85 protein-coding genes and 7 pseudogenes (1 of these 92 only partly in view) are annotated in these 115343 nt (G+C 65.1%); 54 read left to right on the top strand and 38 right to left on the bottom strand.

Annotated features, from left to right (window positions below; translation table 11 throughout):
- Positions 1–203: 203 nt before the first annotated feature.
- From NBY65_RS29805 to NBY65_RS29725, 17 genes are all read right to left on the bottom strand, one after another.
- The gene (locus tag NBY65_RS29805) at positions 204–1103 is read right to left on the bottom strand and encodes a LysR family transcriptional regulator (protein ID WP_250265898.1); all 900 of its coding nucleotides are present in this window, start codon (positions 1101–1103) and stop codon (positions 204–206) included.
- A gap of 20 nt (positions 1104–1123) precedes the next feature.
- Positions 1124–1513: a HypC/HybG/HupF family hydrogenase formation chaperone gene (locus tag NBY65_RS29800; RefSeq protein ID WP_250265897.1), complete on the bottom strand. Its 390-nt coding sequence runs from the start codon at positions 1511–1513 to the stop codon at positions 1124–1126.
- A gap of 393 nt (positions 1514–1906) precedes the next feature.
- Entirely contained in the window at positions 1907–2767 is an 861-nt protein-coding gene (fdhD, locus tag NBY65_RS29795) for a formate dehydrogenase accessory sulfurtransferase FdhD (RefSeq protein ID WP_250265896.1), read from the bottom strand.
- Positions 2768–2876: 109 nt separating this feature from the next.
- Positions 2877–3923, bottom strand: a complete 1047-nt coding sequence (locus NBY65_RS29790; RefSeq protein WP_250265895.1) for a nickel-dependent hydrogenase large subunit — start codon at positions 3921–3923, stop codon at positions 2877–2879.
- Positions 3924–3988: 65 nt separating this feature from the next.
- Positions 3989–4357 (bottom strand): hypothetical protein, encoded by a 369-nt coding sequence (locus tag NBY65_RS29785; protein WP_250265893.1) that lies wholly within the window; start codon positions 4355–4357, stop codon positions 3989–3991.
- A gap of 13 nt (positions 4358–4370) precedes the next feature.
- A complete protein-coding gene (locus NBY65_RS29780; protein WP_250265961.1) occupies positions 4371–5273 on the bottom strand; it encodes a formate/nitrite transporter family protein in 903 nt (300 codons plus the stop codon).
- A gap of 98 nt (positions 5274–5371) precedes the next feature.
- A complete protein-coding gene (gene hycI / locus NBY65_RS29775; RefSeq protein ID WP_250265892.1) occupies positions 5372–5833 on the bottom strand; it encodes a hydrogenase maturation peptidase HycI in 462 nt (153 codons plus the stop codon).
- Positions 5830–6231 (bottom strand): formate hydrogenlyase maturation HycH family protein, encoded by a 402-nt coding sequence (locus tag NBY65_RS29770; RefSeq protein WP_250265891.1) that lies wholly within the window; start codon positions 6229–6231, stop codon positions 5830–5832. The genes hycI and NBY65_RS29770 overlap by 4 nt, the downstream gene beginning before the upstream one ends.
- Positions 6228–6974 carry an NADH-quinone oxidoreductase subunit B family protein gene (locus NBY65_RS29765; protein ID WP_250265890.1) on the bottom strand — a complete coding sequence of 249 codons (747 nt, stop codon included), beginning with the start codon at positions 6972–6974 and terminating at the stop codon, positions 6228–6230. The genes NBY65_RS29770 and NBY65_RS29765 overlap by 4 nt, the downstream gene beginning before the upstream one ends.
- Positions 6974–7516, bottom strand: coding sequence for a formate hydrogenlyase complex iron-sulfur subunit (locus tag NBY65_RS29760; protein WP_250265889.1), 543 nt, complete (start codon positions 7514–7516; stop codon positions 6974–6976). Before NBY65_RS29760 ends, NBY65_RS29765 begins: the two co-directional genes overlap by 1 nt.
- 12 nt (positions 7517–7528) lie before the next feature.
- On the bottom strand, positions 7529–9244 hold the full coding sequence (locus NBY65_RS29755) for a hydrogenase large subunit (RefSeq protein ID WP_250265887.1): 1716 nt from the start codon (positions 9242–9244) through the stop codon (positions 7529–7531).
- Positions 9245–9271: 27 nt separating this feature from the next.
- On the bottom strand, positions 9272–10798 hold the full coding sequence (locus tag NBY65_RS29750) for a hydrogenase 4 subunit F (RefSeq protein ID WP_408904191.1): 1527 nt from the start codon (positions 10796–10798) through the stop codon (positions 9272–9274).
- A gap of 5 nt (positions 10799–10803) precedes the next feature.
- Positions 10804–11457, bottom strand: a complete 654-nt coding sequence (gene hyfE / locus NBY65_RS29745; RefSeq protein WP_250265885.1) for a hydrogenase 4 membrane subunit — start codon at positions 11455–11457, stop codon at positions 10804–10806.
- A gap of 11 nt (positions 11458–11468) precedes the next feature.
- Positions 11469–12908, bottom strand: a complete 1440-nt coding sequence (locus tag NBY65_RS29740; RefSeq protein WP_250265884.1) for a hydrogenase 4 subunit D — start codon at positions 12906–12908, stop codon at positions 11469–11471.
- A 16-nt stretch (positions 12909–12924) separates the two neighbouring features.
- Positions 12925–13863, bottom strand: coding sequence for a respiratory chain complex I subunit 1 family protein (locus NBY65_RS29735; protein ID WP_250265883.1), 939 nt, complete (start codon positions 13861–13863; stop codon positions 12925–12927).
- Positions 13864–13878: 15 nt separating this feature from the next.
- Positions 13879–15900 carry a hydrogenase 4 subunit B gene (gene hyfB / locus NBY65_RS29730; protein WP_250265882.1) on the bottom strand — a complete coding sequence of 674 codons (2022 nt, stop codon included), beginning with the start codon at positions 15898–15900 and terminating at the stop codon, positions 13879–13881.
- A gap of 2 nt (positions 15901–15902) precedes the next feature.
- Positions 15903–16535 carry a 4Fe-4S dicluster domain-containing protein gene (locus NBY65_RS29725; RefSeq protein WP_250265959.1) on the bottom strand — a complete coding sequence of 211 codons (633 nt, stop codon included), beginning with the start codon at positions 16533–16535 and terminating at the stop codon, positions 15903–15905.
- Between the two features lie 447 nt (positions 16536–16982).
- Between NBY65_RS29725 and NBY65_RS29720 the strand changes: the two genes are divergently transcribed.
- The 5 genes from NBY65_RS29720 (at position 16983) to moaA (ending at position 23876) form a co-directional block, all read left to right on the top strand.
- Positions 16983–17531: a 4Fe-4S dicluster domain-containing protein gene (locus NBY65_RS29720; RefSeq protein WP_250265881.1), complete on the top strand. Its 549-nt coding sequence runs from the start codon at positions 16983–16985 to the stop codon at positions 17529–17531.
- 33 nt (positions 17532–17564) lie between these two features.
- On the top strand, positions 17565–19736 hold the full coding sequence (fdhF, locus tag NBY65_RS29715) for a formate dehydrogenase subunit alpha (RefSeq protein ID WP_250265880.1): 2172 nt from the start codon (positions 17565–17567) through the stop codon (positions 19734–19736).
- A gap of 99 nt (positions 19737–19835) precedes the next feature.
- Complete coding sequence (hypA, locus tag NBY65_RS29710; RefSeq protein ID WP_150045407.1) at positions 19836–20177, top strand: hydrogenase maturation nickel metallochaperone HypA; 342 nt, start codon at positions 19836–19838, stop codon at positions 20175–20177.
- A 90-nt stretch (positions 20178–20267) separates the two neighbouring features.
- Positions 20268–22604 carry a carbamoyltransferase HypF gene (gene hypF / locus NBY65_RS29705; RefSeq protein ID WP_250265879.1) on the top strand — a complete coding sequence of 779 codons (2337 nt, stop codon included), beginning with the start codon at positions 20268–20270 and terminating at the stop codon, positions 22602–22604.
- Between the two features lie 285 nt (positions 22605–22889).
- The gene (gene moaA, locus NBY65_RS29700; protein WP_250265878.1) at positions 22890–23876 is read left to right on the top strand and encodes a GTP 3',8-cyclase MoaA; all 987 of its coding nucleotides are present in this window, start codon (positions 22890–22892) and stop codon (positions 23874–23876) included.
- A 42-nt stretch (positions 23877–23918) separates the two neighbouring features.
- Here the strand turns inward: moaA and NBY65_RS29695 are convergent, their stop codons facing one another.
- The 4 genes from NBY65_RS29695 to NBY65_RS29680 all read right to left on the bottom strand — a co-directional run bounded on the left by NBY65_RS29695 (position 23919) and on the right by NBY65_RS29680 (position 29998).
- Positions 23919–25808 (bottom strand): DEAD/DEAH box helicase, encoded by a 1890-nt coding sequence (locus tag NBY65_RS29695; RefSeq protein ID WP_250265877.1) that lies wholly within the window; start codon positions 25806–25808, stop codon positions 23919–23921.
- A 408-nt stretch (positions 25809–26216) separates the two neighbouring features.
- A complete protein-coding gene (locus NBY65_RS29690; protein ID WP_250265876.1) occupies positions 26217–27203 on the bottom strand; it encodes a glycosyltransferase family 2 protein in 987 nt (328 codons plus the stop codon).
- 19 nt (positions 27204–27222) lie between these two features.
- Positions 27223–28536, bottom strand: coding sequence for a polysaccharide pyruvyl transferase family protein (locus NBY65_RS29685; protein ID WP_284347526.1), 1314 nt, complete (start codon positions 28534–28536; stop codon positions 27223–27225).
- Positions 28529–29998: an apiosidase-like domain-containing protein gene (locus NBY65_RS29680; RefSeq protein ID WP_250265874.1), complete on the bottom strand. Its 1470-nt coding sequence runs from the start codon at positions 29996–29998 to the stop codon at positions 28529–28531. Before NBY65_RS29680 ends, NBY65_RS29685 begins: the two co-directional genes overlap by 8 nt.
- Before the next feature lie 741 nt (positions 29999–30739).
- Between NBY65_RS29680 and NBY65_RS29675 the strand changes: the two genes are divergently transcribed.
- Both NBY65_RS29675 and NBY65_RS29670 read left to right on the top strand, forming a co-directional pair.
- The gene (locus tag NBY65_RS29675) at positions 30740–32293 is read left to right on the top strand and encodes a hypothetical protein (RefSeq protein ID WP_250265872.1); all 1554 of its coding nucleotides are present in this window, start codon (positions 30740–30742) and stop codon (positions 32291–32293) included.
- A 153-nt stretch (positions 32294–32446) separates the two neighbouring features.
- The gene (locus tag NBY65_RS29670; RefSeq protein ID WP_250265870.1) at positions 32447–32887 is read left to right on the top strand and encodes a hypothetical protein; all 441 of its coding nucleotides are present in this window, start codon (positions 32447–32449) and stop codon (positions 32885–32887) included.
- A 276-nt stretch (positions 32888–33163) separates the two neighbouring features.
- Here NBY65_RS29670 and NBY65_RS29665 read toward each other — a convergent pair whose 3' ends face one another.
- Complete coding sequence (locus NBY65_RS29665) at positions 33164–34096, bottom strand: IS701 family transposase (RefSeq protein ID WP_250265868.1); 933 nt, start codon at positions 34094–34096, stop codon at positions 33164–33166.
- A gap of 100 nt (positions 34097–34196) precedes the next feature.
- A pseudogene (locus NBY65_RS34170) lies at positions 34197–34502 on the bottom strand (transposase); the annotation flags it as partial.
- Between the two features lie 220 nt (positions 34503–34722).
- Between NBY65_RS34170 and NBY65_RS29660 the strand changes: the two are divergent.
- Positions 34723–35388, top strand: a complete 666-nt coding sequence (locus tag NBY65_RS29660; RefSeq protein WP_250265867.1) for a hypothetical protein — start codon at positions 34723–34725, stop codon at positions 35386–35388.
- 100 nt (positions 35389–35488) lie between these two features.
- Here NBY65_RS29660 and NBY65_RS29655 read toward each other — a convergent pair.
- From NBY65_RS29655 to NBY65_RS29635, 5 genes and pseudogenes are all read right to left on the bottom strand, one after another.
- Positions 35489–36818 (bottom strand): annotated as a pseudogene (locus NBY65_RS29655) (ISNCY family transposase); the annotation flags it as partial.
- A gap of 224 nt (positions 36819–37042) precedes the next feature.
- Positions 37043–37687, bottom strand: a complete 645-nt coding sequence (locus NBY65_RS29650) for a MotE family protein (protein ID WP_250265865.1) — start codon at positions 37685–37687, stop codon at positions 37043–37045.
- 13 nt (positions 37688–37700) lie between these two features.
- On the bottom strand, positions 37701–38225 hold the full coding sequence (locus NBY65_RS29645; RefSeq protein WP_250265864.1) for a hypothetical protein: 525 nt from the start codon (positions 38223–38225) through the stop codon (positions 37701–37703).
- A gap of 27 nt (positions 38226–38252) precedes the next feature.
- Positions 38253–39473 carry a FliM/FliN family flagellar motor switch protein gene (locus NBY65_RS29640; RefSeq protein WP_250265863.1) on the bottom strand — a complete coding sequence of 407 codons (1221 nt, stop codon included), beginning with the start codon at positions 39471–39473 and terminating at the stop codon, positions 38253–38255.
- On the bottom strand, positions 39473–39991 hold the full coding sequence (locus NBY65_RS29635) for a flagellar basal body-associated FliL family protein (protein WP_250265862.1): 519 nt from the start codon (positions 39989–39991) through the stop codon (positions 39473–39475). Before NBY65_RS29635 ends, NBY65_RS29640 begins: the two co-directional genes overlap by 1 nt.
- A gap of 187 nt (positions 39992–40178) precedes the next feature.
- On the opposite strand from NBY65_RS29635, the gene fliF reads away from it, so the two are divergent.
- The 13 genes from fliF (at position 40179) to NBY65_RS29570 (ending at position 52967) form a co-directional block, all read left to right on the top strand.
- Positions 40179–41726, top strand: coding sequence for a flagellar basal-body MS-ring/collar protein FliF (gene fliF, locus NBY65_RS29630; protein WP_250265861.1), 1548 nt, complete (start codon positions 40179–40181; stop codon positions 41724–41726).
- Positions 41723–42361 (top strand): FliH/SctL family protein, encoded by a 639-nt coding sequence (locus NBY65_RS29625; protein WP_250265860.1) that lies wholly within the window; start codon positions 41723–41725, stop codon positions 42359–42361. The genes fliF and NBY65_RS29625 overlap by 4 nt, the downstream gene beginning before the upstream one ends.
- On the top strand, positions 42358–42630 hold the full coding sequence (fliN, locus tag NBY65_RS29620) for a flagellar motor switch protein FliN (RefSeq protein WP_250265859.1): 273 nt from the start codon (positions 42358–42360) through the stop codon (positions 42628–42630). The genes NBY65_RS29625 and fliN overlap by 4 nt, the downstream gene beginning before the upstream one ends.
- A 26-nt stretch (positions 42631–42656) precedes the next feature.
- Complete coding sequence (locus NBY65_RS29615) at positions 42657–43496, top strand: flagellar type III secretion system pore protein FliP (protein WP_250265858.1); 840 nt, start codon at positions 42657–42659, stop codon at positions 43494–43496.
- Positions 43493–43840: an EscU/YscU/HrcU family type III secretion system export apparatus switch protein gene (locus tag NBY65_RS29610; protein ID WP_250265857.1), complete on the top strand. Its 348-nt coding sequence runs from the start codon at positions 43493–43495 to the stop codon at positions 43838–43840. The genes NBY65_RS29615 and NBY65_RS29610 overlap by 4 nt, the downstream gene beginning before the upstream one ends.
- The gene (locus NBY65_RS29605) at positions 43837–44877 is read left to right on the top strand and encodes a flagellar motor switch protein FliG (protein ID WP_250265856.1); all 1041 of its coding nucleotides are present in this window, start codon (positions 43837–43839) and stop codon (positions 44875–44877) included. Before NBY65_RS29610 ends, NBY65_RS29605 begins: the two co-directional genes overlap by 4 nt.
- A gap of 114 nt (positions 44878–44991) precedes the next feature.
- Positions 44992–45654, top strand: coding sequence for a hypothetical protein (locus NBY65_RS29600; protein ID WP_250265855.1), 663 nt, complete (start codon positions 44992–44994; stop codon positions 45652–45654).
- Between the two features lie 48 nt (positions 45655–45702).
- Positions 45703–46605, top strand: coding sequence for a flagellar motor protein MotB (locus NBY65_RS29595; RefSeq protein ID WP_250265853.1), 903 nt, complete (start codon positions 45703–45705; stop codon positions 46603–46605).
- A gap of 57 nt (positions 46606–46662) precedes the next feature.
- The gene (locus tag NBY65_RS29590; protein ID WP_250265851.1) at positions 46663–48117 is read left to right on the top strand and encodes a flagellar hook protein FlgE; all 1455 of its coding nucleotides are present in this window, start codon (positions 46663–46665) and stop codon (positions 48115–48117) included.
- Between the two features lie 55 nt (positions 48118–48172).
- Positions 48173–49681, top strand: a complete 1509-nt coding sequence (gene flgK, locus NBY65_RS29585) for a flagellar hook-associated protein FlgK (protein ID WP_250265850.1) — start codon at positions 48173–48175, stop codon at positions 49679–49681.
- 12 nt (positions 49682–49693) lie between these two features.
- Entirely contained in the window at positions 49694–51193 is a 1500-nt protein-coding gene (locus NBY65_RS29580; protein ID WP_250265849.1) for a flagellin N-terminal helical domain-containing protein, read from the top strand.
- Between the two features lie 18 nt (positions 51194–51211).
- Positions 51212–52354 carry a flagellar basal body P-ring protein FlgI gene (locus NBY65_RS29575; protein ID WP_250265848.1) on the top strand — a complete coding sequence of 381 codons (1143 nt, stop codon included), beginning with the start codon at positions 51212–51214 and terminating at the stop codon, positions 52352–52354.
- A 163-nt stretch (positions 52355–52517) separates the two neighbouring features.
- A complete protein-coding gene (locus NBY65_RS29570) occupies positions 52518–52967 on the top strand; it encodes a hypothetical protein (protein ID WP_150045886.1) in 450 nt (149 codons plus the stop codon).
- Here the strand turns inward: NBY65_RS29570 and NBY65_RS29565 are convergent.
- The 3 genes and pseudogenes from NBY65_RS29565 to NBY65_RS29555 all read right to left on the bottom strand — a co-directional run.
- On the bottom strand, positions 52940–53923 hold the full coding sequence (locus tag NBY65_RS29565) for an IS1595 family transposase (RefSeq protein ID WP_250265958.1): 984 nt from the start codon (positions 53921–53923) through the stop codon (positions 52940–52942). The two genes, NBY65_RS29570 and NBY65_RS29565, sit on opposite strands and share 28 nt — an antisense overlap.
- 333 nt (positions 53924–54256) lie before the next feature.
- Positions 54257–54760: pseudogene (locus NBY65_RS29560) on the bottom strand (DUF4158 domain-containing protein); the annotation flags it as partial.
- Positions 54761–54788: 28 nt separating this feature from the next.
- A pseudogene (locus NBY65_RS29555) lies at positions 54789–55259 on the bottom strand (recombinase family protein); the annotation flags it as partial.
- A gap of 66 nt (positions 55260–55325) precedes the next feature.
- Between NBY65_RS29555 and NBY65_RS29550 the strand changes: the two are divergent.
- Both NBY65_RS29550 and NBY65_RS29545 read left to right on the top strand, forming a co-directional pair.
- Positions 55326–55829 (top strand): annotated as a pseudogene (locus NBY65_RS29550) (DUF6444 domain-containing protein); the annotation flags it as partial.
- Positions 55830–55925: 96 nt separating this feature from the next.
- Complete coding sequence (locus tag NBY65_RS29545; RefSeq protein ID WP_250265958.1) at positions 55926–56909, top strand: IS1595 family transposase; 984 nt, start codon at positions 55926–55928, stop codon at positions 56907–56909.
- Here NBY65_RS29545 and NBY65_RS29540 read toward each other — a convergent pair.
- Positions 56882–57331, bottom strand: coding sequence for a hypothetical protein (locus NBY65_RS29540; RefSeq protein WP_250265847.1), 450 nt, complete (start codon positions 57329–57331; stop codon positions 56882–56884). The two genes, NBY65_RS29545 and NBY65_RS29540, sit on opposite strands and share 28 nt — an antisense overlap.
- 91 nt (positions 57332–57422) lie before the next feature.
- Here NBY65_RS29540 and NBY65_RS29535 point away from each other — a divergent pair.
- From NBY65_RS29535 to NBY65_RS29460, 16 genes and pseudogenes are all read left to right on the top strand, one after another.
- A pseudogene (locus NBY65_RS29535) lies at positions 57423–57674 on the top strand (IS66 family transposase); the annotation flags it as partial.
- A gap of 202 nt (positions 57675–57876) precedes the next feature.
- Positions 57877–59232 carry a transposase gene (locus tag NBY65_RS29530; protein ID WP_250265846.1) on the top strand — a complete coding sequence of 452 codons (1356 nt, stop codon included), beginning with the start codon at positions 57877–57879 and terminating at the stop codon, positions 59230–59232.
- Positions 59233–59853: 621 nt separating this feature from the next.
- Positions 59854–61128 (top strand): FkbM family methyltransferase, encoded by a 1275-nt coding sequence (locus tag NBY65_RS29525; protein WP_250265845.1) that lies wholly within the window; start codon positions 59854–59856, stop codon positions 61126–61128.
- Positions 61129–61135: 7 nt separating this feature from the next.
- Positions 61136–64408 carry a glycosyltransferase gene (locus NBY65_RS29520; RefSeq protein WP_250265844.1) on the top strand — a complete coding sequence of 1091 codons (3273 nt, stop codon included), beginning with the start codon at positions 61136–61138 and terminating at the stop codon, positions 64406–64408.
- Positions 64409–64919: 511 nt separating this feature from the next.
- Positions 64920–67313, top strand: coding sequence for a DUF4214 domain-containing protein (locus NBY65_RS29515; RefSeq protein ID WP_250265843.1), 2394 nt, complete (start codon positions 64920–64922; stop codon positions 67311–67313).
- A 296-nt stretch (positions 67314–67609) separates the two neighbouring features.
- A complete protein-coding gene (locus NBY65_RS29510; protein WP_250265842.1) occupies positions 67610–68650 on the top strand; it encodes a class I SAM-dependent methyltransferase in 1041 nt (346 codons plus the stop codon).
- A 542-nt stretch (positions 68651–69192) separates the two neighbouring features.
- Entirely contained in the window at positions 69193–70428 is a 1236-nt protein-coding gene (locus NBY65_RS29505; protein ID WP_250265840.1) for a class I SAM-dependent methyltransferase, read from the top strand.
- A gap of 283 nt (positions 70429–70711) precedes the next feature.
- Positions 70712–71374 carry a hypothetical protein gene (locus tag NBY65_RS29500; protein ID WP_250265838.1) on the top strand — a complete coding sequence of 221 codons (663 nt, stop codon included), beginning with the start codon at positions 70712–70714 and terminating at the stop codon, positions 71372–71374.
- A 5-nt stretch (positions 71375–71379) separates the two neighbouring features.
- Entirely contained in the window at positions 71380–75312 is a 3933-nt protein-coding gene (locus NBY65_RS29495; protein ID WP_250265836.1) for a glycosyltransferase, read from the top strand.
- Positions 75313–75386: 74 nt separating this feature from the next.
- A complete protein-coding gene (locus NBY65_RS29490) occupies positions 75387–76622 on the top strand; it encodes an FkbM family methyltransferase (RefSeq protein WP_250265835.1) in 1236 nt (411 codons plus the stop codon).
- 732 nt (positions 76623–77354) lie between these two features.
- On the top strand, positions 77355–82442 hold the full coding sequence (locus NBY65_RS29485) for a DUF4214 domain-containing protein (protein WP_250265834.1): 5088 nt from the start codon (positions 77355–77357) through the stop codon (positions 82440–82442).
- A gap of 508 nt (positions 82443–82950) precedes the next feature.
- The gene (locus NBY65_RS29480) at positions 82951–83754 is read left to right on the top strand and encodes a hypothetical protein (protein ID WP_250265833.1); all 804 of its coding nucleotides are present in this window, start codon (positions 82951–82953) and stop codon (positions 83752–83754) included.
- Between the two features lie 16 nt (positions 83755–83770).
- Positions 83771–85435, top strand: a complete 1665-nt coding sequence (locus tag NBY65_RS29475) for a glycosyltransferase family 4 protein (RefSeq protein ID WP_250265832.1) — start codon at positions 83771–83773, stop codon at positions 85433–85435.
- Positions 85436–85449: 14 nt separating this feature from the next.
- Positions 85450–86709: a glycosyltransferase family 4 protein gene (locus NBY65_RS29470; RefSeq protein ID WP_250265831.1), complete on the top strand. Its 1260-nt coding sequence runs from the start codon at positions 85450–85452 to the stop codon at positions 86707–86709.
- Positions 86710–87069: 360 nt separating this feature from the next.
- Positions 87070–88059, top strand: coding sequence for a GSU2403 family nucleotidyltransferase fold protein (locus tag NBY65_RS29465; RefSeq protein ID WP_250265830.1), 990 nt, complete (start codon positions 87070–87072; stop codon positions 88057–88059).
- 160 nt (positions 88060–88219) lie between these two features.
- Entirely contained in the window at positions 88220–88669 is a 450-nt protein-coding gene (locus tag NBY65_RS29460; protein WP_250265829.1) for a hypothetical protein, read from the top strand.
- Here NBY65_RS29460 and NBY65_RS29455 read toward each other — a convergent pair.
- From NBY65_RS29455 to NBY65_RS29440, 4 genes are all read right to left on the bottom strand, one after another.
- A complete protein-coding gene (locus NBY65_RS29455) occupies positions 88642–89625 on the bottom strand; it encodes an IS1595 family transposase (RefSeq protein ID WP_250265683.1) in 984 nt (327 codons plus the stop codon). The genes NBY65_RS29460 and NBY65_RS29455 overlap by 28 nt on opposite strands.
- Before the next feature lie 126 nt (positions 89626–89751).
- Positions 89752–90669: a replication protein RepA gene (locus NBY65_RS29450; protein ID WP_250265828.1), complete on the bottom strand. Its 918-nt coding sequence runs from the start codon at positions 90667–90669 to the stop codon at positions 89752–89754.
- Between the two features lie 449 nt (positions 90670–91118).
- Positions 91119–91787 carry a hypothetical protein gene (locus NBY65_RS29445; protein ID WP_250265827.1) on the bottom strand — a complete coding sequence of 223 codons (669 nt, stop codon included), beginning with the start codon at positions 91785–91787 and terminating at the stop codon, positions 91119–91121.
- A 3-nt stretch (positions 91788–91790) separates the two neighbouring features.
- Positions 91791–92747 carry a site-specific integrase gene (locus NBY65_RS29440; protein WP_250265826.1) on the bottom strand — a complete coding sequence of 319 codons (957 nt, stop codon included), beginning with the start codon at positions 92745–92747 and terminating at the stop codon, positions 91791–91793.
- Positions 92748–93269: 522 nt separating this feature from the next.
- Between NBY65_RS29440 and NBY65_RS29435 the strand changes: the two genes are divergently transcribed.
- The 3 genes from NBY65_RS29435 to NBY65_RS29425 are packed head-to-tail and all read left to right on the top strand — an operon-like array spanning position 93270 to position 97490.
- Positions 93270–94433 (top strand): aminotransferase class V-fold PLP-dependent enzyme, encoded by a 1164-nt coding sequence (locus NBY65_RS29435; RefSeq protein WP_250265825.1) that lies wholly within the window; start codon positions 93270–93272, stop codon positions 94431–94433.
- Between the two features lie 32 nt (positions 94434–94465).
- Positions 94466–95506 carry an amino acid ABC transporter substrate-binding protein gene (locus tag NBY65_RS29430; RefSeq protein WP_408904190.1) on the top strand — a complete coding sequence of 347 codons (1041 nt, stop codon included), beginning with the start codon at positions 94466–94468 and terminating at the stop codon, positions 95504–95506.
- Positions 95507–95510: 4 nt separating this feature from the next.
- On the top strand, positions 95511–97490 hold the full coding sequence (locus NBY65_RS29425) for an ABC transporter permease subunit (protein WP_250265824.1): 1980 nt from the start codon (positions 95511–95513) through the stop codon (positions 97488–97490).
- A 93-nt stretch (positions 97491–97583) separates the two neighbouring features.
- Here the strand turns inward: NBY65_RS29425 and NBY65_RS29420 are convergent, their stop codons facing one another.
- Complete coding sequence (locus NBY65_RS29420; protein ID WP_250265823.1) at positions 97584–101144, bottom strand: ABC transporter ATP-binding protein; 3561 nt, start codon at positions 101142–101144, stop codon at positions 97584–97586.
- 105 nt (positions 101145–101249) lie between these two features.
- Here NBY65_RS29420 and NBY65_RS29415 point away from each other — a divergent pair, with 105 nt between their 5' ends.
- The 12 genes and pseudogenes from NBY65_RS29415 to NBY65_RS29365 all read left to right on the top strand — a co-directional run bounded on the left by NBY65_RS29415 (position 101250) and on the right by NBY65_RS29365 (position 115231).
- Entirely contained in the window at positions 101250–102170 is a 921-nt protein-coding gene (locus NBY65_RS29415) for a LysR substrate-binding domain-containing protein (RefSeq protein WP_250265822.1), read from the top strand.
- Between the two features lie 16 nt (positions 102171–102186).
- Positions 102187–102498, top strand: coding sequence for a Tn3 family transposase (locus tag NBY65_RS34165; protein WP_408904189.1), 312 nt, complete (start codon positions 102187–102189; stop codon positions 102496–102498).
- Between the two features lie 128 nt (positions 102499–102626).
- Positions 102627–103106, top strand: a complete 480-nt coding sequence (locus NBY65_RS29410; protein ID WP_250265821.1) for a PTS sugar transporter subunit IIA — start codon at positions 102627–102629, stop codon at positions 103104–103106.
- 59 nt (positions 103107–103165) lie between these two features.
- Positions 103166–106114 (top strand): monovalent cation/H+ antiporter subunit A, encoded by a 2949-nt coding sequence (locus NBY65_RS29405; RefSeq protein WP_250265955.1) that lies wholly within the window; start codon positions 103166–103168, stop codon positions 106112–106114.
- Positions 106114–106458 (top strand): Na+/H+ antiporter subunit C, encoded by a 345-nt coding sequence (locus NBY65_RS29400; RefSeq protein WP_250265820.1) that lies wholly within the window; start codon positions 106114–106116, stop codon positions 106456–106458. The genes NBY65_RS29405 and NBY65_RS29400 overlap by 1 nt, the downstream gene beginning before the upstream one ends.
- Positions 106455–108065, top strand: a complete 1611-nt coding sequence (locus NBY65_RS29395) for a monovalent cation/H+ antiporter subunit D (RefSeq protein ID WP_250265819.1) — start codon at positions 106455–106457, stop codon at positions 108063–108065. The genes NBY65_RS29400 and NBY65_RS29395 overlap by 4 nt, the downstream gene beginning before the upstream one ends.
- Complete coding sequence (locus NBY65_RS29390; RefSeq protein ID WP_250265818.1) at positions 108062–108556, top strand: Na+/H+ antiporter subunit E; 495 nt, start codon at positions 108062–108064, stop codon at positions 108554–108556. The genes NBY65_RS29395 and NBY65_RS29390 overlap by 4 nt, the downstream gene beginning before the upstream one ends.
- Positions 108553–108834 carry a K+/H+ antiporter subunit F gene (locus NBY65_RS29385; RefSeq protein ID WP_250265817.1) on the top strand — a complete coding sequence of 94 codons (282 nt, stop codon included), beginning with the start codon at positions 108553–108555 and terminating at the stop codon, positions 108832–108834. Before NBY65_RS29390 ends, NBY65_RS29385 begins: the two co-directional genes overlap by 4 nt.
- Positions 108831–109214: a monovalent cation/H(+) antiporter subunit G gene (mnhG, locus tag NBY65_RS29380; RefSeq protein ID WP_250265816.1), complete on the top strand. Its 384-nt coding sequence runs from the start codon at positions 108831–108833 to the stop codon at positions 109212–109214. The genes NBY65_RS29385 and mnhG overlap by 4 nt, the downstream gene beginning before the upstream one ends.
- 453 nt (positions 109215–109667) lie before the next feature.
- Positions 109668–111020: an IS66 family transposase gene (gene tnpC / locus NBY65_RS29375; RefSeq protein ID WP_250265707.1), complete on the top strand. Its 1353-nt coding sequence runs from the start codon at positions 109668–109670 to the stop codon at positions 111018–111020.
- 312 nt (positions 111021–111332) lie between these two features.
- Positions 111333–114030: pseudogene (locus tag NBY65_RS29370) on the top strand (DEAD/DEAH box helicase).
- Between the two features lie 4 nt (positions 114031–114034).
- The gene (locus NBY65_RS29365) at positions 114035–115231 is read left to right on the top strand and encodes an SWIM zinc finger family protein (RefSeq protein ID WP_250265815.1); all 1197 of its coding nucleotides are present in this window, start codon (positions 114035–114037) and stop codon (positions 115229–115231) included.
- A 45-nt stretch (positions 115232–115276) separates the two neighbouring features.
- Here NBY65_RS29365 and NBY65_RS29360 read toward each other — a convergent pair whose 3' ends face one another.
- A protein-coding gene (locus NBY65_RS29360; RefSeq protein WP_250265814.1) for a hypothetical protein crosses the window boundary here: on the bottom strand, positions 115277–115343 show its final stretch. The gene runs 386 nt beyond the window's last position; only the last 67 of its 453 coding nucleotides appear in the window; its start codon lies beyond the right edge, outside the window; it ends in the stop codon at positions 115277–115279.

Below are 115343 nucleotides of genomic sequence, written 5' to 3'. Positions count from 1 at the left end.
AATGGCTTCGCGACCGGCCCGGGGACGCCCGGATGAAACCTGGGCTGTTCCTATGCTGGTGCGGACAGGTCATGTTTGACCTGGATCAAGCACGCGGCATTCCGTGCCATCATGCCGATCGCCCCGGATGCCCCAGGCCGGGAGCAACCAGGTCAGCCGATGGCAGAGTGCAGGTCCGTGGCGGAAGCAAGGGCAACCTGGCGTCAGGCAAGAGAGGCGAGCATCGGGGCAAGAAGACGGGCCTCGGTGATGAGCGCCGCCGTGAGGGGGGGCATCGGGTCGCGCCTGGGATGTATCAGGCCGACCAGCGTGTTTGCCTCGGGAGCCACGATCGGGATCGTGACGAAGTCACCCGGCAATACCAACTCGTCGACCATGATCCGCGGCATGATGGTCGACATCCGGCCGGTTCGCAGATGCGAGACCAGCACCACCGCCGCATTGGATTCCAGCAATGGCTCGACCGTGACCCCGACCTCGTGGAAAATGCGGTCGAGGATGCGCCGGTTCTGCGTGTCCGCCGAGGGCAGGCACAAATCCAGCGTCGCCACTTCTTCCCAGGTCACGGTCGGACGATCCGCGAAGATCATGTTGCGCGAGGCCACCAGGCAATAGCGCTCGCGATAGAGCGGCACTTCCCCGTTGCGGCCAAGCGGCTCGTTGTCGAGATAGGTGATACCGGCATCGGCCTCGAGATTATCCAGCCGCGACAGGATTTCGGCCGAGGTATGGGCGGACACCGACACGCGTACGTTGGGATGACGCTGCCAGTACGCGGCGGTCAGCCGTGATATCACCGGCAGCGATGTCGGAATCGCGGCGATCCGCAGATGGCCGACCTGGCCTTGCTTCATCGTCTCGACTTCGGCTTCCATCGCCCGGAATTCGCCGACGATGCGCCGGGCCCATTCCAGCAGGCGTTCGCCTTCCGGCGTGAAGCCCATGAAGCGTGCACCGCGATCGACCAGGGTCAGACCGAGTTGTATCTCGAGTTGCTTGATCGCGGCCGAGAGATTGGGCTGGGACACGCCACAAAGCTGAGCTGCCCGGCCAAAATGTCTTTCGCGCTCGAGCGCCAGCAGGAATTGGAATTTTTCGTACATGTCCGGATTGGAATAGATGATTATCCAGCGGAGTTCGGGGTCGCCTCCGGGGGGTGCTTGATGCGGTTGTCCGGATCTGCGGTCGTGGCGTTTACCAGAGCTGGCGGAGGTGGTGCGGCAGGCCCGCTTGTCGCGGCATAGAAGTCATCGAGATCGAGGCTGTCGCCCTCTCCCCGCAGCGCTGCGAACATCTGCAGACGCGAGTGGGCGTCGGCCTCGTCGACCAGGGAAAGGGCAAAACCGGCATGGACCAGGGCGAAAGCCCCGACGAGTTGCTCGACCGGACGCTCGGGCGTCACCAGAAGGGCTGCGGAGACGGCTTCCTGACCATCTTCATCGTCGCGCACCGCAACCAGCAGGCGGGCCGCATCGAGAACGGCCACGATCTTGCGGGGCAGGGCGATGCACATAAATCAATCCTCCTTGGCAACTCACTATCACATTTCAGTCAGTCCGTGGGAATACCCCGACATATTGGAGCGATATCGCAATAAGATGGCGGCACATGTTCCCGTGCCACCCCACAGTGAAGCTCATTATTCGCAATATTTATCTGGATATAGCGCTTTTAGGTAAGCCTATGCTTCTTCTTACATATCCAGGGCACGAAAGAAGCGATCACTGACGGCACCAGCCACGTCGGCATCATGATGACCCGCCACGCCGGAGCCTTCCCGGCGAGAACTGCATCCTCATCGACAAAAGGAGATGTCGGGCCGACTCACAGGAGTCGGTCCCGGCGCACGCCGTTCAGCGCAAAGACGACATCCCGTGCGCCGATGCCGTCACCACCGCTGCAGACATTACCCCAGGGGTTTCCCTGGGATCGTCACATCACCGACCGGCACGGCATCGCCGGGCAACAGGTCACGGATACGCTGCGGCCCGGCATAGACATTCTGTCCGTCGGCCCGGGCCAGCGCGACAAGCGTGAGCCCGGCGGCCTCGGCCGCACGGACAGCCAGCGCCGTCGGCGCGGAAATGGCCACGATCGCCGGCATTCCCGCCATCAGCGCCTTCTGCACCATCTCATAGGAGCAGCGGCTGGTGATCAGGCAGAATCCGGCGGCGAGGTCGATGCCCTGTCGCAGCGCCGCCCCGATCAGCTTATCGAGCGCGTTGTGACGGCCAACATCTTCCCGGACCAGCAGAATCTCCCCCTCCACCGACACCCAGGCGGCGGCGTGCGTGGCCCGGGTGCGCCGGTTCAGCTCCTGCTGCGAGGACAACATGGCCAGCGCGTGTTGCAGGGCGGCCGGGGTGAAGCTACTGCCGGCCGGCGCCCGGGGCGTCATGCTGCAGGCGTCGGCGATCTCCTCCACGCCGCACAGGCCGCAGCTCGTATGGCCGCGCAGGCTGCGGGTACGCCGGCGGGAGAGAAAAGCGTGGAAGCGCTCAGGGGCGAGCAGGACATCCAGTTCGACCCCATCCGCCGTTTCACGGACATCGATGCCGCGAATCTCGGAGGCGGCCCGTACGATATCCTCGGTCAGCGAGAAGCCGACGGCGAAATCCTCGAGATCGGCCGGCGTGGCCATCATCACGGCATGCGGCACGCCGTTGTACAGAAGGCCGATCGGCGTTTCCTCGGCAACGATCGCCGTGCCCGGAGCCTGGCCGATACGCTGCGCACTGATCTCACGCCACACAGGGAACATGGTCATGCATTCCGTTCCGATTGATGATGCGCTGCGGTTTCCCGCTCCGGGGAAAGGCGCCTTCCCAAAAGCATGGTCCCGGCCACACTGGGACTGCAATCGTCGCCCCTCCACATCAGCCGCCCTCATTGTCCGGCACCGGGAACCGGTCATCGTGTTGCGGCAGACGGTGCACCTCGATGGCACAGGCGACGCAAGGATCGTAGAGCGCAGCGAGGCGCTCGATGGCGGGACGGGCCGCCGCGCCGACCCGCAGGCCACGGAGTGCGATGGAAAACGGTCCGTCGCCGGCGAAGTTCCATTCCGTTGGTGCCACGATCAGATACCGCAGCACCGCTCCGTCCGGGCCGAGCCGCACCAGATGATGCAGCCGGCCGCGCGGCGTCTCGACCGCACAGAACCCCGTACCTGGCCCGAGCCGGCCCGCGACGATCCACTCGGCCGGATCGAATGCCTCGGTTCCGGCAAGATATCGTGATGACGAAACGATTTCGGCCAGGCGCGCAGCGAGCCGGCTCGCCGATGACGTGACCAGAAGGCCGCGCCGTGCCGCCCGTGCCGCTGCCCCCACTTCCGGTCGCCGGCCCGGCAGGGACGGAACAGCCGCAAAGGCTTCACCCTGCGCGTCCAGGGCCGCCAGCACCTGCGCGTCATCGGCGGCAGTGAGCGGGTCAGGCCGCACCGGTGCGGCTCCATCCTCACCAGCCAATGCAAGCAGACGTGCCCCCCAGGATCCGGCCTGGGGCGTGGCCGAGATCCCCAGCGCCGTCAGCGCCTCGATCAGTGCATCGCACCGGATATCGGCTTCGCGCACGGCCGCCAACGCGCGGGACATGGCGATGGCCTCCATCGGGTTCACCGGAACGGCCGTATTCCAGCCCATGAAGGTCGCCTGCAGATGCGCCGTGATGCGTTCGGCCGCGAGTTGCCGCAGAACGAGGGCAGGATCGGGAACCGGGACCTCCGCCCCCGCCATGCCGAGCGCCTGTCGCGCGGCGATCGCCTGCGATGTGCCGCACAGCGCGAACAGGCGCCGCGCCAGGTCCGGGATGGTCGACGCCGGATGGCGCGCGAGCGCCGCGGCGAGATGGCGCGGCCGTTCGCTGCGGACATCGGCCAGGGTCACGATGTCGCCGGCAAGCGCCGCCGTGATGCGGACCACGCCGGCATCCAGTCGCTCGCGTCCAGTTCCGGCAGACGGCGCTGGGATGCCCTCGGATGCCATGCTCACCCGCCGGCCGCGTTCATGCCGCCGGCGACCACGGGCAGGGCGGACGGCGTCGGTGCGCCATCACGGCCGACCGATTTGCGCACGCCTGCTGCCTCGATCGCGGCAGCGATGTCATGATTGCTGTCATTGACGTATTGTGCGGCATGAAGATCCGCTGCGGCAATGCCGCCGAGGTGGAGCGCCAGGTGCCCGTTGCAGGTGATGCGGACCTGGCTGCCGACCTTCGCCGAAGCCATGCCCCGGCGGGTCGATGAAGGCACCTCGAATGGGAAAAACCTGATGGCCGGTCGGCCATGGCACGTCGCATCCCCGGCGCGGCAGGGATCCAAAGGTGCCGTGGCCGGCCGAAGGTCCCGGTCGGCCACGGTGCAGTCAGACTTACTCGCCGGCCACGATCGCAGCCTTGCCAGGCCGCGGGGGCAGCGGCGTCAGACCGCCGAGGCCCTTGCGGTAGATGATCCAGTAGACGAAGCCAACGAAGCCCGCGCCGCCGACGATGTTACCCAGCGTCGCCGGGATGATGTTGTGGACGATGCCGGCCAGCGTGATGGTGGAGGCATCGAACCCGGCCGGAACATGGCCGGTTACCGCCAGCAGCCAGGCCATGGGCAGGAAGAACATGTTGGCAATGCAGTGCTCGAACCCGGCGGCGACGAAGCAGGCCACCGGCAGCACCATGCCGGCCATCTTGTCGGCCACCGAGCGGCCGGCATAGGCAAGCCACACGCCCAGGCAGACCAGCAGGTTGCACATGATGCCTTTGAAGAAGATCGTCACTTCATCAGGCGCGATCTTGCTGGCCGCGAGCTTCAGCAACGCAGTACCGGTGCCGCCGTTGTTGAGATCGGCGAAATGCGACATGTAGAGCAGGAAAACGAGACCGAGCGCACCGACCAGGTTACCCAGCCAGACGATGATCCAGTTGCGGATCACCTCTGACGTCTTGATCTGGCCATTCCACCAGGCCATCACGATCAGGCAATTTCCGGTGAAAAGCTCGGCGCCGCCGATCATCACCAGCGCCAGTCCAAGCGAGAATAAGAACCCGCCCAGGACGCGTTGGATCGCGAAGCCGAGCGTCGGGTCCGCAAGCACAATCGAGAAGAACATGCCACCCAGGCCGATCGAACCGCCGGCAACGGCCGCCAGCATGAACTCGGGCAGGAAAGGCATGCGCGCCTTGGTGATACCGAGCTTTTCGACTTTGTCCTGGATCTGGGCCGGCGAATAGGCGTCCGAGCCGAATACCTCGGACTTTTTGGCCCCATCACTTTCAGCCATTACTAGCCTCCTCACCAACGGCAGTGCCGCTGTTCACACTGCCGGGGAAATCTGGAAACTCATTTCTTGTTGTCTTACCTTTGCTCCGCCGACCTCACTTAGGTAACGGCGGGCCACTCGTCCGGCTCGTCGCCCGCGACGAGTCTGCGATGCAGATCCTCGACCGCGGCCCTGACGGCCGGCGTCATTTCACCAAAGAACGTCACCCGCACCGGCTGAATGCCGACGAAGGTCACGTGGGGTACTGTCTCCCTGATCGAAGCGATCAGCACGTCGAGCGGGATCGCGTGCGTGTTGATCAGGAATTGCCTGGCAACATCACCTTCCCCGATGCGGCGAACCGCACCGGGTTCCAGTTGCATATCCGCGGCATCGACCAGCAACACCCGCTCGGGTGCCTCGGCACGCACGGCATGCATGACGTTTTCCGGCGTCGCGCCGCCGTCGATCACCGACCAGCCTTCTGCTGGTTCCGCTTCGAGCAACTCGGCCAGCAGCGGTCCCGCACCGTCATCCCCCATCAGGCTGTTGCCGACGGTCAGCACCAGCCCCCGTGTCATTTCCGGCGTCCCATCAGGTAGATGACAGGCTCCTGCTCGATTGCCGCGAGCGAGATTTCCAGCTCTTTGAACCAGGCCGCCACCTCGGCATCCAGGCCGGGCCGCACCTGCTCGATCGCCTCGCCGAGCAGTCTGGTATGGGTCTTGTCGATCATGATCTCACCGAACCGGCGCAAGCCATCGAGCTTGCGCCGTGCCTCTCCCTCGGGCAGCGCAGCCACCAGCCGATCGTAGAGATCGTCCGAGCAGCGCAGCACCGGCTTGAAGCAGTCGAACACGCCGACATGGTGGCCGATCGCAAGCGAATAGTAGACCACCTCCCGGGCATCCTTCGGCACGTCTTCCTCGCGCTCAAGGATCTTGGCATTGAGACGGTAGAAGACGATTTCCCCTGTCATGACACTGCGCCGGGCCCTTCGATCAGCACTTCGCCGAGACGGGCAAAGATCTCGGCAGTACGCGGATCGCTTTCACTCGCCACGAACTGCCCGATCCGGTCGTTGAGCGGCGCCACCCCAGGGCCTTCCAGCATGCCGAGGAAGCGCTCGGCGATGTCACGGCCCTGGCGGTATCCGGCCATGCGGCGTGCCTCGCGCTCCACATGGACGCGCAGGTTGTACGGGATCATCGGATGGGAAATCCCGACCCGCTCGTCCTCGCCTTCGACATGCGTGCTGGCCTTCAGCTTCTGGCCGAGCAGGCCCAGCGCCACGGCAAAGCCGTAGATGGTGGCGCCAGGCGTGGGGGGACAGCCGGGGATGTAGACGTCGACCGGCACGATCTGATCCGTGCCACCCCAGACGCAGTAGAGATCGTGGAAGATGCCGCCCGTGCAGCCACAGGCGCCGTAGGAGACGACGATCTTCGGATCCGGCGCCGCTTCGAAGGCACGCAGCGCCGGCATCCGCATGGCCCGCGTCACCGCACCGGTGAACAGCAGGATGTCGGCATGGCGCGGCGATGCGACCACCTTGATGCCGAAACGTTCGGCATCGAAGATCGGTGTGATGGACGCGAAGATCTCGATTTCGCAGCCGTTGCAGCCACCGCAATCGACCCGGTAGACGTAGGCCGAGCGACGAATGTCCGACATCAGCGAGGACTTCATGCGCTGGATGTCGGCCGGTGTGTCGATCTTCATCAGCGTGTCTCCGTCTGCCGGCTGGGGAAGCTGGCGAGCTGGGTAACGTCGTTGGTGCGCTTGCAGGCCGGGCAGGTTGCCACCATTTGCCGGCGACGCTCCGCATCCGCCTCCGTCGGCGCCGTTGCCTCGATCAACGCGGTCACGTAGGCGACCTCCTTGGCCGGGGCGAACGGCTTGCCACAGCAGGCGCAGTTGGCCAGCTTGAACACCGCCTTGCGCGTCAGGTCGTCCTTGTTCGCCACCGCAAGCTCGAAGTCCGGCGTCAGCTGGATCGCGTTGGTCGGGCAGGCCTCCTCGCAACGGCCGCAGAAGATGCAGCGGCCGTAGGAAATCGACCAGGTGCGGGTCCCGGCCGCGGTGTCGGTTTCCATCTGCAGGGCATTGGCCGGGCAGGCAATGGTGCACGCCCCGCAGGCAATGCAGTTCTCCGCGGTGTGCTCCGGCTTGCCGCGAAAATCCTTGCAAACCTCCAGCGGCGCGAACGGGTACTTAACCGTCGCCTCACCGGTGCGGAAGACTTCCTTGAGCAGCTTGAACATGGGCCGTCTTCCTTATTTCAGCGGCGAGTCTTTACGCTCGCGGCAATAGCGTTCCATTTCCTTGTAGGGAATGGTCTTGCTGCTTGCCTTACGGACGTCGACGACGGTCACGCGGTCGGTGCAGGAATAGCAGGGATCGATCGAACCAACGATCAGCGGGGCATCCGAAACGGTGTTGCCGCGCAGCATGTAGCGCAGCACCGGCCAGTTCGCATAGGTCGAGGCCCGGCAGCGCCAGCGATAGAGCTTCTGGTTGTCGCCGGTCATCGACCAGTGGACATCCTCGCCACGCGGGGCCTCGGTGAAGCCGAGCGCGAACTTGTACGGCTTGTAGGTAAAGTCCTCGGTCAGCACCGGACCGGTCGGCATCGCCCCCAGCAACTGCTCGATGATCGAGAGACTGTCGTAGAACTCCCCGGCACGGATCAGTGTGCGCGACAGCACATCGCCGTCCTCGCCGACATGGACCGGCAGGTTCACCTGGCCATAGCCGGCGAAGGCATGGTCGACGCGCGTGTCGCGACGGAAACCGCTGCCGCGCACCACCGGGCCGACCGGCGAGTAGTCACGGGCGATCTGCGAAGCAAGCAGTCCGACCCCCTTGACGCGACCTTCGAAGTTTGGCGTCGCCTGCAGGATGTCGAGCAGGCGGGTCACCTCCTCGCGCAGCTCGGCGATCAGCTGCAGCGTGCGGGTCCGCTGCTCACCCAGGATATCGCGCCGCACTCCGCCAATCAGGTTGATCGCATAGGTCTTGCGCGAACCGGTCAGCATCTCGGCGAGCGTCATGGCCTTCTCCCGCACGCGGAAGAACTGCATGAAGCCGGTGTCGAAGCCGACGAAATGACACACCAGTCCAAGGTTCAGCAGGTGAGAGTGCAGCCGTTCGGTCTCGAGCAGGATGCTGCGGATCGCCTGGGCACGCTCCGGAACGGCGATACCAAGCGCGTTCTCCACCGAGCTGGTATAGGCGACCGAGTGCGCATAGCCGCAGATGCCGCAGACCCGATCAGCGAGGAAGGTCACCTCGTTGTAGCCCATCCGGGTCTCGGCAACCTTCTCCATGCCGCGATGGACGTAGAACATCCGGTAGTCGGCGTCGATGATGTCCTCGCCATCCACGAACAGCCGGAAATGGCCCGGCTCGTCCGAGGTGATGTGCAGCGGCCCGAGCGGCACCACCGTCGTCTCGCCGGTGGCATCGTTGCGGAACTGGTAGTTTTCGTTGTCGCTGGTCGGCTCCGGACGCAGGCGGTAGTCCATCGCGTCCTTGCGCAGCGGGTGCAGGTTATCGGGCCAGTCATCCGGCAGCACCAGACGCCGCTCATCGGGCAGGCCGATGGGCCGCAGGCCATACATGTCGCGCAGCTCGCGCTCGCCCCAGACGCAGGCGGGCACCTTCGGCGTGACCGAGGGGAACTCCTCCTTCCCCTCCGGCACCATGCCATGGACGACGACGTGGCACTTCTCGTCGCCTTCCATCGACAGCACGTAATAGATGCCGAAGCTGCCGTTGATCGAGCGCTCGTCGTTGCCGACCACGACCGAAAGCCAGCCGTTACGTTCGTAATAGAGCGTCGAGACGGCGTCCGGCAACTGCTCGAGCTTGACCGTGACAGTCACCTGGCGGTCCGCCTGCCAACGCTCCTCGATCACGGCATGCGGCAGCTTCTGACGCAGATAGGTGACGTGCGAGGCGCCGACCCGGCTGTGTGATATCGCGTTCATGGGAAAATCTCCATTTGGGCCGGCAGATCAGTTCCGCGTTGCGAGAGGGCCGGGGGTGCCCGCACCGTTGTCGAGCACGATGCTGGTTGCACTCTTCAGCAGGTTGGTGACCGGCCCCGGCACGGCGACACCCATGATCACGATCAGCACAAGCAGCACCCCCAACGGGGCAAGGGCGCCCAGGCCGACGTCTCCCTTGGCGATGGTTTCCGGGTTCTTGCCCAGCACCGCCCCGGAGATGATCTGCACGAAGCCTGCCACCGTCACGGTCAGCAGCAACACACAGAGTCCGGTCAGCCAGTAATGCTCGCTCGCCAGGCCGGCGCTGATGGTCATGAACTCACTGACGAAGACGTTGAAGGGCGGGAAACCGGCGAGGGCAAGCGCCCCGCCCATCATCAGGATGCCGGTCACCGGCGCCACACGCAGCAGCCCCTTGATGGTGCCGAGGTCGCGCGTGCCGTACTTCATCAGCACGTTGCCGGAACCGCAGAAGAGCAGGGCCTTGGCAAAGCTGTGGTTGACGATGTGCAGCAGCGCCGCACCGATGCCGAGCGGGCCACCGAAGCCAAGGCCGACCAGGATCAACCCGACATTCTCAACGCTGGAATAGGCCAGCTTGCGCTTCAGGTCCTGCTGCACGAAGAACAGGAACGATGCCACGCCAACCGACAGCAGGCCCAGGATCAGAAGCAGGAGCTGCGGGAAGGCAGGCCCGACCGCATTGGCCGTGACGATATAGTAGCGGATGATCACGAACAGGGCGCATTTCAGCAGCACGCCCGACAGCAGCGCCGAAACGGGGCTCGGCGCCTCGGAGTGGGCATCCGGCAGCCAGGCGTGCATCGGGAAGATGCCGGCCTTGGTGCCGAAGCCGATCAGCACGAAGACAAAGGCGATCTTGACCAGGGTCGGGTCAAGGCTGCCCGCATGCGCGGCGATGGTCGTCCACAGCACCGCATGGTGCGGCTCCAGCGCCCCGGCCGAGGCGTTCGAGAAGGTCAGGACCGTCCCGTAGAGACCGAAGGCAACACCGACCGAGCAGATGATCAGGTATTTCCACGCTGCTTCCAGCGAGGAGCGCTTGCCGTAGATCCCGACCAGGAAGGTGGAGCCGAGCGTCGTCGCCTCGATCGCCACCCACATCATGACGATGTTGTTGGCGGTAACGGTGAGCAGCATGGTGAAGAGAAACAGGTTGAAGAAGCCGTAGTACAGCTTCTGCTTGGCCGGGGTCAGCTCGCCATGCGCCACGTCGTGGCGGATATAGGCGATCGAGTAGTACCCGGTGGCGAAGCCGACGATGCCGATCAGGCCGATGAAGATGGCAGCCAGCGGATCGATCAGCAGCCAGTCGCCTGCCGCAAGCAGCGGGCCACCGGAAAGCGCCGTGGCCACCGCCGCCAGTGCCATCACCAGCACGAAGCCGATGGAGGCAAGGTGCAGCCGTTCGATCTTGCGTGCAGAGTCCACGCCCTGCGGCACCACGAAGATCAGAATCGCGGCGACCAGGGGTCCGAACAGCACAAGGAACGGTAGGACCGAGGAGATCATGGCTGTCATCCCTTCAGGGTCGTGAGCTGGTCGGCATCCAGCGTTGCCAGCGTGCGGTTAATCTGCGTCGCCAGCACGACCATGATCACCACCGCGAAGACGGCGTCGGTCGCGATGCCGATCTCAACGAGCTCCGGTGCCTTGGCGGCGAGCAGGGCGAGCGTCAAATGAGAGCCGTTTTCCATCAGGCAGTAACCGAACACCTGCTTGAGGATATTACGCTGGGTGACGATGCAGGCCAGTCCGAAAAAGAAGTGCGCAAGCGAAATCGCCAGGGCCGGCTTGATCGCCATTGCCGTCGGCAGCGTGACGCGCGAGACGACGAGGGTGCACAGCACCACCACAACCGCGGCGAGCATGGCCGTGAGCGCGGGGGAGATACGCTCCCCCGATCCGAGCCTGGCATCCGAGAGCCGGCCGAAGCTGCGCACCATGATGACCGGCACCAGCACGACCTTGGTAAGAAAGGCCGTCGCCGCCCAGGCATAGAGTTGCGGTGAATCCGTCACTTCCGCGAGCGTGAAGAATACGGCCACCAGCACAAAGGACTGGAGGGCGTAGAACAGGGCCGATTGGTTGGGCTTGCGAACCGTCACCACAAGCAGCGAGGTGACGATCAGCAGGCCGGAAAGACCGTTTGCGATCTGCATTCCAGACATTGTCTTCGTCCTCAGCCGAGCCACGAGGCGGCGATGAAGCTGGAGCAGACCGACATGACGATCAGGATCACCAGCACAACGCGCATCGCGGAGGGGACTTCAGCCGCCGCGGCCACCGCTTCCGACGGCTGACCAGGGACGGACCATCCGACCCATTTCAGGAACCAGGCAAAGCTGCCAACCGATTCGATCAGAGCAATGATCAGCAGCGCCATCAGCAGCGGACGCTGGGCGGCAACCTCGAAACCACCGGCAAAAATGCTGAACTTCGAAAAGAAACCATTGAAGGGTGGCACGCCGGTGATGGCGAGGGCAGCAGCCACGAAGGCGATACCAATCAGCGGGGAGCGCGCCAGAATGCCCCGCAGCGCCGGCAACATGCGGGTTCCCGTAGTGTAGCTCAGGGCGCCGGCCACCAGGAAGAACAGCGTCTTGGCGAAAGCGTGATTGAACAGATGGGCAACCGCACCATTAAAAGCCAGGTGCGAACCGAAGACCGAGAGCCCCAGGCCAAGGAAGATGTAGGCAAGCTGGGTGATGGTCGAATAGGCCAGCAGGCGCTTCATGTCCGCCTGCGGCAGATACATGAAGAAGCCGAACACCAGGGTGATGACCGCCATGATGGTGCAGACATAGCCGACGATCTCGGGGGCTCCGTCGGCCGACATCAGCGCACGGGCGACGATGTAGACACCGACCTTCACCATCGAGGCGGCATGCAGATAGGCGCTGACCGGCGTCGGCGCTTCCATCGCATCGGGCAGCCACATATGGAAGGGAAGCTGCGCCGACTTGCCCCAGGCGGCGACCAGCACCGCGATCAGCACCACCGCCTTGGCGCCATCCCCGAGTCCGGAGATCGCGGTGAGGGAGAAGGTGTTGGTATCGAGGAAGAGCACGCAGGCGGCGACATAGAGGCCGAGGGAGGCGATGTGCGTGATAATCAACGCCTTGGCGGCCGAGTAGAAGGATTTCGGCTTCTCGTAGTAGCCGATCAGCGCCCAGGAGCAGACACCGGTGATTTCGAAGAAGACAAGCTGGCCGATCAGGGTCGATGTGAAAACCAGGCCGGCCATCGCGCCGATGAAGAGCGAGAGGAACGCGAAGTAGCGCCGGGTGATCTTATCCGGGTGCTCGCGGTTGCCGGCATTCAGGTAACCGCCGGAGTAGATCGAGATCAGCAGGCCGATGCCGACGACCGCGGCGGCCACCAGGACCGACACGGAATCCACGACAAAACCCAGGATCTCGATACTGCCGAAGGTGATCACGGAGTGCTCGACGGCAACCTTGCCGCCTGAAGCGAAGCACCACGCGAGGATCAGCACCGAGAGCAGGGAAAGGCCGGCAAAGATCTGGCAAATGCGCATCGCCAGATGTCTTGGCGAGACGACGACCAGTCCCGCGCCGAATGCGGGCAGCAGGATGGTTGCGAGTGCAAGGGCGATCATGGCTCTCTCCGCCGGCTCACAGACCGGCGAGGTAAAATACGAAGGCGAGGGACGCGATTCCGACCCCGAACCAGCTGTGCTGCGGCGTCAGGCGGAAGCGCGTGCGGGCAACGCTGTTCTCCACGGCGCCAACCAGGGCAAGGATCACGCCCAGCTTGATGGCGAAGACAACCAGGCCGAGGGCGAGCGCAGGCAGGCTGGTCCCGGTCGCGCTGCCGAACGGCAGGAAGATCGCGACCAGGAAGGCAATCACCAGGGTCTGCTTCAGGGCCATCGCCATCTTGATCAGGGCGAGCGAAGGACCGGAGTATTCGGTCAGTGGACCTTCCTGCAGTTCCTGCTCGGCTTCGGCCATGTCATAGGGCAGCTTGCCGAGTTCGAAATAGGAAGCGAAGCCGAAGGCGACGCCGGCGAGCACCATCGCACCGGCCGAGCGGACATGGCCGGAAGCGATGGCGTCACCCATGGCCCCGATATTGGTGGAGCCGGCGAGCAGGGCGGTGACGATCAAGGCCAGCAGCATGATTGGCTCGACCAGAACGCCCAGGGTCAGCTCGCGGCTGCCGCCGATGCCGGCGAAGGAGGAGCCGGAGTCGATACCCGACAGCGAGAAGAAGAAGCGGGCCAGGGCGAACAGATAGACGACGGTGATGAGGTCGCCCATCGCCGCGATCGGGGTAGCCCGGCTCAGCACCGGCAACGCCGTGGCGATTACCAGCAGGGTCGCCAGCATCACCACCGGCATCCAGCGGAACACGAAGCCGGACGCAGGCGGCCTGACGTCCTGGCGCCGCATCAGCTTGAAGATATCACGATAGTCCTGCAGCAGCCCCGGCCCATGCCGGGTGTGCATCTTGGCACGAATGAGGCGCGTGAAGCCGGAAACCAACGGTGCCGCCGCAAGCAGCAGCACGGCCTGCACGAGCGCGAGGAGGAAATGGTTGGCAGTGGGCACGACTCTTCCCCTCTCCTAGGATTGCAGGGTCACGAGCAGCAGGATCACGAGCGCTACCACGATGTAGAGGCAGTAGGTCGAGAACTCGCCGCTCTGCAGGCGTTGAGCACGATGGCCGATCTTGTCGACGCTCTCGATCACCGGGGCGACGAGGATACGGTCGAACAGCGGCTCGCTGCGGCGTGCGGCAGAAACGAAGCTGCAGAAGCGCTGCGAAACAGCTTCCGAAACGACGTCGGCACTGCGGCGCACGGCATAGAGCGGCTTGAAGAACATCCGGATCGGCTGCGCGAAGCTGTGCGCCGTCACGGCCATGTGGCCATCGGGCAGGTAGCCGCAGGCCCAGGGGGCGGCGGCACGGCGGCTGCCGGCGCGGGCCTTCGAGAAGAAGCTCGTCAGCAGGATCGGCAGGGTGCCCAGCCCGATCAGCAGCACGGCGATCAGCGGCGTCGAGAGCACCGCGCGCGCCGGATTGCCCGGCTGCACCAGCAGGCTGCCATCGGCCAGGGCAGTCGCCGGCATGTTCAGGGTCGCGGCGGCGATGCCACCGATGACCGGTGCCACGAGCGGGGCGGCAAGGCCGAGACCGACGCAGGCAAGCGCCAGCAGCACCATGCCCGCGATCATCGGGGCCGGCACCTCGCGGGCCTGCTCGGCGTGGTGGCTGCGCGGCGCGCCCGAGAAGATCTCGCCATAGGCTTTGACGAAGCACATCACCGCCAGCGCACCGGTCAGTGCCAGCATCGTCGCGGCGATCGGGGTGGCGAAGCGGACCAGGAACGTGCCTTCCAGCGCGGCCGCGAACAGGGCCTGGTAGGTGAACCACTCGGAGACAAAGCCGTTGAGCGGCGGGATCGCCGAGATCGCCAGGGCACCGACCAGGAAGCACAGCGATGTCCACGGCATGGTTCGGCCGAGGCCGCCCATTTCCTCCATGTCCTTGGTGTGCATCCGGTAGATGACGGAGCCCGCGCCAAGGAACAGCAGACCCTTGAAGACCGCGTGGTTGACCAGGTGGTAGAGCCCGGCCATCAGCCCGAGGACGGCGATCAGCGGCTGGTGCATGGCCAGGCCGATCATGCCGGTGCCGACGCCAAGCAGGATGATGCCGATGTTCTCGACCGAGTGGTAAGCAAGCAGCCGCTTGATGTCATGTTCCGCCAGCGCGTAGATCACGCCCAGCACCGAGGAAATGGCGCCCAGCGCCAGCACGGCGACGCCCCACCACAGCACGCCGCCGCCCAGCAAGTCGACGCCGACCTTGAGGATGCCGAACACGCCGATCTTGATCATCACGCCGGACATCAGCGAGGAGGCGTGCGAAGGGGCCGCCGGATGGGCTCGCGGCAACCAGACGTGCAGCGGGATCATGCCCGCCTTGGCACCGAAACCGAGCAGCGCCAGGACGAACACAATCGAGGCAGCCGGCTCGGCGGGATGATTGGCGCGGAACGCGGCGAAGTCAAAGCTGCCGGCTGCGTTGGCCATCAGGTAGAATGCCGCCATGATGGCGACCGACCCGGCATGGGCAACCAGGAAATAAATGAACCCGGCAGACACTGCTTCCTCATCCTGGTCGAAAATCACCAGGAAATAGGACGCCAGCGACATCATCTCGAAGAAAACGAGGAACCAGAAGGCGTTGTCGGCAACGACGACCAGCATCATCGCCGCGACGAAGAGGTTGAAAAAGAACCCCATCGCGCCGACGCCACGGCCGCCATACTCGCGCACATAAGCAAGCGAGTAGATCGAGGAGATCGCGGCCAGCGCCGAGATCACCAGCACCATCAGCCCAGACAGGGCATCGAGGCGCAGAACGAAATGGGCGAACGGGAAGGGCCCGGCCACGGCGGCGACGGCAGCCGGACCGGCAAGCACCGAAGCGCCGGCAAAAGCACCGGCCACGGCGGCAAGCAGGCCCCCGATACCCGCAGCATAGATCGCAGTCGTTTCGGAACGACGCAATAAAAGGCTGCCCAATGCTGCGAGGCAGGACAGCCCGATTGATGTCAAAAATAGCTGAATCGGGGTCATGGTCAGTCGCACTCCCCAGTCGCGACGGGTGGCGGTGGTGCAGCAGCGCCCCACGATGGCTTCAGACCGGGATCACGCTCCGGCACGGTCGCGGTCGCGGCACTTATCTGGCGCTTGACATTGCTTTCATCGTTGAGCGCCTGTGCGTTCACTTCCCGCAACGCTGCGGTCGGGCAAGCACGAATGCAGGCGGGCCCTTCCGCACGGAAGGAGCAGAGATCGCATTTCACGGCGACGGTGCGCACGCCGATATCCCATGCCAGCAGCGGATCAAGCCCGGCCGGGTGCTCCGGCTGGTCGATCCTGAGCCCGGCGACGCCGGAGATCGATGTCCCGGCCGGCGTGATCGCCCCGAACGGGCAGGCGAGCGCGCACATCTTGCAGCCGATGCAGCGTTGCTCGTCCAGTACGACCCGGCCATCCGCGATCCAGATGGCATCGGCCGGGCAGACACGCCCGCATGGGGCGTCTTCGCAGTTGCGGCAGACAGTCGGTGCCGTGACTTCCAGGGTTCGCGTGACGGTCAGCCGGGGAAGGGACTGCAGTCCCTCGGCCCGGTGCACCATGGTGCACGCCGCCATGCAGGTATTGCATCCGATACACCGTCTGGGGTCCGCGATAACAAAGCGGTTCATGTCCCTCTCTCCACGTTCCCGGTGCATTCGGAGAATGAACCGGTCCACCGTCTGGGCCCCTTGGCCGGACGGTGCATCATCGCGAGTGCCGTTGATAAGAACGACTTATTAAGCAATAAAAATGTCCTAACAATCCAAGTATATCTTTGTATTCCTGAGCGATCCGTAGGTCTCTAACATTGGTTTATTTCGAACGGTCCGCATTTAACGCTGGTCACCCATACCGAAACGCAGACCTCCAGCCGATGACGGCCTTTCCTGTGGGTCATAACATGCATCGTTCCTGAAGCCCGGGCGCTCATATCTTGCTTTTATTTCTTCATAAGCAAAGTCGATCGGAGAAAGGTTGGCGTGCGGGCAGCTCTGCCGAACAGAGTGCGAGGTGCGGAGGCTGGCGCGCCTCGCCGGGCCTTCCCCAACGTCCTCGTCCATGAGGAGATATCGAGAATGAACCGGTTCATCGTTACTGAACCAGCGAAGTGCATTGGCTGTCGCACATGCGAAGTGGCCTGTGTGCTTGCGCACGAGCCAACCCAGAACGTCGAAGCGCTGTCACCGACGCGCTTTTCCCCGCGCCTGCATGTGGTGCGTACCCTCCAGGTCTCGACCCCGGTGACCTGCCATCACTGCGAGGATGCCCCGTGCCTCAATGCCTGCCCAAGCGGCGCCATCTTCTATAGCGGCGACACGGTGCAGATCGACCAGTCCCGCTGCCTTGGCTGCAAGACCTGCGTCGTTGCGTGCCCCTTCGGCGCAATGGAAGTCATTTCCCGCCCGGCACAGCGCAACTTCGCCGGTGTCGAACTGACGAACGGCGTCAAGGCGGAAGCGCACAAGTGCGACCTCTGCAAAAACCGCGCGCAGGGTCCGGCCTGTGTCAGCGTGTGCCCGACCGACGCATTGCACGTCATGGATGCCGCCGCCATGGAAGAGGTCCGGCGGCGCCGCCAGCAGCGCTCAGCGCTTGATTCCGGAACCATCGGCGCCGTCGGCTGACGCCGCAGACGCACTTACTTGCAAGGTCACACCATGGAAAAGCATATTTCCGTCTGTCCGTATTGCGGATCGGGCTGCAAGCTCAACCTGCTCGTCGAGAACGACAAGGTGGTTGGGGCCGAACCCCTCGACGGCGTCACCAACCAGGGTGAGCTCTGCCTGAAGGGCTATTACGGCTGGGACTTCATCAACGATACCAAGATCCTCACGCCTCGCCTGAAGCAGCCGATGCTGCGTCGTTCGCGCGACGCGGCGTTCGAGGCGGTGTCCTGGGATGAAGCGATTGCCTTCACCGCCGAGCGCCTGGCGGCGATCAAGAAGAAGTACGGGCCGGACGCGATCATGCTGACCGGCTCGTCGCGCGGAACCGGCAACGAATCGAATTTCGTTGCGCAGAAGTTTGCCCGCGCCGTGATCGGCACCAACAACATCGACTGCTGCGCCCGCGTCTGCCACGGCCCGTCGGTGGCGGGTCTGATGGTCACGCTCGGCAACGGCGCCATGAGCAACTCGATCTGCGAGATCGAGGACACCGATTGCATCCTGTGCTTCGGCTACAACGCTGCCGACAGCCACCCGATCGTTGCGCGCCGGATCCTGAAGGCGAAGGAAAAGGGCGCCAAGGTCATCACCTGCGACCCGCGCTATATCGAGACCGCGCGGATTTCCGACATGTGGCTGCCGCTGAAGAACGGCTCCAACATGGCGCTGGTGAACGCCTTCGCCAACGTGCTGATCAACGAGGGGCTGTACAACCCCGAATACGTGGCGAACTACACGGAAGGCTTCGAAGAATACAAGAAGCTTGTTGCGAAGTACACGCCTGAATATGTCGAGAGCATCACCGGCCTGAAGGCGACGCAGATCCGCGAGGCGATGCGCGTCTATGCCGGGGCGAAGTCGGCGACGATCCTCTGGGGCATGGGCGTGACCCAGTGGGGCCAAGCGGTAGACGTGGTGAAGGGCCTGTCTGGCCTGGCACTGCTGACCGGCAATCTGGGCCGTCCGAATGTCGGCGTCGGCCCGGTGCGTGGCCAGAACAACGTCCAGGGCGCCTGCGACATGGGCGCGTTGCCGAACGTGTTCCCGGGCTATCAGTCGGTGACCGATGCCGAGGCACGCAAGAAGTTTGCCAAGGCCTGGAACGTGCCGAGCCTGCCGGACAAGATCGGCATGTCGATCACCGACGTGCCGCATGCCGCCGAGGAAGGCAAGCTCAAGGCCATGTACATCTTCGGCGAGGACCCGGCGCAGACCGAGCCGGACCTCGAGACGGTGCGCAAGGGCTTCCAGGCACTCGAGTTCATCATCGTCCAAGACATCTTCATGACGAAGACGGCGATGTTCGCGGACGTGATCCTGCCGGCGACCTCATGGGGCGAGCATGACGGCGTGTTCTCCTCGGCGGATCGCGGCTTCCAGCGCTTCTACAAGGCGGTGAACGCGAAGGGCGACGTCAAGCACGACTGGGAGATCTACGGCCTGCTCGCGACCGCTCTCGGCTATCCGATGAAGTACGAGAGCACCGAGCAGATCTGGAACGAGCTGATCTCTCTCTGCCCGCTGTACAAAGGTGCGACTTACGATAAGCTCGCCGGCCTCGGCTACATCCAGTGGCCTTGCCCGGATGAAAGCCATCCCGGCACGCCCTGGCTGTACGAAGGCAACAAGTTCCAGACCAAGAGCGGCAAGGGCCTGCTGTTCGCCGCCGAGTGGCGGGCACCGCTCGAGAAGGTGGACGCCGAGTATCCGCTCGGCCTGTGCACGGTCCGCGAGGTCGGTCATTATTCCTGCCGCTCGATGACCGGCAACTGTGCCGCGCTGACCACTCTGGCCGACGAACCGGGCTATGTCACCATCAACCCGGTCGATGCCGCAAAGCTCGGGATCCGTGACCAGCAACTGGTCTGGGTTGCCTCACGTCGCGGCAAGGTCATTGCCCGCGCCAGCGTGACCGAGCGAACCAACCTGGGCATGGTCTACATGACCTACCAGTGGTGGATCGGTGCCTGCAATGAACTGACGGTCCACCACGTCGATCCGATCTCGAAGACGCCGGAATACAAGTTCTCCGCCGTGCGCCTCGAGACGATCGCGGACCAGACCTGGGCCGAGAAATACGTGCAGGAGGTCTATTCGAAGCTGAAGCACAACCTCGCAACCGCTGCAAACTCCCCCGCCCGCGCTCCGCAGGCCGCGGAGTAACGGGTAGGCAGGCCGGCGGCTCGCCAGAGCATCCATTCCATCTGTAACGGAATGGATGCTCTGGCGGCCCCGGCCTGCCGCCGGGGCCGGAATGCCACGATGCATGAGCTGACGATCTGCGAACGACTGATCGGCCTGCTCGATGAAGAGCGGCGCCGACGCGGCTTTACCAAAGTGAAGCGGCTTCGCCTGGAGATCGGCCAACTGAGCTGTCTCGATCCGGAAGCACTGCGCTTTGCATTCGATGTCTCGTCACGCGAGACTTTCCTCGCGGAGGCACGGCTCGAGATCGACCAGCCACCGGGACAGGCTTCCTGCCTGGACTGTGGTGCCGAAGCAACGATTTCAACTCACCTCGATACTTGTCCGGCCTGCGGCAGCACCCGGCTCGATGTCGTGGGCGGAATGCAGATGCGCCTGGTCGAGATGGAAGTCTGTTAGGATTGCATGTGAGTACGCGCCCGGACTGGTGTTCCCGTCCGTCATGGCGCAGCATGCTGGCATGAACAAAGGGCGGCACGGGCCAGCCACATGACGCAACTGCAATGCGACATACCGCAACGGGCGGAACGCATCCGGGTGCGGGGGCTGGTGCAGGGTGTCGGTTTCCGTCCCTTCGTCCATCGCCTTGCCCACGGGCTTGGCCTGTCCGGTGAAGTCTGGAACGACGCCGAGGGCGTACTGATCCACGTCGCCGGCGAAGCAGCGGCAGTTGAAGAACTGGTCGGCGCAATCGCTGCGGAAGCACCGGCCCTCGCGCGCGTGACCGCGATCGAGCGTTCCGCCTGGTTGCCACCACCTGCCCTGGCAGCAGGATTCCGTATCGCTGCCTCGGCCGGTGGACGGCGCACCGCGGGTGTCGTGCCCGACGCCCGGCTCTGTGCCGCTTGCGCGGCGGAGATCGCCGATCCGGCAGAACGGCGCTACCGTTACGCTTTTTCCAGTTGCACGGCCTGCGGGCCACGCTTCTCGATCATTGCGGCGATTCCGTACGATCGACCAAACACCACGATGCGCGGCTTTCCCATGTGCGCGGCCTGTCGTGCTGAATACGAGAATTCCACCGACCGCCGCTTCCATGCTCAGCCGATTGCCTGTCCCTCCTGCGGCCCTCAGGCATGGTTGGAAACACCAACGGGAGACAGCGTCCCGGTCGAAGATCCGCTGGCGGCTGTCGTGACGGCATTGCGGAACGGGGCGATTCTGGGCATCAAGGGACTCGGTGGCTTTCATCTGGCCTGTGACGCCCGAAACGAGACAGCGGTCGTGGCGCTACGGCACCGCAAACGGCGCCCGGCCAAGCCCTTCGCGCTGATGGCCCCGGATCTTGATGGCATTCATCGCTTTTGCGTTATAACACGGGAAGAAGCGGCACTGCTCGCGAGCCCGGCGGCCCCGATCGTGCTGCTGCGCCACACCGGTCCAGCCACGCTCGCGGCCTCGGTTGCGCCGGGACAGACCACGCTGGGCTGGATGTTGCCAACCACCCCGCTGCATCAGATCCTGCTTCAGGATTTCAGCGGACCTCTGGTAATGACCAGCGGCAATGTTTCCGGCGAACCGCAGGAGACCGACAACGAGACGGCACGGGCCCGGCTCGGCGGCTTTGTCGACCTGTTTCTCATGCACAACCGCCCGATCGCGCGTCGCCTCGATGATTCGGTCGCGCGCGTGGTGCACAGACAGGCGCGGTTGCTGCGGCACGCGCGCGGCTATGCTCCTGCCCCGCGCGCCCTGCCACCGGGTTTTGTCGATACACCCGCTGTGCTGGCGACTGGCGGCGAGATGAAATCCGCTATCTGCCTGCTGCATAACGGTCAGGCACTGCTCTCGCACCATCTTGGCGACCTTGAAGACGCTGCGACCTTCCACGAATTCAAAAAGGCGATCACCGACTACACCGCGCTATTCGACCATACCCCGGCATGCATCGCCTGCGACCTGCACCCGGACTATCGTTCCACTTCCTGGGCAGAAGCGGAAGCAACTTCGCGCGGCCTGCCACTTCTGCATGTGCAGCATCATCATGCACATATCGCGGCAGTGATGGCCGAGCGGATGTGGCCGCGCGACGGTGGCAAGGTCGTTGGCATCGCACTTGATGGCCTGGGTCACGGCACAGACGGCACCGTCTGGGGTGGCGAGGTCCTGCTCTGTGATTATGCGGGCTTCCAACGCATGGCGCGACTGCGACCGGTGCCGCTGCCGGGTGGTGCAAGAGCGGTGACGGAACCCTGGCGCAACCTGATCGCGCAACTCGACACCGCCTTCGGCCCCGAGGACGCCAATGCGCGCCTGTCCATCATGCCAGGCGGCGAAAAGCTGCACGGAAAGCCACTCGGGTTGTTGCGGCAGGCGATGGCACGGCGGATCAATACGCCCTTGTCCTCCTCTTGCGGCCGACTGTTCGATGCAGTGGCAGCGGCACTCGGCATCGCCCCGGACCGGATGAGCTTTGAAGGCGAAGCGGCCATGGCGCTCGAAGCCCTCGTCACCCCCGGTGTCGAGGCCGAGCCTTATCCCTTCGCCCTGAACGAGACGGTGGAACCGTGGGCAATCGATCCGGAACCAATGTGGGCGGCGCTTCTGGCGGATCTAGAGGCGGGAGTGTCTGCATCGGTCGTCGCAGCTCGCCTGCATGCTGGACTGACGGAGGCATTCTGCAGCACTGCACTACGGATTGCCGAAGGCCACAACGCGATGGCTGTTGTCCTGGCGGGTGGGGTTTTCCAGAATGCTCTGTTGCTTGATGCTTGTTTGATACGGCTTGGCGCTGCTGGTGTCACGGTTCTGGCGCCGGCAGAGGTGCCCGCTGGTGACGGTGGCCTGGCTTATGGCCAAGCTGTTGTGGCGGCTGCAATCTCATGAGAGATGGGTCACCTGCCGCTATCGCGCAACAACGTCATACAATCCCTAATCGAGATGAATTTTTGATTCAAAACAGAGATAGTTTTGTTTTTAACAGTGCGCATTTTAATTGCGCATCAGCGTTGATCTACCGCAACGCCTGCACCCACAATCTAGCTGTAATGGTAAACGAACAATTGACCCTACGCAGCGAGGAGGCTTCGCTGCATCGCCTTGCCATGCATCCCGCCAGGGACCGTCACGTTCCTCACGGCCTGCATGGCGACTTGACCAAACAGGACCAAGATGCGTGATTCTTTCGGTCGGTCGGTCACTTACCTGCGCGTCTCGGTGACGGATCGCTGCGACTTCCGCTGTGTGTACTGCATGGCTGAAGAAATGACCTTCCTGCCGCGCGCTAACCTGCTGTCGCTTGAGGAGATGGAGCGGCTCTGCACCGCGTTCATCAACCTGGGCACACGCAAGATCCGTATCACTGGTGGCGAACCCCTGGTGCGGCGGGGGGTGATGACGCTGTTCGACGGGCTCGGCGCACGCATTGGCACGGGCCTCGACGAACTGACGCTCACCACCAACGCCAGCCAACTCGCGCGCCATGCCGAGGCGCTGCGGGCCGCCGGCGTCCGACGCGTCAATGTCAGCCTCGACACACTGGATCCGCAACTCTTCACACGCCTTACTCGTCGTGGACGGATCGAACGCGTGCTCGAGGGCATCTTTGCCGCACGGGCGGCCGGGCTTGCGGTCAAGATCAACACCGTCGCACTGAAAGACGTGAACGAGGACACCATTGGTGACCTGCTCACCTGGTGCGGTCGGTTCGGCTTCGATCTGTGCCTGATTGAAGCCATGCCGCTTGGTGAAACCGGCGCTGACCGCATCGATCAGTATGTCCCGCTCTCGCTTGTCCAGGCACGGCTCAATCGGCACTGGACCTTAACTGAAAGTGCCTACCGCACCGGCGGTCCGGCCCGTTATTACAACGTCGCCGAAACCGGCCAGCGCATCGGCTTCATCACGCCGATGACTCATAATTTCTGTGAAAGCTGCAACCGTGTTCGGCTGACTTGCACCGGCACGCTGTTCCTGTGCCTTGGCCAGGAAGATAGCGTTGACCTGCGGCAGGTGCTGCGTGACGGCGCCTCGGATGCCGAACTGGCGGCGGCAATCGAGGCAGCGATCGCACGCAAGCCGAAGGGCCATGATTTTGTTGTCGATCGTCCTCATGCCGCTCCTGCGCTGGGGCGACACATGAGCGTGACCGGCGGCTGAAGCATCTTCAACCTGGAATGCGGAGACGTTTAAAAAAGCCGATCAAGGCGCCTCGCATGACGCAGCCCCAGGGTGGAGCTCCGACTTTTCGCTGCTGCGCCGGCGGGCTGCCCAGCCATAGCGATGATCCCCCTCCAGCAGGTGCAGGTAATCGCTGATGCGGTTGCGTCCCAACCAGGCGACCGCCGCTTCCAGTTCGGCCAGGCTCATCTCCGCGCGGCTCTTGCCGCCGAGCGCACGTTTCAGCGCGGCGTTGTAGGCATGGTACGTCCCCTGCCCGCGCGGTGCCTGCAATCCCGACGCATCTTCCACCACCTGGGTCGCAACCATTTCCCCGATCTGCGCGCGTAGCCGGCGCTCGATCAGCAAGGGTGGTTCCAGCAGCTCCCCCTGCGCTTCTTGCAATTCCGGGCGGCGGGCACTCAAATCAGGGCCAGGGGCGAGCGTGGCGTAACGTAGCGCCAGGGCATTGCTCTCCAACGGCACGATGGCGTTGCGCTCCGCGGCATCAAGGCGCCCCTCCAGGTCAAGCCGCCCTTGCTGGGGCGTACGAGGCTGCCGGGCAAGCGTACCCTGCTCGACTTCCATCCGCTCGCGGAAATGGGCGAAGAACGGGTCATCGGGATGGAAGACCAGTGCCTGCTGCGCGTCGTACGATCCGGCCCAGGGATCCACACGGGTCGCGCGCGCGACCATCTGTTCCAGCCACGGCCGGCTGCGGATATGCGTCAGCGCCGCCACCACGGCCACCTCAGGCGCATCCAGCCCCTCATAGGCCATCGCCACCGTCACCAGGATCGACGGCTCCGGCAGCAGCCGGAATGCGGCCAGCGTCTCGTGCGCGTCGCCGCTGTCGGAGGTGGCGATGCGCGCCGTGGTTTCCGCCTGGCCGGTGGGCAGCAACTCACGGATCCGCTCCAGGTAGCGTCGCGCATTGATCTGGTCGGGGGCGACCACCAGCAGCTTGCCCAGGCCGCGCGCCACTGCCCCCGTCGGCAGGCCATGCGCTGTCCGTCGTTCCGCGCGCAATCGGCGGGCGGCGATCAGCGCCTCGCGCAGCAGCGTGTCAGCGAAGCCTGTGCGCAGCGCGGTGAACAGGGCCGGGCGCGTCGTCTGCGTCGGGAAGGCGGTGCGCAACCGATGCGGACCGACCGTGCGACGCTGCTCATCCAGCCAGCGCGCCTCGCCATCCAGCGCACCGAAAGTAACCGGCAGCACCGCCCGTTCAGCCAGCGCCTGGGCTCGGGAATAGCCCACGATCGCCCAGCCTGGCGCGCTCAGGTCCACCTGCCGCGTCCCGGAGCGTGGTCCACGCCGATAGGGCAGCCAGAGGATGCCACGCCCGTCCGCCCGCTCCAGCGTGCCGGAGAGCAGCAGGCGGATACGGGCACATTCCAGCAGCGGCAGCAGCGCCCGCGACCACCCCGCCGCCTCGTCGAGCGCCGCCGCGACCAGGGCTTGGGCCGGGGGCAACAGCGAGGGGTCGAGTTCAGCCAATGCCGGCAGATGGTGCACCTCGTCCACCACCAGCAGGTAACGGTGCCGCCGGAACTCGGCCAGATGCAGGTCGGGGGCAGCAGCGACCCCCTGGTAGGTGGTCACGTAGCCATCGAGCCCGCGGCACGGATCAGGCAAATTCTCGGCAGCGCGAACGCTGAGGGCATGGCCCAGGCTGGTACGCCAGGCAGGGTCGGCGAAGGCTTCCTCGGCCTGCAGCCGCAGCGTGTCACGGGGAACCACCCAGCAGATCCGTTCCACCACGCCCGCCTGCACCAGCGCCTGTGCCATCAGCACCGGCAGCAGCGACTTACCGCCGCCCGGCGTGACGGCTGCCAGCACATCGCGCACCGATGCCTCTCCCCTCGCGATAGCCATCGCGATACCAAGCGTCTGACGCTGGTGCGAGCGCAGCGGACGAGGGGGTGGCGACATGGGCGACTAAGCGCCTGCGAAAACTAAGAAAAATCCCCGAAATTCAGAAATTTCATCCCTCCGGCATCCAGGTCCGACAATAAACCGGATTGATTGTTACATTTCACCTTGGATCATTTGTGCCAAAGACCTCACGTTGTCATGGTGACAGAGCTGCGACTGCACTGCCGCTAACGTGGCAGGCATGAAAAAGATAGCAAGAAGCCGGTCATCAACAAGGAAGACAATTATGACATGTATTTCGCCGATTACGGCAAGCGCGCAAGCGCGCATGGCGCCGGCGCATCGGATCACAAAAATAACAGCAGACTTCGCCTGCACGTCCCTGGCTACACCCGGCTGATGACCAACGGCGGGACAGGGGGGCCAATATCCGCCGCTGTCCAGGAGTGGTCCTGGCAGGAGATTTCAGTTGCCCGTTCCCGATTTCACCGCATGAGGCATGAAATCACCCAGTATCGCGCGGATGCTGCGGTCCATCCGCAGAAAATATCCGACGGGTGGCAGCAACCGTGTCGATGCATCGAGCTTGAAGGCAAAGTGGAACAGCTCTCGATGGGTGCGCCGCCGCAGCAGCAGATCCTTGACACCGCACCAATAGGCACGCTCGGCCAGGCTCTTGCGGGCGCGCCGTCGCAGCCATGCCGCCTCCGGCATGTCCCTGCCTTCATAAGCCAGGAAGCTGTCGATGGCTGCCATCCGCTCGGCAAGATCCGTGGTGCGGTCGACCAGATAGTCATTGGTCCTGTTGGCCCCATGCACCCGCTTGAAGCCGAGCACCGCCGCGGTGAAGGCCACCCCCCCATGGCAGGCAAGCCGCAGCAGCATCTCGAAATCATCGGTGTGCGGCAGTTCCGGGCGATAGTGGCCGGCTTGCTTTTGCGCCGAGGTCCGCACCAGAACCATGCCCGCAGCGATGTAGTGTTCCGGATTACGGCAACGATCCCTGATGAAATCCTTGCCGGAGCACAGTTGCCAGCGGACCGGCACCTTGCTGTCCAGTTCGGGCAGCGGTGTATCGGGGACGACATGGCGGTCGGTCCCATAGGCGAAGCTGAGGTCGGGATTGGCGTCGAGCACCTGCGAGGCACGCCGCAAAGCGCCGGGAGCCAGCAGATCATCGGCACAAAGCACCATGAAGTAGTCCGCCGCGGCCCAGTCGACCCCGGCGTTGAACGACGCGTGCGGCCCCATGTTGCGCGCGCGGGCGAGTACCTGCACCCGGGCGTCCTGCTCCGCCAGTTTCCTGGCAATCATGACGCTGTCATCGGTCGACGCATTGTCGATGATCAGGATGCGGACATCCTCGATGCCCTGCCCCAGAACACTGGCCACACACTCGGGAAGGTAACGGCCATATTGGTAGCATGGCACGGCGATATCGATGCTGCTCATGGGCTGCTGGCTGCCCCGCTCATCTGCGGATCAACCGGGTGAGGAGGATTTCCTCCTGCTGCTGAAGGCGCTCGCTGTAATGTGCCACCATATCCTGGATCTGCTGCCGGTGCCGATCCCGCCCGGCCACCAGTGTCCCGAACTGGGCTTTCAACCTATCGAGGTCGATGTCCTCCACAGGTTGGCAGAAAGTGCCAAGCCCCATCTCGGCAAGCAGCACATCGTTCTTGCGTGCGTAGCTCAGGGACAAGGTCGGCTTGCCGAGCTTGAGCGCACAAACAACATTGTGGAACCGGGTTGCCACGACGATATCGGTGGCGGCGACCTGAGACATGACATCCCGTAACGATGTGGCCGGTTCAGCCGAGATCCGCCCTTCAGTGAAACCCGACTGTAACGAAGCGACGGAACGCAAGACATCGCCGACCGCCCGCGCATCCGCCGTTTCCCCCATCAGCAGCCGGACACGATGGCCACTTTCCAGGAGCCAGCACACGAATTGCGCAACCTTGCCGATATAGGTCTGGTAGATCGATTCACCCGTCCCGGCATTGTTCGCCCAGCCATAATAGGCCATGACCCCGACACCAACGACCAGGCCCGTGCCATCCGGTGACGGCGCCGGCAGGGGCGGATCCGGCAGCCGGAAAGCGATGTCGGGATAAATGGGGTCATCCTGAACCGAAAAGCCGATGCTCCGCATGTAATCGCGCGAGATTTCGTCCCGATAGGAGCGGTAATGCGCGAGCCGTGCAGCGGATTTCATGAACCATCGGCTCAGCGGATGGCAGATCGGCCCCGCACCGATGCTGATGAATGCGATTCTGACCCCTCGCAGGCGAGCGATCAGGCACCAGCGGAACAAGGCATAGGGAACACCCCAAGGTCCCGTGGAGAAATCATCCAGGATACCGGTACCAGGAATGAGCAGGAGGTCGGGCCAGGACATCTGGCGCACGGCATAGGCCCAGTTACCGACCTTCCGCAGCACCCGTGTCAGCGACCGTCCCCATGCACCGGGCAGTTCAGGGAAAGGAATCACTGCACCGATCGGGATGGCGGCGATACCGTGATCGCGGCGCACGGCCTCCGGGTTCACGGCAATACAGCGAAGCCGGGCCTGCGGCACCTGTTGCCGCAAGAAGCCAAGCATTGCCTCCAGGGACCCCTCATTGCCGAAATTGCCACACCCGAACTGACCATAGAGTGCAATGCCCGGAGCACGATCGGGATTGCGACCTGGACCAACCTGGATATCGTCCTGGCCCTGCCACTGGGGCACAAGGCCAGAAGGCGGAACCTGCAACGGAAGGGACCGGATCTGTCTAGGCATATGACTGCAACACAAGGATCCAGTCCGTGAAGCCAGCATCATTTTCCCCGGGCGGCTGGAATTTGACCGTGCGCGAGGCGCGCATGGGTTCACCGTTCCCTTCAGAAAAGACGCCTATCGCCGGATCGTACCAGCGCGCCAGGACACGAGGACCACGCAACCGCCTGAGATCAACTTCTATGTCGTGAAGACTGGAAAAATAGAGAATGGCAAAGTCTCCTCCAACGGCACTGGCAGCGACGACGTGGTCGCGTTCGGGACCACCCGCATCTGTCACGAGGTGCTTTCGCAAATCGGGCTCCAGCAACCACCATGGGAATTGTGCAAACAGCTTGCGCAAGTGCGTCATGCTTTGCGTGCCACGGCTATCGAGCGCCTGTCGCCACGTCACCGGAGCTTCCCGTGCTCCTGGTGTATCAAAATGCCAGATCGGGTTGTTGCCGAAGATCTGTCCGGCCGCACCGCAGAGTAAGGCCTGGTAAGCCTGGGTCCGCAGGCGTTGCTCAGTCACCCCGTGTTCGTTTTCGTAGGTGCTCTCGACCAGGAAGAAAGGCATCGCTTCGGGCCGTGCCCATTGTGCCAAGGCTGCCGCGTGAACAGGTTGGTAGGTATAGATGGTGTTGACCTGCAGCCAGGATTCTTCTGCCCACTCGTCGAGTGCCGCGGTTTCCGGCGCGCAGTGCGCGGTATGCAGCGCCAGATTGTCGGCCTGTCGGATGCCCTCGGCGATCGCACTGACCAACCTACGATCCGGCGGATTGTAGTCGCCTCCGTGCACCCAAAGAATGTTACCCAGACTGCGATATCGTTGTCCTATCGTCATCCCATATTGACGCAACTTCTCCGGTCCGTTTTCCATCATGAGTTGGTACCATCCTTCATCGCCGCCACCGGCGCCGATATAGGACGGTGTCACCAGCATCAAAAAGCCAAGCTGGGCTGCGCGCTTCAGGACACGATCGGCATGAGCAAAGTAGGACTCGTTCAGCGTGGCGTAGTCCCCGGGCATCAGAAAAGGCGGGTTACCATAGGCGTTGGCAGGTGCATTCCGGGCAAAGCAATGCTCGATCAGAGACACGAGCAAGGTGTTGAAGCCGCGCGCCTTCCGGTCTGCAAGGTAGATCTCAACTTCCTCCATTCGCAGTTGGGCAATCAGCGACCAGGCACTGTCACCATGGATCAGAAAGGGCTTGCCACTGGCATCCTCGAGATAACGCCGGCCGGGCGTGATCCGCAGCGGCATGCCGGCCTGGCCGGATGGGGTGGCAGACGTCGTGCTCGCCACACCGGCGGCCGCCAGGCCGAACATGCTGCCAAGTGCGACACGCCTGCCAAGCAGATTGTCTGTCGCCTTCGGTAATGTTGTCATATCAGCATGCTGCCTGAACCCGTTCTCGTCGCCCGCCGGATCTATGCCTGCGATCGTGCCCGGATCGGAAATGGCACTGATCAGACAATCCAACGTTACCGCCGTCGCGGCACAGGATATTGCACGTCCAGAATTTATGTTTTGGTATAGAAATAAATTTGCGCCATTCCTGAACAGAAAGCACCCGCTGGTGAAATATGCTTGTACACACTCCAAGCCCCTGCCGATGCTATTCGGATGTATGATCGGGCATATCGCAATATCGTTTCGACAATCTCCTTCGAAAACTTCTGTCGCAATCGGGCGTCATTGTCCGATCCTCCCTTCCCACAGCCGATCACAGCCAAGGAAGGTGGCCCATGGCTTTCCCGATGCACCGCCCTGGCAGGTTGCATGCTTCATGTCACGGCAGCCACTCGCTCCGACATATTTGTCGTATATTTATTAATAATGATGTCCATCAGACAATAATTAAGTTTATTATACACAATATTTGCATTTAGAAAAATAATAGTACTTGCTATATGCGATGTGAATTTTCTCAAAAAATGCCAGTTTTGATTTCATTGTTTAAAAATATAAACATATATAGCTTGACTATAAATCTCGTTTGTATTTTATAATTGAGCACATAAATGCGGCCGGAGGTTAAAATGCATCAAATACAGTTTGCTGCACATAACTCCACATTAGAGTTGCATCCACTTATTATTTTCCAGAACTAACGTGTTCTCCGCACCCACGGCAACAACGCCGCCATCCTCCACGCCCCAGCCCCCTTCCCCTCGAAGCGAGGTAAACATCCTGCTGCGTGGGCAATCCAATGCCCTCTTAATGATTGATTATAAAAGTATATTTCAAATTCGTGATGAAGTGCAAAAATTGCTTGGCTTCGACGGCATAAATCAGAAGGTTAACCTAATAGTTAACGATTCCAATATTCCTGGTCCGGACACCGTCGCCAGTGGGACCGCCTTTATTGGCACTTGGATGAAGCCCGCGGAGGATGGCCGGCGGAACGACTGGGTCCCCCAGTCGTACGAGCGGAACCTGCTACAGGCCATCACGGAGCAGCCACACACGGTTCGATCCGCTCCGACCGCCGTCGTGTGGTTGCACAATGAATATGACAGCACGAATGCCAATCTGACCACGGAGCAATGGACAAGTGCCGTCCGCGCAGATGCCGCACTGGTCAGACAGGCACTAGGCCAGGACGCCAGCAGCGTTCCCTACCTCTTCATCAACGCCATTCCTTATGGCCAGTCACACGGGAGCAGCAATCAGGCGATCAAGCTAGGGATGCAGAACCTGGCTGCGGACCCATCCTTCAATGCCCGTATCGCGGCTCAGCTCGCCGATGTCGATATGAATGCCTGGAATGACGGGGCAATGGGTGGGGCACATATGAGCAGCGCGGATGCGTCCCTGCTGGTCGACAGGCTGGCGCGGTCGATTGCCGATACTTTCGCCGACCAGGCACGTCCCGGCTCGCCAGTCGCCCTGGCAGGAGGGCATATCGATGCACTGGGGCCGGAGGCAAGACGGGCAATGCCGGTTCCCGGCAATGCTGACCAGATCCTGGTTGAAGTCGTGCATGACGCCGCGACAGGCTTCGACCCGCTAAGCGGCGCGGCGTCCGAGGGAACGGGATGGTCCATAAGATCCGCCGATACGTCAATGCCCGCCTCCGCTGCCAAAATCGTCGATCCCTCTCATATTCTGTTGACATTTCCGGAACCTGTGCCGTCCGGGGCGAACCTGTACTATGCCTGGGGGTATGGCCGCCTCGTCCCAACCGGGGCACCGCCGCAGTGGACCTCTGGCCACGGCAACGCCATCTATGACAACAATGGATTACCGATTTGGACCCCGGCATCAGGCATTCCGATCGGTCATGATACATCAACTTCTGCCCCCCCCCTCGCAGGATCGACCCCGATCACACCGGGGAACACCGGCGCGGCCGCCCCTTCCTTCTTCACCCCCGCCCATCCCGGACGTCCTGACGGAACGGAAGTACCGGGCCCACCACGGAACCTGACACTCTGGACAGCCCCGGGCAGAAATACCCTGGTCAGCGGTGCCGGCAACGACACGCTGTTCGTGCACGCGGACAGCCCGGATGGGTGGGCAAGCGTGCTGAACTTCCACCGGGGTGACATGGTCGCTGTGCTGGGACTGGACTGGGCGGCTGGCGGCCATGCAACCTGGTCCAATGGAACCGATCAGCTTGGTCGTACCGGAGCAACATTGACCGTGGATCTGCACGGCACCGGCCACACCGATATGACCATTACCTTTGTCGGCCTTTCCCTGGCTGATGCCCGCGATCTGGCCAACAGTTCAGGCGAACTGAACGGCCAGCCATTGATCGTGTGGCGTTGAAGGCGCGTTTCCCCGTCCGGTTCAGACCAACCGGCCCGACCTGCTGACTGCGAGGCCCCGAAACGACCCATTGTCCCGGGCTGTGCGTTCCCGCGGCAACGGCATTTCACCGCCAGGACTTGTACCGCCGGCGCATCCAGGTTAAAATCGGGTATGCCTATCCGACCCGACCTGCGCCCATGCTATCCTGCCAACTGGACCGAGATCAGCCATCGCGTCCGCTTCACTCGCGCCGGCGGTGTCTGTGAGCGTTGCGGCCGCCCACATCGGCAGCGCATTCGCTGCCTTCCGGATGGTCGCTGGTTCGATCCTGTCCTCAACACCTGGCGCGACGACAACGGCCGCCCGGCAAGCTGGCCCGACCTCATCGAGGCCACTCGCCAGCGCTTCACCTATGTGGTGCTCGCCACCGCACATCTCGACCATGACCCCACCAACAACAGGTTGCGCAACCTGCGCAGCCTTTGTCAGCGATGCCATATGCTGAACGACCGCCCCTATCACCGGGCCCAGCGCCGCCTGACCTTCATGATGCGGCGGGCGGTCGGCGATCTGTTTCTCGGGCCATACAGCAGGAATCATCCCATGCCCTGAGGCCGACGCACCAGAGCCAGCCCGGACGACGGTATGGCCGGACTGGCGTATCGCACTGGCCGGCCGAGGCATTGACCCATGCCGGATCGGTCGGCCAGTACGTTTTTTTCCTAGGTTGGCAAGATTGACTGGCAGGCTTTGTCCTCCAGCTCTGCCAGATAGGCGGTCGGATCACGGCGGAAGCGGGTGCGCATGGTGCGGGCGTGGCGCCGACGATCGAGACGCCGTCGTAACTCCTTCCATCGCTCACCTCGACTTTGGCCCTTTCGAGGGACATCAAGCCGCATAGGACATCAGCTCGGCCAAGCGCTGCTGCAGGGGTCTTGGATTTTCCGCGGTTCGTGCGCGCGCCCGCCAAGTCGGATAATCGTCCCGCCACAGGATGGGGTTCACTGCCTCCTCTGCCCACAGCACGCGTCTAACGGCGGCGAGGCAATCCGCGAACGTTGGGTCCGGCTTTCTGTACCAGGCAGCGCCGAGCACCGCGAGTTGGCCGGTCCGCGCGGCCATGTCGGCGGCCCACAGCGTCACCAGCGAGAACAGGCTGAGCAGCAACGGCGTGCTTCGGTGGATCGCCCGATCCGACCACTGGCGCTGGGTCTCGAACCCGAGGTGGCGCCGGGCCTCTTGGAAAGTAGGCTCGACCGCCCAGCGCATCGCGTACCATGTCAGGATCTGCAACGCTGACTGCTCCGGATCGGAGCAGACGAAGGCGCGCGTCTCGGCGCGTCCAGCCGGGTCCCTGGTCAGGACCCAGCGCACCGGCATGGTCTTGCCGTGCGCGCTCCACAGCGCCGTGCCGGTCGCGACATCGACCTCCCGCTCCGCCTTCCCATCCTTCGTCCGCCACCCCGGCACGGTCATGCGCTCCCACTTCGTGGCCTTCCGCACCGCCCGCGTGCGCGGCGTCAGTTGCCGGGTGCCGACGACGCGCGACCTGCCTTTCTGGCCTTTCCGGCGTGGCGGCGGCGGGTTGAAGAAGCGTGCGTCCATGCGGCAGCGCGCCACGCACACCGCGCAGTCGCGCAGTGTCCAGAAGAGGTCCAGGCTGGCGTAGGCGCCGTCGCCTACCATCACCAGCCGTCGGCCCGGGCACCAGCGGGCGACCAGCCGCATGGCCCAGGTCGCCTTCTCCGGCAGCGTCTGGTGTCGGCGCTGCCGCCTGACATCGGCCCGTTCCGAGCGGCTCAGAACCGTCAGGAACGGCAACCCCCCCAGTACGCCTGGCGAAGCCGGGCCTGGCCACCACCTGCAGTGACAGCCACCGCAGGCCCGCAACCTTGACGAAGAAGCCGCGGCTCGACCGCACGGCATCGCGGTAGATGCCTTTGTCGCGGATCATGGCGCCGCGCCGACGTTCGACCAGATCGTCCACGGCGATCACCAGTGGCTCGCCCTCCGGCACGAACGCCGTCTGCAGCAGACCAAGCAGGATCCTGGCACCTTGCAGGCCCGACCAGTCCGCCCGCGAGAGGAAGCGGTGGAAGCGGCTGAACCCCTTGTCGGCGGCGCCATCCACCGCCCGCAGGGCCGCGCACACCGTCCGCCGGTTCAGGCACAGCAGCGCTCCCGTCGCCAGCGCCCCCGCGTTCAGCCACGACGGCTGCGTGAACATCGCCGCGAACGGCAGCAGCCACATCTCCATAACCCGGACGTTGCCGGACGCGTCGATCTTCGCCATGACGCTCTCCCCCGTGAGGCCATGCTGTGCCTCTCCTCGGGAGGGAGGATGGGAAATGGTCGGATCGTCAGCAGGGCCGCTGCGCCGCTGGCTCTCTCGTCTGCCCTCGCGACAGCCCCCTGCCAGCCCGGCGTCAGCGCCAGGGTCGCCACCGATGATCCGCTCCGGGGTCCTCGCCCGCTACCGCCGCCTGCGTCAGATCAGCAAGGAACAGCACGCAGCCGTCCTGGACATCATCGCCCACGACGTGCTGCTGGACTGGGCCAGGCGGCTCGACCTGACTGAAGGCAAGGCGGTGGTGCTCGAAAACGACAACGAGCTGACGCTGCCGGAGGATCTGGCCATCTACTTGCCCAGGCTGGGCCGTTCACATCCGCTCGACCGCTATGCCCGGGTCGCACGGTTCACGTCCGACTCCGACGAGGCGATCGTGCTCGCGGCGATGCGCCGGGCATGTTTCTCGCTCTGGCGCATCGAGCGGCGACACCCGGTCACAGGCCTGATCCTGCGCGATCTGCTGCGGGACAAGGAGACCTGGCTGATCGACGAGGCCATGGAGAAGAACGCGCCACTGGGAATGGAGATGGCTGCGCGTCTCCTGCAGCCCGAGAGCTTCGCGATGACCGCCCGTATCATCGTGCCGCTCCTCCCGGACCTGATGACACGTACGGAACTAATGGAAGAGGTGTTCACCAGGGCACCTGCGTTGACGCGCCTCCAGGGGGACGCCCTTGCTGGGGACCCGCGTTTCGCGATCGGCGTCTATCGCGCCGCCGTCGCCACGGGGGCGATGGATCGCGTCCGCTTCAAACGCAAATAGGCCCAAATCCATGCGGGCGGCCCCACCACCACACACCAAAAGCGCCAAAGTCCAGCTCACGGTCGACGCGGCCAAGATCAGCGCCGTTGGGCGAATGGCGCCTGGTGGCGACGGCGGCGACCAGGCGCGCTTCGCCACGCAGCACGGCCGCGGGTGAGGCCACCTTGCGGCCGGTGGCCCGCCGCTCGTGGTAACGCTGCGAGCCGAACTCATGCTCGAGGTCGTTGTTGGTGCGCGGCAGGCCCAGGACGGCGTAGCAGTGGAACAACCCGGGGCGATAGCTGCGGGTGACCTTACAGAAATGGTCGACGGCGCCGCTGAGGCTGCCTGCGCTGTCACGGTGACGGGCCATGGCGCCGACCAGGCCGTCGAAGCGACGCTGGAGGGTGGCAGCATCCTCGGCATCATGGTTGTTCAGGAGGTGAGCGGCCTTGTGCACCCATGGATAGACCCGCTCGATGTCCGGCCACAACGCGGCCGTCTGCTCCAGACCGCGTTCGATCAGGTCTTGTAGTCGCGCGAGCGGCGGCGTGTCCCCCTTTTTCCGCCACACGGTCCAGGCTGTCCGCCACCGCCTCCAGCCGCCCCTTGAGCTTCAGGCCCGCGGCCGCCAGCGGCGGACGGCCGTCGTCGGTGATGGCACTGCGCACCGCCGCGCAGTAGCCGCGCACCACCTCGGCCTGCGGCTCATCGCTGCCCTCGACGGACCGCTCGATCTGGCGGACGCCGCGAACCCGCTTCTTCAACTCCTTCTTCGCGTGCCGGTCGGCCTCGAAGATCGGCAGCGCCGCCTCGCGCAAAAAGTGGAACTGGCAAAGCTGGTGCGGCACCCCGGGCAGCGCCCGCTCCACTGCCCGACGGATCGAGGTCTGGCCGTCGCTGACCACCCCCACGACCGGCACGCCCACCGCCTCCGTCACCTCCCTCAGCAGCGGGGCGAGGTCCCTGGCCGTGCCGGAGAGCAGGCTCCGCGCCAGCAACACCTCGCCCGAGACGCAGTCGCGCACCACCCACAGGACCTCGTGCCCCACGTCCGGCTGCAAGCCGTCCAGCGCCAGGATCACCCGCCTCTGCTTCGCCAGCAGCGCCCGCAGCCGACGGCTGTCGGTCAACGACGTCGCCAGCAGTTCGTCGTAACGGTCGAGCAGGTTGGTCACGCTCCGCTCGGAGATCTCCAGCCCGCGCACCCGCAGGGCCTGGTGGATCTCCGGCACGCTGCGGTGGTCGCGGTGGCGCAGCACCCCCGCCAGCGCGATCACGTCCAGCCCAAACTCGTGCTTCGCCAAGGCGATCGAGCCTTCCGCCTCAGGCCGCCAAGGAAGGTCCCGGCGCTCGCAGCCAGCCTGCTCGCAACGCCGAACCTTCAGGCGCAGACGCGTCGGGCCCGCCAACGTCACAAGCGTGCGCTGGTTCTCGTAGCGTACCCGCATCGGGCTGCCGCAGGCCGGGCATGATTCCTGGATAGGCCACAGCACCGTTTCCCGGTCCGGTCGCTCGCGGGGCGATATCCTGGCCATCCGCACCTCCTGAAAGGAAGGTCCACCCCCCAGTCTAGCAGACAGTCAATCTTGCCGACCTAGTTTTTTTCGCGCGCGACTGCCCCATCATCCCCGCGTGCAGACCGGTCAGCCCTTCGGGCTGGCGGTATTCATAATCAGCGACGGAAAGCCGCACGACGCTGTGCCACTTCCTCGGTGATGGCAAGAGCCGCGGCCGGATCCATGGCTGCAAGGATCGGCCCGGCGGCCCGCGTGTCAAGCTTCTGCAGGATGGCCGCGGCCTTGGACGGATCGAGCTTGGCCAGCACCGCAGCCGCCTGCGGCGGCTTCATGTTGGCGTAGAGCCCAACCAGCGAATCGAGATCGCCATTGGCCGCGGCAGTCTCGTGCACCACCAGCTTCTCGATCTCGGCGCGCATGCGCGCGAGTTCAGCGATCTGCTGGCGGGCAAGCTGGCTGGCTGCCTCGATCTGGGTCGCGCGGGTTTCAAGCTCCTGCTCGCGACGATCGAGTTCGGCCTGGCGGCGCGCAACCTCGGCAAGCAATCGCCCATCGGCCGGACGATCCTCGCCGACCGGGCCAGGGCGGGCGCTCCCGGCAAGGGGCGCGGCAAGGGTGGGCGCCAGCACCTCGGTCGCGCGCAGGCCCGGACGGCTCAGTACCAGCGGCGGCAAAGTGGGGGCGGCAGCCTGAAGTTTGCCGATCAGTGGCGCCGCACGCAGGGGCAACAGGGCAGCGAGCCCGACCGCAGCAAACGGCAGAGCAAGGCTACAGAACGGAGAACGAGCCGATTTGGACATGACGCGATTCCGCTCAGAGCATGTTCACGCGTACCACCCGTTCCGGCGATCCCGCGGGTGAGGCGGAAACGGAGGCGGCGGGGGCAGAGCTGGGGGCAGGCAGGGAAACCACCGTGTCGGAACGCGACGCTTCCAGCGCCGCCGCCCCGATCCGCTCGGCAAAGCCTTTCGGCTCGACAAGCTCGCGCGGGATCGCGGCTGCGCGAGCGCCCTCGAGCCGGCGCGACTGGCGAACCTGGCGTTCAAGTTGGGAGGCCAGGTCTTCGGCCGCACGGCTGGCAGTGGCAAGGTCGGTAGCAGTCCGCCGGGCCCCGGCCAACCGCCCATCCACTGCTTCGAGGTCAGTCTGCACACGGCGGGCAAAGCCGCTCGCCGCATCACCCAGACGCGCCACCGCCGCATCGACCGATGGCAGCACATCTCCCGCCTCGGCAAGAGCCCGGCGGAGACGCGTGAGACGCATGTGCAGGAACCCGGCATGGCAGAGGACCACGCTCAGCAGAACCAGTGACGTGACATCGAGAACGGTGTTCATCATGCAGGGATTCTCCTTGCGAGGCCGGCTTCAGGCCGCCGGTCCAGGCCAGTCTTCAAGGATGTGTCGTTCCTCGACGCGCAATGCCACCCGCCCATCCTTCTCAGCAATGCGCGCACGCAGCACGAGCAGATCGTCACAAAAGACGTCGATCGGGTCGTCATGGCGACAATCGAGCACCAGGCGTGAACCGAGCCTCCAACGCGCGACCTCGGCCGAGGAGAGTTGGCGCTTCCCAAGCACCACGCGCAGGCGCACATGCGCCCGCGGTATTTCTTCCATCAGATGCGACCGCCAGATACTGTCGCCACCCTGCTTCTTGCCGACGAATTCCTGGCTCAGAACGTCGCGTACCGGTTCGAGCGTGGCATAAGGGATCAGGAAGTCGATATGCCCGCCGCGCCCGTCCATCAGCACCTCGGCACGAAAGGTGACAGCAGCCGCGGTAAGTTTGGTGATGGCCGCGTAGGATGGCGTGCCTTCGAAACGGTCGAGCGAGAAGTCAACCTCGCAGATCGATTCGAAGGCATGCTTGAGATCGCGGGTGATCACGTCCTCGATGAGGCGGCCAACGAAGGTACGTTCGATGGGTGTATAGGGACGCCCGTCGATCGGTTGGACGCGGTTGCGCCGCCCACCGAGCAGCACATCCACCACAGAGGCGATCAGCCGCGAATCAAGGGCAGCCAGGCAATAGCCGTCCCATTGTTCGATGCGAATCACCGCGATCATGGCGGGCAACGCGATCGAATCGAGGAATTCCTTGAGCCTTACCGGGCGGATGCGTTCGATCGAGACATCTGCGTTGTCGGCGGTGAACTTGCGGATGCTGGTGGTCATACGCCGGGCCAGCCGATCGACCACCATGTTGAGCATCGGCAGACGGTCGATGCCAACCACGGCGCCGCCGACCAGCGCCTCGAAGCCGGTGCGGGTGGTCTGCTTTTCCGCAGCGGCGCTGCCCCCGAACAGATCGTCGATGTCGCTTTGCCCGAGCGTGCTGCCGGCGGCGGCAGCCCAGGCATCGGCATCGTCCTTTCCCCCCGCGGCGGCAGCCCAGGCGTCCGCGGCATCATCCTCGGGAGCGGGAGCAGCAGGGGAAGCAGGAGCGGCGGCAGCAGCAGCCCAGGCAGCGGCTGCATCGTCCTCGCTCGCCGGAGGAGCGGCCGCCTGAGGGGGGGGCGCATCATCCTCTCCGGGCCCCGTGCCGGCGGGATCCTCCGGAACCGGGTTTTCCTCGCTGCCCGACATCAGGCGATCACCAGGCCGGTGATCAGAACGTCGCGCAGGACGCCGCGCCCCAACAGCAGGTCGAGACGGCGGAACAGGTCGCCGCGCAGGCGGTCGACCGCGACCGCTCCGTCAAGCTCGGAATCACGCAGCGTGCGCAGGTAGGTGACCAGGCTGTCGTAGACACGCGGCGTCAACACATCGACCGGCTTCTGATCCGGCTCAACTTTTGCCAGTTCGAGGGAGATGTGGATGCGCAATTGACGGGATCGACCACCATTGGGCAGCGTGATCGTCATCTCCGGGATCTCGACGAAGACCGGGCGGGCCACCTCGGGATCGGCGGGCGCGGTGGTGCCCCCGGACAACATGGCTCGCCCTTGTGCGAGCAGATCCGGCTTTAGGACAAGTGCCCCACCGATGCCGCCGGCAAGCAACAAGGGGATCCCGAGCAGAAGCAGCAGCCCCCGGCGGCTCCGCCGGGGCCCCCCTTGGCCTTCCACTTTCGCATTGGATGTGGCAGTCGCTGCGTCCGCCATGACAGGTCTCTGACTTCTTCAGAAGCTATGGGGTATTCGCCTTAAGGTTGCCGTGCTTTTTCGCGGGACAACCATGCCGCACAAGGGTATAAGCCAGCCGCACCCCCCGCGCCAGCCGAATTTCGCAGCGTGGGGTAGGTCTGGAGCTTTGCGAAATTCGGCCCCCCGGAGCAGCAGAACGTCGCTCATGGAGCAATTGGCCACTCTCCGGACCGCATTGCCGCGGCTCGGGCCCGGTAAGCTCGCCGCCCTTGGTGGCGCGGCGCTTGCGGTCTTGTTGTTCGTCGCCTGGATCGCCACGCGTCCGGGCGAACCCAAGGGGCTGCTTTATGCTGGCCTCGACCCGGCTGAAGCGGGTCGCATCGCCCAGCGCCTCGAAGAGCTGAAAGTCCCGTTCGAGGCACGTGCCGACGGCACCACTTTGCTTGTTCCCGTCTCGCAGGTCCCGCGGGTGCGCATGGAACTCGCCGCCGCCGGCCTGCCACACCAGAGCGGCGCTGGCTATGAATTGCTCGACGCTCAGTCGCCCATGAACATGACCTCGTTCATGCAGCACGTGCAGCGCCTGCGCGCATTGGAAGGCGAGCTGGCTCGTACCATCATCACTATGGGCGGTGTGAAGACGGCGCGCGTGCACATCGTTCTGCCCGAGCGCGAGAGTTTCGCACGCGAAGCCCCCAATCCCACCGCCTCGGTGGCAGTCACCATGACCGGCGCCGCCCGCCTGACCAGTTCCCAGGCCGCCGCCATTCGCCTGGTGGTCGGTGGCGCGGTGCCGCGGCTGCGCCAGGAAGATATCTCGGTGCTCGATCCGTCAGGTGTCGTCCTGGCCGCCGATGGCGGCAATGCCGCCGCCGCGGGGCGGCTCACCGAGATGAAGGCCTTGCAGGAACAGGCGCTGCAACGTGCCGTCATGAATCTGCTCGAGCCGTTGCTCGGCCCGGGCCATGTGCGTGCCATCGCCTCGGTAGAACTTGACGGATCACGCGAAACCCAGCGTGAGGAAAAGTTCGATCCGCTTTCGCAGGTCGAGCGATCCAAGCAGACCCAGGTGGACCAGGAAACCTCCGAGGAAAACCGCGCGCGTGACCCAGTCACGGTGGGGCAGAACCTGCCCAACCAGCAACAGGGTAACGGCAATGCCACGACCAAGACCGCGGCCACCCGCAACGGCGAGACCATCAACTACGAGATCAGTTCCACACTCAGTGAACGCGTCCGCGAACCCGGTGCCCTGAAGCGCCTGACCGTGGCCGTGGTGGTGGACGGAGACGTCAACACCTTGCCCCCCGCCGAGCGGGACCGGCTTGCCAGCCTGGTGCGCGCTGCGGTCGGCTTCGATGAGAAGCGCGGTGACCAGGTCAGCGTCGAGACGATGCGCTTCGCTGCCGGCAAGGCCGAGGGTACCGAGGCCGGCGGCACCGCCGACACCGCCGACCAGCCCAGCTGGCTGGTGATCGCAGCCGCGGTGGCGCTGTTCGTGCTGCTGGCCGGCGGTGGCGGCATCGCCGTGGCAGTGCGCCGGCGCAAGAACCGCGAGATGGCCCGCCGCATGGCCGAACAGGCGGCGCTGGCGGCTGCGGCTGCGCCGGAAGAAGAAATGATGCTGCTGTCCAGCCTCGACCAGCCGATCCGTGCCTCGGCAGTGGTCGCGCTCAACGAGTTGCTGGACACGCGGCCGGATGAGGCGCTGGCGGTGCTGCGCGCCTGGATCGCTGAGGAAGGCGGATTGTGAGCCGCCGCTTCATCCCCCCTGCAATCGCCGCTTTCGGCGAAGGCCCGGAGGCCGAACAGGCCCGTGCTTTGGCCCGTGCCCGCGAGGATGGCTTCGCCGAGGGCCGGGTAAGGGGCCAGGCCGAAGGCCATGCAGCGGGGCTGGTCGAAGGGATTGAACGCGCCCGTGCCGAAGCCGCTGTCGAAATCCAGGCACTGCAGCGCCGCTGCGCCGAAACCGCCGCCCCGGGAGCGGTCCTTGCCGCGCTGCAAAAAGTGCTGCGCACGCAGGCCGACGATCTGGCGGCGCTGGAGGCGGCGAGCGCGGCCGCGGTGGATGCCGCGCTGGCCTGCCTGTTCCCCGTGCTGTTGCAGAGCGGGGCCGGCGCTGAGGTTGCGGCCATCACGCGCACCGCCCTGGCTGAACGCACGCCAGCGACCCTGAAACTGCGTGCCCATCCGGCGACACTGGCCGCCACGGCGACCGAACTGGCTGCCCAAACCGCCGCCGGCCATCTGATCCTGAACCCCGATGCGAACCTGCCCGAGGGCGCCGCCGAGATCTCCTGGACCGGCGGTGGGCTCGCTTTCGATCCGCATGAGCTGCTGCTGCGCGTGCGCGCAACCCTCCGCCCCCCCGAGGACACCCCGACATGAGCGACTCCTCTTCTTCCCCGATCGGTGACGACCGGCTCGCCTCGGTCATGGATATCCCGGTCACTCTTACTGTGGTGCTCGGCGAGAAGAAGATGCCGCTCGGCAAACTTTACGCGCTGGGGCGCGGCTCGATCATCGAAGTGGACAAGAAAGTTGGAGAGCCGGTCGAGATCTTCGTCAACGACCGCCTGGTCGCGCGTGGGGAAGTGCAGCTCACCGAGGAAGGCCGGCTGGCGATCTCGATGACCGAGATCGCCTCGGCGTCCTGATCTCTTCCCAGCGCATGAACGGCAGAATGCCGAACCTCCTTCTGCGGACCCTGGCGATGGCGATGGCGCTTTGCGCCCCCACCATGGCCTCGGCGCAAACCCTCTCGCTCTCGATGCCCGGCGGCGCGCAGAGCCTGACCACCAACGTCGCCGGCCTGATCGCCATTACCAGCCTGTTGGCCCTGGCGCCGGGATTGCTGGTGGTCGGCACCGCCTTCACCCGGCTCGTGGTAGTGCTGTCGCTGCTGCGCACCGCGCTCGGCCTGCAGCAGAGCCCGCCCAACACCGTCATTATCGGGCTCGCATTGTTCCTGACCGGTTTCGTGATGGCACCGGCGATGCAGACCGCCTGGTCGGACGCGGTGGTGCCGCTGACCAACGGCGTGATCACCGAGGAAGAGGCGTTCCTGCGTGGGGTCAAGCCGTTCCGCAGCTTCATGGAAGCGAACGCCAGCGACAAGGACGTTGTGCTGTTCATGGAACTGTCCGGCTGGACACCGCCGAAGCCGGCGGCCACCCCCGATGCCGCCGAGACGCCCCCGAACGATCCCCCCCGCTCCGCCCAGCCCGGCGGCAAGTCGGGCAAGCCCAACAGCGTCTCACGCAAGGTGCGCAGCGAGCTGCCGTTTTCGGTACTTTGCCCGGCTTTCCTGATCAGTGAGCTGTCCAAGGCCTTCCAGATCGGCTTCCTGTTGTTCCTGCCGTTCCTGGTCATCGACATCGCCGTCTCGGCGGTGCTGATGGGCATGGGCATGATGATGCTGCCGCCGGTGGTGGTCAGCCTGCCGTTCAAGCTGATCTTCTTCGTCCTGGTCGATGGGTGGGAACTGGTCGCGGGCTCGCTGGTGCGGAGTTTCACGACGTGATCCCCCCGGCACCGAACAACGAGGCCCTGAGCGCACGGCCTCCGGCCGTGGCACCGGAGCCGCCGCGCCCACGTCGCCGCCGCCGTATCGCGGCGGCGTTACGCTACGTCTCCGGCCAGACCCGGTTTCCCGTGGTGGTGGCGACCGGCCATGGCGCGGTCGCCGAGCGCATCCTTGATCTCGCCCGTCGCAGCGGGGTGCCAGTTGCCGCCGATGCCGACCTTGCCGAGACGCTGGCACGGCTTGATCTCGGCGAGGCGATCCCGCCTGAGGCCATCGCCGCGGTGGCGGCAATCCTGCTGCCCATTCTCACCCGTACCCGACCCTCACGAGGCCGCCCATGAGACCCCCTCAGCCACGCGGGCGCACGCCCGAGCCGCCACGTGATGCCACCTCCCCGCTCGACAAGGCCGCCATCGTGATGATGGTGCTCGATGAGGAGCGCTCGCACCGCATCTTCTCGCGCCTGGAGGAAGAGGAGATCCGGCGCCTCTCGCGCGCGATGGCCAATCTTGGCCGCGCCGATGTCGAAGTGGTCGAACGGACCATCTCCGAATTCCGCAATGAGGTCGGTCGCACCGGCAACGTGTTCGGCACCGTCGAGTCCACCGAGCGGCTGCTTCGCCGCATGCTCCCCGGCGAGAAGGTCGAGGAGATCATGGACGAGATCAAGGGTCCCGAAGGCAAGAACATGTGGGAGAAGCTCTCCAACATCTCGCCGGAGGTGCTGTCGAGCTACCTGCGCAACGAGTACCCGCAGACGGCGGCGGTGATCCTGGCCAAGCTGCCCGCGCCGCACGCGGCCCGTGTGCTGCGCCTGCTGCCCGAGCCGGTGGCCGCCGAGATCTCGGTACGCCTCGTGCGCATGGACAGCATCCAGCGCTCGGTGCTGGTCGACATCGAAGAAACGCTCAAGCGCGAATTCATGACCAACCTCGCCCGCAGCTACGAGCGCGACAGTTCCTCGATCATGGCGGAGATGCTGAACCGCTCGGACAAGGACATGGTGGAGCGCGTGATGCGCGTGCTCGAGGAAAAGGAACCGCAGGCAGCCGCCCGGATCCGGCGCATCATGTTCACCTTCGAGGATCTGGCGCGCGTGGACCGCTCGACCTTCGGCGTGCTGATCGCCGAATGCCCGGCCGACCGCCTGCCGATCGCACTGTCCGGCGCGCTGCCCGAAACCCGCGATCTCTTCCTCAGCAACATGTCCGAGCGTGCCGCCAACATGCTGCGTGAGGAAATCGACGCGATGCCCGCACAGCGGCGCAAGACCATCGACGACGCGCAGGCCGAGATCATCGCCATCGCCAAGCGCCTGGCCGAGGAAGGACGGATCTTCATCCTCGACGAGAACGAGGAGACCGAGGAGATGGGCTAGTGTCCCGTGCCCGGCCATTGCGCAGGTCCGGTCGGATGAACCGGAACACCGGCTCCGGGGCCGATGTTTTGCCCCGGTGGCATGCGCCATCGGCGCCTGCATTGCCAGCCTCTCATGTCCCCTGACGACGGTCCGATCGGGCCCGTCCCAGCGACGCAACCAGCGCACGAGGCCGGGCTCGCCTATCTGCAGGCGGCCCGTGCCACGGGCAGCGCCCTGCGCTCCCGCTCCGGGGACGGCCAGGGTGCGGAACCGGGGCTCGGCGTGTCCAGCCTCGACGCGCTGGTGCCCACGCCCGGTCCCACCTTTCCGCTCGCGCTGATGCTGGCGGCGCTGCGTCCGGATGCCCGTGCCTGGCTCGGTGGGGAGCGGGTGCGCCGCGCCGCGCACGAGCTCGCAATGACCGAGGCTGAGTTGCTGGGCATGCTCGACGCGTCGCCGCGTCCCCCTCTTTCGCTCGGCGACCCCCTGCCCTGGATCGGACGGCGGCTGCCGTTGTTGGTTTCGGGTGTGGTGGTCTGGGTCGACCTGTTCTGGCGCCCCGACCGTGGTGCAAGGCGGCGCCGGATCGGGGCCTTTGCCGCGCGGCTTGCCTTGCCGGTAACCGGACAAATGGAAATCCGCGGGCGACTAGAAGAACACCGGCTGGACGTGGTGGCCGAAACCGAGCGCGCCTTGCCGCGTCCGCTCGCTGCCGACCTTGTGGACGAGTACGAAGGGCTGGTGCGACGCCTGGGTCTGAACGGAACGCTGACTTTGCGAAATCCGAATGCTTGAACGCGAAACGAGAGTAAGTTAGAAGGACAAGCCACCTCTGGTTGTGTCATGAGCGCCCACGGCTCCGGAAAACGTATCATCATCAAGCACGCCGACCACGGTGGGCATGACGAAGAGCATGGCGGGCAATGGAAGGTCGCCTACGCGGATTTCGTGACCGCGATGATGGCGTTCTTCCTGATCATGTGGCTGCTTTCGATCACCACAGAGAGCCAACGTGCGGGTATCGCCAAATACTTCACCACGACGACGATTTTCAACATGAAGACCGGAGACGGGGTGCTCGACGGCGGCCGCGCAGTGCTTGATGGCTCCGATGCCAAGACCGAAAAGCTGACGTCAAGTCGCGAGGACGGTGGTCTCGACAGCCCCAAGGAAGGCGGGCCAACCGAGGCGCAGGACGACCCGATGGCGATGATCAGCGACCGCACGGAGCGTCAGCGCTTCGAGGCCGTGAAGGCCGAGTTCGAGCGGATGCTGCGCGAGGGCGCGCTGAAGGATCTCTCGGAGAACCTCAAGATCGAGATGACACCCGAGGGGTTGCGCATTCAGATCTTCGACCGCGATGGCGTGCCGATGTTCGCCCCCGGCGCGATCGAGCCCACGCCGCGACTTGCCCGCATCCTCAACGTAATCGGTGGCGTGCTCGCAACTGTGCGAAATTCTGTCATCGTCTCCGGGCATACCGACGCCCAGCCCTTCAGTCGCGGCAACTACTCCAACTGGGAACTGTCCACCGACCGCGCCAACGCCACGCGTCGCGTGCTGGAGAGCAACGGTGTCGCGGGCGGTCGCATGCTGAAGGTCGAGGGCCGCGCCGCCACCGACCTGCTGATCCCCGACCCGGCCACCGATCCCCGCAACCGGCGCATCGCCATCACCATCCTGCGCAGCGACGTCGAGACAGCGATGCGCTCCAACTCTCGCCGGCCCACCAACGCCCGTCCCTGACCCCTTCACATCCACCCTCCATAGCCACGTGCCTGATACGCCCCAGGAGAATCCGGAATGACCCTGCTGAATGCCATCAACTCCGCGCTGTCGGGCCTGAATGCCGAATCACAGCGCCTGAGCGCCATTTCCAACAACGTCGCCAACAGCTCAACTGTCGGCTACAAGAAAACGGAAACGTTGTTCGAGAGCATGGTGCTCAATGGCACCGCCTCGTCCGGTTCCAACCTCGCGGGCGTGCACGGCATCAACCGGATGGACATTGCTTCCGTCGGGCAGATGGAAACCACCGGCATCACCACCGACCTTGCTGTGAACGGCAACGGATTCTTCGTGGTCAACACGAAGGCGGATAACAGCGGCGAGTATCTGGCTTCCCGCGCGGGCTCCTTCCGCCCCGATGCCTCCGGCAACCTGGTCAACACGGGGGGCTATTACCTGCAGGGCATCCAGTTGGATTCGGCAGGCCAGCCCGTCACCAACGCCACTGACAGCAACATCACCAGCCTGGGGACGGTCAACATCGGCAACCTGCAGGCCACCGCCTCGGCGACCACAAAGGTCACCTTCAACGCGAACCTGCCAAGCACCGATATCAGCGATTGGAGCACCACCAGCACCCAGGCGCAAACCGCCCATACCAGTTCGGTCCAGTATTATGACGCACTGGGCAATGCACAAACGCTGACGATCACCTTCCAACCGGTTTTCTCCACTCCCACCACACCAACGGCCAACACCTGGAACATGGTTATCCAGGACACCGCGAAGATACCCGCCACAGCCGCTACAGGAACTATCAGTGTATGGGGTACAGACGGTACTTCGCCGACAAATTCACTGATCACAACAACTGGTGTGCTCAGTTCCTCCAACGGTGACATCTCCGGCCAGGCGAAGCTGACCTTCAACGGCGCCGGTTCTACGAGTTCTTCTCAGCCGGCCGGAACCCTGTCCGCTGTTGATGCAACGACATCAATTTATCCCGTTGGAACGGCACCAACCTACGACTCCACGACTGGTGATTTCACGATTACGACCGGAGCGGGTAGGACCCTCAAGGTCAACGTCGGCGTCCTCAACAGCAGCGCCGGCATGACCCAGTATGCAGGCGCTTACTCGGCCACCAAGATTGAGAAGGACGGCGCCTCCTTCGGCATGCTGCAAGGCGTGAGCGTCGATGGTGACGGCAAGGTCATCGCCTCGTTCTCCAACGGCTCTACCCGGCCGATCTACCAGCTCGAACTGGCGCTCTTCACCAATCCCGATGGGCTCAGTGCGGTCTCCGGCGGTGCCTTTGCCATGGACCCCGCAGCCGGCGTACCGCGCCTGTTCAAACCCGGTCAGGGCCCCGCCGGCGCCACCGAGGGTGGTGCGCTTGAAGGCTCGAACGTCGATATCAGCACGGAACTGACCCGGCTGATCCAGACCCAGCGCGCCTATTCCTCCTCGGCCACGGTGATCCAGACCAGCAACCAGATGCTGGACGTCGCCAACCGCCTGAACCAGTAGCGCCGGCCGGGGCGGCTTTGGCCGTCCCGCCGCCATCTTCTGCGGACTCATCGACATGACAATCTCGGGCGCCCTCGCGAACGCGCTGTCCTCGCTGCAGATCGAGCAGCGCCAGGCCGAACTGATCGCCGGCAACATCGCCAACGCCAATACTCCGGGCTACGTTCGTCGCGGCCTGCCGAGGGCCGAGCAGATCACAGGCACTCAGGGCACCGGCGTCGAGCCGGGAACGCTGGTGCGCCTGGGTGATGCCACACTGGAAGCAGCCGCCAACCAAACCGCCGGCGCGCAGGCCTACAGCCAGCGCATGATTGACGTGCTCGGCGCCTATATGAAGACCGTTGGCCAACCTGCCGATTCACAGTCATTGCCGTCCACCCTTTCGGCATTCCAGAAATCACTGGCCGCTCTGTCGTCCAATCCCGATAACACGGTGGCACAGCAGGCAGCGGTGAGCGCCGCGCAGGATCTGGTGGACACACTGCACGGGCTTGACACAGCGGTCGCGGATGCGCGTGTGCAAGCCGACCAGGGTCTCAATGCCGATGTGACAGCAGTGAATACCGCCCTCACCCAACTCTCCGAAAATGAGGTCGACCTCAAACGCGCAGCCTCCCGCGGCGAGACCACGGCCCCCTTCGAAGATACCCGCGCTAGCCTGATCGCAGAGATCGCGCAGCGTGTTCCGGTGAAGGTGTTTCAGGATTCCAACAACAGCATCATCATCACCACCGACCGTGGCACCACGCTGTGGGACGGGCAGGTGCACAAACTCTCCTTCACACCAACGTCTGCACTTCCTGCGGGGCAGGTGGGCGATACAATCAAGGTGGATGGACGGGTACTTAATGCTTCGGAAAGCGGGAGCATCGCCGCTGGCCTGACATTGCGCGATACGACGCTGCCCAAATTCTCGCAGCAATTAGATGCAATCGCCGGGAATCTCGTTCTTGCATTTCAACAAAAAGAAACAAACACCAACGCAGCCGGCGTATTCATTGTTAATTCATCGACCATTGCCGGCGTGCACAACGGCATTGGTGATGACCACTCCCTCGTATTGACGACCGACGCAACCTATACGACTCCCTTCGATGTCACTGACAGCAGTGCGATCACCGGCCTTGCCAGCGCCATCACGCTAAACTCAAGGCTGGATCCCTCCCAATCCAACGGCGAAGTCTGGCGCATTCGCGACGGCGCTCAGGCCACTTCCGAAGGTTATAGTTCTGACAACAGTAAGATACTTTCCTTTATTCAAGCCCTGAACGGACAAGGATCATACGACTCCTCGGTTACTGACCTGCCTAACGGGCTCAACCTTTCCAATGCCACATCGCAGGTGGCAGGACTGCAGCAGTCCGAGTTGGCGACCTGGACCTCACGCAACGAGACCCGCACCTCGCAAGCGCAGGAAGCTCAGACCACGCTAAAGAACCAATCCGGCGTAAATATCGATGAAGAGCTGCAGCGCCTGCTGCTTGTGCAGCAGACCCATTCCGCCAGCGCCCAGGTGATCCAGGCGGCGGCACGAATGCTCGACGAGTTGAACAAGCTGCAGTGACGGAGAACCGCCATGCTTGACCGTATCGCCACCGCCGCCGCCTCGCTTACGCGTCAGAACCAACTGACACGCATGCAGCGGGAGATGAACCGCCTGACCAACGAGATCAGCTCAGGCGCCATCGAGAATCCTGCCAGTCAGCTTGGATCTGGAGCTTCGGTTCTGTACCGACTGCATATCGACCAAGATCTGCAGACCGCCCTAAATACAAGCATAACATCTGCTGGACAGCGACTGGATACGATGCAAACCGCATTGTCATCCATGACCGACATCACCAAAGAAATGGCAGCAGCAACGCTGAACGTTTCTGCAAGCATGCCTGGTACCGGCATGAACGTGCTGGCCGCTCAGGCCCGCAGTGCTCTGTCGCAGGTCACCGACCTGCTGAACACGGAATACGATGGTCATGCCATCTTTGCCGGGAGCGACAGCGCTGGCTCGCCCATGGCGGATGGTTCGGTCATCGCAACCCAGGCCCAGACCATCCTGAACACCCAGGCTGCCGCCAAGCCTGGTGGAAAGCTCCAGCTTGAGGATGTCGCGGCGCTGCTTGGTGGTGGCACCACCACCACCACGAACCTGTCCGCGGATGGCAAAACCACGACTCTCACGACCCCCGGCTACGGCACTGTCACCATCACGACCAATTCCGACGGCACGACGACCAAGACTGAGAGCGACTCGGTTACCCACCCCAGCGGCGGCACCAATACCACCACCGTCAACAGCAGCGGCCTCGTCGACTTCTTCAACGACAACAACGTGACCATCGTCAAAGGTGGCGTTGCCAGTCAAAGCATCAACTACACGGTCGGCAGTGCAGGGGCCACCACACTGGCCGCGCAGATCGTCGATGCGTCAGGCAATGTTGTCCGCACCATCTCCATTTCGGGCACGGGCTTCACGGCAGGCGCAACTGGTACCGTTTCATTCGACGGCACCGATGGCGGGACTCCCTCCGTCGCGCTGCCGGCGCAGAACTACCGGGTAGCCCTGGTCGACACCAGCGGCGCGACGCCGCAGCCGGCGGGAACGCCCGCACTGACAAGCAGCTTCACTGGAACCGCCTATGTTGCCGGTGACGACGGCAAACGATCCCAGGTGATGATCGGTGCCACCAGCACTATCAGCTACGACGTAAAGGCCAACAAAAGCGATTTCCGGAGCCTGATGCAGGGGTTGTCGATGCTGAGCCTGCTCGATTCCGACAAGCTCGACAACGCTGCCAAAAAGAATCTGCTGGAAAAAGCCGGCTCACTGCTCACCGGCGTGCAGAGCCAAATTTCCGTCACCGCGGGTGTGCTTGGCTCCACCCAGCAGCGCCTCGACCGTGCCGCCACCATCCAGCAATCCGCGTCCAACGCCACTGTCAAGCAGATCCTGCAATACGAGCAGGCCGACACCTACACCGATGCCCAGAAGCTGCAAACGCTGCAGGTCCAGCTCCAGGCGACCTACGCCATCACGGCGTCGCTCTCCAAGCTGAGCCTGGTGAACTACATCAGCTGATCCGACACCGAGGTTCCCATGCCGACACCCAGCGGCAGAACGCCGCGCCTGCTGCTGACATTGCTCCTGGTGCCGCTCCTGGCCCTGCTCTTTGCCCTCGCGGCTCCACCCGCGCGGGCGCAGGTGCTGCTGCGCGATCTGGTGTCGATCGAAGGCGTGCGCGCCAACCAGCTCGTGGGCTATGGGCTGGTGGTCGGGCTCCAGACCACCGGCGACACGCTGCGCAATTCCCAGTTCACCCAGCAATCACTGAGTGCGATGCTGGAGCGGATGGGCGTGAACGTGAACGGGCTGCAGATGCAGACCCGCAACACGGCTGCCGTGGTGGTCACCACAACCCTGCCCGCCTTCGCCCGCCAGGGCACGCCGTTCGATGTGCAGGTCTCTTCGCTCGGCGATGCCAAGTCACTGCAGGGCGGCACACTCATGGTCACGCCGCTGATGGGCGCGGACGGCGAGGTCTATGCCGTCGCCCAGGGTCCGGTGGTCGTGGGCGGCTTCGAGGCCAAGGGTGCCGCACAATCGGTCAAGCAAGGCGTGCAGACCGCAGGCCGCGTGCCCAATGGCGCAATCGTGGAACGCGAGGTGCCGAACACGCTTGATTCGCTGCCAGGCGTCCGGCTGGCGTTGCGCAACCCCGACTTCACCACGGCAAACCGCATCGAATCCGCGATCAATGCCCAACTTGGCATGGGCACGGCAGTGGCGCGCGATCTTGGTACCGTGGACGTGCAGATCCCGCCCGGTTACACAAATCGTGTGACCGCCCTGATTGCCTCGCTCGAGCGCATCGAGGTGAAGCCCGATATATCTGCCAGAGTGGTGATCGATGAAAAGAGCGGCACCATCGTGGTTGGCGCGGACGTGAAGCTCGATCCGGTGGCAGTCACGCATGGCAATTTGACAGTGCGCGTGACCGAAACCCCGCAGGTCAGCCAGCCCAACCCCTTCTCCAACGGACAAACCGTCGTGGTGCCGAACACCAAGGTCGAGATTGCCGATCAATCCGACAAGAAGCTTGAGATCCTGAAGAAGTCGGCAACGCTGAAGGATCTGGTGAATGGGCTGAACGCACTTGGCCTGGGCCCGCGCGACCTGATCCAGGTGCTGAATGCCCTGAAGGCATCTGGTGCCCTGCATGCCGAGTTGCAGTTCATCTGATCCCACAAAAAGGCTGCCATGCGCGCGCGGTCATTCTTCTTGCTCTGCCTCGCGGGCATGGCGGCAATTGCGGTATCATGTAGCACAAGCCACCGCTGGCCGGTTCGCGTTCTGAGATCGGCTATCTACTCTCGTCCCACTGGTATGCGGAAGGAGAGTGGCGGTGGCCGAGCAGCATGTCATCCGTGTATTGCGTGACAAGCGCTCCGAGTTGGCGGGGCTGGTGAAAGGCCTGGAGCGGGAGCTGGGCGAGCACCGCGCTGCCCTGATGCATCTCGATGTCACCATGCGGCTGTTCGATCCGGAAACCCGGCCCGAGGAGATCGGCCCTCGACAGCGGCGGCGATGCAATGCCTGGTTCCGCCCTGGTGAATGCCTTCGGCTGATCTACGACGTGCTGCGCGATGCGCCGCAGCCGATGACGACGCGCGAGGTGGTCGAGCGGATGACGGAGCTGAAGAGCATTTCGCTCAGCGACGATTGCCAGCACGCCTTGATCCAGAAGACCGTTCTGGCATCGCTCAACCGCGCCAAGGACACGATCGAGCGGGTCGAGACCGCCGGCGTGGTCAGATGGCGGGTACGTCAGGCCGCCCGGGAACGCTGCCAATAGCCGCAGAAGTCGATCGATGGCCGGCCCCGCAAAGCCAGGCGGACCACCCCATGCACCTGCTCGCCGTTGCTGACGCGCCGCGCGTCTTCCCGCCAGGCGGCTTCCTGGGCATAGCGGAGGAGATACGGCCCGGCGATGTGGTGGTGGTGCCCCAGCTCGCTGCGGCGCAGACGGGAAAAATAGGACTCCGCGCCGTTGGTGCAGGCGCCCCCGATGCTATAGCCCTCCTGGTGGTTGACACGCCGCATCGGAAAGTGGGCATGCAGCCTGTTCCAGGCCGGGCTCTCGTCGGCATGCAGCTCGGTGGCTTGGGCGATCCGCTGGGAAATGATCGGCAGCACAGCTTCCTCGGCCGGCACCACCTGCACCAGCGTGGGGCCGCGGCGTTCGCGCATCACCACGACGACCTGGCGCTTGCCCGACTGGTTCTCGGCGAGTCGCCGGTCGACCCGGTTCGCCGCTAGATTGGCTGGCCGGACATGGCCGCCGAAATAGGCGCCGTCGAGCTCGACCTCACGTCCTGCACCGCCGATGCGCAACGCCTTCGTGCTGGACGCCATTGCCTCGCGCATTTTGTGCGCCAGGACGAATGCCGTCTTATGCTGGACATCGAGCTCACGGGAGAGCGCGAGCATGCTGTGGCCCTTGACCTCGTTGCAGAACGCGACGACGGCCAGCAGATAGGTGCGCAACGGCAGCTTGTGGTGCGCAAACAGCGTCCCCGAAGTAATGGAGAAATCGCCGCGGCACGCTTTGCAACGCCAGCGCGGCCGGTCCGGTGATCTCGGGCAGGCGTAGCAGATCATGCAGCCGCAGCCAGGGCAGACCGGCTTGCCGTCGGTTTCAGGCCAGCGGAGGCGCACGAACACGTTCACCACGCCGCTATCCGACATGCGCATGACCTTCGCCGTACTGAGCGAGCGTGCCGCCGCGGAAAGCAGGAAATGTTGCGCCATGGCCAGCCACCTGCAATGATCCCAACCCTTTCCTGCCAGAAGCCCGGCAGGAGTACAAGGCTGATTTCGCTCGTGGCGGCAGCTCCATAATGCCGGGTCAGTCTGGGGGAGGCCGGTAGCGAGGCCCCGCACCTCGTCGAGCCGTGTGACGGCACGGGCCAGTTCGGCCGGGCTCTGCAGCGCCGGCCCATCGCGCAACCGGTCGAGGGGGCTCCGCCGTGTCCCCTCGGGCGGAACCAACAGGCCCTCGAGCCGCTCGCGCCCCTCAAGCGTGAGGCCGGCCAGCGCCTGGCGCCAGAGCCGCTGGGCGGCACGGCTGCGCACGCGAGCGACAGCGCGCTCCAGCGTCGTCGCCCCAGGCAGCAGCACTTTGCGGACTACAAGCCAGGCGGTAGCACGGTCGAATAGCGCGCTCGGCCGGTCGGAGCCGGTCCAACACAGGGCGTAGAGCCAGCGGTTGAGCCGGAACTGCACGAGCGGATCGGAGAAGGATCGGTAGCCGTAGCGCTCGCGGATCTCGGCCGGGTGGCGCGTGCGCCAGCGCGAGGCCGCGTATTCGGCCATCAGCCCGTCCGGGACGACGCCGATCTGGTCGGCGACGAAGCGGACGGCGCGCGACGGAACGTCAGCCGGGTCATCGAGGAAGGCGCCAAGGAAACGCACGGTGCCGAGTTGCACCGCGAAGCCGAGGCGCATGTGGGCGCCACGGCGCCCGGCAACAAGGGCGCGGTCGGTGTCGTCGAGATGGAAGTAGCGGGCGAGTTGCTCGGGGCTGGGCTCCCCGGCGTAGCGGCCGTAGCGGCGCTCCTGCTCCTCGGTTAGGAAGGAGACGGGCACGTGGGTCTCGCCGGCTGGTCCGTCTGTCTCAGGATCGCGCCGCGTCGCCGCAGACCGGCTTGGCCAGTTCGCGGTAGAGGGTGCTGCGATGCACCTCAAGCAGCCGGGCGACCTCGCGCACGGGCCGCCCTTCCTCGACGAGCCTACGGCCGAGGGCGGCCTGCTCTGCAGCCAGCGAAGGCGGGCGGCCGAAGCGTACCCCCCGTGTCCGGGCCGCCTCGCGCCCGGCGCCTGTGCGGCTGAGAATCAGCGCGCGCTCGAACTCGGCGATGCCGGCGAACACCGTCAAAATCATCCGGCCGGCGGGGCTGGTGGTGTCTGCCCAGGGTTCGGCCAGACTGCGCAGCCCGGCACTGACCTCGCGCAGCCGCTCGGCGAGGTCAAGCAGGTCGCGGGTCGAGCGGGCCAAGCGGTCCAGGCGGGTGACGATCAGCACGTCGTCTTCCCGCAACTGATCGAACAGCCTGGCCAACTCTGGACGGTCACGGCGGGTGCCAGACGTGATTGCTCACGGGGTTGGCGGGAGGGGGTTGCGCTGGGCGCTGAGATGTGAATCAAAATCCGGATGCCGACACCTCCTCGCATCCGGCTGACCGAGGCTGAAAAGGACGCACTGCTGCTGGAGCAGGCGGCGCTGATTGAGCGCATGGCGGCGCGGATCGCCGAGTTGGAAGCGCTGGTTGGCAAACCGCGGAAGACGTCGTCGAATTCCAGCCTTCCGCCGTCCCAGGATGGCCCGGGGCGCAAGAACCGGGAGCGGAAGCAGTCGCGCAAACCCCGCCCCTCGCGACCGGGGGCGGCGCGGCCCCTGGCGGACACCCCCGATCAGACGGAACGCTGCCTGGTCGAGGCCTGCCCGCACTGCGGAACGGCCGTGGCCGAGACGGCGCAGCAGTGCCGCGAGCGCTACGACCACGTCGACCTTCCTGTCGTCCGCCCGCAGGTGACGCGGGTCGAAGTGTTCGGCGGACGGTGTCGCGGTTGCGGCCGGCGCTATCGCGCCCCGACGCCGGCGGGCATGCCACCGGGCACGCCGTTCGGACCGGGGATCCACGCCCTGCTGGCCTACCCGGCATTATGGAGCTGCCGCCACGAGCGAAATCAGCCTTGTACTCCTGCCGGGCTTCTGGCAGGAAAGGGTTGGGATCATTGCAGGTGGCTGGCCATGGCGCAACATTTCCTGCTTTCCGCGGCGGCACGCTCGCTCAGTACGGCGAAGGTCATGCGCATGTCGGATAGCGGCGTGGTGAACGTGTTCGTGCGCCTCCGCTGGCCTGAAACCGACGGCAAGCCGGTCTGCCCTGGCTGCGGCTGCATGATCTGCTACGCCTGCCCGAGATCACCGGACCGGCCGCGCTGGCGTTGCAAAGCGTGCCGCGGCGATTTCTCCATTACTTCGGGGACGCTGTTTGCGCACCACAAGCTGCCGTTGCGCACCTATCTGCTGGCCGTCGTCGCGTTCTGCAACGAGGTCAAGGGCCACAGCATGCTCGCGCTCTCCCGTGAGCTCGATGTCCAGCATAAGACGGCATTCGTCCTGGCGCACAAAATGCGCGAGGCAATGGCGTCCAGCACGAAGGCGTTGCGCATCGGCGGTGCAGGACGTGAGGTCGAGCTCGACGGCGCCTATTTCGGCGGCCATGTCCGGCCAGCCAATCTAGCGGCGAACCGGGTCGACCGGCGACTCGCCGAGAACCAGTCGGGCAAGCGCCAGGTCGTCGTGGTGATGCGCGAACGCCGCGGCCCCACGCTGGTGCAGGTGGTGCCGGCCGAGGAAGCTGTGCTGCCGATCATTTCCCAGCGGATCGCCCAAGCCACCGAGCTGCATGCCGACGAGAGCCCGGCCTGGAACAGGCTGCATGCCCACTTTCCGATGCGGCGTGTCAACCACCAGGAGGGCTATAGCATCGGGGGCGCCTGCACCAACGGCGCGGAGTCCTATTTTTCCCGTCTGCGCCGCAGCGAGCTGGGGCACCACCACCACATCGCCGGGCCGTATCTCCTCCGCTATGCCCAGGAAGCCGCCTGGCGGGAAGACGCGCGGCGCGTCAGCAACGGCGAGCAGGTGCATGGGGTGGTCCGCCTGGCTTTGCGGGGCCGGCCATCGATCGACTTCTGCGGCTATTGGCAGCGTTCCCGGGCGGCCTGACGCCCCCGCCATCTGACCACGCCGGCGGTCTCGACCCGCTCGATCGTGTCCTTGGCGCGGTTGAGCGATGCCAGAACGGTCTTCTGGATCAAGGCGTGCTGGCAATCGTCGCTGAGCGAAATGCTCTTCAGCTCCGTCATCCGCTCGACCACCTCGCGCGTCGTCATCGGCTGCGGCGCATCGCGCAGCACGTCGTAGATCAGCCGAAGGCATTCACCAGGGCGGAACCAGGCATTGCATCGCCGCCGCTGTCGAGGGCCGATCTCCTCGGGCCGGGTTTCCGGATCGAACAGCCGCATGGTGACATCGAGATGCATCAGGGCAGCGCGGTGCTCGCCCAGCTCCCGCTCCAGGCCTTTCACCAGCCCCGCCAACTCGGAGCGCTTGTCACGCAATACACGGATGACATGCTGCTCGGCCACCGCCACTCTCCTTCCGCATACCAGTGGGACGAGAGTAGATAGCCGATCTCAGAACGCGAACCGGCCAGCGGTGGCTTGTGCTACATGATACCGGATCAAAGCCTGGCGAAACAAGTTCTTCGTCTTCCTGCATGACCGGCGCGTTCCGCCGACCAACAACATTAGCGAGCAGGAAATCCGGCCCTCCGTGGTGTTCCGCAAGGTCACCAACGGGTTCCGCTCAGCCTGGGGTGCCAAGGTCCACGCCGGCTACCGATCGGTCACCGGGACGGCCCGCCTGAAAGGAACCACCGCTCTCAACGCCGTCCGCGCTCTCATCGACGGTTCGTTCGCCATCGCCTGAACCCAGCGTCAGCCAACCCGGTGAGCAATTACGTGCCAGACAGCTTCTCCTCGTAAAGGCGTCGGCAGCCGGCCTCGCGCAGCGCCTCGGCGCTGCAGGGCGAGGTCCTGATCCTCGGTGCTGACGCGGGCGTAGCAGCCCGTTGACGAAATCGTCCTGGCCTGATTCGTGGTGCTGACGGACATCGTGGCGGGGACGGCGGATGGCACTGGGTCGGCAGCGGACGCGGCAGGAGGAGATGCTGGTAACCTGGGCGGAGTTGCCGCGCTCGCCGGGCCATGCGTTTTACGACCGACTGCAGTCGGAACTCATCGCGGCCGAGTTCGACCCTTTTGTCGAGGGCGTGTGCGCAGCGCATTACGCCGAGCGGCGCGGCCGTCCGTCGCTGCCGCCGGGGCGCTACTTCCGGATGCTGCTGGTGGGCTACTTTGAAGGGATCGACAGCGAGCGCGGCCTGGAATGGCGGTGCAGCGACAGCCTGTCGCTGCGCGAGTTCCTGCGGCTTGGCCAGCGTGAGGCGGTGCCGGACCATTCGTGGCTGAGCCGCACCCGGAGCCGTCTGCCGCTGGAAGTGCATGACCAGGTTTTCGCCTGGGTGCTGCAGCGCCTGGCCGAGCGCGGTCTGGTCCGGGGCGAGCGGATCGGCGTGGACGCCTCGACGATGGAGGCCAACGCGGCGCTGCGCACGCTGGTGCGGCGCGACAACGGCGAAACCCATCGCGAGATGCTCAGGCGCATGGCACACGAGAGCGGCATCGAGACGCCGACGACGGAGGATCTGATCCGGCTCGACCGCGCCCGCAAGGACAAGACGCTCTCGAACGCCGACTGGGAGAGCCCGGTCGATGCCGAGGCGAAGATCGCCAAGATGAAGGACGGGCGCACGCATCTGGCCTACAAGCCCGAGCACGCGGTGGATCTCGACACCGGCGCGGTGATTGCCGCCGAGGTGCATGGCGCCGACCAGGGCGACACCACGACAATGCCCGGCACGCTCGCCGCGGCGGCGCGGCACCTGGCCGAGGTGAACGTGGCGCCGACCGCCGAGGCGCCAGCCGAACTGGTCGCCGACAAAGGGTATCACGCGCGGGCAGCGCTCAAGGATCTTGAGGACGGGCCGTGGAAGACCCGCATTGCCGAGCCGCAGCGCAAGGAATGCCTGCGCTGGAACGGCGACGATGCCGCACGGCGGGCCGTCTATAACAACCGCGCGAGACTGCTCTCCGGCGTCGCACGCGTCGCCTTCAGGCTGCGAGCCGAACGGGTGGAGCGATGTTTCGCCCTGATCCTCGATCGCGGCGGCATGCGCCGGGTGTGGCTCCGCGGCCGCGAGAAAGTGCAGAAACGCTACCTGATCCACGTCACTGGCTACAATCTCGGGTTGATCATGCGGCTCCTGACCGGGAGCGGAACACCAAGGGCCTTCCATGACCAAGGCTCGGCCTGGATCGGCCTCTTTGCGTGCCCCGATGGCGGTATGATGGCGCTGCTCATCGTCATCGCCGGCGGTCAGGCCGCCCTTCTCGCCATCGCCGTGCAGCCAGACGATCCAAACTGATCCAGTCGCAGCACCCGATTTCTCAACGGGCTGGTAGCCGAGGAGCATGGAACTGTCGCAAAAGTTGTCGCGGAACAGTGCCATTACGCGACACACTTTTGCAACCAAAAGATGCCCTGTTGGCGGGAAGCATCAACCTTGTCGCGGAAATCCTGACTTCCGCGACATTGCTATTGCCCCCGTCATCCGTCCCGCAGCCTTACCTACGTTGTCCGTTCCATTGCTCCCCAGACCCCCACATCAAGAATTGTCGCGCCTGTTCATCGAAAATTTGCTTCGATTTCATTCTCATATCGAATCGCTCGCATCTGCAAAGTGCATTTGCGCATGAAAATATCCACCAACACAGCTTGTGTCGCATTCAAGGTACAGCATTGTAATTACTTGCCGTTTTCAAAACGGACGTACAGCGCCCGAGAAGGCGGTGGTTGGTGTCACGCCCGGTTCTATGGGGTAATCAATTTTTCTCGATAACCATCAACTGTGCGATATTACTGAAGCAACCTTATATACGCGAATCTTATAACCATGCATGTACGATTTTGAGCGGAATTCGCTTGGCGACAAGGAGAAACGCTTTTGAGTAAATTTATAAGTTACTCGCAAAATTTTGAAGATCTGATGCTTTGGCGCGCCCTGAAGCATATCAACCAGGGACTTTATATTGATGTCGGCGCTGCCGATCCGGACCATGACAGCGTTACCCGTGCCTTTCATGAACGCGGCTGGCAAGGCGTGAATATCGAGCCGGCGCCCGACCATTTCGCCGCCTTGGCACGGGCACGCCCACAGGACGTGAACCTGCGGTGTCTGGCCGGGGCAGCGTCCGGGCAAGGTGTCCTGCACCACTTTGCCGGGACCGGGCTCAGCACGACGAATGCCAGCTACGCTGCCGCCCATACCGCCGAAGGCCGGGTGGCCGAATTGTTGCACCTGCCGGTCCGCACCCTCGCCGATATCTGCGCTGAGTGCGTCAGCGGAGATATCCACTTCCTGAAAATCGATGTGGAAGGTGCCGAGGCGGACGTGTTGCGAGGCATGGATTTCACGACCTGGCGCCCCTGGATCGTGGTGGTGGAAGCAACCGAACCGGACCGCCCCACGGAGAGCTGGCAGGGCTGGAATCCACTGTTGACCGACAACCACTATCAATTTGCCTGGTTCGACGGATTGAACCGGTTCTATCTGGCGGTGGAACGGGCGGGGGCGCTGGAACATGCCTTCCATACGCCCCCCAATGTGTTCGACCTGTGGGTCCGTCCGGCGGGCCAGGAGACGCAGGCGCTGCAGGAGCACTGCCGCGAAGTCGAAGCCCTGGCGCGCGCGGCACAGGAAGAGGCCGCGTCCGCCCATTCCGCCCTGGCCATCGCGAAAGCCCATGCCACCGCACTGGCCGCCGAACGGGACGCGGCGCTGTTGGCGCGCCGGCAGACAGAAGCCGCCTACGCCGCGGTGTTGAACAGCACATGCTGGCGCCTGACCGCTCCATTGCGAGCGATCGTGGACTCCGCCCGCAGCAACGACGTCCGGACCTTCCGCAAACCGAAACGCCCGGAGCAGATCACACCATTCCGATCGGGCTCCGTGGCACGGCTGCGGCACGTGGCCGGTCCCGGGAAGTTGGGTCTGAAGGGATTGAGCCGCATCGGCTTCTATGGGCTGGCGCGACTCCTCGCCCGTCTGCCGGGTGGACATGCCGCCGCTGCCCTGATCCGGCGCGTGACGCCCGCCGGCCATGCCTGGCTGCACGCCCGCTACGCCGCCTACCGCGACGCCGCCCTCGCGCCCGGCGAACAGGTACGACCGGCCGCCCCGGTGTCGTGGATGGCCGACGGCATCTCCGCCGAGGAAGGGCGCATGGCCTTGCGCCTGCGCCCGCGGATGAGCCTGGAGTGAGCATCCGATGAGGCTCGTCATCGACCTGCAAGGGGCACAGGGGCTGAGCCGCAACCGAGGCATCGGCCGGCTGTCGCGCGAGCTGGCCCGCGCCATGGTGCGCAGTTGCGGCAACCATGAGCCGGTGATTCTGCTCAACGAGGCCCTCGCCGAATCCGCAGATGAGCTGGCCGGTTTTTTCGCCACGATACTGCCACGGGAGAACATCCGCAGCTGGCACGGCCTGACCGGATGCGCCGAGGTCAGAGGCGGCAACATGGCCCGGCGACGCACCTGTGAAACCATCCGCGCCCAGGTGCTGGCCGGTCTCGATCCCGACCTTGTGCATGTCACCAGCGTCGTGGAAGGCGCGGGCGAGGACGTCGTCACCGCCTGGCCCGCGGGGCTGCAGCGTCTGCCTGTCGTCGCCACCTTCTACGATGCCATTCCGCTGATCCGTGCCGAAGATTATCTCCGCGGTCCCTGGCGGGATCTCAGGGGATGGTACTTGCGCCATGTACAGGAACTTCGCCACTGCGAGGCCCTGCTGGCCATTTCCGAATCGTCGCGCGGCGAAGCCATTGATCATGTTGGCTGCAATCCGGAACGGGTCTTCAACATCCGCGCCGGCTTCAACCGGGACAGCTTCCGCCCCACGCCCCTGCCGCCGCCGGAACGCACGGCACTGCTGACGCGCCATGGCCTGCGCACCGGCTTCGTGCTGTTCATCGGCGCGGGCGACATTCGCAAGAACGACCGCCGCCTGGTGGAAGCCTATGCCATGCTGCCGGCAGCCCTGCGCCTGGCGCATCAACTGGTGATCGTCGGCAGTTGGGAAGCGGAACGGGTGCGAGCCCGCGCCGAGGCGCTGGGGGTGACGGAAAACGATCTGGTGCTGTTGCGCCACGTACCGGAAACCGACCTGCCGCTGCTCTATTCCGCCTGCCATGTCTTCGTCATGCCCTCCGAGCACGAGGGCTTCGGCCTGCCGGCGTTGGAAGCCATGGCCTGCGGTGCGCCGGTGATCGCCAGCAACACCACCAGCCTGCCGGAAGTGGTCGGGCTGGAAGAGGCCTTGTTCGATCCCTACGAGCCCGCCAGCATTGCCCGGAAACTGCAGCAGGTCCTGACCGACGGCGTCCTGCGCGAGCGGCTGGCGGTGCATGGACTGGCCCGCTCGGCCGAGTTCGGTTGGGACACCAGTGCACGCCGCGCCTGGAGCGCGCTGGAAGAGGTACTGGATCGCCGCGCCCTCACCCCGCAGGCCGCACGGGGCCAGGCCCCTTTCCACCGGCCAGGCGCGCCGTTATCGCGCAAGCCGAAACTTGCCCATGTCGGGCCGTTGCCGCCGGATGCCTCCGGCATCGCCGACTACAGCCGCGACCTGCTGCCCGAACTGGCCCGCCATTACGACATCACCCTGGTCACGCAGAGCGGCCGCACGGATGACGATACGCTGTGCGCAAACTTCCCGGTGATCGACGAGGCAACCTTCGACAGGCTGGCGCATCGCTTCGATCGCATCCTGTACCAGATCGGCAATTCCCGTTTCCACAGCGGCATCGTCGAGACCTTGTTGCCGCGCCATCCGGGCGTGGCCATGCTGCACGACGCCTTCCTCGGCAATATCCCGCTGCATCGCTTCCTGGACAGCCAGGATCGGGACGAACTGGCGCGCACCCTGTTCGACAGCCATGGCTGGCCCGCGATACGCGCCCTGGCCGGGCGGGAGGCGGCAGATGTCTTGCAGCGCTTTCCCTGCAGCCTGCCGGTGTTCCGGCACGCGCTTGGGGTCATCCAGCATTCGGCGCATGCGCGCACGGTTGCCGCCCGGCATATCGGGCCCGCTGCAGCGGCAATGGTCCGGCTGATCCCGCATTTGGGCAAGTTCCGACCCCGGCACGACCGGGCCGAGGCGCGCGCGCGGCTGAACCTGCCGAAGGACGCCCCCGTGATCTGCTCTTTCGGCATCGTGGCCGAAACCAAGTGTCCGGAGACGGTGCTTGCGGCCTGGCAGGTCGCCCTTGCCGATCAGCCGCAGGCAAGGCTGGCCCTCGTCGGAGCGGTCGCGCCCGAACACGCCGAGGCGTTGCGCCGGCAGGCGACACGCCTCGGCGTACAGGACCGTTTCATCCTGACCGGACGGGTGGACGACGATACCTACCGGCTATGGCTGGATGCTTCTGATATCGCGGTGCAATTGCGCCGGGAGTCGCGGGGAGAAACCTCGGGGGCCATCATCGACTGCATGGCCTCACTGGTGCCGGTGGTGGCCAACGCCCATGGTTCGGCGGCCGAACTTCCGCCCGAGGCGGTGCTGTTGCTGCCGGACGCGGCGACGGTGCCGGCCATTGCTGCCGGCATCGCCGAACTCTGGGCCAGGCCGGATCGGCGCGCGGCACTGGCGGAAGCGGCGTTGGCGTGGTTGCGCGCCACCACCACGCCGGTGCGTATCGCCGCTATGTTCCACGACGCCATCGAGGCAGCCTATGTTGAGGGCGATGCGGCACGCCTGTTCGCCGCAACCCCCGGCAGCAGCGCCGCCGCCCTGCCGGCCGTCACACCGGCCGTTGACCCCTGCCTGCGCGAGGAAGACCTGCCCGATGCCGCACGGGCCCTGACCCGCAGCTTCCCTCCGGCCCTGCCGCGCCGGCTCCTGTTTGATGTCACGGACACGATGGACGGGGCGTCCGATGCGGCACGGAATATCCCGGAGATCGTGCGGCATGCCCTGCTTCATGCCGGGCCCGGTTGCATCGTCGAGATGATGTACATGGACGGGCCCATGCCGCGCCATGCCCGCGCCGCCGCCGCACGCCTGCTTGGTCTGCCCCTGCATGGGCTGGTGGATGCCCCGGTCAGCATCGGGCCGGGCGACACGCTGGTGGTGATGGCCGGGCACGCCACCTTCACCGCCGAACAGGCCGCAGCGCTGCGCCGGCTGCGGCGCCAGGGGGCGCACGTGGTGGTCATGGTCGATGCGCTGGCAACCTTGCAGCATCCGCAGCCATTGCCGTCCGGGACCCGGCCGGCAAGGCGGCAAGATGGGCAGGGAATGCTGCGCCTTGCCGATGCCGCTCTCTGCTTTTCCAGAGAAGTGGCCGAAACACTGATGGCATGGCTGGACAGTGGCGAGACCGGCAGGCACCATCCGCTCGATTTGGGGTGGCTGCACCCCGCGTCCTCTCCCCGGCGCGCGGACGAGGCGTCCGGGCCGGCAATGCCGGACGGGATGACGGCTCTTCTGGCCTCTTTGGCCTTCGGCCCGTGGCCGCTGCGCTGGAGCCCACGGCCAGGCTGATGCGCAGGCGGAGCGGCGAAACCGTCATCACCGGACGGCGTCACCAAGCGCCACGGCAATGATCGCGCCCGGAGGCGCATGGGCAACACGCCCGCATTCGTCCCCGCTCGCCAGGTGCCGGAGGCAGTGTCCGCCCAGGTCATGACGCTTCCAGTCCCTTGGGCACCTCACCTCGCAGACGATCGAAGCAACAACCGTGCATCGGATAAAGGCCCGGCATGGCCCGCGCTTTGCGTTGCGCCCGCCAGCCCTGCCGCGATGGCACGGGTTGCACGGTCTTTTCGAATGACATGCATAATTAAAGAAAAGCGAGATCAGCAATAGCCATCTCAGGAATGCCGGATTGCGACCACTGAATTACGACTGCAAAATAATAACCATAAGAATCAGATTAAACCGTATCGAATGGGCCATCGCCTGACTTTTGGAATTCAACTTTAAGGATATTTTAAGATAGATTAATCGCGTGATTTGTTACAAAAACAAATATCACGCGGAAAGAAATATACCCATGCCGACGCTTGATTTATCGAAATATACAGAAGTATTTCATGAAGATTTTGAGAGCATTACAGGTATCGACAGATCAAAATTCCCGAAAATCTGGGGAAATTCTTCCGATTTTTCTTTCACGAAAGGCGCGGTGACGCTGACCTCGCGTGCATCGGAGGGCTGGGCCAATGTCGGGTTCATGACCTCGGTATCCGGCGGCAGCAATGGCTGGATGTATGGCCTGTTCCAGGTAACGGCGTCCCTGCAGGCCGGGGAAGGCGTGGGGCCCTGCATCGTGCTCTGGCCCAATGACGATGTCTGGCCCGGGCCCGAAATCGACCTCCTGGAGAGAATAGACAACACGACTGGCTATTACACGGTCCATTGGAAAGGGAGTGATGGCAAGGATAAATATTCGTATCAAACTTTCAGCCTGGATCTGACACAACCACATACTTATGCGGTCGACTGGCAGCCAGGTAGCCTCACTTACTACATCGACGGCGTGCAGCTCTTTCACACCACCCAGCACGTCCCGACCCAGGCCGAAGCGTTCGGGGTGGAGGTGACCGCCGCCGGATCGAAGCCGGTGAGCAGCAGCGTCAGCATGACAGTCTACGACATGAGCGTTTCCCAACTGCGGCTGGGCACGTCGCCAATGACGTTCGCTGCCCCGCTCACCACGATGATCCCGGCCGGGCTGGGCAGCTATGGTACAGCCGCCGACGGGGAAACCGTGCTGGCGACCGCAGGAGACCACAGCTTCGTGCTGTCAGGGAACAACCAGATCGCCAGGGCCGTCGGCGGGGCAGCAAACATCACGGCGAGCGGGAATGCCGCCCGCATCACCACCGGAAATGCCAACGACACCATCACCGTTTCCGGCACAGGCAGTGCCATCGATGCCGGCGCCGGCATCAACACCATTCATGACAACGGCAGTGGCACGATCATCACCTTGCCAGCAGCCGGCAAAGGCGTCGACCGCATCTTCGGCGCCGAATTCACCAACGGCGCCGTCTTTGATCTGCGGATGGCCCTGGCGGACGTAGGCTGGGGCGGCGAGATGACGAACCTGGCACAGTACCTGACGGTTCGCCCCATCAACGGCGGAGCCGACCTGCAGGTGGCGATCATGCTGGGCAACTGGACCGGGATCGCGACATTGTACGGCCATGGCCAGCAGACCATGGCCGCGTTCCTGCAGCATGCGATTCTCTCGGGCACCTCGCCGGCCGCAGCAGGCGTCGGCCCCATCGCACCGGGGACGACCACGCCTCCGGCCGCCCCCAGCAACACCGCCGCTGCTTCCCTTGTCGTGGCCAAAAGCAATGACTGGACCGGCCGAACCGCCTCGGCCACCAGCCTGCGCGGGACCTCCAGTCCGAATGCGACCATCACCGTGACACGCAACGGCGCCGCACTCGGAACGGCAACCGCTGATGTGTCCGGTCAGTGGAACGTCGACCTGTCGAACGTCACCGGCGCGGCGCATGTCGTCATCACCAGCCAGGCCGCTGCCGGCAACACCGCCGTGGCGTCACTGTCCCTCGACGTGCTCGGGCTTGGGACACCGATGGACGGCATCGTGAAGATCGGCATGACGTCACGGGATCTCGGCACGCAGTTGCGCAACGGCACCACGCTGCTCTACGGCACGGGGACCGGGACAATCCGGTTGGCAGACGGCGATTTCAGCCTGGGCACCAGCACCACCCCCGCCTTCGTGGCACGGCTTTACCAGTCGCTGCTGGGGCGGACGGCGGACGCGAATGGCATGGCAGTGTGGAGCAACGCCCTCGGCCAGCAGCCGCCCGGCACCGTCACCAACGCCTTTATCAACAGCGCCGAATACGCGGCGCGACATGGAACACAGTCGGACAGCACCTCCATCGCCGGCCTCTACCACGATGTGCTTGGCCGTGATGGCGAGGCAGACGGCATGCAGACCTGGATCGGCGCCCTTGCCAGTGGGATCTCACGTGGAGACGTGGCGGCCGCTTTTGTCAGCTCGGGAGAGGCGCAGCAGCATTGGGCGGACTTAACCTCTCAGGGCCTGTTCGCATACGACCTCGACGCGGAGGTCGTGCGGGAGGTCTATAAGACGGGCCTCGGGCGCGAAGCAGAAGCAGGAGCCATCGGCACCTGGGGCAACGCCCTTCATCAAGGCATGTCACTGACTGATTTCTGCACGGCCATCAGCAACTCAGGCGAGTTTCAGGGCCGCCACGCGGCACAGTCGGATAGCGCTTATGTTGCAAGCCTTTATCAGGACGGCCTGGGACGGACGATCGACCCCGCAGGAGGCGCATGCTGGACAGGGATGCTCGCCTCTGGAATGAGCCGTGGCTCGCTTCTGATGGCAATCGCCACTTCGCAGGAGTGTCGCCAGAATCTGGATTGGGCCTTGTAGCCGGAACAACGGCAGCAGCCATGGCAGCAACTGGGCGACGATGACGCGTCCAGGATTTCCACCATCGCCCGACTACTGCCGCTGTCACGTCAAGTAACTTTCGTTGGGATTCCCAACACCATATGGTGATGGATAAGAATGAACAGATGCCTACCAGGGTAGATGTTTTTCAATTTTTGAGCATTGTTGTTCAAGAGACATTCGCTCTCATGGAACAAAAACCCACCAAATAGCAGGCAACATTGCGTTAATGAAGCGCAGGTGATATTGATGCGGCTATTTACATGGAGCGTATAATGCCTCCTGAAGTCCAGAACGATCAGAGCACGCAGGGATTTTCCACAAATTTTCCGAATTTCTCAGCCAAAATTCGCGATAAAATTGATGAATTGCGGGGATTTTATTGGCATCATACTATAGAAATCCTTCCAGGAATTACAATGAATGGCGGCAAGACTGCGGATGTGCTTGAGCAGGAATGCGGCGCCATCCTGGATTTGATCGACCTATCCAACCGGACCGTCCTCGATATCGGCACCTGGAACGGCTATTATGCATTTGCGGCCAAGCGGGCCGGCGCCCGCCATGTCATGGCAACCGACAGCTATGTCTGGCGCTCTCCTTTATTCCGGGGGCGCGAGACGTTCGAGCTCGCCCGCGAATGCCTCGCCATCGACGTGGATGCGGAGGAAATCGACCCCACCGACTTCCCCGGAAATCTGGAGCCGGCAGATGTCGTACTCTTCCTGGGTGTCTTCTACCATCTGATCGACCCCATCATGGTCCTGCAGAAAGTGGCGGCACTCACCCGGGATCTGCTGATTGTCGAGACGCACCAGGACCTGCACGACCTGCCTCGCCCTGCCATGGTGTTTTACCCTGGCGCCGAGCTGAACGGCGACGATTCGAACTGGTGGGGCCCCAATCCGCAGTGCCTGTTGGACCTGCTGGAGCATGTCGGCTTCCGGCAGGTGTTCTACCAGAGGCACCCTCATGCTCCCGGGCGCGGGATCTATCATGCCTTCCGCACGGCCGACGTTGCCGCCGGTTACCTGAAGAAAACCGCGGATAACATCACCTTCTTCGACCTGCACACGCAAGCCGGGCGCCAAGCCGTCTTTGGCCGCCAGCCACCAAACGATGAGCACACGACCGCCACAGCGCCGCCCGCACCGGGCACGGACAGCGAACTGGCAACACTGCAGGCCGCTCATGCCGCATTGCACCGCGAGTGTGCCGAACTCGCCGCACATCGTGATGCGCTGCTGGCCTCAACAAGCTGGCGATTGACCGCGCCAATGCGGATGGCGGTATCCTGGCTGCGGCACAAGGCGTAGAGCGGACCGGCGCGCCCCGGATGACCACATCAGCCCCCTCTTGCCCAGCGCGCATTCGTTGTGGTCGTGCCGCCCCCTTCAACCCGCTCCTGTCCGGGTTTCAACGGATGCCGTGGACGTTCGTTGGACGCCCCCTTCATCGAGCGGCTATGGCAGTTGCCAAAGAACCTTGGCGACTCGGATTTGATGAAGAGGCTTTCTTTTAAGTTGAAGATCCTGGAAGGTTTGACATCAGAACAGACACATCACCGAGCAGGTGAACACGTTCGCATAAAACGCGAATGATTGACTGTATACGATAAAAGCGTGATTTGTCTCGAATTGCCCATGCCGAGAAAAATTTCAGGATCGCTGTGACGCGGCTGATGACCTGTTAATTGAAGGACAGCCACGCCTTGCAAACACATCCTACACAAAAGGACGAGCGGATCATCGACGAGCAAAGCCGCTGAATGGCACATGATGTATTCAAATTTACGTTGGTTTCCTGATTCCCATACCCCGCACTGAGGCTCTCAGCGCATTCGGGAAGGAATTTCGTGATGTCAAGCTGCACCCCGATCGAAGGATGCCGTGTCAGCGGCAGCCGGCACCTGTTGCCGGTGCTCGAACTTGGAGAACAGGCGTTGACCGGCGTATTCCCGCGCAGCCCTGCGGCCAGGATCTCGACCGGCCCGCTGCGTCTGGTTTGGTGTCCCGACTCCGGTCTGCTGCAGCTCTCGCATTCCTATGACACGAGCGAAATGTATGGCTGCAACTACGGCTACCGATCCGGCCTCAACCGGAGCATGGTCGAACACCTGACGCAGAAGGTCCGCGAACTTGAACGCCTGACCGACCTGCAGCCAGGCGATACGGTCCTGGACATTGGCTCGAACGATGCGACGACACTCAAGGCCTACACCACGCCTGCTCTGCATCGAGTGGGCATCGACCCCACGGGAGAGAAGTTCCGTGCGTTCTATCCGCCCGAAACCACCCTGGTGGCAGACTTCTTCTCGGCGGCCGCCTATCGCCGCAGCGGCGCCAACGCTGCGAAGATCGTCACTTCCATCGCCATGTTCTATGACCTGGAAGATCCAATCGGCTTCGTCCGCCAGATCGAATCCGTCCTGGCGCCAGGCGGAATCTGGCATTTCGAGCAGAGCTACATGCCCTCGATGCTACGCATGGTTTCCTATGACACGGTGTGTCACGAGCATCTGGAGTACTACTCTCTCACTGTCGTAAAGCGTATCCTGGATGCGGCCGATCTGCGTCCCATCGACGTCAAGATGAACAGCGTCAACGGTGGCAGTTTTGCGGTGACGGCAGTCCGCAGGAATGACCCCCGGATCGGCTCGGAAGCTGTCGTGAACTGGCTTCTGGAGCAGGAAGACCGCATGGGCCTGAACACACCGCGGCCTTACCGCGACTTCGAGGAGCGTGTATTCCGTCATCGCAGCGACCTTCGCCGGTTGCTGGAAACGCTGAAGGCCGATGGCAAGAAGGTGATCGGCTACGGCGCATCAACCAAGGGAAATGTCGTACTGCAATTCTGCGACATCGGTCCCGATCTCCTGCCCTGCATCGCCGAGGTCAACGAAGACAAATTCGGCGCCTTCACGCCCGGCACGGGCATTCCCATCGTCTCCGAGGCCGAGGCCCATGCCATGCATCCCGACTACTTCCTGGTCCTGCCATGGCATTTCCGTGACGGCATCATGCGACGCGAGGGAGAATTCCTCGCCAGTGGAGGACGAATGATCTTTCCTTTCCCCGAGATCGAGATTGTCTGACGGAGTGCCGCCGCCGGAGGTGCGCCTGATCCATGATTGCCCCCGTCAACAGGGCGGGCGTGCTGCCGCGTACTCGCATCCCCGTGGCCATTGAATCTTCCGAAACCGACGACAACGCCCAACAGGCGCAGAAGAGCCGCCTGGTTCTCGCCTCGGGACACCTGTTTGCGACCGCACGGTTGGATCGCACATTGATCATGACACAGCGCGTTCTCCGACATGTCCGCACCGTGGCACGGCACCCCAGGCAAAGCCGACCGCGAAAGCCGGCGCGAGACCACCCATGAGCGCCGGGACCGCCGCGGACGATCCGGTTCGTGAGGTAACCGGCCTGCCCGCCCTGGAAATCCTGGAACGTTGCCGGCGGATCCGGCAGACACGTGCAGCCGGCGCATCGCTACGGTCATCTCCGTCGGTCTCCCCTGCCGAAAGCCCGTCCGTTCCGGTTGCGCATGAAGGCTGGCGGATGGTCGACTTCGGCAGGGGTACCAACGCCGATTTCGTCCAGGCCGTGCATCTGGCCCTGCTCGGGCGCACGCCAGCCGAGACTGAAGCGGCGCGGCGAATCCGGGAACTGCGACTGGGCATGACACGCATGGAAATCATCCTGCGTGTGGCGCTCTCCCCGGAAGGCCGGCGGACAGCCCCCCTGCACCTGACGGGCGTGCTGCTTCCGGTCCTGGTGTGGTTCGCCCGGCAGATCGATCGCGCGACCCGGATCCGCGGCGTGGGATATACGTTGCACGTTCTGTTCAATCGCCGCGATGGCGCCATTGTACGGCTATGGCGTGCCGTACGGCGCAGCATCGAACTGATCTTTGCTCTTCCACTGATCGGCTCGATCCTTGAGTTGGCAACGGGCCTGTTGCGGGTTGGACGGATGCGGCGAGAGCTCGCGGACCTGAGGGAGGAGCTGCAACGATTGAAGGGCGAGCGGTCACGATAATGCGCGTGTATTATTGGATCCATCATACCGGTGGCTATGACGGCAACACGGGCGTGCAACGGGTCGTGCGCGGCCTTGCTGACGCCCTGCTGCAGCGCGGCTGCGAGATCGTGCCAGTTTGTTGGTGCAACGAACGCGAGGCAATCGTGCATGCCGGACGCTCCCAGGTCGAAGGGCTCGCGCAGTTCGGCGGCCCGACCCTGGCAGCAGGCCCGGAAGAAGAAGAGCCAATCCATCTGGCCGCCGCGGATCACGACCGGCTGGATGGTGCGTGGTTGCTGCTGCCGGAAGTCCCGCACGTGGCCGGCGACGTCTCGCCCAATCCAGTGGTCGCGTTCGATTATGCCCGCTATCATGGGTTGCGCTGTGCCGCGATATTCTATGACCTGATCCCCTTGCGGCACGCCGGCTATGAATCGCTGGCAGGGGACCATGCGCGCTATGCACGCGCGCTTGCCGGCACGGATCTGGTGCTGGCGATTTCCGCTGCCGCGGCGCAGGATCTGCAGCGCTGGTGGGACGAACATGACTTCGATTCTGCCCGCCTGCCACGTGTGCTGCCGTTGCCGCTGCCGGCGGAAATGACCAGGGTGCCGCGTGTGACGGTGCCGGCCACACCGGCCGCATCGCCCGTACGCTTCCTGTCGCTTGGCACCCTCGAGCCGCGCAAGAATCAGCTGAACGCCATGAGGGCCTTTGCTCGCCTGTGTGCCAGGCGCGGCGACCTTGATCTCCGTTTCGACCTGGTAGGTGCCATCCATCCGGCCGTGGCCGTCGACGTACACGACATCGCAGCGCATGAAACGCGCATTCGGCTGCATGGCTTCCTGCCCGATGCCGAGATGCGCAGCCTGATGGAGCAATGCCACGCCACGGTTTTCCTTTCCTTGATGGAAGGATATGGCTTGCCGGTGGCCGAAAGCCTGTGGCTTGGCAAACCTTGTCTCTGCTCGGATCATGGATCGGTCGCGGAAATCGCCGCGGACGGTGGCTGCTTCATGGTGGATGCGCGCGATCCCGCGGCAATCGAAGAGGGCTTCGAGCGGCTGGCGGAGGATGCGGACTTGCGGGCGCGGCTGACGATGCACGCCTGCCATCGCGAACTGCGGCGATGGGTCGACTATGGCGAAGCGGTGGCGCGGGCTCTCTGCACCGCCCCGGCGCTCGACCGTCTCGTCGTTATCGAAGGCCCGCAAGAGAGGGCGGCGGCATATGACGCCCTGGTCGATTCTGGTACCCGGATCCGGCACCTGCATTGGCGCCCGGACTCGCAATCCCTGTTGCCCGGGCACTTCGGGGAAGCCGAACAACCGCAGCCCGGCGCGGGATATCTGCAAGGCGACTGGGCAATCCTGCCGGAAGGCGCGGCGTCCACCCCACAGGAGGCCGCGATGATCATCGCCATCGCACGGACCCTGGGACTGAAGGTGGCGCTCGAGGCCGAGGCGGCGACCGCGCCGGCGCTGCTGGCCGCGGCGGATGTGGCACTGTTCCCCGACGAGCTGGCACGCAGCGCCGCGTTGGCGGCAGCACTGCGTGAATTGCCGAAGACCGCGATGCTGCGCTCGCGCATGCGGGTCGGGCACGGCGCCGCCGCGCTGGCCGCCATCGCCGCCGACCGCGCGCGCACTGCCGCCGCCGGATCATTGCAGGTACCGCGCCGCGTGTACTACTGGGTCGGACTGACGGTCACGCAGCCCTTCAATACCGGGGTGCAGCGCGTCACCCGTCTGCTGGCGGCCGCCCTGGAACGGCGCGGCGTGGAGGTCGTCCCGGTGACCTGGGACGAGGCCACGAAACGCATGGTGCATATCTCGCCGGACCAGGCGGAGCACCTGGCCCGCTGGAACGGACCGATCGCTGCCGGGTCGCAGGCACTGGCGGAAGACCTGGCTGGCGAGTGGCTGCTGCTGCCGGAAATCACGGTTCCGGTCGTCCCGCCGGGATCGAACGTTGCCGAGCTTGGCCGGTCGCTCGGGATGCGTGTCGCGGCCATTTTCTACGACATGATTCCGCACAAAATGCCGGAAATCTATTCATCCGAATCGCTCGCCAATATGCGCGCTTTTTGGAAAACCTTTCATTTTGTCGATGTCGCCTTGCCAATTTCGTGGACAGCGGCTGCCGACCTGGCCCGTTACATGGTCGGTTCGGACATGCGCCTGCCCCCGCTCATTCCGTGCCCGCTCGCAGGCGATGTCGGGAGTATCCCGCGCGCCACGACTGCGGCCAGCACACGGACGCCGGGCGAGCCATTAAAGCTCCTCGCGGTTGGCACCTGGGAGCCGCGCAAGAACTATCCTCGCCTGCTGCGTGCCCTGGCAATGGCGCAGGCACACAGTAAGCGCCAGATCCATCTCACGCTTGTGGGACAGAAGGTCGCTTATGAGGATCTGAATTCCGAGATTGAGGCTCTGGCGAACACCGCCTCGGTCGCGCTTGTCGGCCATGTATCCGACGCGGAATTGATGCAGTTCTATGCCAGCAGTGATGCCACGGTGTTTGCCTCCTGGGAGGAAGGCTTTGGCCTGCCGGTGCTGGAAAGCCTCTGGCATGGACGCCCCTGCCTCTGTCACAGCGGTTCGGCGATGGCCGAGGTGGCAGCGGGACCAGGTACGCTCGGCGTTGACATGCTCAATGAGGAAGCAATCCTCGCCGGCTTGCTGCGTCTCGCGTGTGAACCCGGTTTGCTGGAAGCGCTCGGCCGTGGCGCCCTGCAGCGGCCGATCCGCAACTGGGACGAATATGCCGACGATGTCCTCTGCGCCCTTGCCCGCATCGGCAGCCCGCCAGGCTGGCCACTGCCGGCCATTGCCCGGCATCGGCCGCTGCTCACCTGTGCCATCACCACCTACAACCGGGCGCCCTGGCTCCGGCACAGCCTACCCCGGCTGCTGGAGGCCACGCGACCGTGGCGAGACGTGGTCGAAGTCGTTGTCTGCGACAACGCCTCCACGGACGACACGCCGGATGTGGTCGCCGCCTTCCGGGGTGAAGCCGGCTTTGCCGCGCACCGCAATGCGGTCAATGTCGGCATGCTGGGCAATCTGGGTGCGACCGCGCGCCATTCCCGTGGCGCGTTCGTCTGGCTTCTCGGAGACGACGACCTGCTGTTGACCGGCGCGATGGAGAATGTGCTGGAGGGTCTGGCCGCCCATCCCGAAGTCGAGATGGCCTACATGAACTACGCATACACCCACTTCGACGCCCCGGAGCAACTGGCCGACGCGGAAGAGATCATCGCGGCCGCAACGCCGATCGGGGCCGGCGGCGCCAACCGGCGCGTGGCGGCGCTGCGGGACGTGGCGGGCCTGAATGAGAACCTTTTCACCGCCATCTATGCGTGTGCGTTCCGCCGCGATCATGCGCTGCGCGCCTACCAACTGGATACACGCGGCAGCCCGTTCAGCTCGCTTGCGACCTGCGTGCCCTCATCCGTCTATGCGTTGGCGGCCCTGCAGGACCGGCCGGCATGGTGGGTCGGCGAACCAGCCGTGGTGGTGAACATGAATGTCTCATGGCTGCGCTGGGCCTTGCTGTGGCACCTGGAGCGCATGCCCGACCTGTTCGAGGAGGCCGAGCGGCGCGGCATCGATCCCGCCCGGCTCGACCGCTACCGGCTGCAGCATCTGGTGGAAGCAGAACTCTGGGTACGGGCCGCCTATTTCGAGGCGGAGGATGCCATCCGGGTGAACTTCTCGCTGGCACGCCTGATCGAAAGGTGCAAGCACCTGCCTGAATTCCGCACGCGCCATCTGCAAGGGGTCTGCCGGGCCTATGCCGAGGCGTGGGCTGCCGGGCGCGTGGTCGCCGACGCCATGCCGCCCGAGCAGTTGTTCGAGGCCTACGGGATTGCCGGGCTCCTGCGCATGGGAGAAGGCGACGCGCCCCATCCCGCGGCCGCGACGCAGAGTCGTCGCAGCATCGTCGAGCTCTGAGCGGTGCCTGCCAGGGTCTGGCGGCCGGCGCGGGAACGGATCCACATGCGCCGGTCCATCGTGATGCGGACCACATGACCGGAGGCGGATGGGTGCTGCCATTCATGCTGTCTTACGCGCAGAACTACGAGGATGTGGTGCTGAGGCGCGTCTTCGCCGATCGTGAGACCGGCTTCTACGTCGATGTCGGCGCGTGCGATCCCCTGGAGGACAGTGTCACGCACCACTTCTCCATGCAGGGCTGGCATGGCGTGAACATCGAGCCCGACGCGCGCCTGCATGCGGCCCTCGTCGCCGCGCGACCCCGGGACGTCAACCTGCATGCGGCCATCGGGCCGGAGTTCGGGCGTGCCGGCTTCTTCCCGACGGCCACCCGCGGCCATGGTACGCTCAGGGCGGACATTGCCGCGACCCGCTCGGCCGCCCCGGCGGAAGAGGTTCCGCAGCTTCCCCTTGGCCATGTGTTCGCCAGCTACGTCCCGGACTCCGGCGTGGACTTCCTGAAGATCGACGTCGAAGGGTCGGAGGCCGTGGTGATTGCCTCCGCCGACTGGAAGCAGGTCCGCCCGAGGATCATCCTGGTCGAGGCCGTCGACGCCGAGGGACGGCCGACCCATGCGGACTGGGAACCGCGGCTGCTGGAGGCAGGCTACCGCTTCGGTCTGTTCGACGGCCTGAACCGCTTCTATTGCCGGGACGAGGATGCGGACCAGTTGCTGCCGCGCCTGAGCGCGCCCGCGAGCGTGCTGGATCATTTCCGCCTGGCCAGGGAGGTGCGCGGCAGTGACGCCGAACACGCCCGCGCGGCAGCATTGACGGAGGAGCTGGCCCAGGCACGGGATGCGTGGGCGCGGCGGGAGGCCGAGCTTGCAGCGGCGCTGGCCACCGAGCAGGCCGCGCATGGCCACGCGCTATCGGCCTGTGCCGCCGAGGAGGCGGCCCATGCCAGGACCCGCGCGGAGGTGTCCGCCCAGCAGACGGCCCTCACCCGGACCCGCACGGAGCTGTCCGTCGAACGGGCGGCCCTTGCCCGGGCCCGCACGGAGTTGTCCGCCGAGCAAGTGGTTCATGCCCGGACCCGCACGGAACTGTCCGCCGAAAGGGCGGCCCACGCCCAGACCCGGACGGCGCTCGCCGACGCGCAGGCCGTCCATGCCGGCACCGAGGCCAGGCTGGGCCTGGAGCAGGCTGCGCATGCCCGCTCACGTGCCGAGTTGGCGGCCGTCTACACTTCCACGTGCTGGCGGATCACCGCCCCACTCCGCGACACCGTGTATTTCAGCCGGCTGCTGCGCCGGGGCGGCGTGTAGGGGGCCTCGGGCTGGCCGCGCCGGTCGGGAATTGTACGGGGGCTTGGCTTCCGGACACGGCGTATGGCCCGCCCTGGCGGCCGACGGCTTCTTCGCGATGAACTGACCAGTTCCACGGCGACGGATCTGACCGCACGCCGCGCCGGACTCCGCTGCAGCGTGACCGGGGCCGAGGATACGCCGCTGCTTTGCAGCCCGTCTCCATGTAAAAATGCATGGATCTGCAAAGCTGTATTTCCAGGACTGTGCCAAATTTCATTCACGAGCAATGAACATCAGGCATGCCGCAGCAGTAGGCTATCTTAAGGCATCGAGGCGAATTAGTAAATTTTTACTAAAAACAACCAAAAATAAAATACTCGCTATATAGAAATAGATAATGATTCATTTCGTCTAAATTGCTAGACCATATGCACATCTTAAAAATATTGTTTTATTGTACATAACTATATTTCGCGACAAATTATCTTTACTGTGATCCAGTTCGGTGGAATATATCTGCGCCAGCCTAACGCTATACTTCTATCAAGTTAAAATGTGCGGATTGTGTAATATTATGCCAAGGCACATCTCGCGCGCCAAGACAAACATGCCGCATCCAGCACTGCGCTTTGGATTCCGTAGGGGCAGTGACTAGCTGCCAGATAACTCCCGAATCTCTACTTAGCTGGAACATACGTCCAACCTATCCGTCCGATGCCCCAGGTCAGGGCGAGTGCAAGGGTCGAAACAATGGCGACAACTGCTGATACCATCGCTAGTTACTACACGAACATTCTTGCCCGCACCGGGTCCCCCAGCGAAATCGCGAACTGGGTCGCTGTAGTCAATAGTGGCGCCCTGACACTCGATCAGGTACGCAATGCATTCGTCACCTCACCTGAGGCGCAAAATACCGTTTCCCCTATCATTCAAATTTATCAGGCGGAACTAGGCCGGGCGCCAGATCAGGCAGGTCTGACCAACTGGGTTGCTGCTGCAAGAACCATGCCGCTCCAGCAAATCGCAGCAGCCATCGCGGGCTCGGCTGAAGGTCGAGCGTATTATGGTAATCCAAGTACAGTTAATCAGGCCTTCCTGACAGCTCTGTATCAGACTGTACTTGGCCGTTCGCCGGATACGGCGGGCCTGACAGGCTGGCTGAATTCCGGACTTAGCCCGGCGCAGATCCAGTATGCGTTCGCGGTCTCCCCTGAAGCCGTGGCACGTGTCACCCCGGCTGTTAACACTTTCCTTAATACAGTTGGGCAAGGCACTACGAGTGCCTATGGAACCACATTATACACTAGCGCCACAGTAGCCGGGCAGACCTTTACGCTCACGACCGGAATTAATAACTTTACCGGTGGTGCCGGTGACGACCGGTTTGATGGTTCGACGGCTAATTCGCTCAATTCAAGCGATTCGCTCAGCGGTGGCAGCGGAAACGATACCCTGACCGCCACGCTGAGTTCAGTGACGGTTCGCCCAACTTTATCGGGCATCGAAAGAATTGAAATTACATCTACTGCCAGCACGACAACTCTCGATCTCTCCAACAGTAGTGGCTACACCACACTGGTTAACGAGAGCAGTCTTGCCAATAATGTAACATTCCAAAATATAGGCAATGCCGCTGCTGCATTTTATATAAACAATTCCAGCGCAACAACAACATTAAATTATACAAATGCATCCTTGTCATCTAGTGCTGATGTTGCTGCCATCACGGTCAATGGAGACACCGGCACTCTCACACTGACCAAAACAGCCGGCACTAACACCTTGGAAGCCATAACCCTGACTGCCAGCGGGGTTGACAGTAACCTGACACTGAACACAACAGCAATTGGTCAAACGAGCGTAACGGTAGGTGGTGACGCGGCCAATCTGGGTCTTACATTGGTAGGATCGCCAACCTCCGTCAATGCCAGCTCCTATTCAGGCAATGCCACCATCAACGCAAGTGCCGTTACATCTGGCGTAGCAATCACGGCAGGAAACGGTACCGACGTCATTACCGCTGGAACTGGCGCCGATAAGCTTGCTGGTGGTGACGGAAACGATACCTTCAAGTTCGCGAACGCTGCGCTGACCAGCGCCGACACCATCGCGGGCGGTACCGGCAACGATACCCTCGCCATGACAGACGCTGGAGCTGTCGCCGATTCTGTGTTCACCAACGTGACCAGCGTCGAGACGTTCACAACGAGCACCGCAAACACTGCTCTTAGTCTGACGCTCGGAGCCCTGGCGAACGCGTCTGGTCTCACGACCGTCACCGGCAGCGGCACCGGCGCTGACGCGATCACCGTGGGTTCCGGCTTCACCAATGCCCTGACGGTGAACATCGGCACTGGTGACGACAACGTCGATGGCTCGGCATCCACGGCCGCTCTGACGGTTGCAGCAGCCGCCGCATCGATCACCGCCAATGATACCCTCAAGGGCGGCACCGGATCGACCGACGCGCTCAGCCTGACTGCTGATGGCGACGCAACAGGCGCAGCCTTCGGCGGCAGTGTCAGTGGCTTCGAGACCATCAACGTGGTCGCTTCCGCCACGCCGACCCAGGGAATCAAGATCACCACCAATAATGCGATGGTGACCGACAACACCGGCACCCTGACGGTAAATGCCACTGCCCTGACGAACAGCAGCGCAGCCCTGACCTTCACTTCCAATGAAAGCAGCACCGCCACGATCAACGTGACCGGCGGCGCCGGCAACGATGTACTGACGGCCGGCACCGAAAAGTCCAACTACGCTGGCGGCGCTGGAGACGACACCTTCAACTTCACCAGTACACAACTGACCAGTGCTGATACCGTCGCAGGCGGTACCGGCAACGATACCCTCGCCATATCGGACAACGGCGCGGTTACCGATGCCGCCTTTACCAACATAACCAGTGTCGAGAAGCTGACTCAAAGTACCACGAACACTGATCTTAGTCTGACGCTCGGAGCCCTGGCGAACGCGTCTGGCCTCACGACCATCACGGGCAACGGCACCGGCGCCAACGTGATCACCGTGGGTTCCGGCTTCACCAATGCCCTGACGGTGAACATCGGTACTGGCGCCGACAACGTCGATGGTTCGGCATCCGCGGCCGCTCTGACGGTTGCAGCAGCCGCCGGATCGATCGCCGCCAGTGATACCCTCAAGGGCGGCACCGGATCGACCGACGTAATCAGCCTGACCGCCGACGCCGGCACAGCGACCTTCGGCTCCAGTGTCAGCGGCTTCGAGACCATCAAAGTGGTCGCCTCCGCCACGCCGACCCAGGGTCTCACGATCGCCACCAATAATGCGATGGTGACCGACAACACCGGTACCCTGACGGTGAATGCCACTGCCCTGACGAACAGCAGCGCAGCCCTGACCTTCACTTCCAATGAAAACAGCACCGCCACGATCAACGTGACCGGCGGCGCCGGCAACGATGTACTGACGGCCGGCACCGAAAAGTCCAACTACGTCGGCGGCGCTGGAGACGACACCTTCAACTTCACCAGCACACAACTGACCAGTGCTGATACCGTCGCAGGCGGTACCGGCAACGATACCCTCGCCATATCGGACACCGGCGCGGTTGCCGATGCCGCCTTTACCAACATAACCAGTGTCGAGAAGCTGACTCAAAGTGGCTCGAACAATCTTCTCAACGTAACGCTGGGAGCCTTGGCGAACGCCGCCGGCCTCACAACCATCACGGGCAACGGCACCGGTGCTGACGTGATCACCGTGGGCTCCGGCTTCACCAATGCCCTGACGGTGAACATCGGCACTGGCAACGACAGCGTCGATGGCTCGGCATCCGCGGCCGCTCTGACGGTTGCAGCAGCCGCCGCATCAATCACCGCCAGTGATACCCTCAAGGGCGGCACCGGATCGGCCGACGTAATCAGCCTGACCGCCGACACCGGAACAGCGACCTTCGGCGGCAACGTCAGTGGCTTCGAAACCATCAATGTGGTCGCTTCCGCCACGCCGACCCAGGGTCTCACGATCAGCCTGAATGACGCCATGCTTGCCGAAGCTGGCACATTGACGGTGAATGCGTCCGCCCTGACAAACAGCAGTGCGGCTCTGACTCTGAGCTCCGGTGAAGCTACCGGCCAGACCAACACACTGGTTGTCACGGGCGGTGCTGGCAATGACTCGATTACCGGCGGCACTGAAAAATCGAACTTCTCTGGCGGCAGCGGAGACGACACCTTTATCTTCGCTAACGCCAATCTGACCAGTTCCGACACCGTTGCGGGGGGGAGCGGCAATGATACCCTCGCGGTGACAACCGCTGCCGTCATTGCCGACGCCGTTTTCACCGGCGTGACCAGTGTCGAGACATTGAAGCAGAACACCTCGGCTACCGTCCTCAGTGTGACACTGGGAGCCCTGGCGAACGCCTCCGGCCTCACCACAGTTACCGGCAGCGATACTGCAAACGACGTGATCACCGTAGGCGCCGGCTTCACCAATGCCCTGACGGTGAACCTCGGCACCGGCGCTGACAGCGTCGACGGCTCGGCATCCGCAGCCACGCTGACGGTCGCCGCCGCCGCGGCATCGATTACCTCCGCCGATACTCTCAAGGGAGGCACCGGATCGGCCGACGTGCTCAGCCTGACCGCCGATAACAACGCAACAGGCGCGGCCTTCGGCAGCAACGTCAGTGGCTTCGAAACCATCAATGTGGTCAAGAATAGTAATAATACCATCAAGATCACAACCAATGACGCGATGGTGGCGGCGAGCGGCAGTCTGAATGTCAACGCCGCAACTCTGACAGGCGGCACGGCGACGCTTACCTTCGATGGCAGCGCCGAGACAACGACGACGGCAACGGTCAGCGTCACAGGCGGCGAAGGCAACGACAGCCTGACCGGTGGCGCCAGCATGGACAGCCTGACCGGCGGCCTTGGCAACGACACGCTCACCGGTAATGCCGGGGCCGATACTTTGACCGGCGGCACGGGCTCTGACCTGTTTGTTTACAACAGCGTCAGTGATTCCAATGGTGCCAGCGGAACTGACAGTGTCACTGACTTCACCAGCGGCACGGATAAGTTCCAATTCGCGTTGGACTACAGCAGCCAAGTCTCCGGTGTCACGGTCAACGCAACGCGGGTATCGGCTGGCGTGGCTGGAATCACCGCAGCCCAGACCGCTCTCTCGGGCGAACGTGGTCAGTACATATACGACACGACAAACAGCAAGTTGTATGTCAATGTTAACAACGATAATCTGATCACGACGCAGGATTACGCGGTTGGTGTGAACCCTGCGGCGACGGCGGCCAACACGATTGCTGATGGTGACCTGAACTTCTCCATCACGGGCGGCAGTGGAGCCGACACCATCGTGGCCGGTGGCGGCAACGACACCATCACCGCCGGGACCGGTGCGGACTCGATGACCGGCGGCTCGGGAGCCGATACTTTTGTAACCGGTATAGCCGGTCAGTCGGTTGCCGCCTCGACAACCAGCCTGAGCGCGACGATCACCAACAACGATACGCTGACTTTCGGCAATGGCGTTGACATCATCAGTGACTTTGTCACTGGCACCGACAAGATCGACGTTACAAACGCCGGCGCCAGTCCCACCGACCTTATCAGCGCCACCGCGGCAACGGCATTGAACAATGGGACGACATATTCGATGCTTGGCACCTATGACTCGACAACGAAGATCTTTACTGTCAATAGCGCGGCGAGCGGTGCCAACGTCGCGACGTTGGTCGTTGTAGGCAATGGCGGTTTCACGGCGGCTAACACGACCGGCTATACGCTGCTGAAGGGCGTGTCAACTTTAGCAGCCGGTGACTTTGTCTGAGTACTTCGTGCGTCCTGGATAACACCCTGGCGCCAGAAGCACCCTGCCCCTGAGAGGGCAGGGTGTCTTCTTGAAAGCTTATGAGCTGTGACAAACGCCGAGGGACTCCAGCCATATCCACGCGCACCTTTCTGCACGGCGGCTGCGAACCCAAGTGCAAGGACAAGACAACGAAAACTCTCGCCGGGATGGAGTGGCGGGAACGACGGTTGGACATCGATCCATCGGTACAACCCGATATCGTCCGCAGCATGACACAGTCAGCCCGGTCGCCATTTGACGGCGTGACCATGTGCCGCATCTCGATCTGTGCGGCTAGGAGACGCAGCGCCCGGCTACCGAAGTGACATTACGTAGGCTGGTTATCAGGCAGTTTCCGATATCACGATCAGAACGGATCATCGTATCGCCTGGATCGACGATCGAGGCCAATACGCAATGCCGGTGATGACTGCTGGTCCCACTGGCTGCTGCGGCGACGAAGATCTCCATGGGAGATGAACGAAGGGTGAGCACTCTGCATGAGCTCATTGACCAGACCCTGCGCCAGCATCTGGATGCCTCCGCTCTGCTTTCGGAAAAACTCAACACCGTCCTGCGCCTGCTTTGTAAGTACCGGGCGACCCTGATCCAGAACACTCTCATCCAGCACTGCGGTTTAGCCGTGCTGGACGGCCCCTTCCAGGGCATGCAATTCGTTTCCCACTCGGCCGAAGGGTGCCACGTCCCCAAGCTGCTAGGCTGCTACGAGGCGGAACTGCACGCCCATATCCTGGCGGCAGTGGGTCGCGGCTACGAGGTGGTGATCAATATCGGCGCGGCGGAGGGCTACTACGCCGTCGGCCTGGCCCGACTGATGCCGGCAACCATTGTGTATGCCTATGACAGCAATATCGCGGCGCGACAGATGTGCCAGGATCTGGCCGAGCACAACGGCGTGGCTGAACGGGTGAGCATCGGCGGTGTGTTCCAGGGCGAGGATTTCGCACGCTTCATCGGACGGAAGGCACTCGTGCTGTGCGACATCGAAGGCAGCGAGACGGATCTGCTTGATCCCCGACGCTATCCCGTCCTGCAAGGCATGGACATCATCGTTGAATTGCATGACACGCCCCAAGCAAAACCAAGCAAGGAAATCCCGGATCGCTTCCGTGCCACGCACGCGATCACCATGATCCGGCAGGGCGGTCGGTCAGTGAAACTGCCCCGATTCTTCGAGACACTTGGCCATCTGGACCAATTGCTGGCGGTCTGGGAGTGGCGCTCGGGACCAACGCCGTGGGCGGTGATGCTCGGTCGGGAGGTGGCATGAGCACCAGGGTGCCCCAATGAGCAACGCCGGTCCGGCCAATGCCGCCATCCATTTCCAACCCGACGGCTACCATACCGACGGGCCGAAGTTGATGGGCCGACAGGCCGCCGGCAGCGGCTTCCTGCACGGTCTCTTCCGCCATGCCGGTGTCGAGGCATTCTATTGTCATGCACCGGGTCCAAAGGACGCCCAGGACTTTGCCGCCCTGGCGGCCGCTACGGGCGCCAGGGCACCGGTGCGCTGGATTGCCTCCAGCCACCCCGCGGCTTTGGGCGCACCCGGCTGCCTGTATCTTCCAGGCCCCGGCCTCGGCCCTTACGCCTTTGAGCGGCTGCGCGTCGGCGAACGGGCCTATTCGCTGTGCGGCGTTACCCATACCACTGCCTCGCACGCCGCCATGGACGCCATCACCGACCTGCTCATTGCGCCGCTGCGTGCCTGGGACGCGCTGGTGTGCACCTCGCGCGCAGTGCGCGACACCGTGCGGCACTTGCTACAGGCACAAGCCGAGTATCTGCGCTGGCGTCTCGGCGCCACTCGCTTCGAGCCGCCGCAGCTTCCGTTGATCCCGCTTGGCGTCGATTGCGCCGGACATGGCACCGATGCAGCGGGACGCGCGGAAGCCAGGGGGCGGCTCGGCATCGCCGCGGACGATCTGGTGGTGCTGTTCGTGGGCCGGCTGAGCTTCCACGCCAAGGCGCATCCGTTGCCGATGTATCTGGCGCTGGAGCGTGCCGCCGGAGGCAGGCGCATGCATCTGCTGCAGATCGGGTGGTTTGCCAATAACGCCATCGAAGCAGCATTCCGCGACGCCGGGCGACTGCTCGCCCCATCGGTCAACCTGATCTTTTTGGACGGTCGCGACACAGCACAGAAAGCCACCGGCTGGGCCGCGGCGGACGTATTCTGCTCGCTCGCCGACAACATGCAGGAAACCTTCGGGCTGACGCCGATCGAGGCGATGGCCGCCGGGTTGCCGGTGGTGGTTTCCGACTGGGATGGCTACCGCGACAGCGTGCGCGACGGCATCGATGGCTTTCTGATCCCTACCATCATGCCCCCCCCACCGCTCGGTGTCGATCTGGCGGCGCGGTATGAACGCGGCACGGACAGCTACGACCTGTATTGCGGCCATGCGAGCCAATTGGTCGCGGTGGACACCGCGGCAGCCGAGGCAGCATTCAGGCGCCTGTTTGTCGACGCCTCACTGCGCCAGCAGATGGGCGAGGCCGGCCGGGCGCGCGCAGAAGCCCTGTATGACTGGCGGCATGTGATCGCGGCCTATCAGGCGCTGTGGACGGAACTGGCGGAACGCCGGCGCAGCGATCCTGATTTCGCCGACCGCCCTGCCCCGGCGGCCAACCCCGCCCGTCCCGATCCGCTCGCCGCCTTCATCTCCTATCCCACCACCCTGCTCGGCGATCGCCACATGGCACAACTGGCACCCGGTACCGACGCTGCCGTGTTGACTGCGCGCCGCACCCTGGCGATGGTCAGCTACGCACAGGCGATCTTTCCCCCCGAAGAGGATGTCCAGATGGTCATCGATCTGCTGGGAGAGCGGCCATGGCGCGTGGACGCACTGCTTGCCCGGCTGCCGCCAGACCGCCAGGGCGCCATGGCGCGTGGCCTGGTGTGGCTGCACAAACTCGACGTGATCCGGCTGTCAGCGTCGACATGAGGAAGGCGTCGCGATTGCGTATCCTGTTCGTTCATCAGAATTTCCCGGGCCAGTTCGGCCATCTCGCGCAGGCCTTGGTGAAGGCCGGGCACCAGGTGCTCGCCCTGGCCATCGAGAGCCGTGGCGCCGTGCCGGGCATCGAGATCGTGCGCTATCAGCCCGATCGCGGGAGCACCCCGAACATCCACAGGCTGGCGGTCGAGTTCGAGACAAAGACGATCCGCGGCGAAGCCTGCGCACGCGCGGCAGCCGGGCTGCGGCAGCGGGGCTTCACCCCTGATATCATCGTCGCACATCCCGGCTGGGGCGAAAGCCTGTTCCTCAAGGATGTCTGGCCCGACGTGCCATTGCTGTGCTTTCTGGAATTCTATTACCGGCTGCAGGGCGCCGATGTCGGCTTCGATCCGGAATTCCCGCCTTCCGGCTGGGAAGGCGCGGCCCGGGTGCGGGCGAAGAATGCGCATCTTGCCCTGACACTGGAGACGATGGACCGTGGCTACAGTCCGACGCACTGGCAAAAGGCGGTGCATCCGACGATCCACCACCCGAAAATCGAGGTCATCCACGACGGCATCGACACGGCGCTGCTCGCCCCAGATGCCACGCGCGCCCTGAAGCTCGGGGAGACCGGACCGACGCTCGTGCCCGGCGATGAAGTGCTCACCTTTGTCGCACGCAATCTGGAGCCGTATCGTGGGTATCACGTTTTCATGCGGGCTCTGCCGGAAATCCAGCGCCGCCGGCCACACGCCGTGACACTGATTGTCGGTGGTGAGGGCGTTTCCTACGGCCAGGCCCCGGCAAGCGGCACATGGAAGCAGCGCTTCCTGAACGAAGTCAGGGACCGCCTGGACATGTCGCGGGTTTTCTTTCTTGGCAAGCTGCCGTACGATGATTACCTGACGGTGCTGCGGCTGTCGCGTTGTCACATCTACCTGACCTATCCGTTCGTGCTGTCATGGTCGATGCTGGAAGCAATGAGTACCGGTTGCCTGGTGCTTGGCTCCGCGACCCCGCCGGTGCAGGAAGTCATCGAGGACGGCGTGAACGGGTTGCTGGTGGATTTCTTCGATACCGACCTGATCGCGGAAAAGGCCTCACTGGCGCTGGACAGGTTCCAAAATCTCCTGCCCCTGCGCCAGGCCGCAAGGCAAACCGTCGTCGACCGCTATGATCTCGTCTCGGTATGCCTGCCGGCACAGCTTGCGCTGCTCGATCGGTTGGCTTCAGCAGGCCCGGTCATGACCGTAGCGGAGCAAAACCGGCGCCTGTAAGGCCCATCCCTTCCAGGCTGGAGACGTCACCGGCAAGTCCGGCGCCGTATACGGGCGCCGCAGGAATCCGCCACTACCGTTGGTGCGGACACGGGCAGGCTTGGGTGGCGCCCCCCTGCACAGGGTCGAAAAGTACATGAACATTCAGGGCATCATGAACCCTGGCTCGGCCATGACAAATCATGGTGCGTACCGGCCTCATGATGCGTATTAATCATCCTCTCTAGGTGAAAAATTCATTCCCTACTCTTTGCAGAGTTTACTTGGCAGAAAAGCACAAGAACCACTGGAATCGGCCACTGAAACAGTAAACGCCTGCATTAGTGCGTGGCGTTGCACAGGATCATCACACGGCACGCCATGCCAGCCCTGCCCCCCGAACTGCAGGCCACGTACGCCGAGCTGCTCGATACCTTGCTGGAGGAAGCGTCAGCCATATCCGGCATCATCCAGCGCGGCCTGGTCAGCAAGACGGTCAAGGGGCACCGCTTCTGGTATCTGCAGTATCGCGGCTCCGACGGGCGGCGCCACGAGAAATACATCGGCCCCGAAACGCCGGAATTGCTGGAACGCGTGCGCCATCAGCAGCGCTTCCTCGCGGCCGAGCGCGCAAGGCGGGTGCTCGTGCGCGCCCTGGTGGGTGGGCGTGCCGTGCCGCAGGTACCCGTGGATATCGGCCGCGTGCTGACGCTGCTTTCCGAAAACGGACTCTTCCGCGACGGCGCGGTGCTCTTCGGCACGCTGGCGCTGCGTGCCTATGGGCCGATGCTGGGAATGTCGCTGAGCAATGCCATGCTGGTTGACGAAAAGCCCGGCGCCCGGTCGTTCCGCGTCATCTCCATCGCCGTCGAGGGCATGGTACCGCCGGTACTCGACCTGCTGAAAACCATCGACCCCGCTTTCCGCCTGGCCGATCCGCCGCATGTGCCACCGGACACCTACGTTTCCGCAGCGAAGCGGCTGAAGGTCGAGTTCGTCATTCCACTTCCGGCCCACGCCCCCGGCGCCCCGGCGCGCAGGCTGCTCGGCTATCTCCTGTGCGAGAAGCAGCCCGGCGTCATCCTGTGCACCAGTGGCGTCCTGGTGAACGTGCCCGACCCGGCCCGCTTCGCCTGGTGGCGCCTGCTGGCCTCGGGGCGACGGATGCCGCAATCCGTCCTGCACGCGCAGGCCGCAATGCTGTTCGACGCCCTGGTCCGCGAAAACCCGGACGCGGTGGTGACGACATGGCACGAACTGCGCCACGACGGCCGCGATCAGTGGCAGACCGCGGCCCTGGCAATGTTGCACAAGCTGCCGCAGCCGGTGCGCGACGCGGTGCTCACGCTGATCGGCCGGAAGCCCGAATAGGTCCGTTTGGTCACGCCCCTGCCATCACCGCGATGGAGCGATTTGCACAGGCCGAAGCGCGGGTTTGCGGTATCATGTAGCACAAGCCACCGCTGGCCGGTTCGCGTTCTGAGATCGGCTATCTACTCTCGTCCCACTGGTATGCGGAAGGAGAGTGGCGGTGGCCGAGCAGCATGTCATCCGTGTATTGCGTGACAAGCGCTCCGAGTTGGCGGGGCTGGTGAAAGGCCTGGAGTGGGAGCTGGGCGAGCACCGCGCTGCCCTGATGCATCTCGATGTCACCATGCGGCTGTTCGATCCGGAAACCCGGCCCGAGGAGATCGGCCCTCGACAGCGGCGGCGATGCAATGCCTGGTTCCGCCCTGGTGAATGCCTTCGGCTGATCTACGACGTGCTGCGCGATGCGCCGCAGCCGATGACGACGCGCGAGGTGGTCGAGCGGATGACGGAGCTGAAGAGCATTTCGCTCAGCGACGATTGCCAGCACGCCTTGATCCAGAAGACCGTTCTGGCATCGCTCAACCGCGCCAAGGACACGATCGAGCGGGTCGAGACCGCCGGCGTGGTCAGATGGCGGGTACGTCAGGCCGCCCGGGAACGCTGCCAATAGCCGCAGAAGTCGATCGATGGCCGGCCCCGCAAAGCCAGGCGGACCACCCCATGCACCTGCTCGCCGTTGCTGACGCGCCGCGCGTCTTCCCGCCAGGCGGCTTCCTGGGCATAGCGGAGGAGATACGGCCCGGCGATGTGGTGGTGGTGCCCCAGCTCGCTGCGGCGCAGACGGGAAAAATAGGACTCCGCGCCGTTGGTGCAGGCGCCCCCGATGCTATAGCCCTCCTGGTGGTTGACACGCCGCATCGGAAAGTGGGCATGCAGCCTGTTCCAGGCCGGGCTCTCGTCGGCATGCAGCTCGGTGGCTTGGGCGATCCGCTGGGAAATGATCGGCAGCACAGCTTCCTCGGCCGGCACCACCTGCACCAGCGTGGGGCCGCGGCGTTCGCGCATCACCACGACGACCTGGCGCTTGCCCGACTGGTTCTCGGCGAGTCGCCGGTCGACCCGGTTCGCCGCTAGATTGGCTGGCCGGACATGGCCGCCGAAATAGGCGCCGTCGAGCTCGACCTCACGTCCTGCACCGCCGATGCGCAACGCCTTCGTGCTGGACGCCATTGCCTCGCGCATTTTGTGCGCCAGGACGAATGCCGTCTTGTACTGGACATCGAGCTCACGGGAGAGCGCGAGCATGCTGTGGCCCTTGACCTCGTTGCAGAACGCGACGACGGCCAGCAGATAGGTGCGCAACGGCAGCTTGTGGTGCGCAAACAGCGTCCCCGAAGTAATGGAGAAATCGCCGCGGCACGCTTTGCAACGCCAGCGCGGCCGGTCCGGTGATCTCGGGCAGGCGTAGCAGATCATGCAGCCGCAGCCAGGGCAGACCGGCTTGCCGTCGGTTTCAGGCCAGCGGAGGCGCACGAACACGTTCACCACGCCGCTATCCGACATGCGCATGACCTTCGCCGTACTGAGCGAGCGTGCCGCCGCGGAAAGCAGGAAATGTTGCGCCATGGCCAGCCACCTGCAATGATCCCAACCCTTTCCTGCCAGAAGCCCGGCAGGAGTACAAGGCTGATTTCGCTCGTGGCGGCAGCTCCATAATGCCGCGGGTTTGCACCCAGGCAGCAGCCCGGTCGCCTATGCGCCGACCGCAATCAGCTTCGATGCCACTGGCGGTCGCGACGGGTACAGCCGCAGACCATCGTCCACCAGATCGACCTTCGCGGCGGGGTAGACAGCCAACGCCAGTTCAAGGCTCTTTTTGAACGTCTGCTTGAACTTCCGCAGCTCCGCGACGCCTTGGCCAAACTGCCCCTTCGCAGCCCGCCAGGATAGCGGCGTTGGCTCTTTGAGTGAATGCAGGCGGTACGCAAGCCAAACGTATATATCGAGCGCCTGCGAGTTGTTGTTGATTGCCTGGATCGCGGCATCCTCGACGGGAACAGGATGCTTCCTCAATTGCTCAAAGAAATTTTCCCCCAGTTTCACCGCTTCCAGGAAGCGCGGCCGGGGGCTATCGGATTCTTCGAACATGCCCGCTTCGACGATCGGCTGGCGAACAAAGCCCTTCTTTTGCCCTGCAGTGAAGTAAAAGGTGATGTTGCACGTTCCGATGCGCAGTGCCTGCTCACGTACACCATCAATCGCCTTTCCGCCGACGGCCTTGATACCCATCCGGCCAAGCCATTGGCGCAGGCTCTTCCCAAGCTCTATTTCCCGGCTGCCGGTCTTGAGCGCCGTGGTCTGCAGGTAAAGCAGGATCAGCCGCGCCCGTGAACCAAACGGCACCCCGATGGGCACTGTCTGCTCGCCGATGACCTCGATACCTGGCTGGATGATCAAACTGATCGGACCGCTGTCCACACGCCAGATTTCATCATCCTGGGTACGCTTGTGAGGCAAAGCGGTCTGGCACCACCCCGAATACAGGAAGTTGGTTCCGCCTTCCTCGTTGCTCAAATAGGCTTCTGCGGTTTCCACAATGCCGCGTTCGAGGCCGCTTTCCAGAGCTGCCTGCCGCCCCCTGCTCGCCAGAAGCTCATGCACCTGTCCCATGCGCCTGATCATGCCCGAATGGTCGGCAGTCGGGAGTGCGTACTTTGGGTACGGCAGCTACTAGGAAGAGCTACTAGATTCTTATACTGGTTATGCGTACCCAGAGTACGCGGGATAACTCTGTAAGCCATTGATCTGTAATAAGTGGTCCAGGCAGGGCGTACCCAGAGTACGCACCCGGCGTACCCAGAGTACGCACTCGCCCTGTGGATATCGGGCTGCTCCAGCCGACAAGACTGCGAACTCTGGAATCACTCGGGCAAGTGTTTCAAAAATCTGCATTTTTCCAGGAGAGTTATCCACAGCATCTGTGGATAACATTTGCAATGCATTGAAAGTAGGCTGAAGCCAAAGCGCAAGGAGGTGCTACAAGAGTTCGCACCCAACCTGCACTCCAGGCTGCGACTCGGGAGCCCCCTGAGGTGCTACAAGAGTTCGCGCCGGCGGATTCAAACCACCGGGCACACCGTGAACCGAAGCGCCGGCCATTCCGCCTGCACGCGCGCCAGCGCCTGCCAGGGGGTCCAGTCCGCGCTCCAGAACCGCAAGCGGAAGCCAGGCCGGTCCCCATCAGGCGCAGGCGATGATCCGGCCGGCGGCACGATGACCTCCTCGATCCGGCGCAGCGGCCAGGTGGTGCCCCAGTTCTCCCACAGCCAGGCGATGGCGCGCGGGTCGTCATCGCCGAGCCGCAGGATGTCGAAAGGGACCGGCACAAGGCTGTGCAGGTCGAACGGGCAGGCACGGCTGACGCCGACCATGCTGACCGCGTCCTCGTGCTGGGCCCACACCGCCTCCCGCAACTGGCGGGCGAGAATGCGGGCGCCCGCGAGGCTGATCGGGCGCTCGCCGGCAGGCGCGGTCAGGAAGAGGTGGAACCAGTCTTCTTCCATACGGTCGTAGTCATGGACCCACGGGATGATGCCGGCGCCGGCAGCGGCGGCGCGGAAGGTGGCGATCAGGTCGGCGGGCCCGGTCACGCTGAGCGTGGTCTGGACCCAGTCCGGCTGCGGCAAGGCCAGCACCCCAACCGCGGCAGGCGGCGCAGCGACGGCCCGGGCCGCCCGCCGCCGCCCCGGCCCGACGGGCAGGCCGAACGCGCTCTCGCCACCTGCCAAGGCTCAGAGCCCCAGCAGCTTCGCCGGACTGTCGCTGACCAGTTTGGCGCGACGGACGTAGCCGCGCATGGTCTTGAGGTCGGCGTGACGGGTATGGGCCATGATCTGCTCGTCGCGGGCCCCGGCCAGGTAGGCCTCGGTGACGAAGCCGGCCCGCAGGCCGTGCGGAGAGAGGCGCTCGCCCCCGGGCACCTCGATGCCGGCCTGCTTCGCGCGCCGGAGCAGGATCTGACGGACCGCATCGGGATGCAGGCGGCGATGCTCGATGTTGCCCCAGAGGTCCACCTTGCGGAAAACCGGGCCGAACTGGCAGTCCGAGGCCAGCAGCCAGGCTTCCAACGCCCGCACGGGACAGGTCTCGCGGCGATTGCCCTTGGGAATGCCGATCTCCACCCCCGCGCCCTCCTGGTCGCCCTTGCTGCGGGGAATGGTGAGGCGGATGCCGCTCTCGCGCAGGACCAGGTGCTCGCGGTTAATGCCGACCAGTTCGGACCGGCGCAGCGCCCCGGCGAAACCAAGCAGGATCATGGCGCGGTCGCGCAGGCCGGTGAGATCGTCCCGGCAGGTGGCGACGAGCTTGCGGATCTCGGCGGTGGTCAGTGCGGCCGCGCGGCGCACGGCACTGCCGTGACGGCGGCCGATGCCACGCAGCGTGGTGCGAATAAGCGGGTGCGAGGGGATCCACTCCTGGCCCGCCAGCTTGTGCGCCTGGCCGATGGCGGCGAGGCGGCGCTGGATGGTACTGCGGGCATGCGTGGCCGCCATGGCGGCGAAATACGCAGCGACGGTCTGCGGCGCGGCCGGCAGAGGGGACAGGTTGGCGGCGCGGCAGAAGGCAGTGAAGTCGGCCCAGTCGGCACGATAGGCGCGGCGCGTCGCCGCGGAGTGGGCGTCAGCGGCGTAGTCGCGGGCGGCCGCGAAGGCTGCGGCGCCGGAAAGGGCGGGAAGGGTTTCGGCCATGGCAAGTCCGCACCAGGATACGTCCAGTCTGGCAGCTTGTCAGGCGGGATGGTGCAAAAATGCAGCTTCCTCCCCCGTGCGTCGGCCGGTCAGGGAGCATGCCATCGGACGGGCCTCGACTTTGCCCCTGTGAGGCGCGGTGGAACGAGGTATCGGTTGTCGCGTGACCCGGCTAATGATCGCGTAAATTGTGTATTTTACAACAGCCTTCGTGTTTTCTGGATCAGAATAAATATTTCCCATGATCATGATCGAATTTCGTCATGAGCATTGCGGTCGTGGTCCACGTGTCCGATCGTCCATCCTTACCCTACTTGTTTCCAACGAGACCTGGGCGGAGGCAGCGCAGCGTGGCGACACGCTGGCCGTCGTGCGCCTGGATCGGCTCGGCTGCTCGCGCGTGGCCGGGGGGAGGCATCGAATTGCACGACTGAAATTCGCAGTTTTGCAATTGACACTCCCGCAACGCAACGGCACGCTAACGTATAAGTTATAAAATAACGTTGTGAAAGCATATTATCCGTGACCGACTCCCCGAGCACCGCATGGCGTGACCTCTTCGACATTCCCGACGGCCTGATCTATGCGGATGCCGCCTTCATGACGCCCATTCCGCATCGTGTGCGAGAGGCCGGCGAGGCTGGCATTCTGCGCAAAACCGCGCCGTGGACCCTGTCCCGCGCCAGCTTCTACGACGGCATCGAGGCCCTGCGCGGAGCCGCGTCCGGGCTGATCGGCGCGGCCGCGGACGACATCGCCATCGTCGCCGCCACCAGCTACGGCATTGCGACCGCCGCCGCCAACCTGCCGCTCGCCGCCGGCGAGGCGGTGCTGACGATGCAGCAGGAACATCCCTCCCAGGTGTTCGCATGGATCCGCGCCGCCGAACAGGCCGGCGCGGTGCACGAAGAACTTCCCCGCCCCGACGACAGCAACTGGACCAGCGCCATCCTGCGGCGCCTGGAGGCCAGGCAGGGTCCGCGCATCGCCATTCTGGCGCTGACCCATGTGCACTGGACCGATGGCACCGCCCTGGACCTGGAGACCATCGGCGCGGCAGCGCGCCAGCACGGCGCGGCGCTGGTGGTGGACGGCACACAGTCTGTCGGCGTCCGCCCCCTGGACGTACGGCGCGTGCAGCCGGATTTCCTGGCCTTTGCCACCTACAAATGGCTGCTTGGCCCGTACGGGCTGGCGCTGCTCTACGCGGCGCCGCACCGCCAGAGCGGCCAGCCGCTGGAAGAGCACACTTTCAGCCGCCTCGGTGCCGATCAGATCACCAACCGGTACGGCCGGGAACTGCGTTTCATGCCCGGCGCGCGACGTTACGACATGGGGGAGCGTGCCAACTTCGTCACCGTGCCGATGGCCGTCGCGGGCATCGGCATCCTCCAGGAAATTGGCGTGCCCCGCATCGAGGCCCGCCTGCGCGCGCTGACCGACCGTTTGGTAAAGGGCGCTTCCGCACTGGACCTGCACGCCGCGCCGCATCGCGCCGCACACCTGCTCGGCCTCACCGGCCCGGGTTTCGATGCCGCCGCTGCCGTCGCCGCGCTGCGCGCCCGCAACATTCATGTCAGCGCCCGCGAGGACCGGCTGCGGATCGGCCTTCACATCTACAACGACGAACGCGACGTCGATGCGCTCCTGCAGGCGCTGGCTGAGTTCAGGCAAGCCGGCCGCTGAGCTTCGCTCCTTTCCCGACAACTGAGGTGACCATGTTCTTCAGCAAGAGCCGGCACGTCGTGCTGGCGGCACTCGGGGCGCTGCTGCTCCTGGCGCCGATGGCCGACCCGGCCTTTGCCGGCACCACGCTGGACCGCATCCGCCAGCGGGGCGAACTCGTCTGCGGCGTCAGCCAGGGTTCCGCCGGTCTCTCTCTGCCCGATAGCCAGGGTGTCTGGCGCGGGCTGGACGCCGACTACTGCCGCGCCCTCGCCGCCGCCGTGCTGGGGGACGCAAAGAAGGTGCGCTTCCAACCTCTGAGTTCGGCGCAGCGCTTCGCCGTACTGCAATCGGGCGAGATCGATGTGCTCTCGCGCAACACCACCTGGACCTCGGGGCGCGACGGGCCGCTTGGCCTGATCTTCGTCGGCACCATCTTCTACGACGGCCAGGCCTTCATGGTCCCGGCGCGGCTGGGCGTGCACAGCGCCAAAGAACTGGGCGGCGCGACGGTGTGCGTGCAGCCCGGAACGGTCAACGAGCAGAACCTCGCCGACTATTTCTCCGCCAACAAGCTTGCCTACCGGTCCGTGGTGATCGAAAGCCTGCCGGAGTTGGAAGCCGCGTTCTATGCCGGACGCTGCGACGTCTATCTCTCCGACGCTTCCACCCTGGCGGCCAGCCGCGCCGCGCGCGCACCACGCCCGGCCGATTTTGTCATCCTGCCCGAGCGCATCAACAAGTCGCCGCTCTCGCCGGTGGTGCGCGCCGACGACGTGGCGTTCTTCCAGATCGCCCGCTGGACACTCAACGTCCTGATCAACGCCGAGGAACTCGGCGTCACCAGCAAAAGCGTCGAGGCCGACCGCGCCTCCACCAACCCCGACGTCAAACGTCTGCTCGGTGTCACGCCTGGCATCGGCAAGGCGTTCGGCCTGCCAGAGGACTGGGCCGCCCGCGTCATCACCCAGGTGGGCAATTACGGCGAGATCTTCGCGCGCAATCTCGGCCCCGACACACCGCTGGCGCTGGCGCGTGGCCAGAACGCGCTGTGGCGGGACGGCGGATTGCTCTACGGCCCCCCCATCCAATAACGCCATGACAGAGGCGGAAAGTCGTCGCGACGCCTGGCTCGGCACGGGCGTCGCGCTGCTCATCCTGGTTTTGCTGTGGCTGGCGCTGACATCCGCGCTGGCCCGGCGGGGATTGAGCCTGGACTTTTCCGCTCTCGGCGGCCGTGCCGGCTTTGCCGTGGCGGAGGGCGTTCTCGAGGTCTCCCCCGACGCCGCCGCCTGGTGGGCCATCCTGGCGGGGCTGCTGAACACGGTGCGGGTGGCCGGCTGCGCGGTGCTGCTGGCCCTGGCGCTGGCGGTGCCCCTGGCCATCGCGCGCCATTCCCCCTGGCAGATGGCGCGCACCCTGGCCACCTGGATCATCGAGCCGCTGCGCAACACGCCGCTGCCGCTGCAACTTTTCCTCTGGTACGGGCTGCTGCTTAACCTGCCCGGGCCACGCGCGGCGTGGCACCTGCTGCCGGGTGTGCTGCTGAGCAATCGCGGTCTGGCGTTGCCCAGCTTCGTGAACGGCACCCTCAGCGTTCCGGCCCTGCAAGGCTTCAACATCGAGGGCGGGGTGTCGCTCAGTCCGGAGTTCTGCGCCCTGGCCTTTGGACTCGGCGTCTTCCACGCGGCCTACCTGGCGGAGGTGCTGCGCGCGGGACTGGCAGCCGTCCCTGCCGGGCAGACGGAGGCGGCGACGGCGCTCGGCCTGCCGAACCGTCTGGCGCTGCGGCTGGTGATCCTGCCGCAGGCATTGGGTTTCGCCCTGGCGCCCGGCATCTGGCAGGTGCTGCAACTGGTCAAGAACGCCTCGCTCGGGCTGCTCATCGGCTATCAGGATCTGGTCGGCGTGACGAACATCGCGGTCAACCAGACCGGGCGCGGTCTGGAAGGGCTGATCCTGGTGGTGCTGACCTATCTGGCACTGAACGGAGTGCTGGTGCTGGCCTTGCGCGCGCTGGAACGCCCCTCCAGCCGGACCGCGCTGCAACCCGCTGCCCCCCACAAGTGGACGGGGCGGCACGGCCGGGCCGGTCATTGGGGGAATGTGGCGCTGGGCGGTGCGCTGGCGCTGGCAATCGGCTACTGGGGCATCGATCAGGCCGCCTTCACCGGGGGGCCGCGCGCCTGCGCGGCGGCGAACGGTGCCTGCTGGGCGGTGGTTGAGGAGAAGTGGCGTCTGATCCTGTTCGGCAGCTATCCACTGGCGGAACAATGGCGCCCGGCGCTGGCGACCGCGCTGCTGGCCCTGGGCCTGCTGGGCACCGGCCGGGTGGCCGGGCGGCATCCGGTGCGCGCTGCACTGGGCTGCCTGGTGCTGCTGGCGCTGTGGGGCTGGTTGATGGGCGGGGGCGGCGGGCTGGCTCCCGTCCCCAGTGCCGACTGGGGCGGGTTGCCGCTCACGCTCGGTCTGGCGGCGCTGGCGCTGATCCTGGGCGCGTTCATCGCCCTGCCACTTGCCCTCGGGGGCCAGTCCCGACACCTGGCGCTGCGGGTGACAACAGGAATGATCATCGCCCTTTTTCGCAGCGTGCCGGTGGTCGTGCTGCTCCTGGCGGCCAGCGTGCTGCTGCCGCTGTTGCTGGCGCCGGACTGGAGCGGCAGCAAGTTGGCGCGCGCCCTGGCGGCGCTGATCGGCGTCACGGCCGCGCAACTGGCCGTGGTGCTGCGCTCCGCCCTGCGCGCCCTGCCGGCCGGACAGGTGGAGGCAGCCCGCAGCCTGGGGCTTTCCGCGCCAGCCACCTTGATGCTGGTGCAACTGCCGCAGGCCCTGCGCATCGGCCTTCCGGCCGCGGTGAACGTGTTCGTCTCGACGGTAAAGGATACGTCGCTGGTGCTGGTGGTGGGGCTGCTTGACCTGACGGCAACCACGCAGCTCGCGGTCCAGGAGCCCCAGTGGCGCACCGCCGCACCGGATGCCTACCTGCTGCTTGCGGCCACGTATTTTCTCATCTGCTACCCGCTGGGCCGATACGCCGATGCCCTGCGGGCGCGCAGGGAGGCAACATCGCAAGGCTGACCCGGTCCGCGACCACAGGATCGCCGGAAGCATGCCAGCCCGCGCCGTCGCGCCCCAACACGGCCTGCGCATCGGGGGGCAAGAATCCCGCACCTACTCCGCCGCGGCGCCCATCCCTGGCATCTGCTGGCGGACCAGGCGCGCATAGGTCCCGCCCCGCGCCAGCAACGCGGCATGGTCGCCGGATTCCACCACCCGCCCGCCTTGCAGGACCAGGATCAGGTCGGCGTCGCGGATGGTGGAGAGCCGGTGCGCGATCACCAGCGTCGTGCGGTGCCGCATCAATGTGTCCAGGGCCGCGCGGATCTGCGCCTCGCTGATCGAATCGAGGTGCGAGGTCGCCTCGTCCAGCACCAGGACCGGCGCATCCTTCAGGAAGGCGCGCGCGATGGCGATGCGCTGGCGCTGGCCGCCGGAGAGCTGCACGCCACGCTCCCCGACGCGCGTCGCCAGCCCCTCTGGCAGGGCGGCGACGAAATCCCCCAGCGCCGCCTGCCCGACCGCGCGCGCCAGATCGGCCGCGCTCGCCTCCGGCCGGGCCAGGCGGATATTCGCCTCCAGCGTGTCGTTGAACAGGTAGGTGTCCTGAGCAACCAAGGCAACGTGCCGGCGCAACCCGTCGAGCGTGAGCCGCGGCAGCGCGACGCCATCCAGCGTGACCGCTCCCCGCTCCGGATCCCAGAAGCGCAGCAGCAGGTTGGCGATGGTGGATTTACCGGCGCCCGAGGGGCCGACCAGCGCCACCGTCGCCCCGGGCGGCACGCGGATGTCGACGCCCTCCAGCGCCGGACGGGTACGGCCCGGATAGGTGAAGCGCACCGCCTCGAAGGCAATGGCCGAGCCGCCCGGCGGCGCCACCGGCTCCAGCATGCCACTGCTCACCGCCGGCACCTCGCGCTCCACCACCCGCAGCCGTCGGGTCGAGGCGATGGTGTCGGCCAGTTGCCGCCCGACCTGACTGATTTCGGAGACCGGCAGAAAGGCGGCGACAGAGAGCAGGATCAGCAACGGCAGCAACGCCGGGTCGAGCTGCCCGGCCGCAGCCATGGCAGCGCCCGCCGTCGCCACCGCGAGCCCGCCCAGCCCCGTCGCCACCTCGAGCCCGACTGCGGCGCGCGAGAGGTCATCGAGCAGCGCCAGTCGGAGCCTGCGGTACTCCACCAGCACCGCCAGGAAGCCGGCCCGGCGGCGGCCGACCGCCTGGAAGGCCTGCAGGTCGGCCAGCCCCTGGATGGTCTCCGTCACCTGGGCGCCGAGCTGCCCGAGAGCGGCCCGCGCCGCCGCCCCCTGCCGGTCGATCCGGGCCCGCCCGCGCAGCGGCGAGAGCGCGGCCCAGCCCAGGAAGGGCAGCAGCGCCAGCGCCAGGGGCCAGGCAATCGCCGCCAGCACGCCGAGCACGACCGCCGGAACCAGCAGGGCAATCACCGCCGGCGCCACGGTATGGGCGTAGAAATACTCTACCGTCTCGACATCCTGGGTCGCCAGCGCCACCAGGTCGCCGGAGCGCCGGCGCAGCAGGTAGGCCGGCCCCAGCGCATCCAGCCGGGCGAACAGATCGATCCGCATCTCCGCCAGCAGCCGGTAGGCCATGTCGTGCGCCAGCCAGGATTCGAGCCAGTGCAGCAGCGCCGCCAGGGGGGCCGCGACCAGCAGGCCGATCGCCCAGGGAGCGACCGGCGCCCCTGCCCGCACCGCGGCAATGAGCAGGGCGCCGAGCGCGCCGACGCCGATGAAAGCGGCGACCCGGCCGATCCCGAGCAGCACGGTCACCGCCAGCTTGCCGCGCCAGGGCCGGATGACGTGGAGGAGGCTGCCGAGCGTCTCCCGCCAACCGATCGACAGGGCCTCCGTGTTCAGGTCACGCGGCGCCACCCCGGCATCGTCCGCGCTCCGGGCCTCCGGCGCCGCCACAGGCAGGGTCGCCGCCGCGCCGTTGCCGGCCGCCTGCTCCCCCATCAGCCGGCGATAGATGCCGTCCTCGCGCAACAACGCGGCATGGGTCCCCTCCTGCACCACGCGCCCGTGGTCGATGACCAGGATGCGGTCGGCGCCGATCACGCTGGACAGGCGATGCGCCAGGATCAGCGTGGTGCGACCCTGCATCAGCCGGCCCAGCGCTTGCTGGATGACCGCCTCGTTCTCGGCGTCCACCGCCGAAAGCGCCTCGTCCAGCACCAGGATCGGCGCGTCGCGCAACAGCGCGCGGGCGATGGCCAGGCGCTGGCGCTGCCCGCCCGAGAGCATCACCCCGCGCTCGCCGATCAGCGCGCCATAGCCGCCGGGCAGGGCCTGGATGAAGTCGTGCGCATTGGCGGCGCGGCAGGCCGCCTCGATCTCCGCCTGGCTCGCCTCCGGCCGGCCGAGACGCAAATTGTCCTCCACCGTGCCGTGGAACAACACGCTGTCCTGGGCGACGATCGCCACCCGGCCGCGGATGCTGTCCGGATCGAGGCCGCGCAGGTCGTGCCCGCCGATGCTGATGCGGCCGGATTGTGGATCGTGCTGGCGCAGCAACAGCCGCAGGATGGAGGATTTCCCCGCCCCGCTCGGCCCGACGATGCCGATCCGCTCGCCAGCGGCGATGCGGAAGCTGAGCCCGTCATGCGCCGGCCCCCGTCCGCCCGGATAGGCAAAGCGCACGGCGTCGAAGACGATGCCGGGCGGGGCATCCGCCGGCAGCGCGGCGCCGCCCGGCGGCACGGCCGGCTCGGCCGCCAGCAGCGCGTTGATGCCGGAGGCCGCCGACTGGCCGATCATGCCCTGATGCAAAACAGAGCGCAGGTCGCGCAACGGCCGGAAGATCTCGGTGCCCGCCATCAGCACCACCAGCAGCGCCTCCAGGCTCATCTCCCCGGTGGCAACGCGGTGCGCGCCGAGGATCAGCGCCAGGGCGGCGCCCAGCGCCATGCCGAGGTCGGTGATGCCCCGCGTCAGCACGCTGAGCGCCAGCACCCAGAACGTGCTGCGATACAGCGCGCGGGCACGCTCGGCCAGCCGCTCCCCCCAGGCGCGGCTCTGGCCGAAGGCCTGCAGCGTCGGCAGGCCCTGCACCGCGTCGAGGAACTCGCCACCGAAGGCCTTGAAGGCACGCTGCCGGGCGATGGAGGCGCGGCGGTCCCAGCGATGGGCCAGCGCCGGCAACACCAGGGTCAGCAGCGCCGCCACCAGCAACACGGCCGCGACGGGCACGTCCCAGAAGGCGATGAAGGCGAAGATGACGACGGGGGCGCAGGCGGCGATCGCGAGCTGCGGCAGGTACTGGCCGAAGAAGGTCTGCAATTGCTCGACGCCGTCGACCATCGACAGCATCACCCCGCCGGTACGCTCCCCGGCGAACCAGGCCGGCCCGAGAGCGGCAATGCGATCGAACAGCGTGCCGCGCAGGCGTCCCTGGACCTCGGCCGCGGTGCGATGGGCAATGACCGCGCGCGCATGATCGAGCCCGGCCCGCAGCAACACCGCGGCGATGGCGGCGAGGAGCGGCAGCAAGACTGCCCCCAGCCCCGCCCCGGCGAAAACCAGCGCCAGCCCCTGGCCCAGGAAGGCGAAGCGGGCAATCCCGGCGGCCAGCGCCAGCAGGCCGAGCAACACGCCGCCCGCCATCATCCCGCGCAACCCTGCCGTCATGCGCCATAGGGTCAGGTCGAAATACATCGGCGGCTCCATGGGGTGGGCGTGATCGGGCGGAATGGTGCGGCGTTGCGCGAGGCCCACGCAAACGCGAGTTTTTCATCCGCTGTTGAGCTAGATTGGACAGCGATGACCCATCGCATCCCTCCGCTGGCGGCGCTGCGGGCCTTCGCTGCCGTCGCGCGACACGGCAGCTTCGCCCGCGCCGCCGAGGCGCTGCACGTCAGTACCAGCGCCATCAGCCACCAGATCCGCGGATTGGAGGCGGAACTGGGCCTGAAGCTGCTCCACCGGGCGACCAATGGCGCCGGCAGCGCGCGCACCGCGCCGACCGCGGCTGGCATCCTGTTGCTGCAAGGCGTGGAGACGGCTTTCGCCCAGCTCACCGCGAGCTGCGATGCGGTGCGGGCCGCGGCAGGCCGGGAACGGCCGGTGCTGACGATTTCCGCCAACGGCTCGCTCGGATCGCTGTGGCTGGCGCCGCGTCTGGCCACGTTCGCCGCGCAGCACCCGAGCGTCACCTGGCACATGCGGGCGATCGAGGAGGAGCCGGACCTGCAGCGCGAGGGCCTCGACCTCGCCATCGGCCGGGCGCGGCCGGGGGCGATCGACGCGGGCGAGCGGCTGTTGTTCGCCGAGACGGTGTTCCCGGTGTGCAGCCCGGCGCTGGGGCTGCGGGGGGTGGCGGAGGAATTGCTGCGGCACGGGCTGCTGGAGGAGGAGCACGGCACCAGCCCGGAGAAGGGGTGGCGGACCTGGCTCGCCGCGCTGGGCCTGCCGGATGCCCGCGCCACCATCGTGCGGTTCAGCAATTTCAACCAGGCGATCGGCGCGGCCATCGCCGGGGCCGGGATCGCGCTCGGCCGCTCGCCGATGGTCGACGACGAGTTGGCGGCCGGGCGGCTGGTGCGGCTGTTCGCGCCGCGGCAGATGCCGGGGTCCTGGGTGTTCGTGCTGCGGCGGCGCCACGGCACCGCGCCCGATCCGCACGTCGCCCAGCTCCACGACTTCCTGCTGGCGGCGGGCGGCGCCGAGTGCCTGTCCCGGTAGGGCATGGCGGCAGGTGATGATGCCGCATGCGAGGTGGAGCAGGGCGAGGCCGAACTCTTCGGTCCCGGACACCGACATCGTGCTGTTCTCGCGCTTCCCGGTCTGTGGCGCCCATGAGGGGCACGCCATCCTCGACTTCGTGGCCGGGAACCGCTCTCTGCTGCCCCCCTCCACGGTGCATTCCGACACGCACGACCGGTCGGCTGCGATCTTCGGCCTGGCGCGCCTGCCCTCCGCCTTGCCCGCGCCAGCCGGGCAATCACGGTTTCATCAAGACACAGTTCGCAACATCTCTTCAGGTTGCCTTTTGGTTTTGGAATGCGCTTGATGGGTCATGCCCATCCCAGATGCGGGTCATGCGGTCCTTGCTGCGTGCCGGGCCGGACGTCCTTGACGTTGCGCGCCGCGGCAGCCCTTGTCCGCCGACCTTGGCCGCTTCCTTCATCCGAGACATTCATGGGGATCACGCACCACCTCTCCGCAACCGACGTCATTCTCGACCTTGCCGCCGCCGACAAGCAGGACCTGCTGCGACTCCTGGCGGCCGAGTCCGCCAGCCGGCTCGGCCGCCAGGAGCAGGAAATCCTTGATGCCTTGCAGGCACGCGAGAGCCTCGGCCCGACCGCCCTGGGCCGCGGGGTCGCGCTGCCCCATGCCCGGCTGGAAGGCGACCCTCCGCCGGTCATGATCTTCGCGCGCTTGCGGCGCGCGGTGGACTTCGAGGCCCGCGACGAAAGGCCGGTGGACCTCGTCATCCTCGTGCTCTGGCCGGAGGCCTCCCCCGGGGGCTTCCTGCCCGCACTGTCCGAGGCCTGCCGGGCGCTGCGCGAACCGCAGGCGCTGCGCCGGCTGCGGGAGGCGAGCTCGGCCGAGGAAATCGTCGCGATCCTGGAGCGGTACGGCCGCCCACCCGAGGACTCACCGGTGGACGGGTGATGCGCCGTCAAACCCTGGCGCACCATTTTTCGTCGCCCACCGTGTCCTGAGACCCCATGATGCCCGACGCCCTGCTCCTGCCTGCCCTGGTGGCCCTTCCCTTCGCCGGTGCGATCGTGGCCGGGCTGCTGCCGACGCACGCGCGCAACATCGCTTCGGGCCTGGCCGGCGTGGTCGCACTCACCTGCCTGGGGCTCGTCTGGGCAGCCTACCCGACCGTCTCGGCGGGCGGCGTGCTGCGGGCCAGGGTGGAGTGGGTCCCCTCGCTGGGGCTTGATCTGGCACTTCGCATGGACGGCTTCGCCTGGCTCTTTGCCGGGCTGGTGAGCGGGATCGGGGCGCTCGTGGTGCTCTACGCGCGCTACTACATGTCCTCCGACGATCCTGTGCCGCGATTCTTCGCGTTCCTGCTTGCCTTCATGGGCGCGATGATGGGAGTTCTGGTCTCGGGCAACCTGATCCAGCTTGTTTTCTTCTGGGAACTGACGAGCCTCTTCTCCTTTCTGCTGATCGGGTACTGGCACCATACCGCCGCCGCCCGCGATGGCGCGCGCATGGCCCTGGTCATCACCGCCCTGGGCGGGCTGGCCCTGTTCGCCGGCGTGCTGATACTGGGCCACATCGTCGGCAGCTACGACCTTGATGCCGTGCTGGCGGCGGGGGACCGTATCCGCCGGCATTCGCTCTACCTGCCGGCGCTGATCCTGATCCTGCTCGGGACGCTGACCAAAAGCGCCCAGTTCCCCTTCCATTTCTGGCTGCCGCACGCGATGGCGGCGCCGACGCCGGTGTCGGCCTATCTGCACTCGGCCACGCTGGTGAAGGCGGGCGTGTTCCTGATGGCACGGCTGTGGCCGGTGATGGCAGGCACCGAAGCGTGGTTCCTGATCGTGGGGATGGCCGGCCTGGTCACGCTGCTGCTCGGCGCCTACATCGCGATCTTCCAGAACGACCTCAAGGGCCTGCTGGCCTATTCGACCATCAGCCACCTTGGCCTGATCACACTGCTGCTCGGCCTGAACAGCGAACTGGCCCTGGTCGCGGCGGTGTTCCACATCCTGAACCACGCCGCCTTCAAGGCCTCGCTGTTCATGGCGGTCGGCATCATCGACCACGAGACCGGCACGCGCGACATCCGACGCCTGTCGGGCCTGAACCGCTCGATGCCCTTCACGGCCCGGCTCGCGCTGGTCGCCGCCGCGGCGATGGCCGGCGTGCCGCTGCTGAACGGATTCCTGTCCAAGGAAATGTTCTTCGCCGAGGCGCTGTCGGCCGGGACATTGCTGTCGGGGCCGCTCGACGTGCTCCCCCTCGCCGCGCTGCTGGCAAGCATCTTCAGCGTCGCCTATTCGCTCCGCTTCATCCACGGCGCCTTCTTCGGGCCGGATCCGACGGATCTGCCGCGCAGCCCGCACGAACCGCCGGCCTGGATGCGCTTCCCGGTGGAAGTCCTTGTGCTGGCATGCATCATGGTGGGCTTGCTGCCGGCCGCGACGGTCGGTCCCTTTCTCGCCATCGGTGTCCGTGCCGTGCTGGGCGACAACGTGCCGTACTACAGCCTGGCGGTGTGGCACGGCTTCAACCTGCCCCTGCTCATGAGCGTGGTCGCGATGGTCGGCGGCGTGGCGCTCTATCTGCTCCTGCAAAGGCGGCTGCGCAGCCGCATCGAAGGCCCCCCGCTGATCCGCCGCCTGGAAGGCCGGCGTATCTTCGAGCGCGCCCTGGTCTTCCTCTCCTGGCGCCTGGCAAGGCAACTGGAAAAGCTCGCCGGCACGCGGCGCCTGCAGCCGCAGCTCCGCCTGATCGTCGGCGCCGCCATCCTTGCGGGGGCCGGCGCGGTGTGGCTGCGCGGCTTCGGGCCGGGGAATCTCCCGCCCTCGCCGGTGGATCCGGTGCTCGCGCTCATCTGGGGGGTGGGCGGCGCCTGCGCGCTGGGCGCGGCCTGGCAGGCCAAGTTCCACCGCCTCGCCGCGGTGGTCCTGGCCGGCGGCACGGGGCTGGTCATCTGCCTGACCTTCGTCTGGTTCTCCGCACCCGACCTCGCACTGACACAGCTGACCGTGGAGGTGGTGACGACCGTGCTGCTGCTGCTCGGCCTGCGTTGGCTGCCGCAGCGGCACCAGACCCCCGGAGAGCGCGGGCCAGAGGTGCTGACACGCACGCGCCGGGGACGCGACCTGACCATCGCGGCGGCGGCCGGCAGCGGGCTGGCGGCGCTGTCCTACGCGGTGATGACACGCACGCCACCCGACCTGCTGGCGCGCGACTTCCTCGAGAGGGCCTACACGGAAGGCGGCGGCACCAATGTGGTCAACGTGATCCTGGTGGATTTCCGCGGCTTCGACACGCTGGGGGAGATCTTCGTCGTCGCGACGGTGGCACTCACCACATACGCCCTGCTGCGCCGCTTCCGCCCGGCCCCCGAGAGCATCGAGATCCCCGAGCAGCAGCGCGACGGCACCATCGCGGGGGCCGCCGTCCCGGTGCAAGGCGGGGACAGGCGGGATGCCGGCTGGCTGCAGGTGCCTTTCCTGCTGACCCGGCTGCTGTTCCCGGTCATGGTCCTGGTGGCGGTGTTCCTGCTGCTGCGCGGCCACGACCTGCCCGGCGGCGGCTTCTCGGCCGGGATGGTCGTCGCCATCGCCGTGCTCGCGCAGTACATGATCGGCGGCAGGGACTGGACGGAAGAGCGGCTGCGGCTACATCCCCTCGTCTGGATGGGAACGGGGCTGCTGCTGGCCACCGGCACCGGTCTTGCCGCCTGGGCGTTCGGCCGCTCGTTCCTGACATCCTATTTCGGCTATCAGGACCTGCCGCTGATCGGACAGGTGCCGATCGCCAGCGCCCTGGTCTTCGACCTGGGGGTGTTCGGTCTTGTCGTCGGCGCCACGCTGCTGATGCTGGTCGCCCTGGCCCACCAGTCCTTGCGCGGCCACCGCTCCGCGCCCCGACGGCCGGCCGCTCCCGCGGAACGCGAGAGAGCCCCCGTCGCGCAGGGAGGCGAATGATGGAACTGGTCGTCTCGCTCGGCATCGGCGTGCTGACCGGATCCGGCGTATGGCTGTTGCTGCGGCCACGCACCTTCCAGGTGATCATCGGCCTGTCGCTGCTGTCCTATGCCGTGAACCTGTTCATCTTCTCGACCGGCGGGCTGCGCACCGCCGCAACCGCCATCCTGGAGCGGGGCGAAGCCGGCAGCCTCGTGCAGTACACCGACCCCGTGCCCCAGGCGCTGGTGCTGACGGCGATCGTCATCGGCTTCGCCACCACGGCGCTGCTGCTGGTGGTGCTGCTGGCAGCCCGCGGCCTGACCGGGACGGACCACGTGGACGGCCGGGAGCGCGAGCGATGAGCGGCTGGACCGACCACCTGGTGATCGCGCCGATCGTCGTGCCGATGCTGGCAGGCGCGGCCATGATCCTCGCCGCGGATCGCCGGCGCGGCGTGGCGGTGGCGCTCGGAATCGCCTCGACGGTCACGCTGGTCGCGCTGTCCGTCGTGCTGGTCGCGGTCGCCGACACGCCGGATGTGCGCATGTACCGGCTGGGCAGCTGGCCCTCGGTCTTCGGGATCGTCCTGGCGCTGGACCGGCTGTCGGCGATGATGGTGGCGCTGACCTCCGTGCTCGGCCTTGCGGCCCTGCTTTTCTCGCTGGCGCGCTGGGACCGCGCGGGCGCGCATTTCCACCCGCTGCTGCAGTTCCAGCTCATGGGGCTGAACGGGGCCTTCCTGACAGGCGACCTGTTCAACCTGTTCGTCTTCTTCGAGGTGACACTGGCCGCCTCCTACGGCATGGCGCTGCACGGCTCGGGGACCGCGCGCGTCCGGGCCGGGCTGCACTACATCGTCATCAATCTCGTTGCCTCGCTGCTGTTCCTGGTGGGGGTCAGCGTGGCCTATGGCGTCGCCGGCACGCTCAACATGGCGGACCTGGTGACGCGCGTGCATGACATCGGCGCCGAGGACCGCGCCCTGCTGGAAGCGGGCCTCGCCGTGCTCGGCGTCGCGTTCCTGGTGAAGGCGGCGATGTGGCCGTTCGGCTTCTGGCTTCCGGGCACCTACGCCGCGGCCGGGGCGCCGGCCGCGGCGATCCTGTCCATCCTGAGCAAGGTCGGCATTTACGCGGTGCTGCGCGTCTGGCTGCTGCTGTTCGGCGACACCGCCGGCCTCTCCGCGGGCTTCGGCAGTACCTGGCTGACGGCCGGCGGCCTGCTCACGATCGCCTTCGGCTCGATCACCGTGCTGGCGGCGCAGGACATGGCGCGACTGGCCGGGGCGAGCGTGCTGGTCTCCTCCGGCACCCTGCTCGCCGCCGCCGGGGTGGGGCAGGCTGCCGTCACGGGCGGCGCGCTGTTCTACCTCGCCAGCTCCGTCCTCGCGACCGCGGCGTTTTTCCTGCTGATCGAGCTGGTCGAGCGCGGCCGCGAAGTCGGCGCCGACGTCCTGGCCGTGACCCGCGCGGCCTTTGGCACGGGCGAGGAGGACGAGTTCCCCGACGAGCGGGATGAAGTGGGCATCCCCATCCCCGGCACCGTGGCCATCCTCGGCGCCTCCTTTCTCGCCTGCGCCCTGCTGCTCGCCGGCCTACCGCCGCTTTCCGGCTTCATCGCGAAGTTCGCCATCCTGGCCCCGCTGCTCGGCCCCGCGGGGACCGGGGTGCCGGGGATGAACTGGGCGCTGCTGGCCGCCCTGGTCCTGTCGGGGCTCGCAACGGTCGTCGCCATGCTCCGGACCGGCATCGACACCTTCTGGACCTCCCCCGCCGCCACCATTCCCCGCATCCGTCTCGTCGAGATCGCGCCGGTCGCACTCCTGCTGGTTCTCTGCGGCGCGCTCACCATCGGCGCGGGTCCGGCCATGAAGTACATGCAGGCGACCGCGGACGCGCTGCACACCCCGCGGGACTATCTCCGCAGCGTGCATGCGCCTCCGCCCCCCCCCCCGGGAGAGCGCAGATGACGCGCCGCCTGCGCTTCCCCGTGCTGATGCCCGCGTTGCTGGCGATCTGGTTGCTCCTGACCGCCAGCCTCTCCGCGGGCAACGTCCTGCTTGGGGCCCTGCTCGCCCTTGTCATCTCCGCGACCGCAACGGTGTTGACGCTTCCGCAGGGACGGCTGCGTCTGCTGGGCAGGACCGTCCCGCGCCTGCTGTGGACCGTGCTCGTGGAGGTCGTCCGGTCGAACACCGCCGTCGCGCGGATCATCCTGCGACTGGGCAGCCCCCGGCATCGCCGCTCGGGCTTCGTGCGGATCCCGCTCGACATGCGCAACCCCTACGGCCTGGCGACGCTGGCCTGCATCATCACGGCCACGCCAGGTACGCTCTGGGTGGACTACGACGACTCCGAGGGCACCATGCTGCTGCATGTGCTCGACCTCATCGACGAAGACGCCTGGGTCCGCATCATCAAGGACAAGTGGGAACGGCCGCTGATGGAAATTTTCACATGAGCGCCGCCGTGCTCGGCTGGTCCGTCCTGCTGGCGCAATTTCTCCTGGTCGCCGCGATGGGCGTTGCCGCCATCCGGATCCTGTGGGGGCCGCGGGCGCAGGACCGCGTGCTGGCGCTGGACGTGCTCTACGTCAACGCCGCGACGCTGCTGGTGGTCTTCGGCATCCGGACCGGCAGCACGTACTACTTCGAGGCGGCGCTGCTGATCACCCTGCTCGGTTTCGTCTCGACAGCCGCGCTGTCCAAGTTCCTCATGCGCGGAGAGGTGATCGAGTGACGCACGCCCTCGACCTCCCGACCTGGGCGGCCCTGCCCGTGTCGCTGCTGCTGGTGCTCGGCGCCGCCCTGTGCCTTGTCGGCGCGATCGGTCTGGTGACGCTGCGTAACTTCTACGACCGCATCCATGCGCCCACGCTCGGCACGACGCTGGGCATCGGCTGCGTCCTGCTGGCCTCGATGCTGTTCTTCTCCGTGCTGCAATCCCGCTTCGTGCTGCACGAGCTGCTGATCGCCGCTGCCGTGGTCGTCACCACGCCCGTGACGGTGATCCTGCTCGCGCGCGCCGCCCTCTCCCGTGACCAGCGGGAGGGCAGCCAGGAGGTTCCGCCGCCCCCCTTGCCCACTGAAAGCAGGGTCGATCGCGCGCAGGGGGGCTGAGCGGCCTTCCTGCGGCCGGGCAGAATAGCACGGTTCGGAGCACGAACCGGGAACAACGGCGCCGACCGGCTCCAGATCAGACGCGATAATGTTGGCTTATCACGTAAAATGAGAAGGAAGCCACAAATCCAATTCCATGGCCAAAGCAAGGACTTATCCAAAAGATCTACCGGCAGATCCGGGGGCAATTCCAAAGCTGGATATCCGGTGGCAGGCCTGTCCCAGCACATGATTGTCAGGGAATGGTGTGCGAACTCGAATGCACGTGAGGATGGCGTTCAGGTTTTTCGACGCAGGCTTGGGACCTGAAATCAGGTCAGTTGCCGTGATGGGACGACAGGTCAGGCGTCGTGGCGCCTGAAGCTCCGATCATATTGCCAGTTCAGTGGTGATTGCTCACGGGGTTGGCGCGAGGGGGTTGCGCTGGGCGCTGAGATGTGAATCAAAATCCGGATGCCGACACCTCCTCGCATCCGGCTGACCGAGGCTGAAAAGGACGCACTGTTGCTGGAGCAGGCGGCGCTGATTGAGCGCATGGCGGCGCGGATCGCCGAGTTGGAAGCGCTGGTTGGCAAACCGCGGAAGACGTCGTCGAATTCCAGCCTTCCGCCGTCCCAGGATGGCCCGGGGCGCAAGAACCGGGAGCGGAAGCAGTCGCGCAAACCCCGCCCCTCGCGACCGGGGGCGGCGCGGCCCCTGGCGGACACCCCCGATCAGACGGAACGCTGCCTGGTCGAGGCCTGCCCGCACTGCGGAACGGCCGTGGCCGAGACGGCGCAGCAGTGCCGCGAGCGCTACGACCACGTCGACCTTCCTGTCGTCCGCCCGCAGGTGACGCGGGTCGAAGTGTTCGGCGGACGGTGTCGCGGTTGCGGCCGGCGCTATCGCGCCCCGACGCCGGCGGGCATGCCACCGGGCACGCCGTTCGGACCGGGGATCCACGCCCTGCTGGCCTACCTGCACCACAGCCACCACGTCGGCTTCGAGCGCCTGTCGCGGATGTGCCAGGAGCTGTTCGGGCTTTCCATCTCGGAAGGGGCGATCGCCAATGCCTTCCGCCGGATGGCAGGCAAGCTCGACACGGCTTGCGCGGCCATCAAGGCGAAGCTGCTGCAGGCCCGCGTCATCGCCTCGGACGAGACCACCACCCGCATCGACGGCGTCACCCATTGGCAGTGGGTGTTCGTCTCCGAGCAGGCGATCCTGCACGAGATCGCGCCAGGGCGGGGACGCGCCGTGGCCGAGGCGGTGCTCGATGGCCACCGGCCCGAGGTATGGGTTTCAGATCGCTACGCCGGGCAGCAGGAACTGGGCCAGACCCATCAGGTCTGCCTCGCCCACGTCCTGCGTGACGTGCAATACGCCATCGACTGCGGCGACACGGTGTGCGCTCCGAAGATCCGCGACCATCTGCGCTGGGCGATCCGGATCGGCAAGCGTCGACCATCCCTCAAGGACAGCACGCTCGCCGTCTACGCCGGCCAGGCCGAGCGGCGCCTGGATCGCCTGCTCGGCATACCGGCCGCTCATCCGGCCGGACGCGAATTGCAGCGGCAGATCAAAGCCTGGCGAAACAAGTTCTTCGTCTTCCTGCATGACCGGCGCGTTCCGCCGACCAACAACATTAGCGAGCAGGAAATCCGGCCCTCCGTGGTGTTCCGCAAGGTCACCAACGGGTTCCGCTCAGCCTGGGGTGCCAAGGTCCACGCCGGCTACCGATCGGTCACCGGGACGGCCCGCCTGAAAGGAACCACCGCTCTCAACGCCGTCCGCGCTCTCATCGACGGTTCGTTCGCCATCGCCTGAACCCAGCGTCAGCCAACCCGGTGAGCAATTACGTTCAGTGCGCCACAATCAGATTGTTCTCATGCTAATCACTCACGCGACCGCCCGGAATCAGGAAAAGCCAGGATTTCCGTTCGCTTATCCCGCCATGGGAGCATCCCCCGACAGCAGCCATACTGTCCCCCTGCCCCACCAGGGCGTTGCCCTGGACCGGCCAAGGGCCATAAAACCTTCGGATCCCGTGCCTTTTCTTGGCAGAGTCTTGTGCCCGCGGCTGGATTCAGGCCCGAGCCCTGGTCTTTTGCGCCGGGCAAATTGCAGCCTGGCCCTGGCATGACCAGCCTTGGTTTGCGCCTGACGCCTCAGGGGCATCTTCTCTGCGAGCCTGCCAAGGATGCGCCCCCCATGGACGCGGTCGTGGCGACACGTCTCGAGGCCGCATTCGTCCAGAGCGCCGGGTCAGGGCTGCTGCAGCTCGGTGCCGGAGAGGTCGGACGAGCCCTACCATCCGGCTTTCGTTTGGTGGCGAGGTTTCGCGACACGCTACGTAACCACTTTGTGCCTGCAATCAGCTGGCGTGACGGAGCGGGAATTGCCCGACATCCCGGCACCGCCAGAAGCCGAGCTTGCCACGCTGGCGCTCACGGCTCCGATGATGCCGGGATCGGAGTACCTGACCGTCGATGGGCTGCGCAATCTGTGGGCCGAGATGGGGCAGGCAACCACAACTGCCCTCGCCAGCAGCGGCACCGACCTGCAGGGCTTCCTCAAGCGGTTGAACCCGGCCTGGAACCTGGTCGGCCGTGTGCATTTCAACCTCGCCGAAAACCGCCGTGATCCTGAAGCGCCATTCGCCTTCATGGCAACTTACACGACGCAACTCTCGGCCCAGGGGCGGGCACAGCATCTCCCGTTGGGTCAAGCGCTCCGTGAATATGCAGGGGCCGCGAACCGCAGCAAGCTGCTGGCGCTGCTGCTGCCGGTGCAGCGTGCCGCCGAAACCTGCCCCTGGCTGCGGGAGATGGTCGATAGCGGGGAAATCTTCCACCCGCTGCGCTGGACCCCGCAGGACGCCTCACGCTTCCTCGCCAGCGCCGCGACGTTGGAGGGCGCAGGCGTGGTGCTGCGCATGCCCGCCACATGGCGCGCCAACCGCCCCGCTCGTCCACACGTAACGGCGACAATCGGCACGCGTCCCCCATCGAAGCTCGGTCTCGATGGGCTGCTCGATTTCTCTGTGGCGATGACGCTGGACGGAGAGGCCCTGAGCGAAGCGGAAATTCAGGCGCTGCTTGCCGACACCGTTGGGCTGGCGTTGCTGCGTGGCCAATGGGTCGAGGTGGATCGCACCCGGTTGGACCGCACTCTGCGGCAGTTCCGGGCCGCCGAGGAACTGGCGCGCGCGCAGGGGCTTCCTTTCGCCGAGGCGATGCGCCTGCTGGCGGGCGCCGACGTCACGCAGGACAAGACGGATGGCGGCGTGACCGAGTGGTCGCATGTGACCGCGGGGCCATGGCTGGCGGAGGCGCTGCAGGCATTGCGGACACCGGACGGAACCGGTGTCGATCCCGGGCCGGCGCTGCATGGCACGTTGCGCCCCTATCAGAAGGCAGGCGTGCAGTGGCTGCACCTGCTGTCAGGGCTCGGGCTGGGGGCATGCCTGGCCGATGACATGGGCCTGGGCAAGACCATCCAGGTGTTGGCGCTTCTGCTGGTGCAGCGGCAGAAAGCCAATGGGACAGCTTTGCCGCCCTGCCTGCTGGTAGCTCCGGCATCGCTGCTGGCCAACTGGGGCGCGGAGATCGCACGCTTCGCCCCCGGACTGAAGGCGCGGATCCTGCATCCCTCGGCGATGACGGCCGAGGAAGCAAAACAGTTCACGCCAGCCGATGCGGCCGGGCTGGATCTGGCCATCACCAGCTACGCCACCTTGCTGCGGATGCCGGTTCTTGGCGAGATCGCGTGGCGGCTGCTGATCCTGGACGAAGCGCAGGCGCTCAAGAATCCAAATGCCAAGCAGACCCGGGCGGCCAGGGCCCTGAAGGCGCAAGCACGGATCGCGCTGACCGGAACACCGGTTGAAAACAGCCTGGGTGATCTATGGTCGATTTTCGATGTCATCAACCCGGGGCTGCTGGGCAGCACCCGGCAGTTCACCCGCTATACCAAGGTCCTGGCCGAACGGAGCGAAAACCCGTACGCGCCACTGCGCGAGCTGGTGCGCCCCTACATCCTGCGGCGCATGAAGACCGACCGTGCGGTCATCGCCGATCTCCCTGACAAGACGGAGGTCAAGGCACATTGCCATCTCAGCCGCAAGCAGGCAGCCTTGTACGAGCAGGCGGTGGCAGAACTGGCTGAAGAACTCGGGACAGCTGATGGCATCCAGCGCAGGGGGCTGGTGCTGGCAATGCTGATGCGCCTCAAGCAGGTCTGCAACCATCCCTCGCAGTGGCTGGGCGACGGCAGTTGGGCCGAGACGGAAAGCGGGAAGCTGGCCCGTCTGCGCGAGATCGCCGAAGTGGTGGCCGCGCGCCAGGAAAAGATGCTGGTGTTCACCCAGTTCCGGGAGGCGACGGCACCGTTGGCAACCTTCCTGGGCGGCATTTTCGGGCGCGCGGGGCTGGTATTGCATGGCCAGACCCCAGTGAAGGATCGCAAGACGCTGGTACAGCGTTTCCAGGCGGATGAAACCGTGCCGTTCTTTGTGCTGTCACTCAAGGCCGGTGGCGCGGGGCTCACGCTGACCGCGGCCTCACATGTCGTGCATTTTGACCGGTGGTGGAACCCGGCCGTGGAAAACCAGGCGACCGACCGGGCTTTCCGCATCGGGCAGAAGAAAAACGTACTGGTGCATAAATTTGTCTGCCGCGGCACAGTCGAAGAGAAGATCGACACGCTGATCGAATCGAAGCAAGGGCTCTCCGATGCCTTGCTGACGGGAGGCAGGGAAATCAACCTGACCGAAATGAGCGACGCGGCACTGCTGCAGATGGTGGCGCTCGATCTGAATGCGGCGATGAAGGAGTGACGCCATGTCCCGCTATTATGGAGGATGGGCGCCGTATGTTCCGGTGGCCGAGCGGCGCCGCAACGCCGAACGCGCCGTGGCGAAGCTGCGCCAGCGCGGACACCCTGTTGCGCCAGTAACGATCGCGGGGCGCCTCATCGCGACGACGTTCTGGGGACGCGCATGGTGCGACAACATGGAAAGCTACCATGACTACGAGAGCCGCCTGCCACGCGGCCGCACCTATGTGCGCAACGGCTCGGTGGTGGACCTGCAGATCGCACCGGGACGGGTCACGGCCATGGTCAGCGGGTCAGAGCTCTACGATGTCTGCATCACCATCAAGGAGACGTCGAAAGCGCAGTGGCGGCGGATCTGCACTGACTGCACCGGCCGCATCGATTCCGTGGTCGAACTGCTGCAAGGACGCTTCTCTAATGGGGTGATGGAGCGGCTTTGCCGACAGCAGGGGGGACTGTTCCCGCACCCGTCGGAGATCCGCTTCTCCTGCAGTTGCCCGGACCATGCGCTGATGTGCAAGCACGTGGCAGCCGTGCTGTACGGCGTCGGTGCAAGGCTCGATCACCAACCGGAGTTGCTGTTCCGCCTGCGCGGGGTGAATGAGAAGGAGTTGGTGGCCAGCATCGACACGGCCTTGCCCATCCCGGATCAGGGGCCCGCGACCGGCCGGATCCTGGGGACTGAGGACGTTTCCGCGCTGTTCGGCCTGGATATGGCGGCGGCCGAAGCGCCGGTCGCGCCACAAGGGACAGGCAGGAGCCGAAAGGCACGCGACAATTCGACAGCAGCGGTGGCAGCGGACCAGGTCCCCCCCGTGGCCCGGCCGCGCGCTGCCAAGGCAGGTCTATCCGCATCCGTTGCTCCGGACGCCGGCTCCAGGCATCCACCTGTCTCAGCGCATGTTTCAAAGGCAAAAGCTGCGAGGACACTCCCCTCCAGGACCGACGCTTCCGCGCTGCCTTCCCCGCAACCGCCCCCCAGGCATACGCCAGCCCGGTCACCCGCCCCGAAGCCAGGCATTGTCATCACGCGAGCTTTCGTCGAAGCCGTCATCCTGCAGCAGCAAACGGCGACCGCCGGGGCCTCGCCGGCGGCCTCCCCTGGGCAGGCATCATCCGGAAAACAGAAACGCGTCTCCGGCCCGAAGGTGAAAACCACCCGACCGAAAGCAATGCCTCGCCCGGCCCAGCGGACGAAATAGGTTCAACAGCCCCCGACCGGACCTTTCAGACATTCCTTCCGGCCATCAAGGGGTGTCACCTCGCCGGTTGCGGCTGCGCAGTTTCGAGACGATGCCGCGGTCATCGGTCATG

Source organism: Rhodovastum atsumiense, from assembly GCF_937425535.1.
GTDB lineage: Bacteria > Pseudomonadota > Alphaproteobacteria > Acetobacterales > Acetobacteraceae > Rhodovastum > Rhodovastum atsumiense.
This window is presented reverse-complemented; position numbering and strand designations above follow the sequence as displayed.

Bases quoted from the DNA above. Each gene is read 5' to 3' on its own strand.
- NBY65_RS29805 (WP_250265898.1), bottom strand. From the start codon at position 1,103: ATGTACGAAAAATTCCAATTCCTGCTGGCGCTCGAGCGCGAAAGACAT.
- NBY65_RS29800 (WP_250265897.1), bottom strand. From the start codon at position 1,513: ATGTGCATCGCCCTGCCCCGCAAGATCGTGGCCGTTCTCGATGCGGCC.
- fdhD (WP_250265896.1), bottom strand. From the start codon at position 2,767: ATGACCATGTTCCCTGTGTGGCGTGAGATCAGTGCGCAGCGTATCGGC.
- NBY65_RS29780 (WP_250265961.1), bottom strand. From the start codon at position 5,273: ATGGCTGAAAGTGATGGGGCCAAAAAGTCCGAGGTATTCGGCTCGGAC.
- hycI (WP_250265892.1), bottom strand. From the start codon at position 5,833: ATGACACGGGGGCTGGTGCTGACCGTCGGCAACAGCCTGATGGGGGAT.
- NBY65_RS29770 (WP_250265891.1), bottom strand. From the start codon at position 6,231: ATGACAGGGGAAATCGTCTTCTACCGTCTCAATGCCAAGATCCTTGAG.
- NBY65_RS29765 (WP_250265890.1), bottom strand. From the start codon at position 6,974: ATGAAGATCGACACACCGGCCGACATCCAGCGCATGAAGTCCTCGCTG.
- NBY65_RS29760 (WP_250265889.1), bottom strand. From the start codon at position 7,516: ATGTTCAAGCTGCTCAAGGAAGTCTTCCGCACCGGTGAGGCGACGGTT.
- NBY65_RS29755 (WP_250265887.1), bottom strand. From the start codon at position 9,244: ATGAACGCGATATCACACAGCCGGGTCGGCGCCTCGCACGTCACCTAT.
- NBY65_RS29750 (WP_408904191.1), bottom strand. From the start codon at position 10,798: ATGATCTCCTCGGTCCTACCGTTCCTTGTGCTGTTCGGACCCCTGGTC.
- hyfE (WP_250265885.1), bottom strand. From the start codon at position 11,457: ATGTCTGGAATGCAGATCGCAAACGGTCTTTCCGGCCTGCTGATCGTC.
- NBY65_RS29740 (WP_250265884.1), bottom strand. From the start codon at position 12,908: ATGATCGCCCTTGCACTCGCAACCATCCTGCTGCCCGCATTCGGCGCG.
- hyfB (WP_250265882.1), bottom strand. From the start codon at position 15,900: ATGACCCCGATTCAGCTATTTTTGACATCAATCGGGCTGTCCTGCCTC.
- NBY65_RS29725 (WP_250265959.1), bottom strand. From the start codon at position 16,535: ATGAACCGCTTTGTTATCGCGGACCCCAGACGGTGTATCGGATGCAAT.
- NBY65_RS29720 (WP_250265881.1), top strand. From the start codon at position 16,983: ATGAACCGGTTCATCGTTACTGAACCAGCGAAGTGCATTGGCTGTCGC.
- fdhF (WP_250265880.1), top strand. From the start codon at position 17,565: ATGGAAAAGCATATTTCCGTCTGTCCGTATTGCGGATCGGGCTGCAAG.
- hypA (WP_150045407.1), top strand. From the start codon at position 19,836: ATGCATGAGCTGACGATCTGCGAACGACTGATCGGCCTGCTCGATGAA.
- hypF (WP_250265879.1), top strand. From the start codon at position 20,268: ATGACGCAACTGCAATGCGACATACCGCAACGGGCGGAACGCATCCGG.
- moaA (WP_250265878.1), top strand. From the start codon at position 22,890: ATGCGTGATTCTTTCGGTCGGTCGGTCACTTACCTGCGCGTCTCGGTG.
- NBY65_RS29695 (WP_250265877.1), bottom strand. From the start codon at position 25,808: ATGTCGCCACCCCCTCGTCCGCTGCGCTCGCACCAGCGTCAGACGCTT.
- NBY65_RS29690 (WP_250265876.1), bottom strand. From the start codon at position 27,203: ATGAGCAGCATCGATATCGCCGTGCCATGCTACCAATATGGCCGTTAC.
- NBY65_RS29685 (WP_284347526.1), bottom strand. From the start codon at position 28,536: ATGCCTAGACAGATCCGGTCCCTTCCGTTGCAGGTTCCGCCTTCTGGC.
- NBY65_RS29675 (WP_250265872.1), top strand. From the start codon at position 30,740: ATGATTGATTATAAAAGTATATTTCAAATTCGTGATGAAGTGCAAAAA.
- NBY65_RS29670 (WP_250265870.1), top strand. From the start codon at position 32,447: ATGCCTATCCGACCCGACCTGCGCCCATGCTATCCTGCCAACTGGACC.
- NBY65_RS29660 (WP_250265867.1), top strand. From the start codon at position 34,723: ATGATCCGCTCCGGGGTCCTCGCCCGCTACCGCCGCCTGCGTCAGATC.
- NBY65_RS29650 (WP_250265865.1), bottom strand. From the start codon at position 37,687: ATGTCCAAATCGGCTCGTTCTCCGTTCTGTAGCCTTGCTCTGCCGTTT.
- NBY65_RS29645 (WP_250265864.1), bottom strand. From the start codon at position 38,225: ATGATGAACACCGTTCTCGATGTCACGTCACTGGTTCTGCTGAGCGTG.
- NBY65_RS29640 (WP_250265863.1), bottom strand. From the start codon at position 39,473: ATGTCGGGCAGCGAGGAAAACCCGGTTCCGGAGGATCCCGCCGGCACG.
- NBY65_RS29635 (WP_250265862.1), bottom strand. From the start codon at position 39,991: ATGGCGGACGCAGCGACTGCCACATCCAATGCGAAAGTGGAAGGCCAA.
- fliF (WP_250265861.1), top strand. From the start codon at position 40,179: ATGGAGCAATTGGCCACTCTCCGGACCGCATTGCCGCGGCTCGGGCCC.
- fliN (WP_250265859.1), top strand. From the start codon at position 42,358: ATGAGCGACTCCTCTTCTTCCCCGATCGGTGACGACCGGCTCGCCTCG.
- NBY65_RS29615 (WP_250265858.1), top strand. From the start codon at position 42,657: ATGCCGAACCTCCTTCTGCGGACCCTGGCGATGGCGATGGCGCTTTGC.
- NBY65_RS29605 (WP_250265856.1), top strand. From the start codon at position 43,837: ATGAGACCCCCTCAGCCACGCGGGCGCACGCCCGAGCCGCCACGTGAT.
- NBY65_RS29600 (WP_250265855.1), top strand. From the start codon at position 44,992: ATGTCCCCTGACGACGGTCCGATCGGGCCCGTCCCAGCGACGCAACCA.
- NBY65_RS29595 (WP_250265853.1), top strand. From the start codon at position 45,703: ATGAGCGCCCACGGCTCCGGAAAACGTATCATCATCAAGCACGCCGAC.
- NBY65_RS29590 (WP_250265851.1), top strand. From the start codon at position 46,663: ATGACCCTGCTGAATGCCATCAACTCCGCGCTGTCGGGCCTGAATGCC.
- flgK (WP_250265850.1), top strand. From the start codon at position 48,173: ATGACAATCTCGGGCGCCCTCGCGAACGCGCTGTCCTCGCTGCAGATC.
- NBY65_RS29580 (WP_250265849.1), top strand. From the start codon at position 49,694: ATGCTTGACCGTATCGCCACCGCCGCCGCCTCGCTTACGCGTCAGAAC.
- NBY65_RS29575 (WP_250265848.1), top strand. From the start codon at position 51,212: ATGCCGACACCCAGCGGCAGAACGCCGCGCCTGCTGCTGACATTGCTC.
- NBY65_RS29565 (WP_250265958.1), bottom strand. From the start codon at position 53,923: ATGGCGCAACATTTCCTGCTTTCCGCGGCGGCACGCTCGCTCAGTACG.
- NBY65_RS29545 (WP_250265958.1), top strand. From the start codon at position 55,926: ATGGCGCAACATTTCCTGCTTTCCGCGGCGGCACGCTCGCTCAGTACG.
- NBY65_RS29530 (WP_250265846.1), top strand. From the start codon at position 57,877: ATGGCACTGGGTCGGCAGCGGACGCGGCAGGAGGAGATGCTGGTAACC.
- NBY65_RS29525 (WP_250265845.1), top strand. From the start codon at position 59,854: ATGCTTTGGCGCGCCCTGAAGCATATCAACCAGGGACTTTATATTGAT.
- NBY65_RS29520 (WP_250265844.1), top strand. From the start codon at position 61,136: ATGAGGCTCGTCATCGACCTGCAAGGGGCACAGGGGCTGAGCCGCAAC.
- NBY65_RS29515 (WP_250265843.1), top strand. From the start codon at position 64,920: ATGCCGACGCTTGATTTATCGAAATATACAGAAGTATTTCATGAAGAT.
- NBY65_RS29510 (WP_250265842.1), top strand. From the start codon at position 67,610: ATGCCTCCTGAAGTCCAGAACGATCAGAGCACGCAGGGATTTTCCACA.
- NBY65_RS29505 (WP_250265840.1), top strand. From the start codon at position 69,193: ATGTCAAGCTGCACCCCGATCGAAGGATGCCGTGTCAGCGGCAGCCGG.
- NBY65_RS29500 (WP_250265838.1), top strand. From the start codon at position 70,712: ATGAGCGCCGGGACCGCCGCGGACGATCCGGTTCGTGAGGTAACCGGC.
- NBY65_RS29490 (WP_250265835.1), top strand. From the start codon at position 75,387: ATGACCGGAGGCGGATGGGTGCTGCCATTCATGCTGTCTTACGCGCAG.
- NBY65_RS29485 (WP_250265834.1), top strand. From the start codon at position 77,355: ATGGCGACAACTGCTGATACCATCGCTAGTTACTACACGAACATTCTT.
- NBY65_RS29475 (WP_250265832.1), top strand. From the start codon at position 83,771: ATGAGCAACGCCGGTCCGGCCAATGCCGCCATCCATTTCCAACCCGAC.
- NBY65_RS29465 (WP_250265830.1), top strand. From the start codon at position 87,070: ATGCCAGCCCTGCCCCCCGAACTGCAGGCCACGTACGCCGAGCTGCTC.
- NBY65_RS29455 (WP_250265683.1), bottom strand. From the start codon at position 89,625: ATGGCGCAACATTTCCTGCTTTCCGCGGCGGCACGCTCGCTCAGTACG.
- NBY65_RS29450 (WP_250265828.1), bottom strand. From the start codon at position 90,669: ATGGGACAGGTGCATGAGCTTCTGGCGAGCAGGGGGCGGCAGGCAGCT.
- NBY65_RS29440 (WP_250265826.1), bottom strand. From the start codon at position 92,747: ATGGCCGAAACCCTTCCCGCCCTTTCCGGCGCCGCAGCCTTCGCGGCC.
- NBY65_RS29430 (WP_408904190.1), top strand. From the start codon at position 94,466: ATGTTCTTCAGCAAGAGCCGGCACGTCGTGCTGGCGGCACTCGGGGCG.
- NBY65_RS29425 (WP_250265824.1), top strand. From the start codon at position 95,511: ATGACAGAGGCGGAAAGTCGTCGCGACGCCTGGCTCGGCACGGGCGTC.
- NBY65_RS29420 (WP_250265823.1), bottom strand. From the start codon at position 101,144: ATGTATTTCGACCTGACCCTATGGCGCATGACGGCAGGGTTGCGCGGG.
- NBY65_RS29415 (WP_250265822.1), top strand. From the start codon at position 101,250: ATGACCCATCGCATCCCTCCGCTGGCGGCGCTGCGGGCCTTCGCTGCC.
- NBY65_RS34165 (WP_408904189.1), top strand. From the start codon at position 102,187: ATGATGCCGCATGCGAGGTGGAGCAGGGCGAGGCCGAACTCTTCGGTC.
- NBY65_RS29410 (WP_250265821.1), top strand. From the start codon at position 102,627: ATGGGGATCACGCACCACCTCTCCGCAACCGACGTCATTCTCGACCTT.
- NBY65_RS29405 (WP_250265955.1), top strand. From the start codon at position 103,166: ATGCCCGACGCCCTGCTCCTGCCTGCCCTGGTGGCCCTTCCCTTCGCC.
- NBY65_RS29400 (WP_250265820.1), top strand. From the start codon at position 106,114: ATGGAACTGGTCGTCTCGCTCGGCATCGGCGTGCTGACCGGATCCGGC.
- NBY65_RS29395 (WP_250265819.1), top strand. From the start codon at position 106,455: ATGAGCGGCTGGACCGACCACCTGGTGATCGCGCCGATCGTCGTGCCG.
- NBY65_RS29390 (WP_250265818.1), top strand. From the start codon at position 108,062: ATGACGCGCCGCCTGCGCTTCCCCGTGCTGATGCCCGCGTTGCTGGCG.
- NBY65_RS29385 (WP_250265817.1), top strand. From the start codon at position 108,553: ATGAGCGCCGCCGTGCTCGGCTGGTCCGTCCTGCTGGCGCAATTTCTC.
- tnpC (WP_250265707.1), top strand. From the start codon at position 109,668: ATGCCGACACCTCCTCGCATCCGGCTGACCGAGGCTGAAAAGGACGCA.
- NBY65_RS29365 (WP_250265815.1), top strand. From the start codon at position 114,035: ATGTCCCGCTATTATGGAGGATGGGCGCCGTATGTTCCGGTGGCCGAG.